Genomic DNA, 111,841 nt, shown 5'->3' with positions numbered 1-111,841 from the left:
GCCACCGTGCTCATGGTCAACCAGGCGCTGGGCAACCGGGCGGAGATGTACCTGCTCTCCGAGCAGGGCGGCGAACGGGTGCTGGACGCGATCCAACGCTGGCGGCCCGACGGCGTCTTCGGGTTCTCCGTGACCTGGGCCGAGCTGGCCCGCTTCGACCTGTCCGGCTACGACCTGGACTCGGTGCGGCTGTGGTTCAACACCGGCGACTGCTCGCACGAGCCGCACGTGCGCCGGCTGGTCGCGGTCGGCTCCCGGGACGTGGTCACCCGCGACGGCGTCACCCGGGTGCCCGGCTCGGTCTTCATCGACGGGCTCGGCTCCAGCGAGATGGGGCACTCCATGTTCCACGTCACGCACACCATCGACACCAACCGGTACGGGCGCTGCGTCGGCCGGCCGTACCGGTTCACGAAGGTGGCCGTGCTCGACGCCGAGGGCGACGAACTGCCCGCCGGCCAGGTCGGCTGGCTGGGCATCGACTCGCCGTCGCTGTTCCGCGGCTACTGGAACGACTCGGTCACCACCTACCGGTTCCGGCTGCGCGGCTGGTACCTCACCGGCGACCTCGTGTACGCCGACGACGACGGCCGCTACTACCACCTGGACCGGGCGGTCGACTCGGTCGAGGTGGGCGACGGGAAACGGTTCTTCACCGCGCTGTCCGAGGAGCGGATCCTCGCCGCCTGCGCCGACGTCACCGACTGCACCGTGGTGATCGTCAAGGCGGACGACGGCACGGTCACCACCGACGTGCTGCTGGAACTGGCCGCCGGGGCCGACCCGGACGCGGACCGCACCGCGCGCATCCGCGCCGCGCTCGGCCCGGACGTGGCCGCCACGCTGCGCCGGGTGGTGCCGGTCCGCGCCGACGACATCCCGGTCACCGTCACCGGCAAGGTCCGCAAGGTGGCGCTGCGCGAGCGCTACCTGACCGAGGCCCCGTCGTGACCGCGCTCGTCACCGGCATGGGGCTGTTCACCCCGGCCGGGCGGGGCGTCGAGGAGACGTTCGACGCGCTCCTGTCCGGCCGCTCCGGGCTGCGCCGCCCACCCGAGGGGCACCCGGCGCGGGACAGCCTGGAGGTCGCCGGGGTGCTGCCGGAGATCGACCCGCGCACCGTCGCGTCCGGGCCGGAGACCAGGGTGCTCGACCGGATCGTGCTGCTCGCCCTGCTCACCGCCGCCGAGGCGCTCGCCGACGCCGGCATCGAGGTGGGGCGCGACGTCGACCCGGACCGGATCGGGGTGATCATCGGCGGCGTCGGCGGGATGTCCACCCTGGAGAGCCAGGTGCTGGCCCGGGCCGCGCGCGGCCGGGCGGCGGTCAGCCCGTACCTGCTCACCGGGATCCTGCCGAACATGCCCTCGGCCCGCGTCGCGATCGCGCACGGCATCCGCGGCTACAGCTCGGCGGTGGGCACGGCCTGCGCCTCCGGCGCCCAGGCCGTCGCCGACGGGGTACGCCTCATCCGCGCCGGCGAGGCCGACGTGGTGGTGTGCGGGGCGAGCGAGGCGCCGCTGTTCGGCACGTTCGCCGACACGTTCGGCAACGCCCGGGCGCTGGCCCGGGGCTGGGACGACCCCACCGAGGCGAGCCGGCCGTTCGACAAGCGACGCAACGGGTTCGTGCTGGCCGAGGGCGCGGCGCTGCTGGTGCTGGAACGGGCCGGGCACGCCGCCGCCCGGGGCGCGACCGGCTACGCCGAGGTCGCCGGTTACGGGGTGAACACCGACGCCTACCACCCGACCGCGCCCCGGCCCGACGGCGCGGGCGCGGCGGCGTGCATGCGCCGGGCGCTGGCCGGCGCCGGTGTCGGGCCGGACGACATCGGCTACGTCAACGCCCACGGCACCGGCACGAAACGCGGTGACGTCGCCGAGACCACCGCGCTGGCCGAGGTGTTCGGCGTCGGCGCGGTGCCGGTCAGCTCCACCAAGGCGCTCACCGGGCACCTGCTCGGCGCCTCCGGGGTGCTGGAGGCCGCGGTCACCGCGCTGGCGCTCGGGCGCGGCCTGCTGCCGCCCACCTACCACCTGGACGACCCGGACCCGGAGTGCGAGGCGGACCACGTCCGCGCCGCGCCCCGGCCCACCCGGACCGACCACGCGCTGACGAACTCGTTCGGGTTCGGCGGCCAGAACGTCAGCCTGCTGCTGCGCCGGCTCCCGGAGCCGGCCCGCCGGGCCGCCACCCCGGTCGCCGCCGGCTGACCGTACTCCATCCCGGGCGTCCGCCCGGGTCGTGATCACGGGGGGAACAGGGGGAAACCCGTCCATGCACATCAACGGCATCGACCATCTCGAACTGTACGTGGGGGACGCCCGGCAGGCGGCCTTCTACTTCGACACCGCGGTCGGGTTCCGGCTGCGCGGCCAGGGCGGACCGGAGACCGGGCTGGCCGGGCAGCGTTCGCTGCTGCTGGCCCAGGCCGGCATCCGGCTGCTGCTGACCACCGGCCTGTCCGCCGAGCACCCGGCCGCCACCTACGTGCACCGGCACGGCGACGGCATCGCGGTGGTCGCGCTGGCCGTCGACGACGCCGCCGGGGCGTACGCGGAGCTGGTGGCCCGGGGTGCGACCGGGGTGACACCGCCGCGGACCTTCACCGACGGAGACGCCGAGGTGGTGCTCGCCGAGGTCGGCGGCTTCGGCGACGTGCTGCACCGGCTCGTCGAGCGGCGCGGCGACCGCGACGTGTTCCTGCCCGGCGCGATCGAGCCGGTGGCCGCCCCGGACGGCGACGCGCTGCTGGCCGAGGTCGACCACCTGGCGGTCTGCGTGCCACCCGGGCAGCTCGACGAGACGGTCGCGCACTACGAGAAGGTGTTCGGCTTCGCCGAGATCTTCACCGAACACATCGAGGTCGCCGGCCAGGCGATGAACTCCAAGGTGGTGCAGAGCCCGTCCGGGCAGGTCACCTTCGTGCTGCTGGAGCCGGACACGGGCGCCCGGGCCGGGCAGATCGAGGACTTCCTGCGCTGGCACGCCGGCGCCGGGGTGCAGCACCTGGGGCTGCGCACCGACGACATCGTCACCGCGGTCGGCGCGCTCGCCGGCCGGGGGGTGCGGTTCGCCCGCACGCCCGGCGCCTACTACGACCACCTGGAACAACGGGTCGGTCGGCTGGACGCGCCGGTGGACCGGCTGCGGGAGCTGAGCATCCTGGTCGACTCCGACCACGACGGGCAGCTCCTGCAGATCTTCACCGAGTCGATGCACGTGCGCCGCACCCTCTTCCTCGAACTCATCGAGCGGCGCGGGGCGCGCACCTTCGGCAGCGGCAACATCAAGGCGCTCTACGAGGCCAAGGAACGCGAGCTGACCGCGGCGGGGGCGATCCCCGCCGCCGCGGCCGGAGGGGTTGGTACCGCATGACCACCATCGATCCCGGGCTGACCGCCGAGGAGGAGGCGCTGCTGCCCTCCGACGACGACGTCCGGCACTACGCCGAGCACGGCTGGTACCTGTCGAAGAAGCTGCTCACCGACGACGAGGTGGACGAGCTCGTCGCCGCCACCGACCGCTACTACGCCGGGGAGCGCGACCGGCGGCTGCCGGCGCGCCCACCTAAGCTCGCCTACTGGGAGCCGGCCAAAGGCGACGTGCAGCGGCACAACGACTACGTGCACCACGAGCACGACGGCATCGCCCGGATCCTGCGCAAGCCGCTGATCGGGGCGGTCGCCGCCCGGCTGGCCCGGGCCGCCGAGATCCGGATCTTCCAGTCCACGCTGATCTGGAAGCCGCCGATCGCCGGCGAGCCGTCGAACATCGTGCCCTGGCACTTCGACAAGCACTATTGGGCGTCCTCGTCGTCCGAGCACATGCTCACCGCGTTCATCCCGTTCCACGACTGCGGCGAGGAGATGGGCACCATCACCATGGTCGACGGCTCGCACCGCTGGCGGGAGATCGGCGCCGACGACACCGTGGTCCGGCACTTCGCCGACCGCGACCGCGACCAGCTCGAAACGATGCTCGCTGAGAACGCGGCCCACAACGGCGCCGAGATCCGCAAGATCCCGATGGTGATCCCCAAGGGGCACATGAGCTTCCACCACTGCCGCATCTATCACGGCAGCGGCGCGAACGTCAGCGGACGCCCCCGGCGGGCGATCTCGCTGCACCTGCAGGACGGCGACAACGCCTGGCGGGAGTATCCGCTCTCCGACGGCACGCTCGCCGCGTACAACCACGACGTGCTGGTCCGCCGCACCCACGAGGGGCGGCCGGACTACGCGGACCCCGATTACTGCCCGGTCATCTGGCGCGACCGCGCCCAGCAGGGAGGCTGACAATGTCACGGTACGACTGGGGGAAGACGCACCCGGGCATCGAGCGGCTGGAGCGGGCGGTGACCGAGCGCCGCGACGTGGTGGTCAAGCACCCGCTCTACGCCAACCTGGACACCCACGACGCGCTCGTCACGTTCATGGAGCACCACGTCTTCGCGGTCTGGGACTTCATGTCCCTGCTGAAGTCGTTGCAGCGCCAGCTCACCTGCGTCACCGTGCCGTGGATCCCCACCGGCCCGACCGGCAGCCGCCGCCTGATCAACGACATCGTCATGGTCGAGGAGAGCGACGAGCTGGGCGAGGGCTACATCAGCCACTTCGAGCTGTACGTCCGGGGCATGACCGAGGCCGGTGCGGACACCACGGCGGTGGAGAAGCTGGTCGACCTGCTGCGGGCCGGCCGGCCGGTGACCGAGGCGCTCGGCGCGGCCGGCGTGCCCGCGCCCTCGGCGGCGTTCGCCGGCACCACCTGGCGGATCATCGAGACCACCCCGGTGCACTGCCAGGCGGCCGCGTTCGCGTTCGGCCGGGAGGACCTCATCCCGGAGATGTTCACCCAGGTCGTCGCCGTCAACGAGCGCAGCAACCGGCTGAACACGTTCGTCGACTACCTGGAGCGGCACATCGAGGTCGACGGCGAACAGCACACCCCGATGGCCATGCAGATGCTCGCCGACCTGTGCGGCGACGACGACACGAAGTGGCAGGAGTGCGCGGACACGGTGAACGCCGCGCTGGCCGCCCGCGCCCGGCTCTGGGACGACATCCTCGCCGCGATCAAGGAGGGCCGTCCGGCGTGACCGACTCCGACCCGGTCCGGCTCTACCGGACGGTCCGGCTGATCCGCCGCTTCGAGGAGCGGGCGATCGAGCTGGTCGACTCCGGGGAGATCGTCGGCGGCATCCACCCGTACCTGGGTCAGGAGGGGGTGGCCGCCGGGGTCTGCGCGGCGCTGGCCGCCGACGACCTGGTCACCGGCACCCACCGCGGGCACGGGCACGTGCTGGCCAAGGGCGCCGACCCGGCCCGGATGCTGGCCGAGCTGTGCGGCCGGGTCACCGGGCTCAACCGGGGCCGGGGCGGGTCGATGCACGCCGCGGACTTCGGCGTCGGGGTGCTCGGCGCCAACGCCATCGTCGGTGCCGCCGGCGCGATCCTCACCGGCGCGGTGTGGGAGCGCCGGCGGCGCGGCGCCGACGTGGTCGGCGTGACGTTCTTCGGCGACGGCGCGGTCAACGAGGGGATGCTGCTGGAGGCGTTCAACCTGGCCGCGCTCTGGCGGGTACCGGTGCTGTTCGTCTGCGAGAACAACGGCTGGGCCACCACCATGCCGGTCGCCGGGGCGGTCGCCGGCACGATCGCCGGGCGGGCCGCCGCGTTCGGCATGCCGGCGGCCGCCGTCGACGGCCAGGACCCGGAGGCGGTACGCGAGGTCACCGCCGCCGCCGTCGCGCGGATGCGCGCCGGCGGCGGCCCCGAGCTGGTCGAGGCGCACACCCACCGGTTCGACGCCCACCACACCTTCGAACACCGGGTACGCCTCGACTACCGCCCGCCCGAGGAGGTGGCGGCCGGGCGCTCCCGGGACCCGGTCGACATCCAGGGCGCCCGGCTGCCCCCGGCGGTACGCGCCGAGGTGAACGCCGCCGTCGAGGCGGTCCTCGACGCGGCCGTCGACTTCGCGCTGGCCGGGCCGCACCCTGACCCGGCGACCGCCCTGGACCACCTGTACGCCAGCGGGCTGACCGCCCGGACCGGAGGTGGCTGATGCCCCGGCTCTCCTACCGCAGGGCGCTCACCCGGGCGCTCGCCGACGAGATGACCCGCGACGAGTCGGTGGTCGTGCTCGGCGAGGACATCCGGGTGGCCGCCGCCAACGTCACCACCGGCCTGCTGAAGAGGTTCGGCCCGGACCGGGTCCGCGACACCCCGCTGTCCGAGCAGGCGTTCACCAGCTTCGCCACCGGCGCGGCGCTGGCCGGGGCCCGCCCGGTGGTGGAGTTCCAGATCCCGTCGCTGCTGTTCCTGGTCTTCGAGCAGATCGTCAACCACGCGCACAAGTTTCCGCTGATGACCGGCGGCCAGTGCGCGGTTCCGGTCACCTACCTGGTGCCCGGCTCCGGCTCCCGCACCGGCTGGGCCGGGCAGCACTCCGACCACCCGTACGCGTTGTTCGCGCACGTCGGGGTGACCACCGTGGTGCCGGCCACCCCGGCCGACGCGTACGGGCTGCTGGTCTCCGCGATCCGATGCGACGACCCGGTGGTGGTCTTCGCCCCGGCCGGCGCGCTCGACCTGCGGGCGGACGTCACCGACCTCGCGCCGGTGCCGCTGGGCCGGGGCGTGGTCCGGCGGCCGGGCGACGACGTCACAGTGGTCGCCGTCGGGCACCTGGTGCACGACGCGCTCGCGGTCGCCGACGAGCTGGCCGACCAGGCGTCGGTGGAGGTCTTCGACCCCCGCACGCTGTACCCGTTCGACTGGGACGGGCTGGTCGACTCGGTGACCCGTACCGGGCGTCTTGTCGTCGTCGACGACGGCAACCGGTCCTGCGGCATCGCCGGGGAGATCATCGCGACCGTGGTCGAGCGGGTCCGGCTGGCCACGCCACCCCGCCGCGTCACCCGGCCCGACGGCGCCGTGCTGCCGTTCGCGCCGGCCCTGGACCGGGCCGTGCAGCCCGGCCGGGACCAGCTCGCCGCCGCCATCCAACTGACCCTCAAGGACGGATGAACCATGGATCCGAACTACCCGTGGCCGCCGCTCGGCCAGGCGTGGACCGACCTGCCCGAGTCCACCCGCGCGGCGATGGTGGCGGCCGGCGCCGAGACGTGGGAGAAGATCTTCCACGGCCGGGCCACCTACAACAGGCAGTGGCGGCTGGCCCGCCCGCCGGTGCTCACCGCGGACGCGTTCGGTGAGCTGAACGAGGTCTGCGACCGGATCGCCCAGCTCATCCTGGAGGCGTGCCGGCGCCGCGCCGGCACCGCCGGTGAGTTGCGCCGGCTACTCGACGTGCCGGAGGGGGAGACCCGCCTGCTCGACCCGGACGAGACGCTGCACGACGGGCTGCTCGCCGCGTACCGCCCGGACGTGCTCTTCTCCGGCGGCGTGCCGTGCATCGTGGAGTACAACATCGACAGCAGCCTCGGTGGCGGCTTCGACGCCGACACGGTGATCCAGCGCTACGCGGAGCTGTACCGCTCGCGCGACGTGCTCCGCGGCCTGCGGCCCGCGCCGTCCCTGCTGGACCAGCGGTTCGTGGCGATCCGGGACACGCTCGGCCTGCCCGAGGGCGCCCGGGTGGCGCTGCTGATGGACTTCGAGGCGGACTATCCCGGGCTGGACGACCCGGAGACGTTCATCCGGATCCTCTCGCCGCTGGTCGACCAGGCCCGGCCTTTCGGCATCGACCTGGTCATCGCCCCGCTCGCCACCGCCACGCTCGACGGGGAGAGTCGCCTCGTCGTCGGCGGCGCGCCGGTGGACGCGCTGTTCCGGTTGTTCGTGCCGAACCGGGTCACGCCCAGCGCCGGCCTGGACGCGGTGGCCGGCGCGCTGGCCGCCGGGACGCTGCCGATGTTCGTCAGCAGCGCGGCCTGGCTGCTCAGCAACAAGCTCAACTACGCCTGGCTCTGGGCCGACCTCGACCTGCTGCCGGAGCCCGACCGGGCGCTGATCCGCCGGTACGTGCCGCACACCGTCGCGCTCACCGCCGACCAGCTCGACCGGGCGCTGGCCGGGCAGGCCGACCTGGTCGCCAAGCCGGCCGGCGGCTCGGCCGGGCACGGGGTGCTGATCGGCCGGGAGATGAGCGCGGTGGCCTGGGAGGACGGGGTGCGCGCCGCGATCGACGCGGGCGGCAACATCCTCCAGCGCTATCACGAGGCGGACCGGGTGGCGATGGACTTCGTGCAGATCGAGACCGGGGAGACGGTCACCGCCGAGGTGCCCTGGAGCCTGGCGCCGTACCTGTTCGGGCGCACCGGCTCCGGCGCGCTGGCCCGGGTCGGCTATCCCGGCTGCGAGGGCGTGCTCAACCTGGCCCGGGGCGTCCTCATGAGCGGCGTCCTCCTCACCGACTGACCCCGCCGGCGGCTGTCTGCGCATCCTGGCGCCGGTCCCGGCCGGCGTCGCCACGAAGTTCGAGGCGATCACCATGGTCACCGGCGTGGTCTCGCTCTTCGCCCGCAGCGCGGCGGCCACCGGCACGGTGACGTTCGACCACGTCGACCTGGCGGACTACCCGCACCTGGCGGCGGCGTTCGCCGCACCCTCGCCGGCCCCGCCGCCCGGGGACGACCTGTTCGCCCGCACGCTGCGCGCGCTGCTCACCGGCCTCCTGGCCGCCGACCGGCCCTGAGGTGCCCTCCCGACCACCGACGGGCGGATCCCGACGTTCCCGACCGTGCCTGGGTCGTGGCCGGTCTCGGTGGTGGCGCTCGCATCGGGCGGCGCGATGCGTCTTCGACTGTCTTTCCGGGTGCGGTTCCTGGTGTGCCCGACCGCGCCTGGTCGTGACCGGTCTCCGTGGTGGTGTTCGGGTCGGGCGGCGCGATGCGTCTTCGACTGTCTTTCCGGGTGCGCCTCCTGGTGTGCCCGACCGCGCCTGGTCATGACCGGTCTCCGTGGTGGCGTTCGCGTCGGGCAGCGCGATGCGTTTCCGACTGCCTTTCGAGCTGATATCAGAAACGACTCAGAGCGTGCCGGCGACGGTCGGATCCCGGCGACGGCGTCGGTGAGTCGTTGGTGATATCAGCTCGAGAGGCACTCGCAGGGGATCGGTCTCCGCCACAGGCTCCGGGAGTCGTCCAGCCCGGTCGGGCCCGGCGCGTGTGCTCGCGGGAACCGGCCCGTGCCGGAGTCGCCGGCCGGCCCGAGCCGCACGCCTGAGCCGCACGCCGCGAGCCGCACGCCTGAGCCGCGCGCCGCGAGCCGCACGCCTGAGCCGCGCGCCGCGAGCCGCACGCCTGAGCCGCGCGCCGCGAGCCGCACGCCTGAGCCGCGCGCCGCGAGCCGCACGCCTGAGCCGCTCACGTCCGGATCCGACCGGCGCGCAGAGCCGCGCCACGGACGGCGTCGGACCGGTCCGGTGTGCGCGGCTATGTGGCGGGGGTCGGTCCGTGCCGGAGATCGTCGCCGGCGGGTGGCCGGGAGGTGTCGCGGGTGGCGAGGACGCGCAGGGTCTCGGCGGTCGCGATCGCGTCGCTGCGGGCGCTGCCGTGCCGGCCGTCGCCGCTGTAGAGCGACGGGTCCGCGACCAGCGGGTGGTCGGTCAGGTGCACGTGCAACGTGCCGAGGCGCCGCGCCACCGCCCCGGTGTGCCGGGACAGTCGGCGCATCCGCTCGCCCAGGCCGGCCCGCACCGCGTCCGGCACGGCCGGGCTGTGGGACACGTCGAACATGCCCACCGTGATCACGTCCGCCCCCGCGTCGCGCAACGCGGTGACCATCGCGGACAGTTCGGCGTCGACCGCGTCCGGGTCGTACCCGGGTCGGAACGCGTCGTTGCCGCCGCACACCACCAGCGCCAGGTCCGGGCCGAAGGCCAGCGCGTCGGCCAGTTGGGTGGCCCGCACCTCGTGCGCGCGCAGCCCACGCCGACCCAGGTTCAGGTAGGCCAGGTCGGGCCGCACCGCGCGTAGCTCGGCCGCGATCCGGTCGGCCCACTGGACGTCCGGATAGCCGTCGACCGGCTCGCAGAGCCCTTCCGCGACGCTGTCGCCCAGCACCACGAACCGGTGCCACGGATGACCGCGCACCAGCTCGCCGGCCTCACCGGGGCGCAGGCACCACGGGTCCGTCGCTTCGGTCAGCGTCGATGGCATGCCCGGCAGGCTAGCCGAGCCGACGCGCCGGAGGAAGACCGTCAGGCGCCGGCCCGGTGCGCGGCGGCGAGCCGATTCGGGGCGCGGGCATACCACGCCTCGGTGAGCAACTCGGTCAGCTCGGCCGCCCCGATCCGGTCGAGCCGCACCAGCACCGCCGGGTAGCCGTCGAGGTGGGGCACGGTGAAGTAGACCGCCGGTCGTCGGCGAGCAGCGCCTCCTTGGCGCCCAGGTCGGGCACCCGGGCGGCGAGGATCGGCCCGTCGGGGGCGGCGTCGCCGAGCGTGTCGAGGTCGGCGCGGCGCAGCGGCCGTTCCCAGGCGAACATCTTGTCGCGCACCCGCCAGGCCGGCAGGTCGTCGTAGGACCCGCGCTCGGTGGTCTCGGGCAGGGCCAGCGCGACCCGCCGGACGTCGTCCCAGCTCGCCATGGGCCGACCCTACGCCCACCCGCCGACACCGCCGCTCAGGCCGGCGTGGCCGCGACCGGCTCCGCCGCCTGGCGGTCGGTCGACGAGCGGGTGAACAGCAGCGGCACCACGGTGAGCACCAGGCAGGCCACCGCCATCACCAGCAGCGCCCGGTGCAGCCCGAGCGCCGCCACCGACCAGCCGCCGAGCAACGCGCCGACCGGCAGGCCCAGGAAGGCCACCGAGCCGGAGATGCCCAGCACCCGGGTCTGCAACGCCTCCGGCACCCGCTGGTAGAGCGCCGCGCCGAGCAGTGGGTTCACCGCCGCGATCCCGATGCCGGACAGGAACGTGACCACCAGCACCACGACCAGGTCGTCGCTGAGCGCCAGGGCGAGCAGCCGGGGCGTGCCGCTGAGCGCCAGCCCCAGCGCGAACACGGCCTGCCCGGGCAACCGCGTGCCGAGCACGGTGAACAGCAGGTTGCCCAGCAGCGCGCCGGCGGAGAACACACCCAGCAGCAGTCCGAACCCGGCCGGGTCGCCGAGCACCTCGCTCACCCAGAGCGGAATCCACACCGCGACGCTGGCGTTGGCGAACATGTTGGACGCCGACACCACGATCAGCATGGTCAGCAGCGTCCGGTCGGTGCGCAGGTACGCGAAGCCGCCGCGCAGCGCCCGCAGGTAACGCTCCCGGGGCGCCGGGTGCGCCGGCGCCGGCGGCCGGACCAGCAGCCCGATCAGCAGCGCGCACACCGCGAACGTGGCCGCGTCGATCCAGATCGCCCGGGTCAGCCCCACCCAGTCGATGAGCAGACCACCCAGCACCGCGCCGAACAGCGTCATGCCCCGGGCCAGCCCGTCGTAGGCGGAGGTGAGCCGGATCAGCGGCACGCCGGCCCGCTCCGCGGCCGGCTTGAACAGCACGTGCTTGACCCGGTCACCGATGCCGCGCAGCCCGCCCGCGACGGCCACCAGCACCAGCAGCGTGCCGAAACCCAGCCAGGGCGCCAACGCCACCACCGCCATCGCGGCGGCGCTCGCGGCGTCCACGACGACCGAGGTGCGGCGTACCCCGAACCGGTCCGCCCACGGGGTGGCCAGCGCGCTGGAGAGCATGTACGGCAGTGTCTCCGCGGCCGCGACCAGGCCCATCCGGGTCGGGCTGCCGGTGGTCTCCAGCACCAACCAGGGGATGGCGACCACCGAGATCCGGGTGCCGAGGTTGGACAGCAGGTCGGCGCCGACCAGGGTGTACAACTCCCGGCGCGGGTTCACGCCGAGGTCCCCACCGAGTCGGTGTCGGCCGGGTGCGCGGCGGCGTACCGGGCCCGCAACGCCTGTTTGTCGACCTTCGCGGAGCGGTTCAGCGGCAGCGCGTCGACGAACTCCACCGCGCCCGGCGCCCACGTCTCGCTCAGTTCCCGGCTCACCAGCGCGATCAGCTCGTCGCCGGTGACGGTCGCGTCCGGCGCGGGCACCACGTACGCGTGGGGCAGTTCCCCGGCCACCGGGTCCGGCACGCCGATCACCGCCGCGGCGCGGACCTCGGGGTGGCCGGCGAGGACGTCCTCGATCGGGCGTGAGTAGATCGGCCAGCTGCGCTGCCGGGTGAGGATCCGGTCCTGGAGCCGGTCCACCAGGTAGAGGAACCCGTCGCCGTCGAGGTGGCCGATGTCGCGGGTGCGCACCCAGCCGTCGACCAGCGATTCGGCGGTCAGCTCGGGCTGACCGTGGTAGCCGGCGAAGCTGAGCTTCGTGCGCACCCACACCTCGCCGTCGACGTCGGCCGGCAGCACCCGCCCGTCGGCGTCACGGATCTGCACCGTCACGTCCCCGTACGGCCGGCCACAGGACCGCAGCCGCTCCGGATGCTCCGGGTCCTCGGTGAGCCCCGGCAGCGCGCAGATGACCACGGCCTCGCTGAGCCCGTAGACGATCCGCAGGCACGGGCCGAACCGGGCGATCGCCTGACGCAACCGGGCCGGCGCGGCCGGCCCGGCGCCCACGTTGAACATGAACATCGCGGAGAAGTCGGCGCCCGGCAGGTCGGGGTGGTCGAGCACCTCGTAGAGCATCGGCGGGGTGACGAACGTGGAGGTGAGCCGCTCGGCGTCCACGGTGGCGACGAACGCGGCCGGGTCCCACCGCTCGCGCAGGAACAGCACCCCACCGGTGAACAGGTTGAACAACGTGGTGATCTGGCCGCTGGCCAGCCACATCGGCGAATGTGACAGGTGCCGCAGCAGCGGGAACCCGGCGCCCCGGAAGTCGGCGGCCAGCGCGAGCACCTGCCGGTAGAAGCTCTCCCGGTGGTGCACCAGCTTCGGGGTGCCGGTGGTGCCGCTGGTCTGCAGGAACGACTCCGGCGCGGGCCCGTCGGCCGGTGGCGCCGCCGGCTCCGCGCCGCCGGCGGTCAGGTCCGGCCCGGCGCCGCCCGGCCCGAGGCAGAGCACCGGTACGCCGGCCAGGCCCGCGGCGAGCTGCCCGCCCAGCGGGTCGCGCGGGTCGTGCACGAAGACCTCCGGTTCGGCCAGCGCGACGAACTCGTCGATCTCGCGGCGGGAGGTGACCGGGGCGATCCACATGCTGCGGCAGCCGAGCAGGTGCAGCGCGAGTTGCAGCAGCGGCCCCTCGAGCGTGTTGCCGAGCATTACCAGCACCGCCGCGCCCGGCCGGACGCCGTGCCGGCGCAGCGCGGCGGCCAGCCCTCGTACCTCGGCGGCGACCTGGCTGTAGGTCAGCCGGCGGTCGCCCGCGACCAGCGCCTCCCGGTCACCGAATCCGGCGAACAGGTCCAGCGCCTCGTGCACGTAGTTCGGGCGGTCGGTCATGGCAGCCCCCATCGTGGTCCGCGAACGGCATCCGAGCAGGTCGGAGTCGGGATACGACGGCAGGTGCCAGGGTCGGCGACCGCACCGCCGCCGGTTCCGAGCCTAGGCAGCGACGGTCCACCGCGGACAGAGCCGATCGGCGTCGGCTCGCGCCCCCCGGGCATTTGATCAGGTCGATCAGGTTGATTGACGCTCGTCATCGCAGACGGCTAGTTTCCCGTCCATCGACCGGGCGTGGCGCCGACCGCGCCACGCCCGGGGCTGCCGACCATGGAGGATCGATGCCGACCCCGAAGAGATGGCACGTCATAGCTTCCGCCGCAACGCTGCTGCTCGCCGGCACCCCGGCGGTCACCGCGAGCGCCGGACCCACCGACACCGACCGCGCCGGGCACGGGCGCGCGGAGTGGGCCGGGAGCTGGGCCGCGGCGGTGACCCGCGGGAACACCGTGGGCCTGACCAACACCGGGCTGAACGACCAGAGCATCCGGATGACCGTGCAGACCACGGTGGGTGGTCCCCGGCTGCGGGTCCGGCTCACCAACCTCTACGGCGAGCAGGCGGTGAAGGTGGGCCACGCGACGATCGCCCGGCCGAACACCGCCACCACCGACGACCTGTCCGACGTCGACCCGGCCAGCGTCCGCGAGCTGCGGTTCTCCGGCGGCACGTCGGCGACCATCAACAAGGGCGCGGAACTGCTCAGCGACCCGCTGCCCTATCCGGTGGCCGAGCAGGAGGACCTGGTGGTCACCCTGTACTTCCCGGTGCTCACCGGCCCGGTCACGTTCCACGGCCAGTCCCGGGTCACCAACTTCATCGGCGCGACGGACCTGACCACGACCGCCGGCGGCGCCGGATTCACCATCAAGCCCAACTGCTGCTGGATGTTCCTCTCCGGCATCGACGTCGAGCGCCGGGCCAGCCCGGGCTCGGTGGTGGTGCTCGGCGACTCCATCGGCGACGGCAACGGCAGCACGGTCAACGCCGACCAGCGGTGGCCGGACCTGCTCGCCGAGCGCCTGATCGACGCCCGCCCGGAGGTCCGCACCCCGGGTGTGCTCAACCTCAGCCTGGCCGGCAACCGGCTCAACCACGAGGGCACCGAGCCCGGCGCGGGCGGCTTCCCCGGCTACTACGAGCTGGGCCCGAACGCGTTGGCCCGGCTCAACGAGGACGTGTTCCCGCAGACCGGGGCGCGCACCGTCATCACCCACCTGGGCATCAACGACATCTGGATGAGCGGCGACAGCGCGGAGGCGATCATCGCCTCGCTGCGGCAGCTCAACCAGCAGGTCAAGGCCCGCGGTCTGACCAGCCTGGTCGGCACGATCACGCCGTACGAGGGCAACGGCGGGCCGGGGGTGTGGACCGAGGAGAAGGACGCCACCCGCAACGCGGTCAACACCTGGTTGCGCGGCGCCGGGCGGGCCGAGTTCGACGGCGTGCTCGACTTCGACGCCGTGCTGCGGGACCCGACGCGGCCGAGCCGGCTGCTGCCGGCGTACGACGCCGGGGACCACATCCACCCGAACGACGCGGGCGCGCGGGCGATGGCGAACGCCGTCCCGTTGCGGTTGCTCGGGCTGTGACACCGGGCGGGGGCGGCGTCGGCACGGCGGCCGCCCCCGCCGCCATTCCTGGGGAGGAACGACCGCCGTGGACGTCAGCGAGATTCTCACCGGCCTGTACAGCGAACAGGGCCGGCAGAACCCCTATCCCTTCTACGCGGCCCTGCACGCGCACGGGCCGATCAACCACATTCCCGTCCGGGCCGAGCACAGCACCGTGACCGCCGTCGCCGGCGGCTACGACGTGGTGGACCGGATCCTGCGCGATCCCGGCTGGTACAAGGGCTTCCCGCCGGGCTGGGAGGAGCAGGAGATCCTGCGCACCTTCCTCACCTCGATGATGTTCGTCAACCCGCCCGACCACACCCGGATGCGGGCCGTCTTCGCGCGGACCTTCACGCCGCGCCGGCTCGGCGCGCTGGAACCGGTGGTGGTGCGGATCGTGGAGGAGCGGCTGGACCGGATGGCCGAGGCCGGCGCGCACGGCGCGGAGGTGGACTTCGTCGCCGACTTCGCGTACCCGGTCCCGGCCCTGGTGATGGCCGAGTTCGTCGGCCTGCCGGCGGCGGACCTGGCCTGGTACCGGCAGCGGGTCGACTGGATCGACGAGTACATGGACGTCTCCGGCAAGACGCCGGAGCGGCTGGCCCGGGCCAACCAGGCCGCCGAGGAACTGCGGGTCTACTACCGGGACCTGATCGCCCACCGGCGCCGCTCACCCGCCGCCGACCTGATCAGCGGGCTGGTCGAGGTGCTCGACGCGGGCGATGTCGACCTCACCGAGGACGAGCTGATCAGCAACCTGATCGTGCTGTTCAACGCCAGCTTCGTCACCACCGTCTACATGTTCAGCAACGGGCTTCCGCTGCTGCTGGACCACCCCGAGGTGACCGCCGCGCTGCCCGGCGACGACGCGCTGGCCCGCGGCTGCGTGGACGAGGTGCTGCGGATGGAGAGTCCGGTGCACTTCCTGGCCCGCTCCGCGCCCGCCGACGCCGACGTGGACGGCGTCCCGGTCGCGCGCGACGACAACGTGCTGCTGCTGATCGCCGCCGCCAACCGGGACCCGGCCCGGTTCCCCGACCCGGACCGCTTCGACCCGCGCCGCGCCGGGCCGCCGTCGCTGGCGTTCGGCGTCGGGCTGCACTTCTGCCTCGGCTCGGCGGTGTCCCGGCTGGAGGGACGGATCGCGCTGCCCCGGCTGTTCGCCCGCTTCCCCCGCCTCGCCGTCACCCAGCCCTACACCTACAGCGGGAGTCTCTTCCTGCGCGGCATCGACAAGCTCTTCGTCACCACCGGGGAGGCCGGATGACGCTCGACCCGCAGGTCCTCGCGTGGCGGGCCGCGCGCGCCGCCACCGGCACCGCGCCGCTCTACACCCAGACCCTCGCCGACGCCCGTGCCGCCGACCTCGCCGCGATCCGCGCCGGCTCCGGCGCGGTCGAGCCGGTCGCCGAGGTACGCGACACGCAGGTGCCCGGCCCGGGCGGGCCGCTGCCGGTGCGGATCCACCGGCCGCCCGGCGACGGCCCGCTGCCCACGCTGGTCTGGTTCTTCGGCGGTGGCTGGACGCTCGGCAGCGTGGACACCGCCGACGGGATCTGCCGCCGCCTGGTCAACCTGGCCGGCTGCCAGACCGTGACCGTCGGCTACCGGCTGGCCCCGGAGCACCCGTTTCCGGCCGCGGTGGAGGACTGCCACGCCGGGTTGCGCCACGTCGCCGCGCGGGCCGACGAGTTCCGCGTCGACCCGGACCGGCTGGCCGTGGGCGGTGACAGCGCCGGCGGCAACCTGGCCGCCGCGGTGACGCTGCTGGCCCGCGCCGACGGCGGTCCCCGGCTCGCCGCCCAGGTGCTGGTCTACCCGAACACCGACCAACGCCCGGGCGCGCGCCCGACCGACGACGAGGACCCGCTGCTGTTCAACCGGCACTCGGTGCGGTGGTACCGGGACCACTACCTCGCCGACCCCGGCGACGCCGCCCACCCGCTCGCCTCGCCGCTGCTCGCCGAGAACCTGTCCGGCCTGCCCCCGGCGCTGGTCGTCACGGCCGGGCACGACCCGCTGCGCGTCGAGGGCCGGCGGTACGCCGAGCGGCTGCGGGAGGCCGGCGTACCCACCGAGACGGCCGACTACCCGGGTATGGTGCACGGCTTCTTCGCCATGCCGGGCGTGTTCGACGCCGGTCGCGAGGCCCAGGAACGGACCGCCGCGTTCCTGCGCGAGCGGTTCGGCCTCGACCCGGCCGCTCCGCCGGCGGGCGGGACCTCGGCCGGGAGCGCGGCGGGGGTGGGCGTCCATGGCTGAGGCGCCCGGCGCGGCGACCGGCGGGGCGCCCCGGGTGGCCGACCCGGCGCCGGGGTTCGTGCCGCCGGTCAGCCTGGCCGACTTCGCCGCGCCGGCACGGGCGGCGCTGCCGGCCGACGTGTGGGACTTCGTCGACGGCGGCAGCGGCACCGAGACCGCGCTGGCCGCGAACCGGGCCGCGCTGGACCGGGTGGCGGTGCTGCCCCGGATGCTGGCCGGTGTGGACGACCCGTCCACCGAGGCGGCGCTGCCGGGCGGCCGGGCCGCGCTGCCGGTGGCGGTCGCGCCGATGGCGTACCAGCGGTTGTTGCACCCGGACGGCGAGCCGGCGCTCGCGGCGGCGGCCGGCGCGGCGGGCGTGCCCTACGTGGCCAGCACGCTGTCCAGCACGCCGATCGAGGAGATCGCCGCCACCGGCGCGACGGTCTGGTTCCAGCTCTACTGGCTGCGTGACCGGGGTCTGGTCGCCGACCTGCTGGACCGGGCGGCGGCCGCCGGCTGCGCGGCGCTGATGGTGACCGTGGACGTGCCGGTGCTCGGCCGCCGGCTGCGCGACGCCCGCAACGGCTTCGCGCTGCCGCCGCACGTCACCGCCGCCAACCTGCCCGGCGACCGGGACGACCTGGCCCACCAGGGCACCCCCGGCGTGTCCGCGGTGAAGGCGCACACCGGCGCGGTCTTCGCCCCGGCGCTGAGCTGGGCCGACCTGGCCTGGCTGCGGGCGCGTACCCCGGTGCCGTTGCTGGTCAAGGGCATCCTGGACGCGCGCGACGCGGTCCGCGCGGCGGACGCCGGCGTGGACGCGGTGGTGGTCTCCAACCACGGCGGCCGGCAGCTCGACGCCGCCCCGGCCACGGCCGCCGTGCTGCCGGAGGTCGTCGACGCGGTGGGGGAGCGGTGCGCGGTGCTGCTGGACAGCGGCATCCGCAGCGGCACCGACGTGCTGCGGGCGCTCGCCCTCGGCGCGACCGGCGTGCTGGTCGGACGGCCGCTGCTGTGGGCGCTCGCGGCCGGCGGCCGGGCCGGCGCCGAGGCCGCCCTGGCGCTGCTCGCGGCCGAGCTGCGCGACGCCCTCATCCTCAGCGGCTGCCCGGACCCGGCCGCGGCCCGGCGGCTGCGCACCCGGATCGGAGGCTGACGTGGAGCCGGTGGACCTGGCCGTCACGGCGCTGCACGGCAGCGTCGACGACCCCGCGCTGAACTCGATGAACTTCCTCAACGAGGTGGCGCAGCACTACCCGGAGGCGGTGTCGCTGGCCGCCGGCCGGCCCTACGAGGAGTTCTTCGACTCGGCGCTGCTGCACGCGTACCTGGACCGGTTCCGCCGGCACCTCGCCGACGACCTCGGGCTGGACCGGGCGCAGGTCGACCGGACGCTGTTGCAGTACGGGCGGACCAAGGGGATCGTGCACCACCTGGTCGCCCGGCACCTCGCCGTGGACGAGCGGATGACCGTCGACCCGGACACGATCGTGGTGACGGTCGGCTGCCAGGAGGCGATGTTCCTGGTGCTGCGCGCGCTGCGGGCCGACCCGGCCGACGTGCTGTTCGCGGTCGCGCCCACGTACGTCGGGCTCACCGGCGCGGCCCGCCTGGTCGACCTGCCGGTGCGCCCGGTGGCCGGTGGGCCGGACGGGGTGGACCTGGCCGACCTGCGCGCCGGGGTGCGCCGGGCCCGGGCCGAGGGGCTGCGGCCCCGGGCCTGCTACGTGATGCCGGACTTCGCCAACCCGTCCGGGGTCAGCATGGACGCCGCGCACCGCCGCCGGCTGCTGGACCTGGCCGCCGCGGAGGACCTGCTGCTGATCGAGGACAACCCGTACGGCCTGTTCCCGGCGGCCGGCACGGACCGGCGGCCGACGCTCAAGGCGTTGGACACCGCGCGGCGGGTGGTCTACCTCGGCTCGTTCGCCAAGACCGTGCTGCCCGGCGCGCGGGTCGGCTACGTGGTCGCCGACCAGCGGGTGGGCGGCTCCGACGGCACGGTCGGCCCGCTCGCCGACCAGCTCGCGAAGATCAAGAGCATGGTCACGGTGAACACCTCGCCGATCAGCCAGGCGGTGATCGGGGGCGCGCTGCTGGCGCACGACTGCTCGCTGGTGGCCGCGAACGTGCGGGAGCGGGCCGCGTACGCCCGCAATCTGGGTCACCTGGTCGACGGACTGGCGCGGCGCTTCCCGGCCGGCGGGCCGGTGCGCTGGAGCGTGCCGGCCGGCGGCTTCTTCGTGGTGGTCACCGTGCCGTTCCCGGTGGACGACGCGCTGCTGCACCGCTCGGCCCGCGAGTACGGCGTGCTCTGGACGCCGATGGCGCACTTCTACGACGCCGGCACGCCGGTGCGCGCGCTGCGCCTGTCGGTGAGCGCGGTCACGCCGGCGCAGATCGACCTGGGCCTGGACCGGCTCGCCGCGCTGGTCGGCGACGTGACGGCCGGCGTGGGCGCGCCGGCGTGACGGCGCACTGTCGCCGTTCCGGCACCACCCGTGTTCCCCGGCGCGGCGCGCTCCGTTGATAATGGACGGATGGTTGCCTGGGAGTACGCGTTGCTGGTCCGCCGCTATCAGGGGCAGGGCCGCAATTTCCACGTCACGTTCGTCTGGTACGGCCCGGACGGCTCGCGCTCCGACGTGACCGCGTACGGCGACACCGCGATCGCCCACCTCAACCGGGTCGGCCGCGAGGGCTGGGAGCTGGTCTCCGCCGCCGAGGACGTGAACAACGTCCAGGGCAGCACCGAGGTGCACCGCTACCACCTCAAGCGCCCGCTGCGCTGACCCGATAGCGTCTCCCCGCCGGCAGGGGAGGGAGCAGCGGTGGGTCGCTACGTGGTCGGGGTGGACCTGGGCACGCTCTCCGGGCGGGCCGTGGTGGTCGACGTGGTCGACGGCGCCGAGCGGGGCGGCGCGGTGCACGCCTACCGGCACGGGGTGCTGACCGAGCGGCTCCCCGGCGGGCCGGCGCTGCCGCCCGGCTGGGCGCTGCAGGACCCGGCGGACCACGTCGAGGTGCTGCGGACCGCCGTGCCCGCCGCCGTCCGCGCCGCCGGGATCGACCCGGCCGAGGTGGTCGGCATCGGGGTGGACGCCACCTCGTGCACGGTGCTGCCCACCCTGGCCGACGGCACCCCGCTGGCCGAGCTGCCCGACCTGCGGGACCGGCCGCACGCCTGGCCGAAGCTCTGGAAGCACCACGCCGCCCAGCGGCAGGCCGAGCGGATCACCGCCCTGGCCGAGGCGCGCGGCGAGGGCTGGCTGTCCCGCTACGGCGGCCGGGTGTCCGCCGAGTGGCAGCTGGCCAAGGCGCTGGAGATGCTGGAGGAGGACCCGGCCGTGTTCCACCGGGCCGAACACTGGGTGGAGACGGCGGACTGGCTGGTCCGGCGGCTGTGCGGGCGAGCCACCCGCAACGCCTCCGCCGCCGGGTTCAAGGGGCTGCGGCAGGACGGCCGCGACCCGGACGCCGGCTTCCTCGCCGCGCTGCACCCGGAGCTGCCCGGCCTGCTGGCGAAGCTGGACCACGGCCCGCTGCTGCCGCCGGCCGCCCGCGCGGGCCTGCTGACCGAGGAGGCGGCCGGCTGGACCGGCCTGCCCGCCGGCGTCCCGGTCGCGGCCGGGGCCATCGACGCGCACGTGACCGCGGCGGCGGCCCGGACGGTCGCGCCGGGCCGGATGCTCGCCGTGCTCGGCACCAGCACCTGCCTGATCCTGAACGCGGAGCGTCGCCACGAGGTGCCCGGCGTCTGCGGGGTGGTCGCGGACGGGGTGACCGCCGGCCACTGGGGCTACGAGGCCGGGCAGAGCGGGGTCGGCGACATCTTCGCCTGGTACGTCGAGCGCGGGCTGCCCGCCGCGTACGCCGAGGAGGCCGCCCGGCGCGGCCTGTCGCCGCAGGACCTGCTGGACGCGCTCGCCGCCGACCAGCCGGTCGGCGGGCACGGGCTGCTGGCGCTGGACTGGCACAGTGGCAACCGTTCGGTGCTGATGGACCACGAGCTGAGCGGCGTGCTGGTCGGGCTCACGCTGGCCACCCGGCCGGAGGACATCTGGCGGGCGTTGCTGGAGGCGACCGCGTTCGGCGCCCGCACCGTGCTCGAGGCGTTCGGGTCCGCCGGGCTGGCCGTGGACGAGCTGACCGTGGCCGGTGGTCTCACCGCGAACCGGTTGCTGCTGCGCGTCTACGCCGACGTGCTGCGCCGCCCGCTGCACGTGCTGGCCGCCGCGCACCCGGCCGCGCTGGGCGCGGCGATCCACGCGGCGGTCGCCGCCGGCGTGTATCCGGACGTGGAGCGCGCCTCGGCCGCCATGGGCGCGGCCCACCGCGAGACGGTCCACCCGGACCCGGCCCGCGCCGACGCCTACGACGACCTGTACGCCGACTACCGCACCCTGCACGACCACTTCGGCCGGGGCGGCACCGACCTCCTGCACCGCCTCCACGCCCGCCGCGCCCGCCGTCCCGCCCCGGCCGACCCGTCCTCCCCGGGGTGACCAGGGAGTTCGGGTCGGCGGCGGCCGGTCGGAGTCAGGCCAGGTCGACGGTGGGGTAGAGGGGGAACGGGGTGAGCAGGTCGGCGGCCTGCTTGCCGACCTGCTCGGCGACCGCCGGGTCCAGGACGTACTTCGCCTTGGACGCGGCGCCGTCCGGGCCGGTGCCGGCCGTGGTCTGGCTGAGCACGGTGTGGATCAGCTCGGCGGTGGCGTCCATCTCGGTGGCGCCGAGCCCCCGGGTGGTCAGCGCGGGGGTGCCGATCCGGATGCCGGAGGTGTACCAGGCGCCGTTCGGGTCCTGCGGCACCGCGTTGCGGTTGGTCACGATGCCGGAGTCGAGCAGCGCCTGCTCGGCCTGCCGCCCGGTCAGCCCGTAGTTGGACACGTCGATGAGCACCAGGTGGTTGTCGGTGCCGCCGGTGACCAGCGTCGCGCCGCGGCGCAGCAGCCCGTCGGCGAGCGCCTGCGCGTTGTCGACGATCCGCTGGGCGTAGTCGGCGAAGTCGGGGCGCCGGGCCTCGGCCAGCGCGACCGCCTTGGCGGCCATCACGTGCGGCAGCGGGCCGCCGAGCACCATCGGGCAGCCCCGGTCGACCTGGTCGGCCAGCTCCGGACCGCACAGCACCATGCCGCCGCGCGGGCCGCGCAGCGACTTGTGCGTGGTGGTGGTGACGATGTGCGCGTGCGGCACCGGGTCGAAGTCGCCGGTGAAGACCTTGCCGGCGACCAGCCCGGCGAAGTGCGCCATGTCGACCATGAAGGTGGCGCCGACCGAGTCGGCGATCTCCCGCATGATCCGGAAGTTGACCTTCCGGGGGTACGCCGAGTAGCCGGCGACCAGGATCAGCGGCCGGAACTCGCGGGCCGCCTCGGCCACCCGGTCGTAGTCGATCAGCCCGGTCGCCGGGTCGGTGCCGTAGCTGCGCTGGTCGAACATCTTGCCGGAGATGTTCGGCCGGAAACCGTGGGTGAGGTGGCCGCCGGCGTCCAGCGACATGCCGAGCATCCGCTGGTCGCCCAGCTCCCGGCGCAACGCGAACCAGTCCGCCTCGGTGAGGTCGTTGACGTGGCGGGCCTGGGCCTTCTTCAGCGCGGGGGACTCGACCCGGTCGGCCAGGATCGCCCAGAAGGCGACCAGGTTGGCGTCGATGCCGGAGTGCGGCTGCACGTACGCGTGGGTGGCGCCGAACAGCTCCCGGGCGTGCTCGGCGGCGAGCGCCTCGACGGTGTCGACGTTCTGGCAGCCGGCGTAGAAACGCCGACCGACGGTGCCCTCGGCGTACTTGTCGCTGAACCAGTTGCCCATGGTCAGCAGCGTCGCGGGGGAGGCGTAGTTCTCGCTGGCGATGAGCTTCAGCGACTCGCGCTGGTCGGCCAGCTCCGCGCCGATGGCGTCGGCCACCCGCGGCTCGACGGCGCGGATCACCTCCAGCGCGCTGCGGAAGGCGGTGGACTCGGCGTTGCGCGACATGCGACCTCCTGGTGACGTGCGGAAGGCCCAGGCGCTCGGCATGCGTCCTCATGACGAGGCCGCTCCCCGATGGTGCTCCATCTCCACGCGCCAGTCACGGCCCGCGCCGATCCTACCGGGTGGGCCCGCGCCGGACCTGCGGGGTTGGGCCGCCCGTCGTGGGGCACATCCGGTGCGGGGCCGGTCCGCGACGGCGGGACCCGGCCGCAGGGCCGGGTCCCGCGGCGGGTCGGGGCCGGCTCAGGCGACGACGGCGTCGCGCGACTTCTTCAGCGCCGTCGGCTCGGTCGGCGTCTTCGGGGCCTTCGGCCGCAGGTCGAGCATCCGCTGGCCGATCTCCTGGAGCTGGTTACGTCCGAGCGCCTCGCGGACCTTCGGGAACCACTCCTGCTCCTCCTCCTCGACGTGGTGCAGCACGTTCTCGATCAGCACCGTCGTCTTGGCCACGTACCGTTCGTCGTCGGCGTCCATGGTGAACAGCTCGAAGCAGAGCACGTCCGCGACGTGGTGCTCCTCGTACGACTCGAGGATGTCGTCCTCGACGTCCGGCACCAGCTTGCGGACCTCGGGGTACATCACCTCGTTCTCCAGGTAGGTGTGCACCGTCAGGGCCTCGAGGATCTGCGTGACGATCTTCCCGCGCGCGCTCGCCGGGCCGTCCTCGGCGTCCTGGAACGCCTTGAACAGGCGGCGGATCTCCTTGTGGTCCTCCTTGAGCAGGACGATCGCGTCGGTGGACACCGGTACCTCCTAGGGTCGACTGATGTCGGCCCCCCTACCCCCGACCGGATCGGCACAAACCGTGCGTATTACACCGTCGCCAGCGTGTACGGGATCTCGTCGAGCAGCTCGCGGGCGAGGAAACCGATCCGGCCGTAGCGGGGGACCAGCCGCTGCCCGCTCACCGCGTGCGCGAACGCGGCCCAGCAGGCGGCCTGCGCCGGGTCGGCGCCCCGGGAGAGCAGCCCGGCCAGCAGCCCGGCGCGCACGTCGCCGCTGCCGGAGGTGCCCAGCCCGGCGTCCCCGCTCTCCTCCCGCCAGGCCCGGCCGTCCGGGGTGGCGATGTGGCCGTAGAGCGAGACCACCGCGTCGTAGCGGCCGGCCAGCTCGATCGCCTCGGCGTCCAGGTCGTCGCCGGGGTCGCGGTCGAGCAGGTGGCGGGCCTCGGTGAGGTTGGGGGTCAGCACCACCTTGCGGCCCGAGCCGACCAACAGGTCCGGCTCGTGGCTGAGCGCGCCGAGCGCGTACGCGTCGAGCACCAGCGCGGTCTCCGGCCCGGCCGCGCCGAGGACCAGGCGCAGCAGCTCCGTGGTGGTGTCGATGTCGTTCAACCCGGGGCCGACCGTCACCACGTCCGCGTCGGCGACCAGGCCGCCCAGCAGGTCGCCGGGATCGCCCCGGACCGCGCCGTCGCGGTTCTCCGGCAGGCCGACCACCAACGCCTCGGGCACCTGGATGCTGAGCGCGGCGGCGGTGGACTCGGCGGCGGCGAGTTGCAGCACGCCGGCGCCGGCGCGCAGCGCGGCCACGCCGGCCAACAGCACCGCCCCGGGCGTGAACCGGGAGCCGCCGACGACCAGCACCGTGCCCCGGGCCTCCTTGCCGCCGGTCGGTACGGGCAGCGCCCAGTCCCGCAGCAGCGCGGGGGTGATCACGTCAGACCGGCTCGGCATGGACCTCGTCCTCCCTGGTGGGTTGCGCCCCCTGCCGGTGCAGGTGGGTTACGTCGTTGAACAGCTCCGGCGCGAGGCGGCCGGACTCGTCGGCGCGCCAGCCGGTGACCGAGCAGTTGGCGATCACGTGCTCACGGGTGAGCGCCATCAACTCCTCCTCGGTGAGCCCCTCCACCAGGTAACGCAGCAGGAACACCAACGCGTCGTGGCCGAACAGCAGCACCCGGCCGCCCTCGTGGTCGCGACGCAGGTCCCCGAGCAGGGCCCGCAGCCGCAGCGCCACGTCGGTCCACGACTCGCCGCCCGGCGGGCGGTAGTAGAACTTGCCGAGCCGGGCGCGCCGCTGCGCCTCCTCGGGATGGCGTCGGCGCACGCCGTGGCCGGTCAATCCGTCGAGGATGCCCAGCTCCCGGTCGCGCAGCCGCTCGTCGCGGCTCATCGGCACGCTGGTCCCGGCCAGGGCCAGCTCGGCGGTGCACACCGCCCGCAGGTACGGCGACACCACCGCCACGTCCGGCCGGTGCTCCTCGGGCAGGCCGGCCAACCAGCGCCCGGTCGCCCGGGCCTGCTCCTCGCCGGTCGGCGACAGCGGCACGTCCGCGTCGCGGTGGGTGAGGTCGATCAGTTCGGCGCCGGACGTCTCGGCCGCGGTGGCCGCCACGTTCGCCGTGCTCTCGCCGTGCCGGACGATCCAGAGCGATGCCAACTCCGCCATGCGGCCTCCGGTACCCGGGGTCCGGGACGGGTAACCGTGCCGGTCGCCACCGTGCGTGAAGGTGGCGGGAAGGGGTAAGCGGCCGGTTCCGGAAGTCGACACAGGGAGGTGTGCCGTGGCGACCATGGTCCGTGAGCCGATGAGCCCGGTGAAGGACAAGAACTACGACCTGATCCACGCGCTGCAGATGTCACTCCAGCACATCTGGCAACTGGAGACGTACATCGCGGACGCGGAGGACCGGGGCGACTCCGAGCTCGCCACCTGGTTCCGCAAGATCCAGGAGAACAACCGCAAGGCCGGCGACCAGGGCAAGAAGCTGCTGGCCGAGCGCCTGCAGCGGGAGAACGGCTGACCGTCGTCCCGATCGGCCGGGTGGGTGCGCCCACCCGGCCGACGCGTGCCCGGGCGAGGGACAGCGCCGTCCGCATCGATCCGGCAGGATGTCCGGCAGGCCGGGGCGGTCCCGGTCGCCGGGGGGCGGGCATGTCGACGGTGGTCCGGGGTCTGCGCGAGGCGCTGGTGCTCTTCGTGATCGCAGCGGTGGTGATCGCGGTCGCGGTCGGCATCTGGGTCGCGGTCGCCGGTGGTGACTTCGTGCACCGGCTCGGTGCGTCGTTCATCCTGGCCGGCCTCCTGATCGGGGTGACCGGCGACCTGACGCTGAGCCGGATCGGCATGCTGGACGCGCGGTCCGCGTTCGGCCTGCCGCCCGAGCGGGACGACGGCGGCGGCGGGCGGGTCCTGACCGGGGTCGGCGTCTTCCTCTTCGTCTCGGTGCCGCTGATCGTGGTCGGGGCGCTGCTGATCACCTGACGAGATGCCCGCGTGCGGCCGGTCCACGTCGTACGGTGTGGGGCGTGGCGACCACGGCGGCCGAGGAACTCCGGGTGGGGGAGCGGCTGGTCCGCGTCTCCAGCCCCGACAAGCCCTACTTCCCCGAGCGCGGGCTGACCAAGCTGGACGTCGTGCGCTACTTCCTGGCCGTCGGTGACGGCATCCTGCGCGCGCTGCGGGACCGGCCGACCATGCTGGAACGCTGGCCGCGCGGGGTGTTCGAGGGCGCGAAGGTGGCCACCCGGCAGACCAACAAGGGCGACGCGTTCTACCAGAAGCGGCTGCCGGCGGGCGCGCCCGACTGGGTGCGCACCGCGCACATCACGTTCCCCAGCGGCCGGACCGCCGACGAGGTGGCGCCGAGCGAGCTGGCCGTGGTGATCTGGGCGGCCAACCTGGGCACGCTGCGGTTCCATCCCTGGCCGGTGTCGAAGGCCGACGTGGAGCGCCCCGACCAGCTGCGCATCGACCTCGACCCGATGCCCGGGGTGGACTTCGCCCAGGTGGTGCCGGTGGCCCACGAGGTGCGGGCGTTCCTCGCCGAACTGGGCATGGCGGGCTTCCCGAAGACCACCGGCGGTCGTGGCATCCACGTCTACCTGTCGATCGAGCCGCGCTGGAGCTTCGGGGAGTGCCGGCGGGCGGTGCTGGCGCTCGGCCGGGAGATGCAGCGCCGGCTGCCCGACCTGGTCACCACCACCTGGTGGCGGGACCAACGCGACCGGCCGGTCTTCGTCGACTACAACCAGATGGCCCGCGACCACACCATGACCTCGGCGTACTCGATCCGGCCGACACCGCGGGCGCTGGTCTCGGCGCCGCTGGACTGGGCCGAGCTGGACGACGCCCGCCCGGAGGACTTCGACGTGGTGAGCATGCCCGCGCGGTTCGCCGGGCGCGGCGACCCGCACGCCGGCCTGGACACCCGGCGGTACTCCCTGGAGCCCCTGCTGGAGCTGGCCGACCGCGAGGGCCTGGAGTCCCCGCCGGAGCGTTGAACGCTCAGGCCCAGGGGCTCAGGGTCCCGTCGAACTCCTCGAAGACCAGCCAGGTGCGGGTGGAGAGCACCCCGGCGATGCTCTGCACCCGGTCCAGCACCACGTCGCGCAGCGTGGCGTTGTCCGGCGCGCGGACCAGGGCCAGCACGTCGTGCTCACCGCTGAGCAGTGCCGCGTGCTCGATGTAGCGCACCTGGGCCAGCTCGGCGGAGACCTCCCGCCAGGTGTTCTGCTCGATGGTCAGCGCGATGTAGGCCGACGTGCCCAGGCCGGCCGGCTCCGGGGCCACCCGGGCGGTGAAACCGGTGAGCACGCCGTCGCGCAGCAGCCGCTCCACCCGGGCGTACGCGTTGGTGCGCGAGACGTGCACCCGTTCGGCGAGCGTCCGGATGGACAGCCGGGCGTCGGCGACCAGCTCCCGCAGAATCCGCCGGTCGACCTCGTCGAGCGGCCCGACCGAACGTCCCGTTCCGCCCGCCCCGCCCGGTGTGGTGCCGGTCTCCTGGCTCACCCCGCCCGCCTCCCCGTGCCATTCGTCCCGCGTTCATCCCGGATGTTGAGTCAATCATCCCTGAGCAGGAGCATAGGGCCACCACACGTCCAGGAGGTCCCCGCCGTGACGACCACACCCCAGGCGGTCCGCAGGGCATCCCCGCGCACCCGCCGGCCGGCCACCCCGGCCGCTCCCGACCCGACGGCCGGCCTGCTGCCGCAGTCCGAGCCGGTCCGGCTGCTGAACCCGGACGGCACTGCGCTGCCGCCCCGCGACGACTACCCCGAGCCGCCGGTCGAGACGCTGCGCGAGATGTACCGCCGCATGGTCGTCGGCCGTCGCTTCGACACCCAGGCCACCGCGCTGACCAAGCAGGGCCGGCTCGCCGTCTACCCGTCCGCCCGGGGCCAGGAGGCCTGCCAGGTCGGCGGCGTGCTGGCGCTGCGCGACACCGACTGGGTCTTCCCGACCTACCGGGAGTCGATGGCGCTGACCGCCCGCGGCCTCGACCCGGTCGAGGTGCTCACCCTGCTGCGCGGCGACTGGCACTGCGGATACGACCCCGCCGTCACCCGCACCGCGCCCCAGTGCACCCCCCTCGCCACCCAGTCCGTGCACGCCGCCGGCCTCGCCTACGGCGAGTCCTACCAGGGGCGGGACACCGTCGCGCTGACGTTCATCGGCGACGGCGCCACCAGCGAGGGCGACTTCCACGAGGGCGTCAACTTCGCCGCCGTGTTCAAGGCCCCGGTGGTCTACCTGGTGCAGAACAACAAGTACGCGATCAGCGTGCCGCTGTCCCGGCAGACCGCCGCGCCGGCCCTGGCCTACAAGGGCGTCGGCTACGGCGTGCCCAGCGAGCAGGTCGACGGCAACGATCCGGTGGCCGTCCTCGCGGTGCTGAACCGCGCCGTCGCGCACGCCCGCGCCGGCAAGGGCCCGTACCTGATCGAGGCGCACACCTACCGGATGGAGCCGCACACCAACGCCGACGACCAGACCCGCTACCGGGACGCCGAGGAGGTCGAGGCGTGGCGCGACCGCGACCCGATCGCCCGCCTGGAGGCCTACCTGCGGGCCCGCGGCGTGCTGGACGACGCGGCCGTCGCGGCCGTCGCCCAGGAGGCCGAGGAGTACGCCGCCGCGCTGCGCCGCCGGATGGACTCCCAGCCCACCGTCGACCCGCTGAGCCTGTTCGACCACGTCTACGCCGAGCCGACGCCGCAGCTGGTCGAGCAGCGCGAGCTGGTCCGGGCCGAGCTGGAAGCGGCCCGCGACGAGGAGGGGGACGCCTGATGGCCACCATGACCATGGCGAAGGCGCTCAACGCCGCGCTCGCCGACGCGATGCTCGACGACGAGCGGGTGGTCGTCTTCGGCGAGGACGTCGGCCAGCTCGGCGGCGTCTTCCGGATCACCGACGGGTTGCAGGCCCGCTTCGGCGACAAGCGCTGCTTCGACACCCCGCTCGCCGAGGCCGGCATCGTCGGCTTCGCCGTCGGCCTGGCCATGTCCGGGCTGCGGCCGGTGGTCGAGATGCAGTTCGACGCGTTCGCGTACCCGGCGTTCGAGCAGATCGCCTCGCACGTGGCGAAGCTGCGCAACCGCACCCGCGGCGCGCTCAGCGTGCCGATCGTGATCCGGGTGCCCTACGCCGGCGGCATCGGCGGCGTCGAGCACCACTGCGACTCCTCCGAGGCCTACTACGCGCACACCCCGGGGCTGAAGGTGGTCACCCCGGCCACCGTCGAGGACGCGTACTCCCTGCTGCGCGCCGCTGTCGACGACCCCGACCCGGTCGTGTTCCTGGAGCCGAAGAAGCTCTACTTCGGAAGCGGCGAGGCGGAGCTGCCGGCGCGCACCGCGCCGATCGGCACCGCCGTCGTGCGCCGCCCCGGCACCGACGCCACCCTCGTCGCGTACGGGCCGGCGGTGCCGGTGGCGCTGGCCGCGGCCGAGGCGGCCCGGGAGGAGGGCTGGGACCTGGAGGTGGTCGACGTGCGCAGCATCGTGCCGTTCGACGACGCCACCGTCACCGCCTCGGTACGCCGCACCGGACGGTGCGTGGTGATCCAGGAGGCGCAGGGCTTCGCCGGCGTCGGCGCGGAGATCGCCGCCCGGGTGCAGGAGCGCTGCTTCCACGCGCTGCACGCCCCGGTGCTGCGGGTCTCCGGGCTGGACATCCCCTACCCGGCGCCGATGCTGGAGCACACCCACCTGCCCTCGGTCGACCGGGTTCTGGACACCGTCGCCCGGCTGCAGTGGGACGACCAGCCCGACACCCGGTGGGTGGCGGCATGAGCGAACGCACCGAGCGAAGCGAGGGCCGTGAGGCCATGCCCGGCCGGCACGGCATGAGCGAACGCAGCGCTGTCGGTACACGCGACTTCCTTCTGCCCGACCTGGGGGAAGGGCTGAGCGAGGCGGAGATCGTCGAGTGGCGGGTCGCCGTCGGTGACGTGGTGACCGTGGACCAGAGCGTGGTCGAGGTGGAGACCGCCAAGGCCGTCGTCGACGTGCCCTGCCCGTACCCCGGCCGGGTCGTGGCCCTGCACGGCGCGGCGGGCGAGGTCCGCCCGGTCGGCCAGCCGCTGATCACCATCGCGCCGCTCGACGGCGCGGACGCCCCGGACCCGCACGCCACCTACCGCGAGGAGGAACGGGCCGGCTCCGGCAACGTCCTCATCGGGTACGGCACCGGCCACGGCGGCCCGGGTCGACGGCGGCGCCGACCCCGCCTCGCGGCGGCGCCCGAGCCCGCCTCGACGGCCCCCGCGGCCGTCCCCGCCGTCCCGGCCGGTCCTCCGGCCCCGACGGGTCGCGCGGTCCCGGGTGACTCGTCGACGCCGACCGGATCACTCGCGGCCGCGGATCGGGACGCCGAACCGGCGCGGGCCGGTGGACCGGCGGCGGCGCCGCTGGTCATCTCGCCGATCGTGCGGCGGCTGGCGAAGGAGCACGGGATCGACCTGGCGTCGGTGCGCGGCACCGGCCCGGGCGGCGTGATCCGCCGGGTCGACGTGGAGGCGGCCCGGACCGCACCGGCCGCCCGGCTGGCGGCCGTGCCGGACGCCCCGGACGCGCACGTCGGGCTCGCCCCGACCGGCGACGGCGACGTGGTCGTCCCGCTCACCGGCATCCGCAAGGTGATCGCGGACAAGCTCTCCCGCAGCCGGCGGGAGATCCCCGAGGTGACCATCTGGGTCGACGTGGACGCCACCGGGCTGCTGGAGACCCGGGCCGCGATCAACGCCGCCTCCCCGGACGCGCCGGTGAGCATCCTGGCCCTGCTGGCCCGGATCTGCCTCAGCGGTCTTCGGCGGTATCCGCAGCTCAACGCGCGGGTCGACACCGAGGGGCAGCGGATCGTCCAGTCCGCCGGTGTGCACCTGGGCATCGCGGCGCAGACCGACCGTGGGCTGGTGGTGCCGGTGCTGCGCGACGCCCAGCGGTTGACCACCCGGGAGCTGGCCGCCGCGCTCGCGGAGACCACCGCGTCGGCCCGGGCCGGCACGCTGCCGCCGGCGCGGCTGAGCGGCGGCACGTTCACGCTCAACAACTACGGCATCTTCGGGGTGGACGGCTCCACGCCGATCATCAACCATCCGGAGGCGGCGCTGCTCGGCGTCGGCCGGATCGTGGACAAGCCCTGGGTGGTGGACGGGCAACTCGCCGTCCGCAAGGTGACGCAGCTCAGCCTCACCTTCGACCACCGCGTCTGCGACGGCGGGGTGGCCGGCGGCTTCCTGCGCCACGTGGCCGACTGCGTCGAGCAGCCGGCCCTGCTGGTGGCGAACGTCTGACCCGTCCGCCCCACCTCCCTCCGGCCGTTCCACCGACCCCACGGCCCCGGCCCGTACCGCGGGCCGGGGCCACGGTTGTCTCGGCCCTCGCTGCGGCGTCGACCAAGGAGTTTGCGTCGCGAGACGGCTCCGTGCCCGACCCGAACTCCTTGATCAACCTTTGGGGCGAGGCCGGGCATCGTCGGGCGAAGGGGTAGGAGGGGGCGGGGCGCGTGAAACGGGACGAGAGCGGGCGACAAATCCCTGTCCGGTAGCCGTCGGCGCATTTCGCCGCAGCCGTTTCCGAGCAATTCCGCCGAAGGTGCCACAGCGTGACGCCAGGCCTACAGAATGTGGGCGAGGGGATGCGGAAATGGGGGGCGAAATATGTTTGTGAGGCGACGACTGACGCTTTTCGCGATGACTGTCGCAGTCGCGCCACTGGCGGTCGGCGCGTGCACCGCCGGCCCGAAGTCGGTGGCCCGCAAGGCCGAGGCGGCCCCGCCGTCGGTGACCGTGACACCGGTCGACCGGGCCCGGGACGTGCCGATCAGCGCGGAGGTGGGCACGAAGGTCAGCAACGGCAGGGTGACCGCCGTGAAGCTCACCGACGACAAGGGCCGTCCGGTGCCGGCGCAACCGCGCGAGGACGGCTCCGGCTGGGTGCCGGACCGCCCGTTGGCGAATTCCCGGGCGTACACGGCCGAGGTGACCGTGACCGGCGATTCCGGAAAGACCACCACGCGGAAGACGACGTTCACGACGATGGCCAAATCCACCAAACCGGCCGTCACCAGCGAATTGTATTTCCGGGACAACCAGACGTACGGGACGGCGATGCCGGTGGTGCTCGGTTTCGACCCGCCGATCCCGGAGCAGGCGCGGGCGGACGTGCAGCATCGGCTGTTCGTCAAGACCGACCCGCCGCAGCCGGGCACCTGGTCCTGGATGGCCGACGGCAAGCAGGCCGAGTACCGGGCGCCCGACCGGTGGAAGCCGGGCACGAAGATCAGCGTGCGCAGCGCGCTGGAGGGGCTGCCCATCGGCAAGGAGGCGGTGGGCGACGCGGACCGGGTGGCGTCGGCCAAGGTGGGGCGGCAGGTGTCGCTCGACATCGACAACACCACCAAGCAGATGGCCGTCTACCAGGACGGCAAGCTGCTCAAGAAGATCCCGGTCAGTCTCGGCAAGCCGAGCACGCCGAGTTCCAGCGGCACCATGGTGATCATGGAGAAGCACGAGCACACCACGTTCGACACCCGGGGTGAGCCGGACGGCGGCTACGTGGTCGACGTGGACGACGCCCAGCGACTGACCTGGGGCGGCGAGTTCATCCACTCGGCGCCGTGGTCGGAGGGCGAGCAGGGCTTCAACAACACCTCGCACGGCTGCACCAACGTCTCGGCCACCGCCGCCGACTGGCTGATGGGCATCACCCAGGTCGGCGACCTGGTGACCGTCAAGGGCACCGAGGTGCAGCTCCAGCAGGGCAACGGCTTCACCGCCTGGAACGTCGGGTGGAACGAGTTCGCCAAGGGCAGCGCGCTGCCCGTACCGGCGGGCCTGAAGCCCACGCAGAGTCCGACGCCGCACCCGGGCGCGGTGGCCGGCGGGTCGTCGCCCGCCCCGGCCCCGAGCCGGAGCAACAGCGGCGGCTGAACCGGGGGAGGAACGGCCACGGGGCCGGCGTCGCGTCCGCGACGCCGGCCCCGCGCCATCTCAGTCCAGGTCGACGCGGGCCACGCCGGTCGCGGTCAGGCTGCCCAGCCAGAGCTGCCGGCCGTGCTGCCGCACGCCGGTGACCATCGGGTACGCCCCGCTCGGGCCGTGCAGCGTGCGCAGCACTCGGCCCGCGTCGTCGACCAGCGCGACCAGCCCGTAGCGGCGGGGCTGCGGCTGCACCGCGCCCGGCAGCAGGGCGACGATCTGCCGCACCCGGGGATGGGGCAGCAGCCGCTCCATGATCGGCAGGCGTGGGCTGGGCAGCGCGATCCAGTACGTCCCGTCGCCGACCGCGGAGACGTTGTCCGGGTAGGCCGGCAGGTCGGCCAGCACGGTCGCCCGCCCGCCCGGCAGCTCGACCCGCAGCAGCCGGTGGGTGGCGGTCTCGACCAGCATCAGCGCCGACTCGTCCGGGGTGAGCGCCAGCCCGTTGGGGAAGTAGAGCCCGTCCACCACCACGTCGGTGCGCCCGCTGCGCCGGTCGTAGGCCAGCACCCGGCCGTTGGGCCGGTGCTCCAGCAGGTCGCGTTTCCACTGGGACAGCGGGAACCGGTCGGAGCTGTCGGTGAAGTAGACGGTGCCGTCCCGGGCGACCGCCGCGTTGTCGGCCAGGTGCACCGGCGGCCCGCTGCCGGTCAGCTCGTGCACCGCGCCGGCCGGGTCGACCCGCAGCAGCCCCCGGTAGGCGTCGCAGACCAGCAACCCGCCGTCGATCGGGTCCAGCTCGATGCCGAGCGGCCGGCCGCCGGTCTCGGCGAGCAGCGTGGGCCGGGTGCCGGCCGGGGCGTCCGCCGGCCACCACCAGAGCCGGCCGTCCTCGTCGCCGCTGATCGCCCGGCCCTCGGCGTCGATGACCACGTCCTCCGGCCCGTGCCCGCCGGCGGGCAGCGGCAGCAGGTCGGCGCGATCGAGCCGGGTGTCGCCGGGGGCCCACGGCCCGTCCAGCGGCGGCGGCACGGTGGCCGGCTCACGGACCGGCCGGATCAGCAGGGGCGCACGCGGGCGGGGCACAGACACGGCCATCGGCTCATTGTGGCCCGGTCGACGCGTCGACGGCAGCCCTGGCCGGCGTGTCCCCGGGGCGGACCGGTCCGGGGGGTCCGGCTGCACGTGCTCCGTGGGCCGCCGTCGGCGCCGGCAGGGTGGGCTGCGGCCTCGCGCGGGGTCGGTCCGGAGGGGCCCCGTGCGCGGCGCCGGCGAGCGGCTGCGGGATGACCCTGAGCGGCCTCGGGGTCGGCACCCGGGCGCTACCCGGAACCCCCGCGCGGGCGTGGCGGAACTGTCGGTGGGCGCCGGTAGGTTTGCCGCATGGCAGACAGCGGCGACCGCTTCCACGTGGCGACGGAGGTGCACGACCAGGTGGTCGTGCTGCGCCCGGTCGGCGAGATCGACATCGCCACCGTGACGGCGTTCCGGGCCGCGCTCTGGGCGGCGCCGGCGCGGCCGGTGCTGCGGATCGATCTGTCCGGCGTCCGGCTGCTCTCCGCGGCCGGGGTGCGCGCGCTGGTCGCCGCGCACCTGCGGGTGCGGGCGCGCGGCGGCGAGCTGGTGCTGGTCGACCCCGACCCGGTGGTCTCCCGGGTGCTGCGGGTGACCGGGCTGCACCGGGTGCTCCCGGTGCGCGACTCGACCCGCCCGCCGGAGCTGCTCGCCTGCGCGGCCTGACCGCCGCCGACACGCCTGACCGTCGCCGACACGCCGCCGACATGCCGCCGGGCCGCCGGCGCGATGCCGACGGCCCGGGGGACGGGAGCGCTCAGCGCACGCCGAGCAGGTCCACCACGAAGACGAGCGTCTCGTTCGGCTTGATGACGCCGCCGGCGCCGCGGGCGCCGTAGCCCAGGTGCGGCGGGATGGTGAGCCGGCGCCGGCCGCCCACCTTCATGCCGATCACGCCCTGGTCCCAGCCGGCGATGACCTGGCCGCCGCCGAGCGGGAACTCGAACGTCTCGCCCCGGTTCCACGAGGCGTCGAACTCGCGGCCGGTCGAGTGCGCCACGCCCACGTAGTGCACGCTGGCCAGCTGGCCCGGGCGGGCCTCCGGGCCGTCGCCGACCGTGATGTCCTCGATGACGAGATCGGCGGGCGGCGCGCCCTCGATCGGGCCAACCTCGGGCTTGTCCATGAGCGGGTCTCCTCGGTGCTGACGGTGTGGTCACCGTCGATCCTGCCCGATCGCGACCGGCCGATACGCGCCGGTCCCCGCCGGGGCGCGGCGGGGGCGTACGACCGGGCGGGCGCCGCCTGTCGGCGACGCCCGCCCGGGGCGACCTGCTCTCGATGACCTCACTTCAGCCAGGGGAGGCGCTGGACCAGGGGGAGCTTCGCCCAGGCGCGGCCGAGGCCGAGGGTGTTGCCGGCGCCGACCAGAGCCAGACCGGCGAGCAGGCCCGCGTAGATGAGGTGGTCGTCCATGAAGGGGTTGTTCTCGGGAGGCAGCACCGCCGTCCACATCAGGACCAGGAGCAGCCCGCCGGTGACGGCGGCGATCCGGGTGCCGATGCCGAGCAGCAGGGCCACGCCGATGCCGAGCAGGCCGAGCATGAACAGCCAGTCCGCCCAGGCCGCGCCGGCGATGTCGTGGTAGATGTCCGCGAACGGGCCGGCCACCGCGTTGCCCAGGAAGCCCTTGGTCGGGCTGCCGCCGTTGATCCAGGCGTTCTTCGCCGGGGTCTCGTGTCCCAGGCCGAACATCTTGTCGAGGAAGGCCCAGAGGAACGTCCAGCCCAGGGCGAGCCGGAGCCCGGCCCAGACGTACCGGGTGGCCTTCTGGCGGGGGGTCTCGACCGCCGGAGCGATGGTGGCGGCGGGGGTCCGCTCGATTGTCGCGGTCATGGTCTCCACGTCCCTTCTGTGCCTCGCACCGCGTTCCCGGTGGCACCTTCATTCCACTCCCCGGCGGTGGCCGGCAGCAGGGCCGACGGTGCCCCCGTGACCGGGTCCTTGGTCCCGTCCCGACCCGGTCCGGAGGGCCCCCGGCGGACCGGTCCGCCGCCTCTGCCCGGGTGCCGGGGCGGCGGCCTAGCGTCGCTGGTGCAGGCCCGGCACGAGGAGGTCGTGATGAGGACGTGGCAGGTGGCCGACGTGATGACCAGGGACGTCGCGACGGTGGGCGAGGACACCCCGTACCGCGACGTCGTCGACGTGCTGGTCCGGGAACGGGTCAGCGGGGTTCCGGTGGTGGACTCGTTCCACCGCGTGCTCGGGGTGGTCTCCGAGGCGGACCTGCTGCACAAGGTGGAGCGGTCCGGCCACCCGGACGAGCGGCGGGTTTTCGAGGGACGACGCCGGCGTACCGCCCGGGAGAAGGCGGGCGCGCTGGTGGCCCGCGACCTGATGACCGCGCCGGCGGTCACCACGCACGAGCGGGCGTCGCTGGCCGCGACGGCCCGGCTGATGGACCGCGAGGCGGTCAAGCGGCTGCCCGTCCTCGACGACCTGGGCCGGCTGGCCGGCATCGTGACCCGGGGCGACCTGCTCCGGGTGCACCTGCGCACCGACGCGGAGATCCGCGAGGACGTGGTGCACGAGGTGCTGCGTCGGGTGCTCTCCGTGCGCGACGGCCTGGTGACGGTCCAGGTCCGCGGCGGGGAGGTCACCATGGACGGACGGCTGGACCGGCGCAGCGCCGTCGACCTCGCCGGCCGCCTGGCGGGCCAGGTCGCCGGCGTGGTCGCGGTGCACAACGCCGTCGGGTACGACGTGGACGACACCACGCTGATGGAGTTGGACCCGGTGCACGCCACCCCGATCGCCTGACCGTCCCCGTTCCGGGCCCCCGCCGACGCCGGCGGGGCCCGGAACGTGTCGGACGTCCGGCCCCCCCGCGACCGGCGACGGCCACCCCGTGTCCGGGGCGGCCGTCGCCGTGCCGACGGTCAGCCGCGCAGCGCCGGCTCGGTGGAGACCCGGGCCGCCGGGACCGGCACCGGGACCACGACCACCGGGCAGCTCGCCTTGCGGACGCACTCCTCACTGACCGAGCCGAGCACGGTGTGCCGCAGCCGGTTGTGCCCGTGGCTGCCCAGCACCAGCAGGTCGGCCGTGCGGGCGGCGGCGGTCAGCACGTCCGCCGGCCGGCCCTCGGCCACCTCCCCGGCGACCGGGTGGCCAGCGCCCTGCCGCCGGCCGAGGTCCGCGATCGCCCGGTCGAGCAGCTCCTCCGCGTGTCGCCGCTCGTCGGCCGGGTTCGTCGCGGTGGTCGGCCCCGCCTCGATGCCGTCCCACCGCCAGGCGACCACCGCCTGCACCGTGCCGCCGCGCGCCGCCGCCTCGTCGGCGGCCCAGTCCAGGGCGCGCCGGCCGCCGTCCGACCCGTCGACGCCCACCACGATCAGTCGGTTCTGGTCCATGGCCCACTCCCTTCGTCCTGCCCGCAGTGCACACCCGCGGCGGCGACCCCAGACAGGCGCGAAGGACCCGATCGGGCGGGCCGTCCGCCCCGTTCCGCCGGCGACGGGTCAGACCGGGGCGGCGAGCTGGGCGGCGAGCAGCGCCGGCGCCTCGGCGAGCGAGGGGCCGTACCAGGTGAGGTGCCGGCCCGAGACCAGCACCGAGGGCACCCCGGGGAACGCCTCCGGTCCGTCGTCGGCGGTGAACCGGTACGGCTCGTCGGGCAGCACCACCAGCTCCGGCGCGCGGGCGCGCAGCACGTCCAACGCCGGTCGGGGATAACGCTCCGGATCCCCGGCCCAGCCGTTGACCACACCGAGCCGGCGCAGCACGTCCCCGGCGAACGTGTCCCGGCCCAGCACCACCCACGGCCGCCGCCACACCGGCACCACCGCGGTGCGGACCCGCGCCGGCGCGGGCGGGGCGGCCCAGGCCCGGCGGGCGGCCCGCAACCACGGCGGCTCGTCCGGCGCGCCGAGCGCGGCGACCAGCTCGCCGAGCTGGTCGAGGGCCTCCGGCACGGTACGCGGGAAGGTGACCCGCACCGGCACCCCGGCCGCGCGCAGCGCCTCCGCGTCGGCCAGCCGGTTCTCCTCCTCGTTGAGCAGCACCAGGTCGGGCGCGAGCGCCAGGACCCGGTCCAGGTCGGGATACTTCGTCCCGCCGACCCGGGTCACGTCCAGCCCGTCCGGGTGGGTGCACCAGTCGGTCGCGCCGACCAGCACCTCCGGGCGGGTCGCCGCGACCGCCTCGGTCAGCGAGGGAACCAGTGACACCACGCGCACGGTCGTCCTCCTCGTACCGCCCATCCTGGCGCATCGACGGCCGCCGGTCGGGTGGCCGGCGCCGGCGGACCGGTCGACAATGAGCGGATGTCTCACCGCCCCGCCGCCCTGCCGGCCCCCGACTACGGCGTCCCACCGGCCGAGGCGCTGCCCCGGGCCCGTGAGTTCGCCGACCAGCTGGTCCGCCGACGCACCGTACGCGACTTCAGCGACCGACCGATCCCACCCGGGGTGCTGGCCGAGGCGTTGCGGGCCGCCGCGTCGGCGCCGAGCGGGGCGAACCGGCAGCCGTGGCGGTTCGTGGTGCTGACCGATCCGGCGCTGAAGCGACGCCTGCGGACCGCCGCGGAGGCCGAGGAGCGCGTCTTCTACGAGCGGCGTGCGCCGGAGGAGTGGCTGGCCGCCTTGGCCCCGCTCGGCACCGACGCCAGCAAGCCGTTCCTGGAGACCGCGCCGGCGGTGATCGTGGTGTTCGAGGTGCACCGCGGGCCCGGTTCGCCCCGGCCCTACTACGTCAAGGAGTCGGTGGGGATCGCCGTCGGGTTCCTGCTCGCCGCGCTGCACCGCGCCGGGCTGGCCACGCTCACCCACACGCCGAGCCCGATGCGCTTCCTCAACGAGCTGCTCGACCGGCCGGCCGAGGAGCGGGGCAACCTGATCATCCCGGTCGGCTATCCCGCGCCCGACGCGACCGTGCCGGACATCGACCGGAAGCCGCCGACCGAGGTGGTCCTCTGGCGCTGACCGGTCAGCGCACGGCGGGCGCCGGCTCGGGTTCCAGGCCCGCCACCGGCACGCCCTGCCGCACCGCCCACTCCACCGCGGCCCGCAGGTCCGCCGTGGGCAGCGGCCGCCGGGTGGTCACCGCCACGGCCGCGTGCACGGTGTACGCGAGGAACGGGTACGACCGGGCCAGCTCACCGATGGCCTCGTGCAGCCGCGCCACCACGGCCAGCGCCTCCGGCTCGCCGAGCGCCGGCAGGACGAGCTGGAACTCGTTGTCGGCGACGCGAACCGCCCGGTCGACCGGGCGCAGCACACCGGTGACCGCGGCCAGGACGGCCTGACCCTCCCGGGCGACGCTGCGCCGGCCGAAGCGTTCCGGCGCGCCGGCCGGCTCGTCCACCCGCAGGCCGACCAGCGCCACCGGCAGCGTGCCGGAGGCGGTCACCCCGTCCGCGTCGGTCCATCGGCGCAGGCCCGGCACGTCGAGCATGCCGTCGGTCGGCTCGACCGCGCGTACGCCCCGGTCGCCGCGCCGGGCCAGCAGCCGCAGCGCCGCCTCGGCCCGGGACTCGCCCGGCCCGGCCGGGATCTCCCGTACCCGGGCCACCGCCTCGTCCAGCGCGGACCGGGCCGCGGCGGGCAGCCGCTCGGCGAGCCGCTCCCGCAGCCGGATCACCTCGTGCAGCGCCTCGTCCCGGCGGAACCCCCAGCGTCCGTCGAAGAGCCGGCCGGACTCCAGCGTCGGCGCCGGCCCGACCTCGCCCCGGTCGTACGCGACGAGCGTGGCGCCGAAGCGCGGGGTCAGCGCCACCACGCTCCACTCCCGGGCCAGGTCCTCGGTCTCGTCCAACGCCACCCCGTACGCCCGGTCGGGCAGGTCGGGCGGGGGGCCGCCGACCATGCCGACCACGGTGGCCGCGGCCCGGCCGGCGATGCGCCGGTAGACCTCGCGCTCCCGGTCGAAGTACGGCAGTCGCTGGAAGAGCGCGAGCACCACCAGCGGGCCGTCCTCGGCCTCGGCCAGCGCGGCGCGTTCGATGGCGTGGGATACGGCGACGAGACTGCGTTTGGTGAATCGCTCCGGGGTCCGTCCGCTGTGCACCCGCCGAGCCTAGAGGGCAGGACCGGGTGGCGCACCGGCCGGCGGGTGCCCGGATTCGCCCGCACCGCCGAGGCGGTCAGCATGATCGACGCCCTACACTCGGGCGTCGAGGCGAGCGACGGACGGATTGTGGCGAGATGACGAGCACCGGCAGCGTGGCCGTGTCCTGGTTGCGGCCGGTCCCGCCGGGTGTGCCGTCCCGGTTCACCCGGGCCGGCCAGGTCGGCTACCCCGACCGGCGCCTCGGCGAGCTGGTGCAGGGCCGCCCGCCGGGGGTCACCGGCAGTCAGTGGAGCACCGCCGGCCGCGCCGGCCTCGACCTGGTGGTGTGCGCGGCCGACACCGGACTTCCGCGCTTCGCGGTCAGGTTCACCACGCCGGCGGCCGACGGATCGCCGGCCCGCCGCGCGGAACGGCTGACCGACGCGGTCTGCGCCGCCGTCGGAATGCCGCTGGTGCGGGTCGAGTCGCCGACGCTCGGCGGTGCGGACCAGGCACGCCGGTTCGCCGAGTACGTCGTCGACGCCCGGGCCTACGCCGCCGGGACCGACCCGGACGACGGGGACACGATCGGGTTCCGGGACATCGAGGGCCGGCTCCCGGACGGCCGGCGGGGCCTGGTCAACGACCTCGGCGCGTTGGCCCGGGTCGACGCGGTCGAGGCGTACGTGGCGGGCCGGCTGGCCGACCCGATCGTGCGCGGCCTGCACGTGCGGTGGACCGACGGCCCGGCGGAGGGTTGGGGCTGGGTCGAGGTGCGGCCCGGCCGGTGCCTCGTCGAGCGGGTCCGGCTGACGTCCCGGGGGTTCGCGTGCGGGGTGGAGCCGGGACGGCTCGCCGAGGACTTGGCCGTGGCGGCGCTGGGGGAGCGGCTGCGTGACCTCGACGCGGCGGCGCCGTCCCTGGTGGACCGGGACGACCTGCGCGGGCAGGTGCGACGCCTCGCCGAGCGGCGGGACTCGTTCGACGGTGGCTTCGCGTTCGACCACCTCTGGGTCGACTGAACCGGGCCGTCGCGGCCCGCCGATTTTTTCGATCTCCGGTTGAACCTTCGCCGTCGGCGCTCCGTACCTAAGCGGGAATGGACGCAGATCTTCCCGCCGCGCCCGGACGGCGCGGAGACGGTGCGGAAAGGGCACCGTCGGCCATTGACGCGCGACTCGTACGTCGCAGTGATCTCACCCCGAGGATTCGTCGTTCCGCCGGGATCACCAGTCAACTACCGGATCGAGAAGGAGAGCAATTCGATGCGCAGGTCCACACGGGCGCGCCGGTCATCCGGTAACGCGCGGAGCAAGCGGATGCTGGCCGTGGTCGGCACGCTCGCGGTCTTCGGCGGCATCGTCGCCGTCACCCAGATCTCGTCTGCCCAGGACCGGCGGACGAGCACCCGTGCCGCCTCGGCGTCCTGTGTGGCCCCGAGCCCGGGGGCGACCGCCCCGGGCGGCCAGGGCAGCACCACCCGCACCTGGCAGAACGGCCGCTGGGTCCGTAACCACTGGGGTGACGGGCAGATGTCTTCGGCCGAGTGTCAGCAGACCCGGGGCGGCGGCGCGGGCGCCGGCACCCCGACCGTGGCCTGCCCGGACGTCCGCGGCAAGCTGCCGCAGGTGCCCGGCCGGGCCCGCGCCGAGGTGGACCGCAACCTGGCGCTGCTGGAGAGTCAGATCGCCGAGGCGAACCGGCGGCTCGCGCGGGACGGCCGCAACGGTGGCGACTTCATCAACAACGCCATCCTCCGTCCGCTCGCCGACAAGCGCACCGCGACGATCAACCGGATCGCCACCGCGATCGGCCGGGGCGGCCAGCGTCCGCAGGGCCTGGAGCAGCTCGCCCAGTGCGCCCTCGCCGACAACGCCCAGAACGGCGGCCAGAACGGCGGCGGCCAGAACGGCGGGAACAACAACGGCGGTGACAACGGGGGTCAGAACGGCGGCAACAACGGCGGTGACAACGGGGGCCAGAACGGCGGCAACAACGGCGGGAACAACGGGGGCCAGAACGGCGGCAACAACGGCCTGGAGGTGCTCGCCAAGGACTGCAGCGGAAGCCAGCTGGAGGCGCACAACGGTTTCCAGAACGGCAACCGGTGCGTGAGCACCGCGTTCGGTGAGGTCGGCGCCGCGGCGAACAACCCCTCGCTGCTCATCACCCAGTTCCCGAACCAGGTGCAGCGCAACCAGCCGTTCACGCTCCGGGTCACCACGAAGAACCTGGTGCGGGACCGCTTCCTCGCCGCCGGTCAGGGTGGCTACTACCTGGAGAGCTCGCTGCTCAACGGCCAGGGTCTGGTGCGCGGCCACTTCCACACCGCCTGCCGGATGCTCGGCAGCACCCGGCAGCCTCCGAACCCGCAGGATGTGCCCGCGTTCTTCGTCGCGACCGAGGACGGCCGGGGCGGATCCCAGCCGGACGACGTGCTGATCCAGATCCCGGGCCTGCCGGAGTCCGGCCTGGCGCAGTGCTCGGTCTGGGCCGGTGACGGCTCGCACCGCATCCCGATGATGGAGCGGGCCAACCAGACCCCCGCCATCGACGTCGTGCGCATCCAGGTCAACTGACCCGATCCACCGTCGGCCGGAGCCGCCCGGGACCCTTCCCGGGCGGCTCCGGCGTCGTTGCGTCCGAGTCGTCGATCAGGAGTTCGCGTCCCGGCCCGCGCCGACTCCCGACGCGAACTCCTTGATCAACGGAGGAGGGGCGGGGCGGGCGGGCGGAGAAAATTGGTGCCGGTGGGATCGGGGGGTGTGAAAATTGTCGACCTGGGGAAAGTCGACGGGGCCACGCCGATTTCTCAGCGTGACCCCGGGATGCCCGACGGTGAACCGGGAGCGTTCAGCGGTTCTTGTAGGCCTCGACGACCGAGACCGGGATGCGACCCCGCTCGGAAATCTCGTAGCCGTTCTTGGTGGCCCATTCGCGGATGGCGCGGTTCTGCTCGCGGTCCATTCCCGAGGTGCTCGGCCGGGTCACGCGCCGGGTCGCCCGGCCGGTGTCGGCCGGGCCGCGACCGATTCGCCTGCCAGCGCTGATGTACGGGTCCAGTGCCTTACGCAGGACACCGGCGTTCTCGTCGGAGACGTCGATCGTGTAGGCCACGCCGTCCAGGCTGAACTCGACGGTCCGATCGGCCTTTCCACCGTCGAGGTCGTCGGTCAGAACGGTGATTACTTTCCTTGCCATCGCCATTACTCCCTGTGTCGGGCGGGGTGTGGCTAAGAGTTTGACCTACCAAGCGGTAATTTCGCAACAATACCCGACTCCTGCCATTCGGCGGGTCGCGTAAACGGTGGTGCGGCAAATGGGGTCTGCACACGGGAGCGTCGATGCGGGCGGGGCGTGGAAGTGGCGTGGGTCACAAGCCGGAACAAGGGGCACGGTTTGTTACTTGAGCCAAACACGCTCAACCAACGTGATGGCAGGTGTTCGATGGCAACTCTTCCGGTACTTCCCCTGACCGACGCCGTCCTGCTGCCCGGGATGGTCGTCCCGGTGACCCTCGACCCGACCACGCAGGCCGCGGTAGACGCGGCCCGGGCCACCGGCGACAGGCAACTCCTGGCCGTGCCCCGCATCGACGGCGAGTACGGCTCCGTCGGCGTGGTCGCCACCATCGAGAAGGTCGGCCGGCTGCCCGACGGCGAACCGGCCGCGGTGGTGCGCGGTCTCGCCCGTGCCCGCATCGGCTCCGGCGTACCCGGCCCCGGCGCGGCCCTCTGGGTCGAGGCGACCGCCCTCGACGAGCCCGCCCCCGCCGGCCGGGCCCGGGAACTGGCCCGCGAGTACCGGGCGCTGATGACCTCGGTGCTCCAGCAACGCGGCGCCTGGCAGGTCATCGACGCCATGGAGCGGATGACCGACCTCTCCGAGCTGGCCGACTCGGCCGGCTACGCGCCCTGGCTCAGCCTGGCGCAGAAGACCGAACTGCTCGCCGCGCCGGACGTCACCGCCCGGCTCGAGCTGCTGGTCGGCTGGGTGAAGGAGCACCTGGCCGAGCAGGAGGTCACCGAGCAGATCACCAGCGACGTCCGCGAAGGGCTGGAGAAGTCCCAGCGCGAGTTCCTGCTCCGCCAGCAGCTCGCCGCGATTCGCAGAGAACTGGGCGAGGACGAGCCGGACGGCTCCGCCGACTACCGCTCCCGGGTGGAGTCCGCGGACCTGCCCGAGAAGGTGCGCGAGGCCGCCCTGCGCGAGGTCGGCAAGCTGGAGCGGGCCAGCGACGCCTCACCGGAGGCGGGCTGGATCCGTACCTGGCTCGACACCGTCCTCGAGATGCCGTGGAACACGCGTACCGAGGACAACACCGACCTGGCCGCGGCGCGGGCGGTGCTCGACGCCGACCACGCCGGGCTGACCGACGTGAAGGACCGCATCCTGGAGTACCTCGCGGTGCGCAACCGCCGCGCGGAGCGCAACCTCGGCGTGGTCGGCGGTCGCGGCTCCGGCGCGGTGCTCGCCCTCGCCGGCCCGCCCGGTGTCGGCAAGACCAGCCTCGGCGAGTCGGTCGCGCGGGCGCTCGGGCGTACCTTCGTCCGGGTCTCACTCGGCGGCGTCCGCGACGAGGCGGAGATCCGGGGCCACCGGCGCACCTACGTCGGCGCGCTGCCCGGCCGGATCGTGCGCGCCCTGCGGGAGGCCGGCTCGATGAACCCGGTCGTGCTGCTCGACGAGGTCGACAAGCTCGGCGTGGGCTACTCCGGCGACCCGGCGGCGGCCCTGCTGGAGGTGCTCGACCCGGCGCAGAACCACACCTTCCGCGACCACTACCTCGAGGTCGACCTCGACCTGTCCGACGTGCTGTTCCTGGCCACCGCCAACGTGGTGGAGTCGATCCCCGGCCCGCTGCTGGACCGGATGGAGCTGGTCGGCCTGGACGGCTACACCGAGGACGAGAAGGTGGCGATCGCGCGGGACCACCTGCTGCCCCGGCAGCGGGAGCGGGCCGGGCTCACCGCCGAGGAGGTGACCGTCACCGACGAGGCGCTGGCGCTGATCGCGGGTGAGTACACCCGGGAGGCCGGGGTCCGGCGGCTCGAACGGGCCCTCGCCAAGATCCTGCGCAAGGTGACCGTGGCGTTGGCGTCCGACCCGGCGCCGGTCCGGGTCGACACCGGCAACCTGGCCCGCTACCTGGGCCGGCCCAAGTTCACCCCGGAGTCGGCCGAGCGGACGGCGGTGCCCGGCGTGGCGACCGGCCTGGCGGTCACCGGCGCCGGCGGCGACGTGCTCTTCATCGAGGCGACCAGCATGGAGGGCGAGCCGGGCCTGACCCTCACCGGTCAGCTCGGCGACGTGATGAAGGAGTCGGCGCACATCGCGCTGTCGTACCTGCGCTCCAACGGTCGACGGCTCGGCATCGACCCGAACGCGCTCGCCGGACGGCGGATCCACGTGCACTTCCCGGCGGGCGCGGTGCCCAAGGACGGGCCGAGCGCCGGCATCACCATGGTGACCGCGCTGGCCTCCCTGGTGACCGGCCGCCCGGTGCGGCCGGAGTTCGGGATGACCGGCGAGGTGACGCTCTCCGGCCGGGTGCTGCCCATCGGCGGCGTGAAGCAGAAGCTGCTCGCCGCGCACCGGGCCGGCCTGACCGAGGTGATCATCCCGAAGCGCAACGAGCCGGACCTGGACGACCTGCCGGCCGAGGTGCGCGAGGCGCTGACCGTGCACACCCTGGCCGACGTCGCGGACGTGCTCGCGCTGGCGCTGCGCCCGGCCGACGTCGACGCGCAGACGCTCGGCGGCCAGCCCGTCGCCGCCTGAGGTGAAAGGAAGGGCCCCCTGTTAACGCCTCGTGCATGGCAGGGGGCCCCTCTTAACCGCCTTACCGGTGGTCGTCGCCGTCGCGGTCGCGGCGGACGGTGGCCTTGCGCCCCTTGATGGTGCTGCCCCGCAGTCCTCGGATCACCTCGTCGGCCATCGCCTGCGGCACCTCGACCAGCGAGAACCGGTCCGCGATCTCGATCGAGCCGATGTCGCGCCCGTTGATCCGGGTCTCGCCGGTGATCGCGCCGACCAGGTCCTGCGGCCGTACCCCGGCCCGCCGGCCCAGCCCGATGAAGACCTGCGTGGTGCCCGCGCCCCGGGACCGGGTGCCACCGCGCCGGTCCCGGCTGTCGTACCCGGGCCGCGCCTCCCGGTTCGGCCGGACGGCGACCTGGGGGATCTCCTCCTCGTCGGCCGTGCCGGGCAGGGTGGCCTCGTGGGCCAGCCGGACCGCGGCGAGCGCCACCTCCATCAGGTCGAACTCGTCGGTCAGCGACTCGACGACCGCCCGGAACGGCTCCAGGTCGTCCTCCAGCAGCGACTCCCGCACCGCGGCCTGGGTCAGCTCGAAGCGCCGGGTCCGCAGGTCGGCCACCGTGGGGATCTTGTCGACCGAGATCCGCTGGCCGGTGACCCGCTCGATCGTCTTGAGCATCCGGTGCTCGCGCGGCTCGGCGAGGGTGATCGCCACGCCCTCCCGACCGGCCCGGCCGACCCGGCCGATGCGGTGCACGTACGACTCCGGCGCCGAGGGCACGTCGTAGTTCACCACGTGGGTGAGCTGCTCGACGTCCAGCCCGCGGGCCGCCACGTCGGTGGCGACCAGCAGGTCAGCGGTGCCGGCGCGCAGCCGACCCATCACCCGGTCCCGCTGCTCCTGGCTCATCCCGCCGTGCAACGCCTCGGCCCGGTAGCCGCGGCCGTTCATCGTCTCGGTGAGCCGGTCGACCTCCTCCCGGCTGCGGCAGAACACGATGGCGGCGGTCGGCGACTCCACGTCCAGCACGCGACCCAGCGCGGCCGGCTTGTGCGCCCGCGCCACCAGGTACGCGCTCTGCCGCACCCGCGGCGCCGCCCCGGCCACCGCCTGCTCCCGCTCGATCCGGATCCGGACCGGGTCGGTCAGGTGCTGGCGGGCGAGCCCGTCGATGCGGGCCGGCATGGTGGCCGAGAAGAGCACCGTCTGGCGGCCCTCGGGCGCGTGCTCCAGGATCGCCTCGATGTCCTCGGCGAAGCCCATGTCGAGCATCTCGTCCGCCTCGTCCAGCACCACCGTGGCCACCGAGCCCAGCCGCAGCGTGCCCCGGGCGATGTGGTCGAGGGCCCGCCCGGGCGTCGCCACCACCACGTCCACCCCGTGGTCGAGCGCGCGCAACTGCCGGCCGATCGGCTGCCCGCCGTAGATCGGCAGCACCCGGGCGCCGAGGTCCTTGCCGTAGCGGTGGAACGCCTCGGAGACCTGCACGGCCAGTTCCCGCGTCGGCACCAGCACCAGCGACACCGGGTCGCCGCCCGGCCGGTCCGCCGGCATGCGGTGCAGCAGCGGCAGGGCGAACGCGGCGGTCTTGCCGGTGCCGGTGGCCGCCTGCCCGAGCAGGTCCCGACCGGCCAGCAACGGTGGGATGGCCTCCCGCTGGATCGGGGTCGGCTCCTCGTAGCCGAGGGCGGACAGCGCGCCCAGCAGTTCGGTGCGCAGCCCGAGATCCGCGAAGGCGGTGGCGTCCTCGGCGTCGGCGGGAAGGGCGGGGTCGGTCGGGGTCGGTGCGGAACTCATGTGGCAAGCCTTTCATCACCGCCGGACGGTGGTCGCGGCGACCGGCGTAAACGTTCGCCGCGCCACCCCCGGCGTCCGTGCGGGTGAGCCGGCCCGGCCCCGTGACCGGGCCGGCTCACCCGGACGTGACGGCCAGCAGGGTGGTCACCCCCACCGCCACGTCCAGCGCGATGCACCACTGCGCGTACCCGCGTGGCACCACCCCGTCGGCGCGGTGGTGCCACAGGTCCCAGCCGGCGTGCCCGAGCCAGCCCAGGCCGACGAGCGTGCCGGCGACCCCGGCCGGCGCGGCCAGCGCCACGGCCGCCAGGCCACCCCAGACGGCCAACCCCACGAGCTGGACGGCGAGCTGACGCCGGTCGCCGAACCGCCGTCGCCAGGCGCCGAGGACCAGGTAGCCGCCGGGCAGCACGAGCAGCGTCCACGGCGAGAACACCGTCGGGGCGAACCACAGGTCGGCGGTCATGAGCAGCGCCAGCCCGACCGGCCAGCGACGGGCCACGGCCGCCGCCACCGGGTGCCGCCGGGGCGGCGCGGCGACCGGGTGCCGGTGCCGCAGCGCCACCAGCGCCATCGCCGGCACCATCAGCAGGTGACCGCCGAGCAGCAGCGCGTCGTCCCCGACCCACCCCGTCCACCAGGGCGGCAGGAGCAGCAGGAACGGCACGTACATGGCCGCGCTCATCTCCCCGGTGGCGGCCCACGCGTCGCCCCGGTACCACATCCAGGCGACCATGCCCAGCGCCATGTTCGTCGCCATCACCAGCGCGCCCACGTCCGGCCGGGCCAGCACGCCCGCACCGCCCAGCAGGTCCCCGCCCACCCGCCACAGCGGGCCGAGCAGCACCATCCCGGCCACCATCGCCACGACCATCCCGGCCAGGTGCCGGGTCCGTCCCCACCCGGCCCACCGCCGGGGTACGCCCACCGTCATCTCCGTCATGCCCCGACCCTGCCCGGGCCGGGCGTACCGGGACAGGCGCGTCCGTCACCGGAAATCCGTGCGGAACGCACGGGTCGGTCGTGACATTCCGCAGCGGTCCGCCGGGCCCGGCACCACCTAGGATCGGCGGGCATGACGGTCGATTCGGCGGACCACCGGCTGCGCCGGGCCCGGCGGGTCACCCTGCTGTCGCTGGCCACGAACGTGTGGACCACGGTGCTGCTGCCCGTGGCCGGCCTGGCCCGGGAGCCGGATCCGCTGCGGGCGACGCTCGGCGCCGTCGGCCTGCTCGCCTTCACGGCGGCGCAGGTGGCGGTGCTGCACGCGGCGGTGACGCCCTGGCTCGCCACGGCCGCCCGGCGGCGCCGGCACCTCGCCCTGGTGGCGGCCGCGCTGCTCAGCCTGCCCCTGGTCGGCCCGGTCGCGGCGGGCGCGTGGCCCACCTGGGCCTGGCTGGGCGCCTCCCTGGTCGGCATGACGCCGCTGCTGCTCCGGCCCGCTGCCGGGGTCTTCGCCGCGACGGGCGTGCTCGCGGTCTCGGCGGCGGTCACCGCGGCGACCGGTGGACCGCTGCCCACCGCGCTGCTGGTCACCGGCGGGGTGGGCACCGGCATCGCCGCGCTCACCTGGGTGCAGGTCTGGTTCTGGGACGTGCTCGTGGAGGCCCGGCAGGGTCAGGCGGCCCGGGCCCGACTGGCCGCGGCCGAGGAACGGCTGCGCTTCGCCCGCGACGTGCACGACCTGCTCGGGCACGACCTCACCGTGATCGCGCTCAAGGCCGAGCTGGCGGAACGGCTGGCGAGGGTGGACGGCGAGCGGGCCGGCCGGGAGGCGGCGGAGGCCCGGCGGCTCGCCGCGTCGGCGCTGACCCGGGTACGGGCTGCCGTACATGGCTATCGCACGGTCGACCTGGCCGAGCAGGTGGCCGCGGTGGGGGAGGTGTTGCGCTCCAGCGGGGTCCGTTGCACCGTGGTGCCGCCGGCGGGCGACCTACCGGCCCCGGTCGCCGCCGACCTCGCCGCCGTGCTGCGGGAGGCCGGGACGAACGTGCTGCGGCACAGTCGGGCCGGCTGGTGCCGGATCGAGATCACCCGGGAGGGCGACCTGGTGACCCTGACCGTACGTAACGACGGGGTCCGTGACGCCGGACCGGACCGGCTCAGCGGCGGCCTGCGCGGACTGGCCGACCGGCTCGCCCCGGCCGGCGGACGCGTGCGGGCCGGTGCCGAGGACGGCGTGTTCAGCCTGGTGGCGACCGTGCCGGTGACGTCGTGATCCGGGTCCTGCTGGCCGACGACGAGGAGCTGATCCGGCTGGCGCTGGCCGCCCTGCTCGACCTGGAACCGGACATCGAGGTGGTCGCGCACGCCGCCGACGGTCGCGCCGCCCTGGCCGCGGCGCTGGCCCACCGCCCCGACGTCGCCGTCCTCGACCTGGAGATGCCGCCGCCCGGCGGCGTGGCGGTCGCCGCCGAGCTCGCCCGGGTGCTGCCCGCGTGCGCCCCGGTGATCCTCACCGGGCACGGCCGGCCCGCCCAGCTTCGGCCGGCGCTGGCCGCCGGCGCCCGTGGCTTCCTCGCCAAGGGCGCTCCGGGCGGCGCGTTGGCCGACGTGATCCGCCGGGTGCACTCCGGCGCGCGGTACGTCGACCCGGCCCTGGCCGCCGACGCGCTGACCCTGCCCGAGTGCCCGCTGACCCCGCGCGAGCTGGAGACGCTCCGGCTGGCCGAACTCGGCACCCCGGTCGCGGTGATCGCCCGACGTACCCACCTGGCCGCCGGCACGGTCCGCAACCACCTGAGCGCGTGCGTGCAGAAACTCGGCGCCGCCGACCGGGCCGAGGCGGTCCGGCGGGCCCGCGAGGCGGGATGGCTCTGATCCGTCCCGGTCGGCCGGCCCTTCGGGGCGTCGTGGCCGACCGGCGGCGACTAGCCTGATCATGTGCGGACGGTCGAGTTGCTCTGCTCGCCGGAGCTGGACGCGGCGGTGCGGGCGGCCTGGGACCGGCTCGCCGCCGCCGGCCTGCCCAGCCTGGCCCGCAACACGCACCCGACGAACCGGCCGCACCTGACGCTCGCCTCGGTCGAGGAGTTCCCGCCCGGCGCCGAGCAGCGCCTGGCCGACCTCTGCGACGCCGCGCTGCCGCTGCCGGTGCGGCTGGACCGGCTGGCCGTCCTCGACGGCAGCGCCCCGCTGGTCTGGCTGGTCCACCCGACCCCGCAGCTGGTCGCGCTGCACGGGGCCGTCTGGGACGTGCTCGCCGAGGCGTCCGGCCCGCATCCCTGGCACCTGCCCGGGCGCTGGGTGCCGCACCTGAGCCTGGCGCTGCGGTTCCGGGGCGCGGACCGCCGGCGCGCCCGGGCGGTCGCCGGGGCGGACCGCCCGACCGGCGCGTTCGTGGCGGCCCGCAGCTACGACGGGGAGACGCGCACGGTCACCGAGCTGGCCGGGACCTGCCCGCGTCCGGACCACTGAGCCAGGGCCGCCCGCGAGGTGCGGGCGGCCCCGGCGGGTCAGCGGTGGAAACGCAGGTAGTCGAACTCGGCCGTCACGGCGGGCGTGGCGCCGCCGTGCGCGACCAGCCCGATCCGGGGCGTGGTGTCGGCCGGGAAGGTCCACACCGCCCCCCACGTCCAGTGCTTCCCGTCGCGGCTGGAGCCGGCGCGGAGCTCGTGTTCCCCGGTGACCCGGTCGACGTGGTGGGCCAGCCGCAGCCAGGTGGTCGTGCCCGGCGTGCCGACGATGCTGCCGCCGTACACCGGCTGCCCGGCGAAGGGCAGCTCGTAGCCGAACTCGACCTGGCGGGTGTTCCAGATCGCCACCTGGGTCAGCCGGGCGAACCGGTCGTCGTCGACGTACGCGACCAGGCCCGCCTGCTGGTAGTTGCGGACCGTGTCCTCGCCCAGGTCGAGCGTCACCTTCGTCTCGGCCACGTAGTCGCCGGCGGGCGCGTCGCGCAGCAGCACCCCGGCGGTGTTGCCGGTGCCGGACAGGTCGGCGTCCTGCACCGGCCAGCGCAGCGCGCCGCCGGCCACCGTGGCCGCCGGGTCGGGGCGTACCCACTGCCAGGCCGGGTCGAGCCCACCGGTGAACTCGTCGGTGAAGCCGCGCAGCACCGGGCCGACCCGGGGCGGCGCGACCGGGTGCCGGACCGGGCGGTACAGCCGGGCGGCGCTGACGTTGTCGAACTCGGCCGGTCCGCTCTGGGCCCGCAGGGTCAGCGCGCCGGTCGCGGGGCGGGGGAGCCGGAGCGACACCTCGGCGACCGGGTCGCCGAGGCGGGACGGGCTGAGCGTGGCGACGAGCTGCCGCCCGCGTACCTCGATCGCGAGGGTGTGCCGGTCGGTCAGGTCGGTGCCGGCGGGCAGCGGTGTGCCGGCGCGGCCGGCGGTCAGTCGACCGTCGCCGACGCGGACGTCCACGCCGCCGAGCCGCAGCCCGGCGGTGGTCGCGCCGGTCAGCCGCAGGTCGGTCTCCGCCCGCAGGTCGCCGCCGACCCCGGTACGCGAGGCCAGCGCCCCGGTGCCGGTCAGCACCCCGCCGGCCGCCCGCCACGTGCCGCTCTCGACCCGCCAGTCGCGCAGGTCGGGCGTGGCGAAGCGGGCGTCGACGCGGCCCGTGGTGACCGGCGCGGGGCGGGCGCCGTCGGAGGGGCCGGCGCCGGCGTTCACCGTCGGCCAGCCGTCGATCCAGTCGAGCCGGTCCAGCAGCATCGGCCGCTCGTTGACGCCGAACGGCTCGTCCAGGTAGGGGTCGGCCCGGTCGATCGCGTGGTAGGCGATCCAGTCCTGCCCGGACAGGTCGGTGAGCACGGCGTTGTGGCCGGTGCCGATCCAGCGGTTGCCGTTCTGGGTCAGCACCGGGGTGCCGCCGGCGCGGGAGACGTCGAGGCGCTGGCCGTCGCGGTCGGTGAACGGGCCGCGCGGGTCACGGGACCGGCCGACCTGGACGGAGTAGCCGGTGGCCGGGCCGGCGCAGCAGTTGGCGGTGGAGGCGAAGAGGTAGTACCAGCCGTCGCGGCGCAGCACGTAGGCGCCCTCGAACTTGTTGTCGATCGCGACCGGGGTCGACGTGCCGACCGCGCGCAGGCCGTCGGGGGACAGCTCGGTGACCGCGATGCCGCCGTAGTAGCTGCCGTGGTAGAGCCAGGACCGGCCGTCGGCGCCGGTGAGCTGGCTCGGGTCGATGGTCCACAGGTAGCCGCCGCCCGCGCCGGGACGCGGGGCGACCACCGGCTCGTCGGCGAACGTCCACGGTCCGGCCGGGCTCGGCGCGGTGGCCACCCCGACCGCGGTGTCGAAGGTGTCCGCGGAGACGGTGGTGTCGGTGACGGTCATGTACATGACCCACCGCCCGTCGAGCCGGCGGACGTCGGGCGCCCAGAACGCGGCGCCCGGCGCGGCGTACGCGGGCCGCTGGTCGGGGGCGAACGCGTCGCCGACGTAGCTCCAGTCGACCAGGTCGGTGGAGCGGGCGATCGGCACCCGGTGCGGTGTTCCCTCGCCCTCGCGCAGCGGGTCGGAGGTGCCGAAGGCGTACCAGAGCCCGTCGTCGCCGCGGACCACGACCGGGTCGGCGAAGGTGTCGGCGAACCCGGCGGAGACCGGGTTGCGGTAGCGGTCGGGCCCGGCGGCGGGCGCGGGTGACGCGCCGGCGAGCAGAAGGGTGAGGACGGCGGCGAGCATGCCGCCGCGGCGAAGGTGTCCCATCAGGCCTGCCTTGGAGGTAGACGGAGGTCACTGCGGTGCACCCGTTTGTACAACGTTGGATACAACGATGTAAAGAACCGCCGCGCGCCACCTTCCGGTCCGGCCCGAACCGTGGCCGTGCCAGCATGGTCCGATGACCACCCGCGCCGACGGCCGAGGGCTGGCCGGACTCGCCGCCCTGCTCGCCGATCCCACCCGGGCCGAGTTCTGTCTCGCCCTGCTCGACGGACGCGCCTGGACCGCCGGTGAGCTGGCCCGCCGCGCCGGGGTCGCGGCCTCCACCGCCAGCGACCACCTCACCCGGCTGGTGCGCGGCGGCCTGCTGGCCGAGGAACGGCAGGGCCGGCACCGGTACGTCCGCCTGGCCGACCCGTCGGTCGCCCAGCTCCTCGAGGACCTCACCGCGCGGGCGCCCGCCCCGGCCACGTCGCCCCGCACGTTGCGCGCCGCGTCGGCCGGCGCCGCCCTGGCGTACGCCAGGACCTGTTACGACCACCTCGCCGGGCGACTCGGCGTGCTGCTGCGCGACGCGCTGCTCGCCCGCGGTGTGCTGGACCGGGCCGGCGGCCTCGCACTCACCCCGGCCGGGATGTCCTGGCTGGCCGAGGTGGGCGTGCCGGTCGAGCCGCTGCGCGCCGCCCGGCGACCGCTCGTGCGCGACTGTCTGGACTGGACCGAACGACGGCCGCACCTGGCCGGCGCGCTCGGCGCCGCGTTGTGCGGGCGCTTCCTCGACCTCGGCTGGACCGCGCGGGGGTCCGGTCGGGCGGTGCGGCTCACCCCTGCCGGGCGGGACGGGCTCGCCGCCGCCCTCGCGCTCGACCCGGCGCTGCTCGCCCCGCCCGCCTCCCGCGACACCGGCCCCGCCCGCGCCTGACCTGCCTGATCCGTCCGCCCGCCCGTCCGGACAGGTCGGCGAGCTGGTGGGTCTACGGACCCCTTATGCCGCCACCTCGCCCGACCTGGCGCGCCGACCGTTCGGTCGGGACCGAACGATCACCGCCCTACGGTCGGGTGGTGGACCTCCCGACGATCACGGCCGCTCCGGACACGCCGACCTGCGGACCGCCGGCCCGAGGCGACGACGGCTGGCTGGTCACCCGGCACGCGGACGTCACCGCCGCCCTGACCGATCCCCGTTGCGTGGTGCCGCCAGCCGGGCCGCCCGGCGCCGCCGGCTCGCTGGCGTGGCTGCGCGCGTCCGTCAGCCGCTTCAGCCCACCGGAGCGCCACCCCGACCGGCGGGCGATCGCGGTGGCGGCGCTGAACGACCTCGACCCGCGGGAGCTGTCCCTGGCCGCCGCACAACGGACCGACGAGATCCTCGACCGCTCGGCGTCGCCCGTGCCACCCGTGTTAAAAGGGGCCCCCTCCACTACCGGAGGCGTTAACAGGGGGCCCTTCCTTACACCCCGGGTGGAGGTGATGGGGGCGCTGGCGCGGGGGGTGCCGCTGGTGGTGCTGGGGGAGCGGCTCGGCCTGGCGGATCCGGCGGCGGCCGCCCCGGCGGTGACGGCGGTGGCCGCCGCCTACCATCCGGGCGCGGCGCCGGCCGCGCTCGCGCGGGCCGACCGGGCGGTGGCCGCGTTGGTGGCGATGTCGCCACCGGCGCCGGCCGAGGTGACCGCGAACCGGATCGGGCTGCTGGTGCAGGCCGCCGACGCCACCGCCGGGTTGATCGGCGCGGCGGTCCGTCACGGGCTCGCCGCGCCGGCCGGGCTCGCCACCGCCGCGCTGCTCGCCGAGGTGCTGCGGCTCGACCCACCGGTACGCGCCACCCGCCGGATCACCACCGCCGCACTCGACCTGGGCGGCCGGTCGATCCGGGTCGGCGAACCGCTGCTGCTCCGCTTCGACGCGGCGAACCGGGACCCGGCCGTCCATCCGGAGCCGGACCGGTTCGTGGTCGACCGGCCCGGTGGGGCACTGACGTTCGGCGCCGGCGCCCGGGGCTGCCCGGGGTCGGTGCACGCGCTCGCCCTGGCCGCCGGCGTGGTCGACGTGCTGCGCCGCCGCTGCGCCCCGGTCGACGCCCCGGTCCGCTACGTCCCGCATCCGACGCTGCGCGTCCCGACCCGTCTCGAGGTGACCCTGCGATGACCGACCGCCACGCGGCCTTCCGTGCGCTGCACCGGCCCGGCCGCCCCCTGCTGCTGCCCAACGCCTGGGACCACGCGTCCGCGGCGGCGCTCGCCGCCCGGGGGCATGTCGCGATCGGCACGACCAGTCTCGGCGTCGCGGCGGCCGCCGGTCGGCCGGACGGCGCCGGGGCGACCCGGGCCGAGACCCTGGAACTGGCCCGGCGCCTGCGGCACCTGCCGGTGCTGCTCACCGTCGACGTGGAGGACGGCTTCGCCGAGGAACCGGCGGCCGTGGCCCGCTACGTCGGCGAACTGGCCGCCCTGGGGGTGGTGGGGGTGAACCTGGAGGACGGCCGTCCGGACGGCACCCTGGCCCCGGCGCCGCTCGTCGCGGCGAAGATCGCGGCGGTACGCGCGGCGGCGCCCGGGCTCTTCGTCAACGCCCGCACCGACGCGTGGTGGCTGGGCGTGCCGGCGCCGCTGGCCGAGGCGCGGCGCCGGGCGGCGGCGTACCGGGCGGCGGGCGCCGACGGCTTCTTCGTCCCCGGCGCCCCCGACGACACGATCGGCGCGCTGGTGGCGGAGGCCGGACTGCCGCTGAACGTCCTGCACCGGCCGGGCGGGCCGGACCTGGACCGCCTGGGCCGGCTCGGGGTGGCCCGGGTGAGCACCGGTTCGCTGCTGTTCCGGGCGGCTTTGGGTGCGGCGTTGCGTCGGGTCGACGCGGTCGCCGCCGGGGCGGACACCGGCGAGCCGACCCCGCCGGGGTACGCCGAGGTGCAGCAGCTGTCGCGGCGGTTCGCCACCTGATCGGGCACCTTCGGAGGAGATAGGAGGATTGTTCTCGGAGGTACCTTCTCTGGCGATTACGGTGAGTGCAGCTTTCATCACGCCGTGTCCTGCCCGAGAGGGGACGGAGACCATGCGAGTGCCCAGCCGAAGCCCCGGTCGCCAGCCCGGCCCCGCCGTCGCGTCCACCGCCCCCGCCGCCCGCCGGCTGCCCGCCGGAGGGCGGCGGACCACCGCCGCGCCCGACCTGGCCGCGTACCGGTCGGCCGTGGCGGAGCTGCTCGTCGAGGTGGGCGCGCTGGCCGACGCGCCGTCGACCATCGCCCGGCAGGTGCTGCTCGACCAGCGGCTGCGCGAACCGGCCGTCGCGGCGGTCCTCGACGCCACACCCCAGGGACTGGTCGGCGCCCGGGAGACGCTGCTGCTGGAGATGGCCCGCTACCAGCCCAACGCGCGCAGCTCGGCGCACGACCTCACCGCGCTGGTCCGGATCTACCTGCTCTCCCGCATCGACGTGCTGTGGTGGCGGGACAGCCCCACCTTCCTCACCGACGAACAGGTCCGCACCAGCACCGAGCTGGTCGACCTGGAGTGGCTGCGCCGCCGCGGCCTGCTCGACTTCCGCTACCAGGAGCAGCCCGCCACGGTGCTCGGGCGCGGCCTGCGTGCGGTCCGCCGCCGGCTGCGCCCGGACGCCACGCCACGCACCGCGGGCCTGCTGTTCCGCCGCGCCCGCCGCGAGATGATCGCGTTCCTCAACGACCTGGGCCGGGAGTTCGCCGCGGCCGGCCCGCCCGGTACCCCGCCGCTCTGGGTGACCAGCCTGGCCCGCAGCGCCGAGCACCAGTACCGGCTGCGCAGGCTGGGATACGCCGCCATGGTGCCCAGCGGGCACTGCCTCGGCTGGGCGGCCGACGTGGAGCTGGCGTGGTACGAGCGCTTCGGCGCCCGCACGACCCTGGCCGGGCTGCTGCTGGCCCGGCAGGAGGCCGGCGAGATCAACGTCATCGACGAGGGACAGGCCTGGCACGTCTGCCTCGCGCCCGTGGCCCGCCGCCGGTTCCGGCGGGCGTACGAGGCCGAGATGGGGGTGTGACCCGGTGTGCGGGATCGCGCTGAGCATCGGCCCCGAGGCCGACCCGGCCACCTTCCGGCGGATGCTGGCCGCGCTCGCCCCGCGCGGGGAGGTCACCGAGACCCGGCAGGAGAACGGGCTGCTGGCCGGCGTGCGCCGGCTGCGGATCGTGGACCGGGACCGGGCCGTGCAGCCCTGGGTCGCGCCGGACGAACGGCACCTGCTCTGCTTCAACGGCGAGATCTTCAACCACCACGAGCTGCGCGCCGAGCTGACCCGGCTCGGGCACGAGTTCCGCACGCTCGGCGACACCGAGGTGGTGCTCGCCGCGTACCGCCAGTGGGGCGGGGACGCGGTGCGCCGGCTGCGCGGCGAGTACGCGTTCGTCGTGGTCGAACGCGACGGTGGCCGGGCGTACCTGGCCCGCGACCCGCTCGGGGTGAAGCCGCTCTACTGGTCCCGCGTGCCCGGCTGCCTGCACCTCGCCTCCGAGGTGAAGGCGCTGGTCGGGCACGGCGCCCCGATCGGTGAGGTGCCGCCCGGCCACCACGGCTGGGTCGAGCCCGACGGTCCGGTCCGGCCGCGCCCGCACGTGGACCTGCTCACGCTCGGCGCCGGGCTGCCGGTGATCGACGACCCGGACGAGGCCGCCCTGCTCGTCCGGGTCGCGCTCACCGACGCCATGCGGATCCGGTTGGACACCGACCTCACGGTCGGGGTGGTGCTCTCCGGCGGCCTGGACAGCTCGCTGGCGCTGCTGCACGCCCGGGAGCTGCACCCCGACTGCGTGGCGGTGACCATCGGCGTCCCGGACAGCCCCGACGTGGCGTACGCCCGGCGGCTCGCCGCGGACCTCGGCGTCCCCCACGAGGTGATCGAGCTGCGCCCGCGCGACATCCGGCTGGCCGACGTGCGCGAGGCGATCCGGATCTCCGAGCTGACCGAGTACGGCGACATCATCAACGCCGTGGTCTCGGTGCCGATCTTCCGGCGGCTGCGGGAGCTGGGCGTCAAGGTGGTGCTCACCGGCGACGGCTCGGACGAGGTGTTCGGCGGCTACCCGATGTATCACCGGGTCGGGCCGGAACGCTCCCGCCGGCTGTTCCTGCACAAGATCCGCAACCTGTGCCGGACCGAGTTGCAGCGGGTGGACCGGGCGAGCATGGGACACGGCGTGGAGGCGCGGGTGCCGTTCCTCGACCTCAGCGTCGTCGAACTCGGGATGCGACTGCCGCTGGACCTCAAGCTGCGCGACGGGCAGGAGAAGTGGATCGTCCGGCGGGCGTTCGCCGACCTGCTGCCCGACTACGTGCGGCGACGGCCGAAGAACCCGATGTCCTACTCGTCCGGCCTGCACGAGCGCGCCCGGCTGTACAAGCCGCTCTTCGCCCGGCTGCACCGCTCCTTCGGCTACGACCTGCTCGAACCGGTCCGGCGGGACTTCGACAGCGTGCTCACCCGGTGCGGCAACGACCTCGACCGGGCCATCGCCGAGGGCCTGGCCCGGCCCGACTACACGGTGCTGGAGCACGCCCGCGACCTGGTCGGCGCCGCCCGGTGGAACGCCGCCCCGATGGTGCGCCGGCTGGTCAACCCGCGCCGCACCCGGGGCGGGGACGAGGCGCCCCTGCCGGGATAGGCGGGGCTCAGCGGCGCAGGTCGACGGTGGTGACCGTGCCGGTGACCGGGTCGACGCTGCGGACCGTCCCGTCCGGGCGCAGCCGGGTGTCCGACGCGTACCGGTCGGCCAGCTCCCGCTCGGCGGCGGCGTCACCGGCGTCGGCGGCGAGCAGCAGCGTGGCGATCTCGTCGGTGAGCGCGAGGTCGGCCTCGGTCGGGTCGTCGCTCATCGTGCCGTAGCCGTCCCAGAGCAGCAGCTCGTCCTTGCGTCGGTGGGCCAGCTCGTGCAGCACGTAGACGCGGACGAACCAGGCACCCCGGATCGGCAGCGCCGGGTCCACCCCGTACCGGTCCGGGTCGACCCGGCCCGCCCGGTACGCCGTCCAGACCCGGGCCGCCGAGTCGAAGTGCCCCGCCTCCGGGTCGATGTCGTAGCCGTCGAACGGCCGGGGGTCGGCGGGGTCCAGCTCCGGATCCGCCCAGACCCAGCGCTCGCCGTCCCACCACTCCGCCAGCACGTGGTCGTGGTGCCACCCCGGCACGAAGTAGCTCGCGAAACCGACCCGGCTGCGGGCGGGCACGCCGTGCTGGCGCAACGCGGCGACGGTGAGCAGCGTGTGGTCGCGGCAACAGCCGGCGACCCGCTCCGCGGCCGGTCGCGGCGCGGTCAGCGGCAGCGGGAACCGGGACTGGTCGGTGTCGAGGATCCGGTCCAGCCAGCGCAGGTTGGCCTCGCCGCGCCGGGCGTCGGACAGCTCGACGCCGCCGGCGCGGTAGTGGACGATCACGTTGCGGGCGGCCGCCGCGGCGCCGGCGACGTCGCCGGGGACCGCGTCGAGCAGCGCGGCGTGGTGGCGGGGATCGCTGTACGGGGAGTGGGTCCGATAGTCCATCGGTCGATTGTCGACCCGCACGGCGGCGCCACGGGTACCCGGACGATCGGTGCGTGGCCGCAATTTCGCCGCCCAACGCCAGGTCCGATGGCCGCCAGCACGCCGGCCGGCGCCGGGCCACGCTGGACCGGTGACGACGACCCGTACCGCGTTCCTGATCCGCCCGCTGCCGGCCGAGGTGCTGGCCGATCTGCGCCGCACCGGCCGCGACGCCGGCGGGCAGCCGCCGGAGCGGCACCGGGCCGGCGGCGGCGAGCCGCTGCGCTGCTGCCTGCGCGACGCCGAGGCGGGCGAACCGCTGCTGCTGTTCGGGTACGCGCCGCCGCTGCCGCCCGGCCCGTACCGGGAACTCGGGCCGGTCTTCGCGCACGACGCGGCCTGCGCCGGGCCGGCGGAGGTGACGGCCTACCCGGTGGGCTGGCGCGGACGGCCGCAGGTGCTGCGGGCGTACGACCGGCGGGGCCGCATCGTCGGCGGCCGCCGGCACGACGGCGGCGCGCCGGAGGCGGTGGTCGCCGAGCTGTTCGCCGACCCGGCGGTGGACGTCCTGCACAGCCGCAACGTGGTGTACGGCTGCTGGATGTTCGCGGTCGTCCGGGGTTGACCGGTTCGTCGATGGACACCGGCCGCGCACTCTCCTAGCGTCGCGGGTATGCGCAGGACGCTGGTCGCCACCGGGCTCGTGGTGCTCCTGCTCGCCACGGCCTGCGCCGAGAGCCGGCCGGCGGCGGGGCCGGGCGACGCCGCCACGCCGACCGCCTCGCGGCAGGACCCCGACCAGGTCGCGCGGACCCTGGCCAGCCTGCGCCGGGTCGACGACCTGCCGCTGTACGAAATGACCTACGTCGGCGACTACGACCCGACCGTGGGGGTGCCGGGCGCCACCCCGCCGAGCCCGTTCGGCTGCTCGCTGTTCGCCGCGCTGGCCGACCGGGACCGCCCGCTGTTCGCCCGCAACTTCGACTGGGAGCCGAACCCGGCGCTGGTGCTGCGCACCGACCCGCCGGACGGGTACGCCTCGATCTCCCTGGTGGACATCTCCTACCTCGGGGTCGCCGCCGACCCGGCCGGGGACCGGCGGCTGCTCGACGCGCCGCTGCTGCCCTTCGACGGGATGAACGAGCGGGGCCTGGCGGTCGGGTTGGCCGCCGACGACGGCGCGCGGGCCGACCCGGTGCCCGGACGCCCCACCGTGGGTTCGGTGCGCATCCTGCGGCTGGTGCTCGACGGAGCCGCCACCGTGGACGAGGCGGTCGGCGTCTTCGCGCGGCACAACCTGGACTTCGCCGGTGGGCCGGCGTTGCACTACCTGCTCGCGGACGCGACCGGGGCGTCCGCCGTGGTCGAGTTCGTCGACGGAAGCAAGCGCGTCGACCGCCGCCGGGGTCCGTGGCAGGCGCTGACCAACGTGCCGACCGTCGGGGTCAGCGATCGGGACCTGCGGCGCGACCACCGGTACGGGGTGCTGGCGACGGAGCTGGACCGGGTCGGTGGCGCGCTGGACGCCGCCGGGGCGCTGCGCCTGCTCGCCGCCGTCCGGCAGGCGCACACCCGCTGGTCGGTGACGTACGCGCTGCGCAGCGGTGAGGTGCGGGTGGTCACGGCGGGCGGCGGCACCCGGGCCTACCGGTTACCGATGGGCTGACCGGCGGCTGGCGCCTGCCGCTTCCGCTCATCGGCAGCCCTCAGGCTCGTCCGCCGCCCGAGCCGGACCGGACGGCGCCGGGCCCGGCGCCCCCGAGGGGGCGCCGGGCCCGGCGCCGGTCAGCGGGTCACCAGCTCAGGTAGCCCGCCTGGGTCTGCACGTTCAGCTCCGGCACCAGGAGGAACTGGGCCAGCCAGGTACGCGGGTCGCGCAGCTCCAGCACGTCCAGTCCCTTCTGGATGTCGCTGGAGTAGATGTGGCCGTTGTACCAGTAGGCCGACCAGGACCCGCCGGTGCGCAGCTGCGTGGCGTCCAGCGGCCCGCGCTCCCAGTAGGCGATCTCCTTCGGCTGGCGGGAGTCGGTGAAGTCCCACACCGAGATGCCGCCCTGGTACCAGGCCTGGACCATGATGTCGCGGCCGGGCACCGGGATCAGCGAGCCGTTGTGCGCCACGCAGTTCTCGGTGTCCGCGTTGACCCGCGGGATCTTGTAGTAGCTGCGGAACTCCAGCTTGCGGGCGTCGCCGCGGCCGGTGATGTCGTAGATGGCGTCCGCGCCGCGGTTCGGCCCGACCACCTCGTTGCAGGTCGCCGCGCCGCCGCCGCCCAGCTCGTCGGTGAACACGACCTTGGTGCCGGCGTTGTTGAACGTGGCCGAGTGCCAGAACGCGAAGTTCTCCGCGTCGGTGACCCGTTCGATCACCCGGGGCGCCTCGCGGTTCTTGATGTCCAGCAGGACGCCGTCACCCATGCACGCGCCCGCCGCCAGGTCCTTCGACGGGTACGCGGTGATGTCGTGGCAGCCGGTGGTCGCGGACGTCTGGCCCGGGATGCCCGGGTAGCCGCCGTCCGGGAAGAGGTTGGGGGTGGCGACCACGGACGCCGAGGTGGGGCTCTTCACCGGGACCTTGACGATGGAGATCGAGTCGTGCGGCGGCTGGCAGTCCGGGAACTCGGCCCGCGGGCTGTACGACGAGACGTACAGGTAGACGTTGCGCCGGTCCTTGCCCGGCACCAGCGTGTGGGTGTGCGAGCCGCAGGCCGTCTCCACCGACTTGATGTAGCGCGGGTTGCGCTTGTCGCGGATGTCGAAGATCTTGATGCCCTCCCACGACTCCTTGACCGACGCCGGCTGGCTGGTGCTGGCGCACGAGTCGTCGTTGCGGGAGGAGTCGGTCGACAGGAAGAGCAGGTTCCCGTGGACCGAGATGTCGTTCTGCGAGCCGGGGCAGAGCACCTGCGAGACGATGGTCGGCCGGCTCGGCCGGGAGACGTCGTAGATGACGAAACCCTCGTAGTTGCCGGCGAACGCGTACCGGCCCTGGAAGGCGATGTCGGTGCCGAGGGCGGACGTGGTGTCGAAGGGCGCCTGCTTCGGCAGGTTGGCCACCTGCCGCAGGTTGGGGCTGCTGGAGATCTCGTCGACACCGGGGACGGCGCTGTCCACGGTGGCCGGGGCCGCCCGGGGGACCTCCTGCGCGCTGCTCGGCGGCGCGGCGATCACGCCGGCGAGCAGCAGGCCGGCGGCGGCGAGACCGACGATACGGGTGCGGGACGTGCGGATGCTGATCATCGGCAACACCCTTCGAAAGGGGGATGATGATTCGCCACACCTTACCGACTTACGACGTTCATCAATGTGATCCCGGTCACATCCGGGAACTTCGTCTATGGATAGGATCGCTGTCACCTCGACCGGAGGGAGGGTCGTATGACCGGCCGGCAGGCACGCGTGTGGTGGGCCGTCACAGCGCTGGCAGCGCTCCTGGTGATCGGCGGGCTGGCCCTGACCGGGCGCGGCGACACCCGCCCGGCGGCGACCCGGCCGAGTCCGGCCGGCGCCGTCCCGAGCCCGACGGGCAGTGTCTCCGCCCCGCCCGTGCTGGTCCCCGGCCGTCCGGGCGAGTCGGCGGCCACCCGCCCCGCCGCGGAGGTCCGCGCGGCCGCCCCGCCGCGGTGGAACGGCCTGGACGTCTGGTACGTGCGGATGATGATCCCGCACCACGAGCAGGCGCTGGAGATGGCGAAGCTCGCCCCCGACCGGGCCGCCGATCCCCGGGTGCGGGCCGTCGCCGACCGGATCCGGGCCGCCCAGGGGCCCGAGGTCGGGGTGCTGCGCGCCTGGCTGAGCACCCGTGACCTGCCGGCCGAGGTGGCCGGCCACGACCACGCCACCATGCGCGGGATGCAGTCCGCCGAGGCCATGCGGCAGCTCGCGGACGCGCGGGGCGCGGCGTTCGACACGTTGTTCGTGCGGATGATGACCGCCCATCACCAGGGCGCGGTGGTGATGTCCACCGATCTGCTCAAGGTGGGCGCCGACCAGGTCATGCAGGAGTTCGCCAACGCCGTCGCGGTCGAGCAGTCCGCCGAGATCACCCGCATGCGCGCCCTCCTCCCCTCCTGACCCACCCACCCCACCCGTCGATCATGAAGTTGGCGGCGACATGCCGGACGGTGAAGGCAGTCAACTTCATGGTCGACGGCGTACTTCCGGAGGGCGACCGGGCGTCGGTACTCTCACCGCTCATGATCAGTCTGCCCGGGAGGTGGCGGAAGCGCGACGGGGAGCAGCCTGCGGCGACGCCGTGGGTGGGGCTCGCCGTCGGGATCGGGAGCGAGCTGCTGCCGTCCGCCACGGCCGACCTTCTCGCGCACCTCCGTCGTACGGTTCCTGCCGTGCCTGTCACGCCCGACGAGGGCACTCGGATCCGGGCCGTGGTCGGGTCCCGGTCCGACGCCGACCTGGTGGCCGCCGGGCTCCGTGACTGGGCGGCCGGGGCCGAGGACGGGTGGACGTTGACCGTGACGGGTTCTGGTCTTCCGGCGGGCGAGTGGACCAGGTTCTCCCAGCTGCGCGGCAGCTTCGCCGCCGAGAACCTGGCCTGGGCCGTGTCGGAGGCGGCCGGCGTCGGCGGCTGACGCGGTGGGCATCGACGCGCGCGCCACCCCGTACGCTGGGTGACCGTGGACCGCCTGATCCTCGGCCGCCCGCTGCGCGGTGTCGCCTTCGACGCCGCCGTCTCCGGGCTGGTCGTCCTCGTCGCCGTGCTCGGCCTGCTGGCCGAGCAGGGCGGCCTGCCGGCGTTCGCGGTCGGCGTGGCGATGGCGGCGGTGCTGTTCTTCCGGCGGACCCACCCGTCCCTGGTCGCCGTGGCGGTGGCCGCGCTCGCGCTGGCCCAGGTGATCGTCGGCTGGGGCCCGCTCGGCTACGACATCGGCGTGCTGATCGCCCTCTACAGCGTGGTCAAGTACGCCGACCGGGCGCGCGACGGCATCCTGGCCGGGATCGGCGCGGCGATCGGCGTGCTGCTCTCCGCGCTCTCCTGGCCCGGGCCGGCGCCCTGGTGGGCGGGGGCGCTCTACTACGGCCTGGTCACCGGCGCGGTCTGGCTGGTCGGGCTGAACGTGCGGACCCGCCGGCTCTACGTGCTCAGCCTGGAGGAGCGGGCCGCGACGCTGGAGCGGGAGCGGGAGGCGGAGTCCCGGGCGGCGGTGGCCGAGGAGCGCACCCGCATCGCCCGGGAGCTGCACGACGTGGTCGCGCACAGCATGGCCGTGATGATCGTGCAGGCGGACGGCGTGCGGTTCACCCTGGACCGGGACCCGGCGACCGCGCGGGAGGCCGCGAAGGTGGTGGCGGACACCGGCCGGCAGGCGCTGGAGGAGATGCGGCGGCTGGTCGGGGTGCTGCGCGAGCCGAGCCGCCCGGAGCCGCCCGCGGTGACCGACGAGCCGGCCGCCGAGCCGGCGCACCGGCGTCCCGCGCTGGTGGAGCTGCCCGCGTTGCTCGACCGGTTCCGCGCCGCCGGGCTGCGGATCGCCTGCGCCGGCGCCGGCACCCCGGTGGCGCTGCCGCCCGGCCTGGAACTGACCGTCTACCGGGTGGTGCAGGAGAGCCTGACCAACGCGCTCAAGCACGCCGGCGTGGGGGCGTCGGTCGAGCTGACGCTCGACTGGGACGCCGACGCCGTCGTGGTCCGGGCCGTCGACGACGGGCGCGGCCGCCCGGTGGTGCGGCCGGCGCCGTCCGGCGGGCACGGCCTGGTCGGCATGCGGGAACGGGTCGGGGTGTACGACGGCAGCCTCGCCGCCGGACCGACGCTGGCCGGCGGTTGGCGGGTGGAGGCGCGACTGCCGCTGCCCGCGCCGGCCGGCACCGAGGAAGGGAGCGCGGCGGCGTGACCGTGCGGGTGATGATCGTCGACGACCAGGCGCTGGTCCGTGCCGGATTCCGGATGGTGCTCGACTCCCAACCCGACCTGGCCGTGGTCGGTGAGGCGATCGACGGCGCGGACGCGCTGCGGGTCCTGGACCGGGTCGAGGCCGACGTGGTGGTGATGGACCTGCGGATGCCCACCATGGACGGGGTGGAGGCGACCCGGCGGATCTGCGCCCGTTCCACCGGCGGGCGTCCCCGGGTGCTGGTGCTCACCACGTTCGACACCGAGGCCGACGCCTTCGCCGCGCTGCGCGCCGGGGCGAGCGGCTTCCTGCTCAAGAACGTGCCGCCGGAGGACCTGCTCGCCGCGATCCGGGTGGTCGCCGAGGGTGACTCGGTGGTCGCCCCGTCGATCACCCGGCGACTGCTCGACCGCTTCGCCGGCCAGCTCGGCCCCGCTCCGGTCCAGGACCCGCGACTGGCCCAGCTGACCGAGCGGGAGCGGGAGGTGCTGCTGCTCGTCGCGCAGGGGCTGTCCAACGCGGAGATCGCCGGGCGGGTGCACGTCGCGGAGGCGACGGTGAAGACGCACGTGGGCCGGATCCTGGCCAAACTCCAGCTCCGCGACCGGGTCCAGGCCGTGGTGCTGGCGTACGAGAGCGGGCTGGTCACGCCCGGCGGATGACCCGCCGTACGCCTCGGGTCGTACGGGTCCGCCGGTCGGGGGCGACCGGGGGAGTACCGAGGTCGCGCGCGCAGGTGGAGATGGCCGGCCGGGTGCCGGCCATAGCGTCGGAAGGGTCAGCAGACCGTCTCCGACAGGAGCACCACGTTGTCCGCAACCCCGACCACCGGCGTCGCCGTCGCCGCCCGTGCGCTGCACATGGAGTACGGCGCCGGGCCGAACCGGGTCGTCGCCCTCGACGGCGTCGACCTCGACCTGGGCGCCGCCCGGTTCACCGCCGTGATGGGTCCCTCCGGCTCCGGCAAGTCCACCCTGCTGCACTGCCTCGCCGGCCTGGACCGGCCGTCGGCCGGCACCGTCCGCATCGGCGAGGCCGACCTGGCCCGCCTCGACGACCGCCGGTTGACCCGGCTGCGCCGGGACCGGATCGGCTTCGTCTTCCAGCGGTTCAACCTGCTGCCCACGCTCACCGCGCAGGAGAACATCGTCCTCCCGTTGGCCATCGCCGGCCGGCGACCCGATCCGGCCTGGCTGCGGCAGGTGGTGGTCGCCGTCGGCCTGACCGACCGCCTCGACCACCGGCCGGCGGAACTCAGCGGCGGGCAGCAGCAGCGCGTCGCCGTGGCCCGCGCGCTGGTCACCCGGCCGTGGGTCGTCTTCGCCGACGAGCCGACCGGCAACCTGGACTCCCGCTCCGGCGCCGAGGTGCTGCGGCTGCTGCGCGAGGCCGTGGACACCCTCGGTCAGACCGTCGTGATGGTCACCCACGACCCGGCCGCCGCCGCGTACGCCGACCGGGTGGTCTTCCTGGCCGACGGCCGGCTCGTCGACGAGGTGCACGCCCCGACCACCGCCCGGGTCCGCGAGGCGCTGAGCCGGCTCGAACCGGCCGCGACGCCGGTGGGGCGGTGACCGGGATGTTGCGCCTGACCCTGCGCCAGGTCCGGGCCGACGGCCTGCGGCTGCTGCTCTCCTCGCTGGCGATCGTGCTCGGCGTCGCCTTCGTCGCCGGCACCCTGATGGTCGCCGACGGCATGCGGGCCGGGGCGTACGCGCGCGCCGGGACCTTCGACCGACACACCGACCTGGCCGCCTACGCCGGCCGGGTACCGCTGTCGCCGGCCCTGGTCGACCGGGTCCGTGCGGTGGACGGGGTGGCCGCCGCGGCGGGGGAGCTGACCGGCAGCGCCGGGGTGCTCGGCGCCGACGGCCGGCCCGTGCTCGGCTACGCCGTGCTCGCCGCGATCCCCACCGAGCCGGCCCTGCAGTCGTACGACGTGGTCGCCGGCCGGCTGCCGCAGCGCGCGGGCGAGCTGGTGCTGGACGAGAAGACCGTCGCCGAGCAGCGCTTCACCCTCGGCGGGCCGGTGTCGGTCGGCGGGGCCGGCGGGGCGGCCCGGGCGTACACCCTGGTCGGCGCCGTCGACGTGGCCGGGACGTCGCGCGACGTCGGCGGGCCGTTCATCGGCCTGGTGGGCACCGACGCCCTCGCGGTCGGGGGCGAACGCGGCTACGGGCGGATCATGGTGGCCGCGCGTCCCGGGACGGACATCCGGGCGCTCGTCGACCGGGTCCGCGCGGTGGTGGGCCCGGACGTCACGGTCCGCGACCGCGCGGCCGTGCTCGACGCTGCGGTCGCCGACGCCGTGCGGGACCTGCGGCAGTTCGAGCTGCTGCTGGGTACGTTCGCGGCGGTGGCGGTGGTGGTGGCCGGCTTCGTCATCGCCAACACGTTCGCCATCGTGCTCGCCCAGCGCTCCCGGCGCACGGCGTTGCTGCGCCTGGTCGGGGCGACCCGGGGGCAGGTCTACCGGGCGACGCTGGTCGAGGCGGCGCTGACCGGGCTGGCCGCCTCGACGGTCGGGGTGCTGGTCGGCACGGGACTGGCCGCCGGCCTCGGCGCGCTGCTGGGGGCGACCGGCGCGTCGGCCGGCGGCGGGATCACGGTGACGGCCCGGACCGTGCTGCTCTCCCTGGCCCTGGGCACGCTGCTCACCGTGCTCGCGGCCGCGCTGCCGGCCTGGCAGGGCACCCGGATCGCGCCGGTGGCCGCGCTGACCGACGCGGCGACCCGGCCCGTCCGCCCGGCGGGCCGGATCCGGCTCGGTGTCGGGGCGCTGGTCCTCACCGCCGGGGCGGCGGCGCTGCTCGGCGCGGGGGAGACCGGCCAGGTGCCGCTGGTGGCGGCCGGCGGGCTGCTGGCCTTCGGCGGCATCGTGGCCTTCGGCCCGGTGCTGGTGCCGGCCATGGTCCGGGTGCTCGGCGCGCCGGTGCGCGCGGTGGTCGGCGCCCCGGCCGCCCTGGCCGTGGCGAACGCGGCGCGCAACCCGCGTCGGGTCGCGGCCACCGCCACCGCGATGGTGATCGGGATCGGCCTGGTCTCGGCCGCCGTGGTCGGCGCGGGCAGCGTCAAGACCGGCATCGAGCGCGCGGTGGACGCCCGGGTCGGCGTGGACTTCCTGGTCACCGGCATCGGTGGGAAGCTGCCGGCGCCGCTGGTCGGCGAGCTGACCGCCCGTCCGGAGCTGGGTGTCGTGCACGAGCAGCGCAGCCGGGTGTCCGACGGCGTGCAGGTGCGGGCCGCCCACCCGGCGTTGGTCCGGCGGACGCTGTCCGCGGTGGCCGCCGGCGACCCGGGCGCGTTCGGGCCGGGCTCGGTGCTGGTGCACCGCGAGCTGGCCGCCGCCCGGCGCTGGACCGTCGGGGAAACCGTCACCGTCGCCGGGCGTCCGTTCCGGGTCGCCGCCGTGGTGGCCGAGGACCGGCCGGCCCTGGCCGGCAGCCCGGTGCCCGACGGGTACGTGGTGGACGTCGTCGACGCGGACTTCACCCGGCTCTTTCCCACCGAACGCGGTTACCTGGCAGAGGTGGACCCGGCCGCCGGGGTGGACGTGGACGTCGCCCGGGCCGCCGTGGAGTCGGTGGTCGCCCGCTACCCGACGGTCAACGTGATGGACCAGGCCGCCTACAAGAAGATGCTGACCGGCACCGTCGACATGGTGCTCGGTCTGGTCACGGCGTTGCTCGGCCTGGCCGTGGTGATCTCGCTGGTGGGGGTCGCCAACACCCTGAGCCTCTCGGTGGTGGAGCGGACCCGGGAGAACGCCGTGCTGCGCGCGGTCGGCCTTAGCCGGGGCGGGATGCGGACGGTGCTCGCGGTGGAGGCGGTGCTCACCGCGTCGGTCGGCACGCTGCTCGGCGTCGCGTTGGGCGTCGGGGTCGCCGCCGGGGCGATGGCCGTGGTGGCGCGTATCGCCGGAGACTTCACGCTGGTACTGCCGTGGGGACGGCTCGGCCTGATCGTCGCGGTGGCGGTGCTCGCCGCCCTGCTCGCCTCGGTCCTGCCGGCCCGACGGGCGCTGTCCCGGCCGGTGGTGGCGTCGCTCGGCGCCGACTGACGTCGGCCACCGCCGTCCGGACGCCGACGAGCCGGTCCCGCCGCGACGGCGGGACCGGCTCGGTGCGTGCCTGCGGACGGGTCGGTCCCGCCGCGCGGACGGGGCCGCCCGGGATCGCTCAGGGGCGGGAGACGGGTTGGCCGCCGGCCCCGCCCTCGCCTTCGCCCTCGCCACCGCCGGCGGGGGCGGTCGTGGTGGTGGTCTCGGTCGGCGTGGCGGTATCGGTCGGGGTCGCGCTGGTGGCCGGCGGGCTGCTCGGCGCGGTCGGCGGCGTCGACGGGGCGCTCGACGGGCTGGGCTGGGCCGAGGCGCTCGGCGAGGCGCTCGGCGTCACCGAGGTGGACGCCGAGGGCTTGCCGCCCGGGCCGACCGGGCGGTAGGTGAAGTCGTCCTCGACCGTCGACGGCCCCTCGGTGACGGCGGTGTCGGCGACGGAGTTGCTCGGCGCCACCGCGGGCGCCGTGGAATCGAGCTGGGTGGCCGGTGCCTCCGCGTCCTTGGCGGCGGCCACCAGCGCGCCCAGCGCGGTCACCGCCACCAGCACGGCGCCCAGTGCGCCGACCAGAGTGCCGCGACGGCTGCGGCGGCGCGCCGGCGCGACCGCGGCGGCCGGCCGGGCGACCGGCTGGTCGTCGCGGGTCCGCCCCGGGCCGGCCGCGCCACGCAGGGCGACCGGCACCGTCGCGGCGGGTGACTCGGCGCGCGCCGCCCGGGCCGCGTCGGCCATCGCCGCGGCGCTCGGGTAGCGGTCGGCCGGGTCCTTCGCCAGCGCCCGGGCGACCAGCTCGCGCACCGCCGCCGGGATCTCCGCCGGCAGCTCCGGCGGCGCGTCGTCGAGGTGCCGCACCGCGACCTGGAGCGGGTTGTCCCCGGTGAACGGCGGGCTGCCGGTGAGGCAGCAGTAGGCGACCGCGCCGAGCGCGTAGACGTCCGTGGCGCCCGAGACGGGGCGGCCGGCGGCCTGCTCGGGGGCCATGTAGAGGGCGGTGCCGGGCACCGCGTTCGTGCTGGTGATGCTGGTGACGTTGGTCGACCGGGCCACCCCGAAGTCGACCAGGACCACGGTGCCGTCCTCCTGCACCAGCAGGTTGCTCGGCTTGACGTCGCGGTGGACGATGCCGCGGCCGTGCGCCCCGTGCAGCGCCTGGGCCACCTGGGCCACGATCGACATGGTCTCGGCGACCTCGAGCTGCCCGGCCGCCTCGATCCGCCGGGACAGCGGCTCACCGGCGACGAACTCCATGACCAGGTAGTCGGCCCGGCTGCCGTCGGGCAGTTCGTCCTCGCCGCAGTCGAACACCTGGACCACGCCGGGGTGGCGCAACGACGCCATGATTCGCGCCTCGGAGCGGAACCGGGCGATGAAGTCGGGATCGGAGACCAGCGCGGGAAGGAGCACCTTCACCGCGACCGGCCGCCCGAGCACCAGGTCGGTGGCACGCCAGACGTCGCCCATGCCGCCGGTGGCGACACGGTCTTCCAGGCGGTACCGACCGCTGAGTACGACGTCGGAGGTGAGCATTCCCATACCGTACCCACCGCGGCCCCGGAGTATTTCCCGCGATCTCTCCCGTCGCCGCCGGCGAGCGGTCCCGGCCCGGTCATCCGAACGGCCGAGGCCGGTTTCGGCCGTGGGCGCACCGTGACCGACCGGGTACGATCGGCCAGAATGTGTCCGGGTGGCGGCGGATGTCCGGCTCCATCGGCCGGGATCCGCCCGTTTTTTCCTGATCGGCAGCGACCGGTCGGTGTTCTTCGTTACACCGACACGCCGATCCGCTCGGTAGACATTTCTCTCCCTTTTTCCGGCTCTTCGTGGCTTGCCGGTCAGCGCGGTCGCCTCCTAGCGTTGGCCCGGCTCCCGGCCGCCCCACGACGTCGGTACGGTATGTCCGCCGACGGCCGCGCTGCGCGGCAGTGTCCATGCGCACCGGTCCCGGGCCGGCGCCGATCAGCTCAGCGGGGGGCGGGGGTGCGAATGACGGTGCGGTCTCCCGCGCGGGCCGACGCCCGGCCGGCGAACCCGGTCCCGCCGGGGCGTCGCCCGTGACCCCGGACCTGAACGAGTCGGTCGCCGCCGCGCGGGCGGGCGACGAGGAGGCGTTCCGTCACCTCTACCGCAGCCTCCAGCCGGCCCTGCTGCGCTACCTGACCGCCCTGGTCGGCGCCGAAGCCGAGGACGTGGCGTCGGAGACCTGGCTGCAGATCTCGCGCGACCTGCCGTCGTTCACCGGCGGCGAGTTCCGTGCCTGGGCGGTGACCGTCGCCCGCAACCGGGCCATGGACCACCTGCGCCGGCAACGACGCCGACCCGCCGTGCCGGTGCCCGTGCAGGCCCTCAACGACCTGGCCTCGGACGCGGACACCGCCGACCGGGCGGGGGAGGCGATCGGCACCGAGAGCGCGCTGGCGCTGATCCGCACCCTGCCGCCGGCCGAGGCGGAGGCGGTGATGCTGCGGGCCGTCGTCGGCCTCGACGCGGAGACCGCCGGGCGGGTGCTGGGCCGGCGCGCCGGCGCGGTGCGTACCGCCGCTCACCGCGGCCTGCGCCGCCTGGCCGCGCTGTTGGAGCGCTCGGCCGAGGGCGTCCCGACCGGTGTCCGGGAGACGTCCGCGCCCCGTCCCCGCGCCGACCGCCGCGCGCCGCACGCGCCCGAGGCCGAGCCGGCGGAGGGCTGACGTGAGGAGAGACGGCATGCACCCGCGCCGGCCCGACGACCGGGCGGAATCCGACCGCCTTCTCGACGCGGCGCGCGCCGGCGCGCCTGCGCCCGACGACGGCGATCCCCTGATCCGGCTGCTCGCCGCCGCGGCGGCCCCGGCCTCCGCCGACGAACTCGCCGGCGAGGAACAGGCGCTCGCCGCGTTCCGGGCCGCCCGCGCGGCGCCCCCGCCGGCCCCCGCGCCACGCGCGCGCCGGCGTCTCCGGGTCGCCGCCGCGCTGTCCGGGCTCGCCGCCACCGCGGTCGCCGGGGTGGCCTTCGCGGCCGTGGGTCTGGACCGGAACCAGGAACCGGCGGCCCCGCCGGCGCCGACCACGGCGGGTCCGTCCGGCGCCGGCCCGTCCGGCGCCGGCCCGGCGCGACCGGCTCCCCGCACCCCGACCGGTGAGGCGTCCGGCGCGGCGACGTCCCCGGCGCCGCCCCCGCCGTCCCGCTCGGCCACCCCGCCGCCGGTCGACGGCCGGTTCGCCGGTCACTGCCGCGCCTATCTGGCCAAGTCGGAGCGGCAGCGGGCCAAGGCCCTGACCACCCCGGGCTTCGCCGACCTGGTGGCCGCCGCCGGGGGCGCCGACCGGGTCGAGGGCTACTGTCGGGCGCTGACGCCGTCGGCGGCCGGGAAGCCGCCCAAGCCCACGCCCACGCCGGAGTCGAAGTCGAAGTCGAAGTCTCCGGGCCCGCGCGACGACGAGGACGACGACCAGGACTGAGCGTCCGGCGCAATCGGATTCCGGACAAAATTTCATCTTCCCGGGCGCGCGAAATTCGTCTGCTAGACAGAGGATGGGGGGACGCGCGGATCCGTGCCGTACCCGGCCGGGTCCCGGGCGACAACGAGGTCGTCCGTCTCCGGGAGAGGAGCCGTCACGTGGTGATGTCGCCGGAGCTGGACCGGGTCACCGTCCTGGGGGACGAGGCCGCGGCCCGCGGGCACCTGGCCCGCATCTGCTTCAAGACCGGGCCACCCACGCTCACCGGCGTCGAACTGGAATGGACCGTGCACGACGCCGCGGACCCGACCCGTCGGGTCGACCGCGAGCGACTGCGCGAGGCGTTGGGACGGCACAGCCCCGTCACCGTCGACCCCACCAGCCCGGCCGACGAGCTCCGGCGCGGCGGAACCGTGACCGTGGAGCCCGGCGGACAGGTGGAGATCTCCGCCGCGGCGCGACCGTCGGTCGCCGCGCTCATCCTGGCCACCGAGGCCGACGTCGCCGAGCTGCGCGCCCTGCTGGACGCCGCCGGACTGGTGCTGGGACGCACCGGGATGGATCCCTGGCGGTCCCCGCGACCGGTCGTGGAAACTCCGCGCTACCGCGCCATGCGCCGCGTCTTCGACCGGCGGGGCCCGGCCGGGCGGGCCATGATGTACAGCACGGCCGGGCTCCAGGTCTGCCTGGACGTCGGCGAGCCCGGGCAGGTGGCCGAGCGGTGGGCCGCCGCGCACGCCGTCGGGCCACCGCTGCTGGCCGCCTTCGCCACCGCCGACCGGCACGCCGGCCGGCGCACCGGTTGGGCGTCCGCCCGGATGGCCGCCTGGCTGGCAATCGACCCGGCGCGTACCCGCCCGGTCTGGTCACCGGGCCGCGCCGACCGTGACCCGGTGGCGGCCTGGACCGAGTACGCGCTGGCCGCGCCGCTGCTCTGCGTCCGTGACGACGGCCCGGACTGGTCCACGCCGCCGGGCGTCACCTTCGCCGACTGGCTGGCCGGGGCGCTCGACCGCCCACCCACCACCGACGACCTCGACTACCACCTCAGCACGCTGTTCCCGCCGGTGCGCCCGCGCGGCTACCTCGAGCTGCGCTACCTGGACGCCCAGCCCGGGCGCGAGTGGACCGTGCCGCTTGCGGTGCTGGCCGCGCTCTTCGCCGACCCGGCGACCACCAGGCAGGCGCTGGCGGCGGCCGGTCCGGTGGCCGACCGGTGGAGCGCGGCGGCCCGGCGCGGGTTGGCCGAGCGCCCGCTGGCGACCGCCGCGGCGACCCTGTTCGACCTGGCCCTCGCGGCCCTGCCCCGGCTCGACCTGCCGGCCGGGCTGCACGACGAGATCGACCGAGCGATCCGGCGGCGCCGTGCCGTCGCGGAGAGGGGACACCGGTGACCACGACCGAGCGCCCGGGTACGGACGCCGAGCAGCTGCGCGGCCGGATCGCCGCGGAGCTGGAGCGCACCCGCGCCCGTACCGCCCTGCTGACCGACGCGGTGGACGACGACGACCTGGTCCGGCAGCACTCCACACTCATGTCGCCGCTGGTCTGGGACCTGGCGCACGTGGGCAACCAGGAGGAGCTGTGGCTCGTCCGCGACGTCGGCGGCCGTGAGCCGGTGCGCCGCGACATCGACGACCTCTACGACGCCTTCAAGCAACCGCGCAAGGACCGGCCCGCGCTGCCGCTGCTGCCCCCGGCCGAGGCGCGCGTCTACGTGCGCACCGTCCGGGACAAGGTCCACGACCTGCTCGACGGCATCCGCTTCACCGACCGCCGGCTGGTCGAGGACGGTTTCGCGTTCGGCATGATCGTGCAGCACGAGCAGCAGCACGACGAGACCATGCTCGCCACCCACCAACTGCGCGCCGGAGCGCCGGTGCTGGACGCACCGCCCCCGCCCGAGCCCCGGGCCCGGGTCGGCGGGGAGGTGCTGGTGCCGGCCGGCCCGTTCACCATGGGCACGTCGACCGACCCGTGGGCGCTGGACAACGAGCGGCCCGCACACACGGTCGACCTGCCCGCGTACGCCATCGACGCGGCGCCGGTCACCAACGGGCAGTACCGCGCGTTCATCGCCGACGGTGGCTACGACGAGCCGCGCTGGTGGAGCGAGGCCGGCTGGCGGCACCGGGTCGAGGCGGACCTGAGCGCGCCGCTGCACTGGCGGCGCGACGGCGACGGGTGGGCGTACCGCCGGTTCGGTCGCTGGTCCACGGTCCGCGACGACGAGCCGGTGGTGCACGTCTGCTGGTACGAGGCCCAGGCCTACGCGGCCTGGGCGGGCCGGCGGCTGCCCACCGAGGCGGAGTGGGAGAAGGCCGCGCGGTGGGATCCGGCGAACGGCCGCTCGCGCCGCTACCCGTGGGGCGACCAGGACCCGACCACCGACCACGCCAACCTCGGCCAGCGGCACCTGTGGCCGGCGCCGGTCGGCGCGTACCCGGACGGCGCCTCGCCGCTCGGCGTGCACCAGCTCGTCGGCGACGTGTGGGAGTGGACCTCGTCGGCGTTCCGGGGGCATCCGGGATTCACCGCGTTCCCCTACCGGGAATACTCGGAGGTCTTCTTCGGCGACGACCACCGGGTGCTGCGCGGCGGCTCGTTCGGCACCGACCGGGCCGCCTGCCGGGGCACGTTCCGCAACTGGGACTACCCGATCCGGCGGCAGATCTTCAGCGGCTTCCGCTGCGCCCGTGACGCCGGCGGAGAGGAGTGAGCCGGCCCGATGTGCCGCCACCTCGCGTACCTCGGTCCACCGGTGCCTCTGGGCAGCCTCCTGTTCGACCCGCCGTACGGGCTGCTGCGCCAGTCCTGGGCGCCTCGGGACATGCGCGGCGGCGGCACCATCAACGCCGACGGCTTCGGCGTCGGCTGGTATCCGGACGGCGGCGACCCGGTGCGCTACCGGCGGGCCCAGCCGATGTGGAGCGACACCACCCTGCCGGAGCTGGCCGCCGTGACGTCGACCGGGGCGGTGCTGGCCGCCGTCCGCTCCGCCACGGTGGGGATGCCGCTGCACGAGACCGCCGCCGCGCCGTTCGCCGAGGGGCGCTGGCTGTTCAGCCACAACGGCGTGGTCCGCGGCTGGCCGGACAGCCTCGTCCCGCTGGCCGAGGGGCTGCCCGTGCGGGACCTGCTCACGTTGGAGGTGCCCACCGACTCGGCCCTGCTCTGGGCGCTGGTCCGGCACCGGCTGCGCGGCGGCGCGACGCTCGACGAGGCGGTGGCCGACACCGTCGCGGCGGTCGCCGCGGCCGCGCCCGGCTCCCGGCTGAACCTGCTGCTCACCGACGGCACGACGGTCGTCGCCAGCGTGGCCGGGCACGCGCTGTCCGTACGACGCGGCGCGGGTTCGGTCCTGCTGGCCTCCGAACCGTTCGACGACCACCCCGACTGGCAGCCGGTGCCGGACGGGCGGCTCGTGGTGGCCACCACGGCCGGGCTCGACATCCGGGGAACCGACCACCGCCTGACCGGCCGGACCCACAGATAGGACAGAGAGGACACGTGATGGGCGCGGAACCGCTGGAGATCCACCTGGAGGAGCAGGACCTCGACCGGGGGCTGCGGGAGGACGTACGGGTCGGGCTGAGCGCCACACCGAAGTGGCTGCCGCCGAAGTGGTTCTACGACGCCCGGGGCAGCGAGCTGTTCGAGGAGATCACCCGCCTGCCGGAGTACTACCCGACCCGGGCCGAGCGGGCGATCCTGGCCGCGCACGCCGACGACGTCGCCACGACCACCGGGGCGAAGACGCTGATCGAGCTGGGGTCGGGCTCGTCGGAGAAGACCCGGCTGCTGTTGGACGCGTTCACCCGGCATGGCGACCTGGGCACCTTCGTGCCGTTGGACGTCTCGGTCAGCGCCCTGCGGCAGTCCACCGAGCAGATCGCCGCCGCGTACCCGGGGTTGCGGGTGCGGGGGATCGTCGGTGACTTCACCCGCCACCTGGACCGGCTGCCCACCGGGGGCCGGCGCCTGGTGGCGTTCCTCGGCGGCACGATCGGCAACCTGCTGCCGGTGGAGCGGGCCGAGTTCCTCACCGCGATGCGGGCGGCGCTCGAGGCCGGTGACTGGCTTCTGGTCGGCACCGACCTGGTCAAGGACCCGGCCGTGGTGGTGCCCGCCTACGACGACGCGGCGGGCGTGACGGCCGAGTTCAACCGCAACGTGCTCCGCGTGATCAACCGGGAGTTGGGCGCGGACTTCGATCTCGGCGCGTTCCGCCACGTGGCGCTCTGGGACCCGGAGCGCGAGTGGATCGAGATGCGGCTGCGCGCCGAGCGTCCGACCCGGGCGCGGGTGCTCGACCTGGACGTGGTGTTCGCCGAGGGTGAGGAGCTGCGCACCGAGGTCTCGGCGAAGTTCCGCCCGGAGGGGATCGCGGCCGAGCTGACCGTCGCCGGGTTCGACCGGCAGGCGTTCTGGACCGACCCCGACGGTCTGTTCGGGGTGAGCCTGGCCCGGGCCGACTGAGGCCCCGGCCACACCCGGCGACCGGGCCGGGGGTTGATCGGCTAGGCTGGCGGCGCGAAGGGGAGTAGCCCCCAATGTCGTGGTCGACACACTGGTGCGTTCCGCATCCGGCCACGCGGCCTCGGTTCCCGAGGCGGGCGAGACCTTCGACTCAGGCTGTCGCAGCCGGGTCGAGGGCGCCCCTGTCTCTCCTCCCGGCTTGATCGGGAAGGTTCACATGGAGGGTTTCCTCGTCGCGCTGGTGGTCAGCTTCGGCGTCATCTTCGTCGCCGAGCTGGGGGACAAGTCCCAGCTCATGGCCCTGACGTTCGCCACGCGTTTCCGGCCCGTGCCGGTGCTCATCGGCATCACGATCGCCACGGCGGTCGTCCACCTCGCCTCGGTGGCCATCGGCTACGGCCTGAACGCGGCCCTACCCACCGGGTGGATCTCGCTCATCGCCGGCCTGGCGTTCCTCGGCTTCGGCGCCTGGACGCTGCGCGGCGACAAGCTGACCGAGGAGGAGAAGCGCAAGGCCGAGCGCGGCACCAAGTCGGCGATCGTCGCGGTCGGTGTGGCGTTCTTCCTGGCCGAGCTGGGTGACAAGACCATGCTCGCCACCATCACGTTGGCGACCAAGTACGGCTGGTTCGGCACCTGGCTCGGTTCGACGCTCGGCATGGTCGCCGCGGACGCGCTGGCGATCCTGGTGGGCCGGATGCTCGGCCGGCACCTGCCGGAACGGGCGATCCGTTACGGCGCCGCCGTGCTCTTCGCCATCTGCGGCCTGTGGCTGGTCTTCGAGGCGATCAGGGAGCTGAACTGACGCCGGCGGCATGGGGATGATCAGGCCCGGTCCCGGTGGGTAAGTGTCCGGGAGGCGGCGCCGTGGCGCGCCGCCACCAGGATTCGGACGACCGGGAGGTTCCGCGCATGAGCAGGCACGACGAGCCCAACGAGTACGGCTTCGCAGGCGGTGCGACCGCGCCGGAGCCGCCGGCCGGCGGACGCGCGGACGAGCAGGACCGCGCCGAGCAGGTCGCGGTGCCCGGTGACGATCTGACCGAGCCGGTGGCCGACGCGCTCGAGGAGGAGACCCAGGGCGAGCACGAGGCCCGCCCGGCCGAGCGCCGCCGCTGACGCCCGCGCGCCGGCCGTCGGCCCCACGCGGGGCTCGCGGCCGGCGCGTCCGCGTCAGCGGGATTCCTGCTGGTAGACGTCGGGGATGCCGTCGCCGTCGTCGTCGCGGCTCTCCCGCTCGCTGATCCGCCGGTACACCCGGTTACGCCGAATCAGCACCGTCGAGGCCAGCACGGCGGAGATCAGCGAGCCGACCAGCACGGCCGCCTTGACCCGCTCGTCCTCCGGGCTGCCGGGCCCGAAGGCCAGCTCGCCGATGAGCAGGGACACGGTGAAGCCGATGCCGGCGAGCAGCGCGAGCCCGAGCAGGTCCGTCCAGCTGATCTCGTCGTCCAGTTCGGCGCGGGTGAAGCGGGCGAGCAGGAACGTCGAGCCGAACACGCCGACCACCTTGCCCAGCACGAGGCCGCCGGCCACGCCCAGCACCACCGGGTCGCGTACCACCTCGCCCAGGTCCACGTCGACGAGGGAGACGCCGGCGGCGAAGAACGCGAACAGCGGCACCGCGATGCCGGCGGAGACCGGACGCCAGCGGTGTTCGAGCCGTTCGGCCAGCCCCGGCTCCCCGCGCTTGCCGGTCAGGACCGGCACGGTGAAGCCGAGCAGCACCCCGGCCACCGTGGCGTGCACACCGGAGGCGTGCACCAGCGTCCAGGCCGTCACCGCGAGCGGGATCAGCGCCCACCACCAGGTCCGCCGCCGCTGCACCAGCAGCCCGAACACGGCGATCGGCAGCAGCGCGCCGAGCAGGGGCAGCGGGTGGAAGTCGGCGGTGTAGAAGATCGCGATGATGGTGATCGCGAAGAGGTCGTCGACCACCGCGAGGGTGAGCAGGAAGGCCCGCAGCCCCTGTGGCAGGTGCGAGCTGACCACGGCCAGCACGGCGAGCGCGAACGCGATGTCGGTGGCGGTGGGGATCGCCCAGCCGCGCGCTCCGGCGCCGCCGGCGCTCAGCGTCACCGCCAGGTAGATCAGCGCCGGGGCCACCATGCCGCCGAGCGCGGCGACCACCGGTATCGCCGCCCGCCGGGGGTCCCGAAGATCGCCCGCGACGAACTCACGCTTGAGCTCCAGCCCGACCACGAAGAAGAAGATCGCCAGCAGTCCGTCCGCCGCCCAGGTGGCGAGGCTGAGGTCGAGGTGCAGCGACGCGCCGCCGGGCCAGGGCACCCAGTCGCCCAGTGCCGCGTACGCCGCGCGCCACGGTGAGTTGGCCCAGACCAGGGCGAGGACCGCGCCGAGCAGCAGCAGCCCGCCGCCGACGGTCTCGGTGCGCAGCACGTCGGCCAGGAAGCGCGCCTCCGGCCAGGAGCGGCGGGCGAGCAGGCGGGACGAGTGCGGGTCGCGGTCGGGCATGCGGTGTCCGTTCGGGAAGAGGGGTCGGCGAAGCGATCGCCGACCAGGCTTCCCGGCACACCATGGTCAACCCTAGCTGCCGATCCGGGCGGCGGCGAGTCGAGCCGGTGGGACGCTCCTCTCGTCTGGTGGACGGAGCGTCCCACCGTCCGGTCGGTCAGCGCTGTCCCGGCAGGGCCGGCAGGGAGGAGCCGATCGTCTCGCAGAACGCCGCCATCCGTTTGATCAACTCGTCCGGGTCGGCGTACGGGTCGAGCGCGCGCACCTCGTCCGGGTCGAGCGCCGGCACCGGCACGTGCGAGATCAGCGGGTGCAGCGGGCGGGTGTCCACCTCGTCGGCGCCGAACAGGTGCTCGTGCAGTTTCTCGCCCGGCCGCAGCCCGGTGTAGACGATGTCGACCGGGTGGTCCGCCTCGGCGGCGAGCCGGCGCGCCACGTCGGCGATCCGCACCGGCTCGCCCATGTCGAGCACCAGCGCCTCGCCGCCGCGTCCGATCGTCGCAGCCTGCAGGACCAGGTGCACGGCCTCCTGCACGGTCATGAAGTAGCGGGTCACGTCGGGGTGGGTGACCGTGATCGGGACCCCGGCCCGGATCTGGGCCTGGAACGCGGTCAGCACCGACCCCCGACTGCTGAGCACGTTGCCGAACCGGACACTGAGGTAGGTGCCGCCCATCCGCTCGGCCTGGTGGGCGGTGAGTCGTTCGGTGATCCGCTTCGAGTAGCCCAGCACACTGGTCGGGTTCGCCGCCTTGTCGGTGGAGATGTTGACGAACTCGGCGACGTCCCGGCACGCCTCCAGCACGTTCAGCGTGCCCAGGATGTTGGTCTTGATCGCCTCGCCCGGGTGCCGCTGGAGCATGGTCAGGTGCTTCAGGGCGGCGGCGTGGAACACCACGTCGGGCTGCCGGTCGGTGACGATCCGGGCGATCCCCTCGGCGTCCCGGATGTCGGCCAGGATCAGTTCCGGGCCGTCCAGCAGGGCGCGGCCGTGCAGCGACATCTGGAGCGCGTGCAGCGCGGACTCGTCCCGGTCGAGCATCATCAGCTCGTCCGGCTCGCAGCGGGCGATCTGCCGGCACAGCTCCGAGCCGATCGAGCCGCCCGCGCCGGTGACCAGCACCCGGCGGCCGGCCAGCCCGCCCCGCTCGACGGTCAGCTCGGCCACCCGCTGGGCCCGGCCCAGCAGGTCGGTGAGCTGGAGGTCGCGGACGTCGGTGGCGGCGACCGGCCGGTCGAGCAGCTCACGCACCGGGGGCAGGACCTTGAACGCGGCCCCGGCCTCGAGGGTGCGGGTCCGCACGTCGCGTAGCAGCTGCGGGTCCGAGCCGCTCATCGAGAAGATGACGGTACGCGCCTGGGTGGCGCGGATCACGGCGCCGACCTGTTCACGGCCGCCCAGCACGCGCAGCCCCTCCAGCCGCAGCCCTCGGCTCTCCGGGGCGTCGTCGAGCAGCCCCACCGGCCGGTAGCTGCTGTCCGGGTCGTGCAGCAGCGCCCGCACCAGCCGTTCGCTGGCCGCGTCGACGCCGTAGACCAGGCAGCGCTCGGCGTGTCGCGCCGCCGGGCGGTGCCGGTCGGCGTGGGCCCGCCACAGTCCGCGGGCGGTCGCCATCAGCACCAGCGCGACGGCGCCGCCGACCAGCGGCGTGGTCGCGGGGACCGGTCGCTCGGCCCAGGGGAGCACCCCGGCGACGGTGACCAGGGCGGCCAGCGCGACGGTGGCGGCCAGTCCCCGGGCATCGCCGGCGCTGCCGATCGGGTAGCGGCCGTAGACCTGCGAGCGCAGCAGCGTGAGCAGCGTGTACAGCGTGGCGCAGGCGAGCGCGACGCCGAGGATCCGGCCGCTGAGGGCGGCGGTCAGGTCGAACTCGTACCGGGTCCACGCCGCGCCGAGAAATCCTCCGCACCACGCGGCCGTGTCCAGCGTTAACAGGGAGAGGGTCGCGGCGCGGTGGGTGGTTCGTCCGCGGGGTCGCACGACGTCGGCGGTGGTTTCACGATCCATGGGCTGCCTCGGTGTCCTATCCAGATTGAACAGAATTAGGCCTTATGTGCCTGTTCGGTCGTTTACATTCGTCCAGTCACCTAACGTGGCGAATAGGCGATTCGATCCTGGCACGGCTACTGGTGTTTTTAGGGGGCTTTCGTGCAGTTTCATCGGCAGACCGGCGTGTCGCGAGGGGGAGCGTGATGGACGTTCTCGGCTACCTGCGCCTGGTCCGACGCCACTGGTGGATCGTGCTGGTCACGGTGATGCTCGCGCTGGGCACCGCCGCGTTGGTGACGGTCCGGACGGCGCCTCGCTACGAGGCCTCGGTGACGTTCTTCGTCACCACACCGAGCCAGGGGGTCGCCGACGCCTACCAGGGCGGCCTCTTCCTCCAGCAGCGGGTGAAGTCCTACGGCGACCTGCTCACCAGTGACCGGCTGGCGCAGAGCGTGGTGGCCGAGGCACCGCTCGGCCTCACCGCCGACCAGGTGCGCAACCGGATCACCACCGTCGCCACCACCGGCACCGTCCTGCTCAAGGCCACCATCACCGACACGGACCAGACCCGGGCGCTCAAGACCACCGAGACGCTCGCGGCCAAGTTCACCGAGCTGGTCCGGAGGGTGGAGACGCCGCCGGACGGCAAGTCGCCGCCGATCAAGATCGAGGTGGTGAGCGGCCCGCGGGTGACCTCCAGCCCGGTGTCCCCCCAGCCGGTGCGCAACCTGGTCCTCGGCGGTCTGCTCGGCCTGCTGGCCGGTGCCGCGCTCGCCGTGCTGCGCGGGCTGGCCGACGTGCGGATGCGCGACGCCGCCGCGTTGCAGCGGGTCACCGGCAGCCCGCTGCTGGGCGAGATCCCGTTCGAGTCCGGCGCGAAGGCGGCCCCGTTGATCGTCGGCGACGCGGCCAACTCGCCGCGGGCCGAGGCGGTCCGCAAGCTGCGCACCAACCTGCGCTTCGTGGACGTGCACGAGCCGGCCCGGGTCATCGCGGTCACCAGCGCGTTGCAGGGCGAGGGGAAGACCACGATGGCCTGCAACACGGCCATCGCGCTGGCCGAGGCCGGGTGGCGGGTGCTGCTGATCGACGCCGACCTGCGCCGGCCCAAGGTGGCCGACTACCTCGGCATCGACGGCGGCGTCGGCCTCACCGACGTGCTGGTCGGCGACGTGCAGGTCGGTGACGTGGTGCAGCGTTGGGGCGAGAAGTCGCTGCTGGTGCTGCCCAGTGGCGCCGCCCCGCCGAACCCCAGCGAGCTGCTCGGCTCCAAGGCGATGGCCGACCTGCTGGTGGCGCTGCGCGAGTCGGCGGACATCGTGGTCATCGACACCGCGCCGCTGCTGGCGGTCACCGACGGCGTGGTGGTGGCGGTGCAGGCCGACGGTGCGTTGCTGGTCACCCAGCAGGGGCGGACCTCCCGCAGCCAGGTGGCCGCGGCCGCGCACGCGCTCAGCTCGGTCTCGGTGCGCCTGCTCGGTTGCGTGCTCAACATGGCCAAGGTGGCCAAGGCGGACGCCTACCAGTACGAGGCGTACAAGGTGGTCGTGCCCGCCGCGCCGTCCGTGCCCACCGACCGGGCCGGCACCCGGCGGGGCGGGCAGCCGGCCGTGGGCGACCGGACGCAGGAACTCACCCGGCTGTCGCGATGAGCGCCAGCACCGGCCGGATCGACCGCTCGATCTCCTCGGCGCAGCGGCGGAAGTCGGCCGGGGAGCCACCGATCGGGTCGCGCAGGTCGTCCGCGCCGGGGGCGGCGGGTTGCATCCGCCCCCGGGCACGGACGGCTGCCGCCACCGCCGCCCGCAGCGGCGTGTCCGCCGTCGCCCCGGCCGGTTCGGCCGCGGCGGCGAGCCGGGCGAACTGGCGCAGCGTGAAGGTCCGGGTCAACGCCGCCGGGGCCAGCGCGGTGCAGGCCGAGCGCTGCCGTCGGGTCGCGGTCAACACCAGCGCCGCCCCGGCCAGGTGTTCCGGACGGAGCCGGCGGGTGCGGAACGCCGCCGCGTCGGCCCCGGTGCCGGCCGCCACCTCGACGGCGTACGGATGCATGGCGGCGCCGTCGACCGCGTCGGTCCCGGCGCTGGTCACCACCACCGGAAGGTCGGCCAGCAGGCGGCGGGCGATGAACTCGGCCATCGGGGACCGGCACATGTTGGCGTGGCAGACGAAGAGCACCCCGTCGACCATCTGCACCCCTCTCGTCGGCGTGGTCGCGGGACACGGTGCCGCGACGGCGTTCTTCCGGCGGTCGCGGCCGGACGCAGAGGGGATGCGGGCATCGTACGCGGTGCGGACGGCGACGGTGTCGCAGGCCGCGCCGGGAGCGCGGCCATGAAGATCGGCATCCTGTCCTACCACTTCCCGCCGGAGCCGGCGTTCATCCCGGGCAGCCTGGCCGAGGAGTTGGCGGCCCGCGGACACGAGGTGCGGGTGCTCACCGGCTTCCCGGACTACCCGGGTGGTCACGTCTATCCCGGGTGGCGCCAGCGGTGGCGGCACCAGACCCACAGCGAGCGGCTGACCGTCCGTCGGGTGCCCCGGTACGCCCGCGGCGACGCCTCGCCCGGGGCGCGCACGGCCGCCTGGCTCTCTTTCGCCGGCAGCGTGGCGGTGGCCGGGCGGCGCTACCTGCGGGACGTCGACGCGCTCTACGTCTTCCAGCACCCGGCGGTGACCTTCGCCGCGGCGGGTCTGCTGCGGCTGCTCGGCCGGGTGCCGACGGTGCTGCACGTGCAGGACGTGTGGACGGGGGAGGAGCCGTCCCGGCCGGGGGAGAACCGGCTCCGGGCGGACCGGTTCGACGCGAGCCTGCGCCGGCTCTACCGGGAGGCCGCCGCGGTGGCGGTCACCGCGCCGTCGATGCGTGACCTGGTGGTCGCCGCCGGGGCAGGGCCGGACCGGGTGTGTACCGTGCTCAACTGGACCGACGAGCGCATCTTCCGTCCGGCCGAGCCCGGTCCCGCGGCCCGTCGCCTGATCCGCCGGGACGACCGGTGCCTGGTGATGCACGCCGGCACGATCGGCGTACGGCAGGGTCTGGAGACCGCGGTTCGCGCGGCGGCCGCGCTGGGCGACCGGATGGACCTGGTCCTGGTCGGTTCCGGTGCGCAGGAGCGGCGGGTGCGAGGGCTCGCCGCCGACCTCGGCGCCGACAACGTCCGGTTCGTCGAGTGGCGGTCCCCGGTGGACATGCCGCAGTTGTACGCGACCGCCGACTACCAGCTCGTCATGCAGCGCGACGTGCCCGAGTTGCGCGGCACCGTGCCGGGCAAGCTGCAGGCCGCCTTCTCCTGTGCCGCGCCGGTGGTCGCCTCGACCGGCGGGGACACCGCCGAGCTGGTGGAGCGGGCGCGCGCCGGGCTGTCCTGCCCACCGGAGGACTGGGCCGCGCTGGCCGACCGGTTCTGGCTGGCCGCGGCCATCCCGCGGGCCGCGCGGGTGGAGATGGGCCGTCGCGGTCGGGACGCCTACCTGCGGGAGATGTCGCTGCGGGCCGGGGTGGACCGGATCGAGGGCTTGTTACGCGAGGCGTCCGCCACCATGGCGAAGCGAACAAACCTCGCAGTGGGGCGATAAAGCTCCAGGAGACCCTAAAATCCGACGAATGCCTGCATATTCGTGCTAAAAAGCAGTCAATGCGCTCGGTGTCCGATTCGACACGTAGGGGGAACAGTGGCGGAACGCGGTGCTTCGCCTGGCCGGCGGCGGCGCTCGCGGCGGCGCAGCCGGGCCCGGGTGCGCCGGATCCTGCTCGTCGGCCTGGTCGTGGTCTCGGTGCTGCTGACCACCGGGGGCTGGGTCGCGTTCCGGGGCTGGCAGGCCCGTGCCCACCTGGTGAACGCCGCCGGGCTGGCCAAGGAACTCAGCTCCCAGGTGCTCGACGGCGACGTGGCCCGCGCCCAGCGGACCCTCGCCGCCCTTCAGGAGCAGGCCACCGCGGCGCGCGGCGCGACCGGGGACCCGGTGTGGTGGGTCGGCCAGCGGACGCCGTACGCCGGCGACGACCTCACCGCGGTGCGGGAGATCTCGGTGGCGGTGGACGACCTGGCCCGGCTCGCCTTTCCCACCCTCCTCCGGGTCGATCTCGCCTCGCTGGTGCCGAAGCAGGGCAAGCTCGACCTGAACCGGCTGAGCGCGGTGTCGGCGGAGGTGTCCACCGCCGACCAGGCGGTCCGGCGCACGGCGCAGCGGTTGGCGGCCGTCCCGACCGCGGACCTGGTGGCGCAGGTGCGGGAGGCGGTCACCGCCCTGCGTTCGGAGCTCGAGCAGTTGGGCGAACTCACCTCGGCCGCGGACCGGGGCGCCCGCCTGTTGCCGCCGCTGCTCGGCGCCGGCGGCCCGCGCACCTACCTGCTCGTCTCGCAGAACCCGGCCGAGTTGCGCGCCACCGGGGGCATGTTCGGTGCCTACGCCGTGCTGCGCGCGGAGGACGGGCGGATCCGGATGGTCACCCAGGGCAGCTCGAGCCAGTTGGGGCGCTTCGACCCACCGCTGCAGGTCGACCCGGAGATGCGCCGGCTCTGGTCGGACCTGCCAGGGATGTACCCGGCCGACGTCAACCTCAGCCCGGACTTTCCGTCGGCGGCCAAGGCCTACCGGGAGATGGTGCGCCGTCGCACCGGGACCACCGTGGACGGCGTCCTGGCCGTGGACCCGGTGGTGTTGTCCTATCTGCTCGGTGTCATCGGCCCGGTGACCGTGCCCGACGGGCCGGCGCTGGCCGGCAGCACCGCCGTGCGGACCCTGCTCGCCGACTCGTACCGGGACCTGGACACGAAGGATCAGGATGAGTTCTTCGCGCGGGCCGCCGCGAGGGTGTTCGACGCGCTGTTCACGAAATCGGTGGACCCTCGGTCGCTTTTGACCGTTTTCAGCCGTTCAATCAGTGAACGTCGGATATTGTTCTGGAGTGCCCGAACCGAGGAGCAGCGCGCGTTGGCCGACAGTCGGCTGGCCGGACAGCTCCCGGAGAAGGACACGGTGCCGACGGTCGGCGTGTTCCTCAACGACGGCAGTGGCGCGAAGCTCGGCTACTACCTGAGGTTCTCGGCCGCCCTCACGGTCGGCGACTGTCAACCGGACGGGCGCCGCGAACTGCGGCTCCAGGTCACGGTGCGCTCCACCGCCCCGAGGTCGGGGCTGAGCAAGTCGGTAACCGGCCTGGCCATGTCCGGCGACAAGTACAGAGCACGCACCTTCGTCTCGGTGCACACGCCCACCGGCGGCGCGGTTCTCACCGGGCGGCTCGACGGGCGCGACACCGCGATGGGCAGCGGAACCCACGGCCGCCGGCAGGTGGCGGTGGCGACCGTGGAGACCGGTCCGGGACAGACCCGGACGCTCGACGTCACCCTGCTCACCGGCCAGACCGCCGCCGGCACCGCCGACCTGGTGCTCACACCCACCGTCACCCCATGGACCACCCGAACAGTCAACGCACCAAGCTGTGAACAGTAGGAGGGAATCCATCATGCGGCTATCCCGCATCATCATGGCGCTCACGGTCGGCCTGGCCGTGGCGGCCGTGCCGACCGCGGCCGGCGCGGCGCAGCCGCAGCCACCGTACGTGCCGCCGGGCGCGGCGCTGACGGTGTCGCCCACGACGATCCGTCTCGGCGAGACCTTCACGCTCCGGGGCACCGGCTTCCAGGCCGGTGAGACGGTGCGGATCGACGTCGCCATCTCGAATCTCCCGGCCGCGGCCCCCGCCGAGGGGACCGCGCGGCGCAGCGACGGCAGCACGGTGGCCATGGCCCCGGTCGCCTACACGCCCAACCGCGCGCAGCCCCAGCCCGCGCCGACCACCTTCACGGTGACGGCCGACGGCGACGGCGCCTTCACCGTGCAGTACCGGCCGACGCGCACGGGCCGGCACACCTTCACCGCCACCGGGCTGACGTCGGGTCGGATCGCCAGCGCCACCGGCACCGTCCTGCCCGTGCACGGACGGCCGACGACCCGGCCGCCGCACCACGGTGGTCTGCCGGTCACCGGTGACAGCATCGGCACACCGCTGAAGCTCGGTGGTGGCCTGGCCGCCGCCGGCGCGGTCCTGCTGCTGGCCTCCCTGGCCTGGCGCCGCCGTCGCCTCGGCTGACCGAGGTGCGCCGGGGGAGGACCCCGGCCGATCGCGAGTGCCCGCCGGACCCGCTCCGGCGGGCACTCGCGCGTCCGGAGCACGAGGCAGAATGACGTCGTGGCACCGACGCGACCGTGGGCCGACCCGGCCGGCCTGCTCACGCTCCCCGGCGGCGCCGTCGTGCGCGGTCGTCGCATCACGGCGCCCGGCACGCCGGCCGACTTCGCCCTGCTGCTCGCGCCCGGCCCCGACCCGGCGTGGCCGACCCGGCGGATCGACTGGCCCGACTTCTGGATCCCGCGGGACCGGGCGGACGCCCTCGACGCCCTGCGCGAGGGCCGGCGGCGCGCGTACGCGGGCGAGCGCGTCGAGGTCGCCTGTCGCGGCGGGATCGGCCGGACCGGCACCGCCCTGGCCGCCCTCGCGGTGCTGGACGGGCTCGCGCCGGGCCCGGCGGTGGCGTGGGTACGTGCCCGCTACCACCCCCGCGCGGTGGAGACACCCTGGCAGCGGTGGTGGTTGCGACGCGTCGACTGACCACGGCACGCAGCCGCGGGTTGGGCGTAGCGTCACCGGCCGGGTGAGCCGCGTCGGTCCGGGTCCCGGGCTGGGTAGGGTGCCTCCTCATGAGAGCCCGGGTCCTGGCCGTCGCCACCGCCGTCACCCTGCTCGTCACCGGGGCGCCCGTCCCGGCGCAGGGCGCTCCCGGGGTCACCGCCGCGCCGGTGGCCACCACGCCCTGTCCCCGGCTGCCCGCGCCGAAGGTCTCCCGGCCACCGCGCCCCACCCCGCCGGAACCGGTCCCCGACCAGCAGGTCGTCGGCGGTGACGCGCTGGCCGCGCCGGGGCTGGTCACCCCGCCCGGCAGCGCCGCGCCACCGGCGGTCACCGCCACCACCTGGCTGGTCGCCGACCTGGACAGCGGCGCCGTGCTCGGCGCGTGCGGGCCGCACGTGTACGGCACTCCCGCCAGCACCCAGAAGCTGCTGCTGGCCGCCACCATGCTGAGCCGGCTCGACGCGAAGCAGGTGGCTGTCGCCACCCGTGCCGACCTGGACATCGAGCCGGGCAGCTCGGCCGTCGGCCTGCTCGTCGGCGGGCGGTACGCGGTGGAGACGCTCTGGTTGGGCCTGCTGCTGCAGTCCGGCAACGACGCGGCGAACATGTTGGCCCGGCTGGGCGCCGGCAGCGCCCGGGCCGGGGTCACCGAGATGAACGCCGAGGCCCACCGGCTCGGTGCCCGGCAGACCCACGCCGTCACCCCGTCCGGCCTGGACGGTCCGGGCCAGTTCACCAGCGCGTACGACCTGGCGCTGATCGCCCGCGCCTGCTTCGCCGACGAGCGGTTCCGCCGGTACGCGCTGACCGAGCGGGCGCAGATCCCGGCCCAGCCGGCGCTGAAGAAGGGCGGATTCCAGATCCAGAACGAGAACCAGCTGATCTACCGCTATCCGGGGGCGCTGGGCGGCAAGACCGGATTCACCGAGCTGGCCCGGCACAGCTACGTCGGCGCCGCCCAGCGCGGTGGGCGCCGGCTGGTGGTCACCCTGCTCGGGGCCGAGGCCCGGCCGGTACGGGGCTGGCAGCAGGGCGCCCAACTGCTCGACTGGGGCTTCTCGCTGCCCCGCGACGCCTCAGTCGGCCGGCTGGTCGAGCCCGGCGAGTTGGACGCCGCGAAGGCTGAGCCGGCGCCGGCCCCGGCCGCCGCGGCGGCGCGTCCGGAGCCGTCACCGTGGCGCGGGCCGGCCGGCACCGCGCTGCGTCGGGTGGCCGACGGGGACTGGCAGGTGATCGTGCCGCTGGCCGGGTTGCTCGCGCTCGTCGTCGGCGGGACGGCGGCCGTGCTGGCCGCCCGCCGGGGCCGCTCCCGCCGCCCCGGCCGTCGCCGCGCCTGACCGTCCGGTCGCGGCAGTCGCCGCGCCTGGCCCGCCGGCTGTCCGCCGGTCCCGGTCGCGTGGACGCCGCCGTCGTGGGTATGCGCGGCGCATGGAGCACCCGGGACGCGTCGTGGTGGTCTCCGCGGACATCGGCGCCGGGCACGACCGGGCCGCCGACGAGCTGGCGGAGCGGCTGCGCGCCCGGGGCTTCGCGGTGGACCGGCTCAACGTTCTGCACCTGCTGCCCGGTCCGCTGCACCGCGCCGTGCGCGAGGCGTACCGGGGACTGCTGCACCGGCTGCCCGGGGGCTACCACCTGCTGTTCCGGCTCACCAGCCGGTCGTCGGTCCCGGTGCGCGCCGTACGCGCGCTGCTGCGGCCGTTCCGCCGGGCGATGCGGCGGCGCATCCCGCCGGACACCCGGGCGGTGGTGACCACCTATCCGTTCGCGAACCAGCTCCTCGGGCCGTTGCGCCGCCACGGGCGACTGCGGGTGCCGGTGATCACGTATGTGACCGACCTCGTGGTCCATCCGTCCTGGCTCGCCCCGGGCGTCGACGTGTACTGCACGGTGCGGCACGCGGAGCTGCGGCCCTCGGACGGCGTCGACGTGACGGTGGTCGAGCCGCTGGTGTCGCGGGCGTTCGGCGCGTGCGACGGGACCGACCGCCGGCGGGCCCGGCACCGGTTCGGGCTGCCCCCCGACGGTGTCCTCGCGCTGGTCGTCGCGGGTTCCTGGGGTGCCGGGGAGGTGGCGGCCACGGTCGCGGAGGTCGGCGCGACCGGGGCGCGGCCGGTGGTGGTGTGCGGGCGGAACCGGGCGTTGCGCCGGCGGCTGAGCGGGGCCGGCCGGGACGTCCTGGGCTGGGTGGACGACATGCCCGCGCTGATGCGGGCCGTCGACGTGGTGGTGGAGAACGCGGGCGGCCTCACCTGCCAGGAGGCGCTCGCGGCCGGGGTGCCGGTGATCACCTACCGCCCCATTCCCGGCCACGGACGGGCCAACGCCGCCGTCCTGGCCCGTTCCGGCCTGACCCGGTGGGCCGGCTCGCCCGACCAGCTCGGACCCGTGCTCGCGGCGGTCACCGGGGCCGACCCGGCGTCCCCGGCCCGCGACGCGCGGTCCCTGGAGGACCCGGCCGGGCTGGTCGCCGAGGCCGCCCGCGCCGCCGCGCCCGCCGGGCCGGCCGCCGCGGGCCGCCGGTCGCTGCTGGAACCGGTCGGCGACGCGATCGCCGTCGTCGCCGCGCTGCTCCAAGCCGGCGGCGGACTGCGATGAGGACCACCGCCCTCGCCGGGCTCGCGGCGGTGGCGTTCCCGGTGGTGCAGGTGGCGCCGGCGCTGACCGTGCTCCCCGGCCTCCGCCGCCGCCTGCTGCCCGGCCTGCACGGACTCGGCCCGCCGGACCGCGTCGCGCTGACCTTCGACGACGGCCCGGACCCGGAGTCCACGCCGTGCTTCCTGGACCTGCTCGCGGCGCACCGGGTCCAGGCCACCTTCTTCGTCCTCGGCGCGATGCTGCGCCGCCACCCGGACCTGGGCCGCCGGCTGGTCGACGCCGGCCACGAGGTCGCCGTCCACGGCTGGACGCACGACAACCTGCTGCTGCGCGGGCCGGCCGGCACCGTCCGCGACCTGACCCGGGCGTACGACCTGGTGGCGGAGGTGACCGGACGGCGACCGCGGTTCCTCCGCCCGCCGTACGGGGTGCTCACCGGCGCGACCCTGCTGGCGGCCCGGCGGCTGCGCCTGCGGCCGGTGCTGTGGAGCTGCTGGGGGCGGGACTGGACGGCCACGGCGACCGCCGACACGGTCGCCCGGACCGTCCGGGCCGGGCTGGGCGGCGGCGGCACCGTCCTGCTGCACGACTCGTCCCGCGCCGCCGCGCCGGGCGCGTGGCGCGCCGGGCTGGCCGCGCTGCCCGACATCCTGGCCGAGTGCCACCGCCGCGGGTGGCGGGTCGGCCCGCTGGGCGCGCACCGGCTGCCCGCGCGTTGACCGGTGCACCCTACCCCGCGACCCCGGGCCCGGGAGGCGAATCCCGGAGCCGGCGACCCGTTCGGGTCGGCGTGGCTAGCCTGCGGGTCATGAGGACCTGGGGACCGTCCGTGGCGCTCGCCGCCGCCCTGCTCCTGCCGCTGTCCACGCCGCCGACGCCCGCCGTGGCCGCGGCCCGCCCGGGCGCCGCGCCGGCGCGCCGGCTGCCGGCCGCGGCGCCGCCCTGCCCGAACGTGCCCGCCCCGTCGACCCGGCCGCCGCAGCCGCCGCCCCCGCCCGGCCCGGCGGACCGGGCCGTGGGGGGCGCCGCGCTGGACACCTCGGGCCTGGTCGTCCCGCCGGTCGCGACGGTGCCGCCCGCGGTGGCGGCGACGTCGTGGGTGGTCGCGGACCTGGACACCGGCGCGGTGCTCGGCGCCTGCGGCCCGCACGAGTACGGCGTGCCGGCCAGCGTGCAGAAGTTGCTGCTGGCCGCCACCATGCTGCCCCGGCTGGACCCGAACCGCGAGGTCACCGTGACCGCCGGCGACGTGGCGATCGAGCCGGGCAGCTCGGCGGTGGGGCTGGCCGAGGGCGGGCACTACCGGATCGAGACGATCTGGCTGGGCCTGCTGTTGAAGTCCGGCAACGAGGCGGCCAACGCGCTGGCCCGGCTCGGTGGCGGCCGGGACGGACTGGCCGGCGGGGTCCGGGCGATGAACGCCGAGGCCCACCGGCTCGGCGCCCGGCAGACCCACGCCGTCACCCCGTCCGGCCTGGACGGTCCGGGCCAGTTCACCAGCGCGTACGATCTGGCGCTGATCGCCCGGGCCTGCTTCGCCGAGCCGGCCTTCCGCCGCTACACCGCCACCCGCACCGCGCAGGTGCCCGCCCAGCCGGCGCTACGGAAGAAGGCCTTCCAGATCCAGAACGACAACATGCTGCTGGACCACTATCCGGGGGCGATCGGCGGCAAGACCGGCTTCACCGACCTGGCCCGGCACACGTACGTCGGTGCGGCCGAGCGCGGTGGGCGGCGCCTGGAGGTCACCCTGCTCGGCGCGGAGGTCACCACCCAGCGCGGCTGGCAGCAGGGGGCCGCGCTGCTGGACTGGGGTTTCGGGCTGCCCCGGGACGCCGGGGTCGGCCGCCTGGTGGAGCCGGGGGAGCTGGACCGCTCCACGCCCCCCGCCACCGGGGCGGCGTCGGCCCTGGCCGGGCACGCCGACCTGCGCGGCGGCGCCCCGGCCCCCGGCTACCGGCCCGGCGCGGGACTGTCGGTCGCGGTGGGCGCGGTGCTGGTGGCCGGGGGAGCGGTGCTGCTGGCCCGGCGTCGTCGGCACGCCGCCGCGGTCGCCGCGTCGACCGCCGTGGTGGCGCGGGAGGGTGAACTTCCGGAAGTCGACTGAAACGACCCGGGCCGGTCAGCGGCCGGCCGGACCGGCGGTGCTGTCCCGCACCACCAGTTCGGTGGCCAGCTCCACCCGGGGCGACTCGATCTCCTCGCCCTGGGCCAGCCGCAGCACCGTGCGGGCGGCGAGCCGGCCCATCTCCACCAGCGGCTGGCGCACGGTGGTCAGGGGCGGCGAGGCCCACCGGGCCTCGGGCAGGTCGTCGAAGCCCACCACGCTCACGTCGTCGGCGACCCGCAGGCCGCGCCGGCGTACCGCCTCGTAGACGCCGAAGGCCATCTGGTCGCTGGCCGCGAAGATCGCCGTCGGCGGGTCGTCGAGGTCGAGCAGGGCGCCACCGGCGGCGAAGCCGGAGGCGTGGTAGAAGTCGCCCGGCTGGACCAGACGGTCGTCGGCCGGCACGCCGGCGGCGGCCAGCGCGGCGCGGTAGCCGTCGAGCCGGGCGCGGCTGCACAGCAGGTGCGGCGGGCCGGCGACGAAGCCGATCCGGCGGTGGCCCCGGGTGAGCAGGTGTTCGGTGGCGGCCAGGCCGCCGGTCCAGTTGGTGGCGCCGATCGCCGGCACGTCCGTCCCGGCCACCCCGGCGTCCGGGTCGACCACCACCACCGGCACGTTGAGCCGGCGCAGTTGCGCCTGCACCGCCGGGCCCAGGTGCGAGGTCACCATGATCACGCCGTCCGAGGCCCGGCCGCGCAGGTTGTGCAGCCACTGCCGGGTGGAGCTGGACTCGCGGTGCACGGCCGAGACCACCGTGCCGATTCCGGCGGCGTGGTTGACGTCCTCCACCCCACGGATGATCTCCACGGCCCACGGGCTGTCCAGGTCGTTGAAGACCAGGTCGACCAGGTTCGCCCGGCGTACGGTGCGGCTGCCGCGGCGCCGGTAGCCGTGGTGGCGCAGCAGTTCCTCGACGCGTTCCCGGGTGTCCGGCGCGACGTCGGACCGCCCGTTGAGCACCCGCGACACGGTGGGCACGGAGACGCCGGCCTCCCGTGCGATCGCGGTGATGGTCACCCTGCGCTCGTCGTCCGCGTTCACCCCGAGTCCCCTTCGCCGGCTGCCCGGAACCGACCGGCAAGCCGTGCCGCCCCACCGACATCTTGCCGTACGGCGTGGTCTTGACGACAGGTCGGGCCGGTCCTAGCGTTCGCACGGGTTGCGGAAAGCTTCCGGAACGCGGCGGGGCGCCTTTCGGTGACCCGTCGTCGTCCTCCCCACCACCGGACGACGAGGAAACGTCAGGCGTGTTGACCGACCTGCCCGAGGCGGAACTCCGCCGCCACCGCAGTGACCTGCGCGAACCATCCGACTTCGACGCCTTCTGGGCCGACACGCTCGCGCAGGCCCGCTCCTGCGGCGAGCCCGTCGAGGTGACACCCGTGCCCACCCCGCTGGCCGGGGTGGACGTGTTCGACGTGACCTTCCCCGGGTTCGCCGGTCAGCCGGTGCGCGCCTGGCTGCGGGTGCCCCGGGGCGCGTCCGGTCCGGCGCCGGCGGTCGTGCAGTACGTCGGCTACGGCGGCGGGCGCGGCCACCCGCTGGAGAACCTGCTCTGGTCCGCGGCCGGGTTCGTGCACCTCCAGATGGACACCCGGGGCCAGGGTTCCGGGTGGAGTCGGGGCGACACCCCGGACGTGGCCGCGGCCGGACCGCAGGCCCCCGGGATGGCCACCCGCGGGGTGGAGGATCCGCGCCGGTACTACTACCGGCGCTTCCTCACCGACGCCGTGCGCGCGGTGGACGCCGCCCTCGGCCTGCCGGCCGTCGACCCGGACCGGGTCGCCGTGCTCGGCCACAGCCAGGGCGGCGCGGCCGCGCTGGCCGCCGCCGCGCTCGCGCCCCGGGTCCGCGCCGCGGTGGTCCACGTGCCGTTCCTCTGCGACGTGCCGCGCGCCGTGACGCTCACCGACTCGGCGCCCTACCGGGAGATCCGGGACTACCTGGCCGTGCACCGCGACCGGGAGGAGCAGGTGCTGCGCACGCTCGGCTACGTCGACGGGGTGGCGTTCGCCCGCCGCGCGAGGGTACCGGCCCGCTTCTCCGTCGCGCTGATGGACGACATCGTGCCGCCGTCGACGGTCTACGCCGCCTACCACGACTACCGCGGCGACAAGGAACTGGCGGTGTGGCGGTGGAACGGCCACGAGGCGGGCGGTGTCGACGACGACGCGGCCGCGCTGGACTTCCTCCGCGCCGCCCTGGACGGCTGACCGCCGGTCGATGCCGGCCCGGGCGCCGGGCCGGGCTGGTAGACACGGCAGGGTGGGCACCGGCAGACGCGCGGCGACGGTCCTGGCCGTGGCCGCCGTGGCGCTCGCCGCGGCCTGCCAACGGCCGGCGCCGCGTCCGGCCCCGCCGTCGCCCACCCCGACCGGCCCGCGCGCCCCGGCCGACGTGGTCGACCTGGCCGCCGTCGACCCGACGGTCCGCACCGACATCCGGTACGCCGGCGCGCACAACTTCGTCGGCCGGCCGATCGACGGCTACCCCGAGCCGCTCTGCCTGCTCACCCGCCGGGCCGCCGAGGCGTTGCACCGGGTGCAGACCGCGGCGCTGGCCGGCGGCCACAGCCTGAAGGTCTACGACTGCTACCGGCCGCAGCGGGCGGTGGACGAGTTCGTGGCCTGGGCCAAGCGCCCCGACGAGCAGCAGATGAAGGGCGAGTTCTATCCCGCCGTACCCAAGGACCGGCTCTTCGCCGACGGGTACATCGGCGCGCCGACCGCGCACAGCCGGGCCAGCACGCTCGACCTGACCCTGGTCCCGGTACCCGGCCCCGAGCCGGCCCGGTACGTGCCCGGCCAGCCCCTGGTGCCGTGCACCGCGCCCGCCGGTCGTCGCTTCGCCGACGACTCGGTCGACATGGGCACCGGGTTCGACTGCTTCGACCCGCGCGCCCACACCGCCGACGCCCGGGTCACCGCCGCCGCCCGGGACAACCGGAAGCTGCTCCTCACGCTGATGAGCGCGCAGGGCTTCGAGAACTACCCGCTCGAGTGGTGGCACTACCGCTACGTCGACGAGCCGTACCCGGACACCTGGTTCGACTTCCCGGTGGCCCGCTCGTCGCTGCGGTGAATCGACGGCCCGTCATGATCCACAGCGGCTAGGCTGCCGGCGACCACCACCGTCCACCATCGGCGGGCCGCCGGCCCGCCCGGAGAGGATCCACCGTGCCGACCGAACGGATCGGCCCGCCGCTGCGGGCCGGTGAGCGGGAGACGCTGCGCGCGTTCCTCGACTTCCACCGGGCCACCCTGGCCCTCAAGTGCGAGGGGCTGACCGACGAGCAGATGCGCCGGCCGGCGTCGCCGCCGTCCACCCTCTCGCTGCTCGGGCTGCTGCGGCACATGGCCGAGGTGGAGCGCACCTGGTTCCGCCGCGTCATCGCCGCCGAGGACGTGCCGCTGATCTGGTCGGAGACCGGCGACTTCCAGGCGGCGTACGACGCGCGGGAGGCCGACGGCGCGCAGGCGTGGGAGGCGTGGCGGCGGGAGGTCGCGCACGCCCGCCGCATCGAGCGGGAGGCCGAGTCGCTGGACGTGACCGGCCACCAGGCCCGGTGGGGCGAGGACGTGTCGCTGCGCCTGGTGATGCTGCACATGATCCACGAGTACGCGCGGCACAACGGCCACGCCGACCTGATCCGCGAGGCCGTCGACGGCACCGTCGGCGCGTAAGGCCGGGCCCCCTGTTAACGCCTCCGGTAGAGGAGGGGCCCCCTCTTAACACCTCGATCACGGTGCGCGGGACCGACGTCCCGCGCACCGGGCCCTCCGGCCCTGCCCCCGCCCACCGCCGCGGAGAAGCGTGGGAGGTGACAACGGCGTGAGGAGGAACCATGAAGGCACTCGTGTACGGCGGGCCGGGCGAGAAGTCCTGGTCCGAGATCCCGGACCCCACCGTCGCCGGCCCCCGCGACGCGATCGTCCGGGTCGACGCGGTCACCATCTGCGGGACCGACCTGCACATCCTCGGCGGCGACGTGCCCGAGGTCCAGCCGGGCCGGGTGCTCGGCCACGAGGCGGTCGGCACGGTCGTGGCGGTCGGTGACGGCGTCGCCAACCTCACCGAGGGCGACCGGGTCCTCGCCTCCTGCATCTCCGCGTGCGGCGTGTGCCGCTACTGCCGCGAGGGCGTCTACGGGCAGTGCCTCGGCGGCGGCGGATGGATCCTCGGGCACACCGTCGACGGCGTGCAGGCCGAGTACGCGCGCGTCCCGTTCGCCGACCTGTCCACCTACCGGCTGCCCGAGACGGTCTCCGACGAGGCCGCCGTGCTGCTGGCCGACATCCTGCCCACCTCCTACGAGGTCGGCGTGCTCAACGGCGGGGTCCGCCCCGGCGACACCGTGGTGGTCGTCGGCGCCGGCCCGATCGGCCTGGCCGCGATCCAGACCGCCCGGCTCTTCTCGCCCACCCACGTCATCGCCGTGGACAAGGCGCAGAGCCGGCTCGACGCGGCCAAGCGGTTCGGCGCGGACCTGACCGTCCTCGCCGACGACGACCCGCTCGAGGTGGTGCGTTCGGTCACCGCCGGGCTCGGCGCGGACGTGGCCATCGAGGCGGTCGGGGTGCCGGCCAGCTTCGAGCTGTGCACCACGCTGGTCCGCGCCGGCGGACGGGTGGCCAACATCGGCGTGCACGGCGCGCCTGCCACGCTGCACCTGGAGCGGCTGTGGATCCGTGACGTCACCATCACCACCGGCCTGGTCGACACCCGCACCACGCCGAAGCTGCTGGACATGCTGGTCGCCGGCCAGCTCGACACCGCGCACATGGTGACCCACCGGTACGCGCTGGACCAGATCGTCGAGGCGTACGACGTGTTCTCCCGCCCGGCCGAGACCGGCGCGCTCAAGGTCGTGCTGACCCGTCGCTGAGGGAGGTGCCCGATGACCCCACGAACCAGGTGGACCCTGGCCGGGCTGGCCGCCATGGCGGTGGCGGCGGTGGTCGCGTACCCGGTGCGGGTGCGTCGACCGCGACGAGCCCGGCGGTGAGCCCACCGTGCCGCGTCCCCGGCCGCGCGCCGGGGGCGCGGCGCGCCGGTCAGGGCCGGCGCAGCGGCAGCCAGGCCAGCACGTCCTGGATCCGGGCGTCCCAGTAACCCCATTCGTGGTCGCCGGGACCGAAGTCGACGGTGAGCGGCAGCCCGCGCCGCCGGGCGGCGTCGACGAAGCGCACGTTGTCCTCGTGCAGGAAGTCCTCGGTGCCGCAGGCGACGTAGAGCGCCGGCAGGTCGGCGCCAGCCCGTTCCAGCAGGCCCACCGTGTCGTCGTGCTCCGGTGCCGGCCGGTCGCCCCACACGGTGTGCCACACCGCCGGGTCGACCGGCCTGGTCGGGTGGTCCCGCCGGCGCACCACGTCGAGCGCGCCGGAGAGGCTGGCCGCCGCGGCGAACCGGTCCGGGTGGCGCAGCGCCCACTTCACCGCGCCGTAGCCGCCCATGGACAGGCCCGCGACGAACGTGTCCTCGCGCCGCGCGGAGAGGCGGAAGAACGACCGGCACACCTCGGGCAGCTCCTCGGTGAGGAACGTCCAGTACCGGTTGCCGTGCGCCTCGTCGCAGTAGAAGCTCCGCTGCACCTGCGGCATCACCACGGCCAGGCCGAGCGGGGCGACGTAGCGCTCGATCGAGGTGCGCCGGGTCCAGACCGTGTCGTCGTCGGTCAGGCCGTGCAGCAGGTAGAGCACCGGCGGGTCGCCGTCGACGGCGGCGCCCGGCATGCCGATGCCGGCCGCGCCGGGGTCGGGCAGCAGCACGGTCATCGAGGTGCCCATGCCGAGGGCGGCGGAGAAGAAGTCACACCTGATCCGGGCCATGAGCCGGCAGCGTACCCCCGGCGGGGGACCGGAAGGCCCCGACGGAGGTCGGATCGACCGTTCCTATTGCCCTGGGCGGTCGGTCGGGACAGGATGGCCATGCGTGCCGGAAACATGACCGTAACCTGCACGCGCTGCTGGTCTCTGTCACGAGGAAGTGGGAGTCAGTCATGAGCGACGTCTCGGCGGCACTGGGTGTGCGCCTCTACCCGGACCTGGTCGAGCCCGGCGGTCTGGCTCCCGCGCTCACGCAGACCGCGACCGCCCACCAGCTCGACGTCGGCCGGGTCACCGCCCCCGAGCAGGGGCGCAGCCGGTTCACCTGCGCCGAGATGACCTCCGACCGGGGTGTCGTCTGCGTCAGCCTCGGCGCCGAGGCCCGCTACTTCATGATCGACCTGCGGGTGGACGGCGAGGTCCAGGCCCGGGGCGACGCCACCGACCTGCTCCAGGTCGCGCAGGTGGCCGCCGCCTGGCGGGCCGGCACCACGCTCGCCGAGCTGACCGCCCGCTACCCGTTCATGGAGGAGATGAAGCGCCACCCGGTGGCGCACGCCGGTTAGGGGCGACCGGCCCCGCCGCGCGCGTCGGCTAGCGTGTCGCCGTGGATCACACGGCCCGACTGGTCACCCGAAGCTGCACCACCGGATGGGCGGACTGGATCCACGGTGAACTCTGGTTGCTGCCGCACCTGCTGGTGCGCCGTCGGCTGAGCCTTCGGGAGACCCGCGCGCACGCCAACGGGCGGACGGTTCCGCACCCGCTGCCCGAGCTGCCGGCGTCGTCCCTGGACCTGGACGCCGTCGCCGCCGCCCACCCCTCCAACACGGTCCTGGCGCTGGCCGACGTGACCGGGGCCCGCCTGCACCGCGGGATCCTCAGTGACCGGCTGGCGCTGACGATGCGCGACGGCGGCCGCCACAAGCTGCTCTGGCTGCGGGTCGATCCCGCGTACGAGGTGCTCAGCCGCGCGCTCGCCGAGTCGCTGGGCGACCGTCTCCGGCGGGACTGACCGCGCGGATATCGGGTTGCCGCCACGTCGGCCCCGCCCGTACCGTGAGCCGGCAACATCGACCTGATCCACCCGGGGGAGCCCACCGTGTCGCAGCAGAATCGCACCCGAGCCGAGCGGCCCGCGCCGCGCGGTGGTGCCCTGCTGCCCGAACCGGGCACGTGCCGCCGCCGTCGGCAGCGGCAACCAGGGTGGTGGCGCGTCTAGCGCCGGCGCGACGATCCGCGCGAACCGCCCGCCCCAGACCGGAGCCGGGCGGTTCTCCGTGTCCGGGGCACCTTCGAGACGGCGTCGGCCGTCCCGGGGCCGTTGGAGCAACTGGCAGCTCACCCGGTTCTCAGCCGGGAGGCTACGGGTTCGAGTCCCGTACGGCCTACGTCAGACGGACACGAGCAAGGAGACGACGATGGGTTTCACCCCGCTGGCCGGTACCCGGGCGCCGGTCCGGGTCTGGACCGACCCGTACACGATCGAGGCGCAGGCGGCCCGGCAGCTGCGCAACATCGGCGCGCTGCCCTGGGTGCACGGCGTCGCGGTGATGCCGGACGTGCACTTCGGCAAGGGCGCGACCGTCGGCTCGGTGATCGCGATGCGGCAGGCGGTGTCGCCGGCCGCGGTCGGCGTCGACATCGGCTGCGGCATGTCCGCGGTGCGTACCTCGCTCACCGCTGTCGACCTGCCCGACGACCTCGCGTCGCTGCGGTCGGCGATCGAGGCGGCGATCCCGGTCGGCTTCGCGATGCGCGAGGACGCGGTGGACCCGCGCCGGATCCGCGGGCTGGAGCAGGCGGGCTGGGACGACTTCTGGCGCCGGTTCGGCACGCTCGACCGGAAGGTGGCCCAGCTCCAGACCCGGGCGCAGCGTCAGCTGGGCACGCTCGGCGGCGGCAACCACTTCATCGAGGTCTGCCTGGAGCAGGGCGGCCCGGACGATGGTCGGGTCTGGCTGATGCTGCACTCCGGGTCCCGCAACATCGGCAAGGAGCTGGCCGAGCGGCACATGGCGGTGGCGCGCGGGCTGCCCCACAACACCGACCTGCCCGACCGGGACCTCGCGGTGTTCCTCGCCGGCACGCCGGAGATGGAGGCCTACCGCCGGGACCTGTGGTGGGCGCAGGAGTACGCGCGCCGCAACCGGGCCGTGATGCTCGCCCTGCTCTGCCAGGTGGTCCGGGAGGCGTTCCCGCGGGTGGGTTACGACGAGCCGATCTCCTGCCACCACAACTACGTGGCGGAGGAGAGCTACGACGGGGTGGACGTGCTGGTGACCCGCAAGGGCGCGATCCGGGCCGGCAAGGGGGACCTGGGCATCATTCCCGGCTCGATGGGCACCGGCTCCTACGTCGTGCGCGGCAAGGGCAACCCCGACGCGTACTGCTCGGCGTCGCACGGCGCCGGCCGGCGGATGTCGCGAGGGCAGGCGAAGCGAACGTACAGCACGGAGGACCTGGCCGCGCAGACGGCCGGGGTGGAGTGCCGCAAGGACGCCGGGGTGGTCGACGAGATCCCCGGCGCGTACAAGGACATCACCCAGGTGATGGCCCAGCAGGACGACCTGGTCGAGGTGGTCGCCCACCTCAAGCAGGTCGTCTGCGTGAAGGGCTGAGGCGGGGCCGGCGTCGAGGGGGCGCCGGCCCTACCGGGCGCGGGCGGCGCAGGCGTACGCCGATGGCAACCGCGCCGATGACGAGCAGCGGTCTCACGCTTCCTCCCCGTCCTCGACGTATTCGAGCAGGTCGCCGGGCTGGCAGCCGAGCACCCGGCACATGGCCTCCAGCGTGCTGAAGCGGACCGCCTTGGCGCGGCCGTTCTTCAGCACCGCGACGTTGGCCGGGGTCAACCCGACCCGCTCGGCGAACTCGCCGACGCTCATCTTGCGCTTGGCCAGCTCGACGTCGATGCGGACCACGATCGGCATCAGATCACCGCTTCCATGTCGGTGCGCAGCGTCGTGGCCTGCCGCAGCAGCGCGCGCATCACGACCATCAGCAGCCCCAGCACGCTGACACCGGTGGTCAGCAGGAACAGCAGCAGCGGCAGCCCCGGGTCGTCGGCCTGGAATCCGACGTAGAGGAAGACGCCCACCAGCACGACCCAGGCGGCGGCGATCGCCCAGACGATCCCGTCGACCCAGGCCAGGGACGCCGGGGTGAAGATCCGGTCGTTCTTGACCAGGGTGAGCAACTGCCAGGTGCAGACGATCACCACCTGCACGCAGAGCACCCAGAAGATGGTCACGGCGGTGGCCGGCCACCTCAGGTAGGCCATGTCCGAGTCCTCCCGCGCCATGTGCGCGAACTGCCCGGGCAGGGACATGGTCTGGAACAGGACCAGGATCCCGAACAGCAGGACGAGAAAGGCACGGAGAGGTGTCACCGCGCGTTGCGCTGTCAACATGCATCGACTATCGCGCGGAAGCTATCGAAAGTCAATCGGTTCGGCAGGGGTCGCGTTCAGCCGTACACCGGGTGTTCGGCCTGGAAGGCGAGCCGGCGGTCCGCGTCGGCGGCCAGCTCGGCGAGCACGTCGTCGACCTCCAGGAACGTCTGCCAGCGTTCCTGGCCGGTGATGCCGGCGAGCCGGTCCACCACGAGCTGCTCCAGGTCGGTGACCCGGCGGCCCTTCCACACCTTGTCGGCGAGGCTGACCAGCAGGTCCTCCAACTGCACCCCGGGCGCGTGCCAGGCGGCGTGGGTGACCGCGAAGCGGGCCCGCTCCTCGGGCACACCGAAGCGCAGCAGCAACTGGTAGCCGGCCTCCTCGTGCTCCGCGCCGGGACCGGTCAGCTCGGCCGGGTGCTCAACCTTGCCGAGGTCGTGCACGGCCGCGCCGAACAGCACCGCCTGCCGGTCGAACGGCACCGCGGGGAAACGGTCGGCGAACGCCGCGGTGAGGTGCCACGCGACGTCGTGCACCAGCCGCAGGTGCGCGCCGAGGCGCGGCGGCGCCGCCAGGGCGGCCAGCAGTTCGGTGGCCACGCCGGGCAGCGGGCGCAGCGGCGGGTCGCCCGGGTCGGTCAGGGCGCGGTGCAGGGCGTCGGAGGTCACCGGGGCGAGGGTACCCGCCGCCCGGCCGGTCACCGTTCGTGGTGACCGAGAAGCCGAAGGTGAATGGCCCACTCGTCCGATGCCGGAACGACTGTCCTCTCCGGAGGGTGGACGAGACTTCTACCACGGGGGTTCCTCATGACCGCAATGAACAGGCGCGCCCTGCTGCGTGCCGCCGCCCTGACCGGGGCGGCCGCCGCGACCGGCGTCGCCGGCGGAATCGCCGGCTCGCCCGCCGCCGCCGCCGAGATCGTGAACGGGCCGTGGATCGTCACCGGCCCGGGTGTGCTCCAGATCAACCGGGGCCGCACCACCCCGCAGGTCCTGCTGCCCGACGGCACCGACGCGACCGTCTCGCCGGACGGGCGTTACCTGGCCGTGGTCGACCAGAAGCCCGCTCCCATCTTCGACCCGGTCCTCAACCTGCACGATCGGGTGACCGGGCAGAGCCGCACCCTGATCACCGACCCCTTCGGCGCCCACTACGGGTGGCCGACCTGGTCACCCGACGGCACCGAGATCGCCATGGTCATCCGGGACACCACGCTGGTCGCGGTGAACGTCGCCACCGGCGCCCGGCGGATCCTCGTCGAAGGCCACCGCATGTTGCGGCCCAACTGGTCCCGCGACGGCTCGATGATCGTGATGGAGTGGATCAGCCGCTCGGAAGGGCACCAGCTCCGCGCGCTGGAACTGGCCACCGGGAAGGTGCGCCGGGTCTACCAGCCCGAACCGGGCGAGACCTTCGGCTGGCCGGTGTTCACGCCCGGGTCGAACCGGGTGGTGTTCAGCACCAACCGGTGGACCCGGGACGTGGAGATCGTCGGCGGGTCCCTCGGCTCGGTGCGCGTCGGCGGCACCGGCCTGAAGCGACTGACCGAGGAGCCCCGGGTGTTCCTGTCGCCGGTGTTCTCCCCGGACGGGCGCTACTGCGCCGCGCTGTCGGTGCCGCCCACGAACGAGTACCCGGACGGCGGCAACATCATCGTCTTCACCAGTGGCTTCGGCGAGCCGTGGTGGATCCCGGGCGACGAGTACGACGACAGCATGCGGGTGGACTGGGCGCGGGCGATCTGACATCCGCGCGGACGCGGCGGCCGGCACGCCGGCCGCCGCTTCCCCGTGTCCGGGGTGCCGTTCCGCCCCGACGCCCGGCGGCGGTGCGAGGCTGGGAGGCGGACGCCGCCGACGGGGCCGGGGTCCGCCGTGGAGGGATGATGGCCGAGCCGCCGACCGGGACGTCGTCGCACCGCGCGCAGGCGCACGGCCGGCACGCCAACCATCGCCGTTACCACGACGGCGTGGAGGTCGACGGGTACGTCGACGACCCGTACCACCGGGTGCGTCGCGCGGTCGCGGCCCGGCTGGTGACCGAGGGGGTGACCGGCGACGGGCCGGTGCTGGAACTCGGCTGCGGACCGCGCGGCATGCTCCACCCCGCCGCGCTGGCCGGCCCGCTCGTGCTCGCGGACGCGGCCGAGGCCGCGCTGGGCACCGCCCGGCGGGTGGCCGGCGGCCGGGCGGTGCCGGTCTGCCTGGACGCCACCCGGGGGCTGCCGTTCCGGGCCGGCAGCTTCGCCGGGCTGCTCGCCGGCGAGCTGATCGAGCACGTCTACGACCCCCTGGCGCTGCTGCGCGAGTGCCACCGCGTCCTGGCGCCGCACGGCCTGCTGGTGCTGACCACCCCGAACCTGGCGCCGGTGCAGGACCGGCTGGCGTTCCTCGCCGGGCGCGCGCCACGCCAGGTCGACCCCCTGCACCCCTACCTGTGGCTGCACATCCGTCCCTTCACCGCGTCGCTGCTGCGGCGGACGCTGCGCCGAGCGGGGTTCACGCCGCTGGCGATGCGCTCCAACGAGGTCGGCTGGCGGCTGCCCGGCGGGCGGTGGGTCGCCTCGCGGTGGCTGGCCCGGGCCGCGCCCGGCCTCGGCGGATCGCTCATCTGCGCGGCCCGTCGCGGCGGCGCAGCGCCACCGCCCCGAAACGCGCCGTGATCGCGACATTGACAAAGGGCTATCATGGAGGTTCCGTCGTCGACCGGGGGATGTCATGACGCGCCTGTTCGCCTGGGTCGTCACCAATCTCGACGCGTTCATCGGCCTGCTGCTGGCCGTCACGGTGGCCGTGCTGGGCCTGACCAACACGGTCAGCCAGGACGTGGTCAACAGCGCCATCCTGCTGGTCCTCGGCCTGCTCGCGCAGGCGGTGCTGCGCGACCGGCTGCGCCGGAAGACCGCCGAGCAGCAGGTGCGTCAGGTCATGGTGGACACCCGGGACCGGCTCACCGACCTGGTGCCGCAGATGCGCGAGATCACCGGCCCCGAGGGCGCGCTGAACCGGGCCCGGGAGGCCATCGACAGCGTCTCCATGGTGCGGGTGCTGCACGGCAGCGAGGTGGGCCAGACGCTCGCCGAGGCCCGCCGGCACACCGACCGCTGGGCCTTCAAGGGCGGCACCGGCACCTACCTGCGCGCGGTCACGTTGCCCGAGTGTCTGGAGCACGCGCGCCGCCGCAACGCCACCCTCACCGTCGCCGTCGAGATCATCGACCCGACCGACGAGGACGTCTGCGAGCGGTACGCGCGGTTCCGCCGCAGCCTCGACCCGGACGCGCCGGGGGAGCGGTGGACGGTCGACCGGACCCGCAAGGAGTCCTACGCGACGGTGCTCGCCGCCTGCTGGCACCTGCAACGCTCCGGCCTGCTCACGGTCGAGGTCCGGCTCTCCGCCCAGATGACCACGTTCCGCTACGACCTCTCCTCCTCCTGCGTGGTCATCACCCAGGAGAACCCGCAGACCCCGGCGTTGCGCATCGACCGGGGCGAGCTCTACTACAACCGGTTCAACATCGAACTCGACTACAGCCGCAAGCAGAGCCGGCGGGTGCCGATCGAGGCGGCCGGTCAGGTCAAGCTCGACGACGAGCCGTCGGTCGAGCAGGTACGCCGGCTGTTCGCCGCGCTCGGGCTGACGCTGCCCCGGTCCTTCGGCGACCGCGAGGTCGCCGACATCGTCGGCAAGGCCATCCAGGCGAGGAATCCGTACGCATGACGAGCTACGCCGACCTCGAACGGGAGATCGACCGGGGCACCCGGCCGGACCTGCTGCGCGACTGGGTGCTGGACGTGCTCGCCGATGTCGCCGACGGGCGGCGGGCCCTGCGGGCCGTCCGGCACCCGCTCGGGTTCACCTGCCTGCCGGTCGAGCGCGACGGGCCGGACGGGATCTGCGTGCACGCCTGGCCGGCCGACCCGCCGCCGGTGCGGCCGACCACCTCGACCATGCACTCGCACAGCTGGGACCTGCTCAGTCACGTGCTGCACGGCACGGTCCGCAACGAGCTGATCGACATCGACGACGCCGCCGCCGACCCGGCCTGGCGGATCTACGAGGTGCACAGTTTCGGCGAGGTGGACGAGATGGCCGCCACCGACCGGTTGGTCACCGCGACGACCGCCACCGTGGAGACGCACTCGGCCGGCGACTCGTACGCGTTGCGCGCCGGCGGATTCCACACCTCGGAGGTCGACGCCGGCGCGCCGGCGGTGACCGTGGCGCTCGGCCGGACCACTCCCGGCGCGTGCGACCTGAGCCTCGGCGCGGTGGACGGGCGCAGCCACCGGGTACGCCGGGACCGCTGCGACGCGGCGGAGACCGCGCGGATGGCGCGGGAGATCGCGCGACTGGTGGCACGGGGCTGACTGGCTGGAGGAGCCGTGGACGTGGAGCCGAACAGAGGCGGGCCCGACCTGCGCGACGCGCACCGGTTCGCGGTGGAGGCGGCCCGGGCGGCGGGCCGGCTGCTGCGCCGGGGCACCCGGGGCGAGATGCACGCCCGGGCCAAGAACGACTCCGGTGACCTGGTCACCGATCTCGACCTGGCCGCGGAACGGCTGATCGTGGACCGGATCCGGGCCCGCTGGCCGGAGCACGGGGTGATCGCCGAGGAGGGCGGCGAGTACGCCCCGGACACCACCTGGGCCTGGCTGGTGGATCCGCTCGACGGCACCAACAACGTGGCGATCGGGCTCCCCGCGTACGTGGTGGGCATCGCCCTGTGCGAGCGCGGCTCGCCGGTGCTCGGCGTGGTGCACGACCCGGTCGCCGGCCGCACCTGGTCCGCGGTCCGTGGCCGGGGCGCGTTCGTGCACGCCTCCGGCCCGGTGGGCCGTCCGCTGCGCGCCGCCCACCGGCCGGTGCCGGCCGCGCCGGTGCTGGCCTGGACCCAGGGGCACGAGGTACGCCGGGACGACAGCACCGCCCGGGCGCTGAAGGTGGTCCTGGACACCACCGCCCGCCGGGTGCTCCAGCTCTGGGCGCCGCTGCTGTCCTGGGTGATGCTGGCCCGCGGCGACATCGACGGCATCGTCGGCTACCGCCCCGAGTCGATCGACCTGCCGGCCGGGATGCTGCTGGCCGTCGAGGCCGGCATGGCGGTGCGGGCTCTGGACGGCGGCACGTTCGACGACCGCTACGGCTGCCCGGCCGAGCGGCGCAGCTTCGTGGCCGGCCCGCCGGAGACGATCGACCGGCTGGTCAAGCTGGTCACCGCGGCACAGTGGATCGAGCCGCAGGTGCGCCGGCTCACCCCGGTCGGTCTCGGCTCGGTCGGTTGGTGAGCTGACCGTTACCTCTCAGCGCGCTTTGGTGGGCACGCGTTTGGTAGTCCTACCTTGCGGTGGGACGGTCCCGGTCCGACCGACTAGCGTTGTGCCGGGTTCACGCTTCACGGCCACCTGCCCGCGAGTGCGGGTCTTCTGGTCGGCTCCACGTGCTGCCACCGGGCCACTCCCGGCGGTGTCGAACTCAGCCGCGAGCGCGGCCAGGGTGCGGGCGGCATTGAAATCCCGATCGAGGATCAAGCCGCACGTCTGGCAGTGGTAGGTGCGCTGGGACAGGGGCAGCTTGGTTCTCACCGCACCGCAGCCCGAGCACGTCTTGCTTGACGGATACCAGCGATCGGCCACCAGCAGCCGGCCGCCGTTCCAGTTGGTCTTGTACGCCAGTTGTCGGCGGATCTCCGCGAAACCAGCATCGGCGATGTGCCGGGCCAGCCGCCGGTTGGCGAGCATCCCCGCTACGTTGAGGTCTTCCACCACGACGCTGCCGTACTCGGCGGCCAGCCGTGACGTGAGCTTATGCAGGCCGTCGCGGCGCAGGTTCGCCACCCGGGCATGCGCGCGGCCGAGCCGGGTCGCTGCCCGTTCCCACCGCTTGGAAGCACGGCGGCCGGTACGCCGCTCCGGTCCGGTCTTACGCGACAGCGCCCGGCCCAGCGAGCACATCCGCTGCTGCGCGGCGACCAGGTGACGCGGATTGTCGACCATCTCGCCGGTCGACAGCACGGCGAGGTGCGTGATCCCACGTCGCGCGACCGCTCGATGAAAGGGCGCCGTACAACGCGACCGACGTCCATACCGACCGTCAACTGCGGCCGGGCTGGGGTGCGTTCGGCGCGCTCGATTTCGACATGTTTGCGGTCGGGCTCGACGCGGATCGCCCCGGTGGTGAACCGCACGCTGGGCGTGGTCCGACGGCGGGACTTGAACCGCGGGAAGGGACGACGCGTTCCTGACCGCGGGTGAGGTCGAGGGCGAACCGGTACGCCTGGATCGTCTTCACGCCGGAGCCTCGGTGGCCGCTTCGACCGCGCGGCGGGCACGGTTCGCGGCAGCGCGACGACCGTAGAGGCGGGCGCACAACGACGTCAGGATCTCGGTGACATCGCGCACGAGGTCAACATCGACCTCGGCCGGGTCCACGACCAACAGGCGGCGGCCGTGCGCGGTCAGCGCGGCCTCGACGTACTCGGCGCCGAACCGGGCGAAACGGTCGCGGTGCTCGACCACGATCGTGGTCACGGCCGGGTCGCGCAGCAGCGCGAGGAACTTCTTACGGTGCCCGTCCAGCGCCGAGCCGACCTCGGTCACCACCCGGTCCACGCCGAGCTTCTGCCCGGTGGCCCACACGGTCACCCGGGCGACCTGCCGGTCCAAGTCGGCCTTCTGATCGGCCGACGACACCCGCGCGTACACCACCGTCTGCCCGGCCTCGGCCGACGTGCCGGTCAGCGGTTCGCCGGCCATGATCAGAGGGCCGATCCGGTAAGTGGGAACAGGCAGCGTCCCCGCCGCGTACTGCCGCCGAGCGGTGATGTACGCGATGCCGGTCGACGCCGCCCACTCCTTGAGATTCACCCGAACATCACAGGTGTCTTAAGAGCGCCAAAGATGCTCGAAACGCCAACGGCTAGCTACCCCCGGCGGGCCCGTCAGGGGTGGCCCAGCAGTGGGCGCCCCGGAACCGCACCCCCGGCACGTCCGCGAGCAGGCGCTCCGGGTCGACCAGATCGGCCAGTGCCAGCGGCAGGTCCGCCCGTAGCGCGGTGGCGGCCTCGTCGAGCGTGTCCGCCTCGTCCGCCCAGTCGATGTCGGCCTGCCGCAGCCGCCGCTCCGCGAGCGCCGTCACCGCGCCCGGGTCGTCGACCACCACCTCGACGCGGCAGTGGACCTGCATCACCACCGGTTCGTCGTCCCGCACGCCCGGCAGGATCGCATCCGGCCCGCCCCCGGCGCCACCGGGATTCGCTAGCCTCGGCCGATGGCCGCCAGACAGCTCAAGCTCGGGCTCCGGGTACGCGACCTCGACCGCTCCCACCGGTTCTACCTGCGGCTCGGCTTCCGGCAGATCCCGCAGCAGGACCAGCCGCACCTGCGCTACCTGACGTTCGGCCACACCTGGCTGATCCTGTCCGACCTGCACCGCCACGGGCACCACAACGACGACCGGGAACGCGCGGTCAAGGCCGGCCCGCCGGGACTGGGCGTGGTGCTCACCGTCCCCACCGCCGACCTGGACGCCACGTACGCGTTCTGGCGCGACGAGGGGCTACCGGTCACGCTGGAATCGGAGGACGTGGGCTGGGCGAGGATCTTCTACGGTCTCGACCCGGACGGCTGCGAGGTGATGGTCGAGCAGTTCCACCAGGTGGGCCGCGGCTGAGCGGCTCAGCGGTCCACGGTGCGCGCCAACGTCGCCAACCGGCGCTCGAGGTCCGCGCGGTCGCGGGCGGTGAGACCACGCAGGAGGGCCGCCTCGTTGGCCAGATGCTCCTCCACGAGTCGGTTGATCAGTTTCGCCTAGCCCGTCGCATCGGCGCGTGTGGCGCTCCGGTGCCCTGAGCCCATCGCCTCAGGAAGTCGTCCCAGGTCCGTACCCCCGCCGTCGCACCCGGCCGGGCCAGGTTGGCCCTGCCGTGGACGTGATCGCCGACCCGCGCCGGCTGGCCGCGCTCGACCGCGTCGGCTGACCGCCCCGGCGACCCGGGCCGCTCATCGTGCTCAGCGCACGACGACCAGGTTGGCCATGTCGACCACCGGCCGGAAGCCGAGCCGCGCGTATAGCCGGTTCGACGTCGGGTTCGCCTGGTCGGTGTAGAGGCACACCCGGGCGCCCTCGGCCCGCAACAGGCGGCTGACCTCGGCGACCGCTGCGGCGGCCCAGCCCCGGCCGCGCTGTTGCGGCGGAGTGTAGACCGGGCCGATCCGGGCCACGCCGAACGACGTCGGGTTGGCGGCGGTGAGGTGCACCGGCCACCCCGCCGGGTCGGTCCACACCCAGACCCGGCCGCCCCGGATGCGGCGCAGCAGCTCCTCGCGGTCGGGCGCCTCGTGGGCGCTGGCGCCGCGCGCGCGGCCCGCCTGCTCGTCGGCGTCGGCCATGAACGCGTCGAACCACGCGGCGACCAGGTCCACGTCGTCCTCCCCGGCGACCCGCAGCGCGCCCGGGGTCGACGCGGGCGGCACCAGCTCGTCGAGTTCGTGCAGCCGGGTGTGCTGGGCGACCTCGACCCGGCCGCCACCGAGCCGGGCCACCTCGCCGGCGCACTCGCGGGCCGCCGGCAGCGCCCCGTTGACCGCGGTCACCTCCTCGCCTCGCTCGTGCCACGTCCGGGCCAGCGCGACGGCCGCCTCCGTCGGCATCGGCAGCAGGAACGGCGGGCGCGGCGGGAAGGGGGCGGCCCGCATTCCCACCCCGACCACCGCGCCACGGGCGTCCCGGACCACCAACCACCAGTCGCCGTCGGGCGTCGCGACCCCCTCGGCCCGGCGGGCGGCGGCCCGTTTCGTGACGCTGGCGACCACGGTGCCGACCACCGGGTCCGCGGCCAGGTGGTCGCCGGCGACGGCGAGGAACTCGCCCGGGTCGGCAGAGAAGTGGAGGGTGGGGGCGGCGGTCATGGACGCACGCTAGCGGCCGGCCGGCGCC

Annotated in this window: 109 protein-coding genes, 1 tRNA gene, 1 pseudogene and 1 riboswitch (2 of these 112 cut by a window edge); of the genes and pseudogenes, 76 read left to right on the top strand and 35 right to left on the bottom strand. The window is 74.8% G+C overall.

Features of this window, described 5'->3' with window-relative positions:
• The 9 genes from O7600_RS05445 to O7600_RS05405 form a co-directional block, all read left to right on the top strand.
• A protein-coding gene (locus tag O7600_RS05445) for a class I adenylate-forming enzyme family protein (protein ID WP_281592589.1) crosses the window boundary here: on the top strand, positions 1-951 show its 3' portion. 669 nt of this gene lie to the left of the window's left edge; the window shows 951 of its 1,620 coding nt (coding positions 670-1,620); its start codon lies beyond the left edge, outside the window; it ends in the stop codon at positions 949-951.
• Positions 948-2,213 (top strand): beta-ketoacyl-[acyl-carrier-protein] synthase family protein, encoded by a 1,266-nt coding sequence (locus O7600_RS05440; protein WP_281592588.1) that lies wholly within the window; start codon positions 948-950, stop codon positions 2,211-2,213. The genes O7600_RS05445 and O7600_RS05440 overlap by 4 nt, the downstream gene beginning before the upstream one ends.
• Positions 2,214-2,277: 64 nt before the next feature.
• Positions 2,278-3,378, top strand: coding sequence for a 4-hydroxyphenylpyruvate dioxygenase (gene hppD, locus O7600_RS05435; RefSeq protein ID WP_281592587.1), 1,101 nt, complete (start codon positions 2,278-2,280; stop codon positions 3,376-3,378).
• Positions 3,375-4,298, top strand: coding sequence for a phytanoyl-CoA dioxygenase family protein (locus O7600_RS05430; protein ID WP_281592586.1), 924 nt, complete (start codon positions 3,375-3,377; stop codon positions 4,296-4,298). Before hppD ends, O7600_RS05430 begins: the two co-directional genes overlap by 4 nt.
• Positions 4,299-4,300: 2 nt before the next feature.
• On the top strand, positions 4,301-5,098 hold the full coding sequence (locus O7600_RS05425; protein WP_281592585.1) for a DUF3050 domain-containing protein: 798 nt from the start codon (positions 4,301-4,303) through the stop codon (positions 5,096-5,098).
• Positions 5,095-6,066, top strand: a complete 972-nt coding sequence (locus tag O7600_RS05420) for a thiamine pyrophosphate-dependent dehydrogenase E1 component subunit alpha (RefSeq protein WP_281592584.1) — start codon at positions 5,095-5,097, stop codon at positions 6,064-6,066. The genes O7600_RS05425 and O7600_RS05420 overlap by 4 nt, the downstream gene beginning before the upstream one ends.
• Positions 6,066-7,031 (top strand): transketolase C-terminal domain-containing protein, encoded by a 966-nt coding sequence (locus tag O7600_RS05415; RefSeq protein WP_281592583.1) that lies wholly within the window; start codon positions 6,066-6,068, stop codon positions 7,029-7,031. The genes O7600_RS05420 and O7600_RS05415 overlap by 1 nt, the downstream gene beginning before the upstream one ends.
• 3 nt (positions 7,032-7,034) lie before the next feature.
• Positions 7,035-8,384 carry a hypothetical protein gene (locus tag O7600_RS05410; protein WP_281592582.1) on the top strand — a complete coding sequence of 450 codons (1,350 nt, stop codon included), beginning with the start codon at positions 7,035-7,037 and terminating at the stop codon, positions 8,382-8,384.
• Positions 8,385-8,457: 73 nt separating this feature from the next.
• Positions 8,458-8,661: a hypothetical protein gene (locus O7600_RS05405; protein WP_281592581.1), complete on the top strand. Its 204-nt coding sequence runs from the start codon at positions 8,458-8,460 to the stop codon at positions 8,659-8,661.
• A 739-nt stretch (positions 8,662-9,400) separates the two neighbouring features.
• Here the strand turns inward: O7600_RS05405 and O7600_RS05400 are convergent.
• From O7600_RS05400 to O7600_RS05385, 4 genes are all read right to left on the bottom strand, one after another.
• Entirely contained in the window at positions 9,401-10,126 is a 726-nt protein-coding gene (locus O7600_RS05400) for an SGNH/GDSL hydrolase family protein (protein WP_281592580.1), read from the bottom strand.
• A 115-nt stretch (positions 10,127-10,241) separates the two neighbouring features.
• Positions 10,242-10,556: a hypothetical protein gene (locus O7600_RS05395; RefSeq protein ID WP_281592579.1), complete on the bottom strand. Its 315-nt coding sequence runs from the start codon at positions 10,554-10,556 to the stop codon at positions 10,242-10,244.
• Positions 10,557-10,591: 35 nt separating this feature from the next.
• Positions 10,592-11,815 (bottom strand): MFS transporter, encoded by a 1,224-nt coding sequence (locus tag O7600_RS05390; RefSeq protein WP_281592578.1) that lies wholly within the window; start codon positions 11,813-11,815, stop codon positions 10,592-10,594.
• Positions 11,812-13,371 carry an AMP-binding protein gene (locus O7600_RS05385; protein ID WP_281592577.1) on the bottom strand — a complete coding sequence of 520 codons (1,560 nt, stop codon included), beginning with the start codon at positions 13,369-13,371 and terminating at the stop codon, positions 11,812-11,814. The genes O7600_RS05390 and O7600_RS05385 overlap by 4 nt, the downstream gene beginning before the upstream one ends.
• Positions 13,372-13,679: 308 nt before the next feature.
• On the opposite strand from O7600_RS05385, the gene O7600_RS05380 reads away from it, so the two are divergent.
• From O7600_RS05380 to araB, 7 genes are all read left to right on the top strand, one after another.
• A complete protein-coding gene (locus O7600_RS05380; protein WP_281594074.1) occupies positions 13,680-14,963 on the top strand; it encodes an SGNH/GDSL hydrolase family protein in 1,284 nt (427 codons plus the stop codon).
• A gap of 67 nt (positions 14,964-15,030) precedes the next feature.
• Entirely contained in the window at positions 15,031-16,254 is a 1,224-nt protein-coding gene (locus O7600_RS05375; protein ID WP_281592576.1) for a cytochrome P450, read from the top strand.
• Complete coding sequence (locus tag O7600_RS05370; RefSeq protein ID WP_281592575.1) at positions 16,251-17,249, top strand: alpha/beta hydrolase; 999 nt, start codon at positions 16,251-16,253, stop codon at positions 17,247-17,249. The genes O7600_RS05375 and O7600_RS05370 overlap by 4 nt, the downstream gene beginning before the upstream one ends.
• A complete protein-coding gene (locus O7600_RS05365; RefSeq protein WP_281592574.1) occupies positions 17,242-18,387 on the top strand; it encodes an alpha-hydroxy acid oxidase in 1,146 nt (381 codons plus the stop codon). The genes O7600_RS05370 and O7600_RS05365 overlap by 8 nt, the downstream gene beginning before the upstream one ends.
• Before the next feature lies 1 nt (position 18,388).
• Complete coding sequence (locus tag O7600_RS05360; RefSeq protein ID WP_281592573.1) at positions 18,389-19,702, top strand: PLP-dependent aminotransferase family protein; 1,314 nt, start codon at positions 18,389-18,391, stop codon at positions 19,700-19,702.
• 69 nt (positions 19,703-19,771) lie between these two features.
• Positions 19,772-20,023: a hypothetical protein gene (locus tag O7600_RS05355; protein WP_091574162.1), complete on the top strand. Its 252-nt coding sequence runs from the start codon at positions 19,772-19,774 to the stop codon at positions 20,021-20,023.
• Positions 20,024-20,062: 39 nt separating this feature from the next.
• Positions 20,063-21,736 (top strand): ribulokinase, encoded by a 1,674-nt coding sequence (araB, locus tag O7600_RS05350; protein ID WP_281592572.1) that lies wholly within the window; start codon positions 20,063-20,065, stop codon positions 21,734-21,736.
• Between the two features lie 34 nt (positions 21,737-21,770).
• On the opposite strand, the gene O7600_RS05345 is transcribed toward araB, so the two are convergent.
• From O7600_RS05345 to O7600_RS05330, 4 genes are all read right to left on the bottom strand, one after another.
• The gene (locus O7600_RS05345; RefSeq protein WP_281592571.1) at positions 21,771-23,207 is read right to left on the bottom strand and encodes a glycine hydroxymethyltransferase; all 1,437 of its coding nucleotides are present in this window, start codon (positions 23,205-23,207) and stop codon (positions 21,771-21,773) included.
• An 18-nt stretch (positions 23,208-23,225) separates the two neighbouring features.
• A riboswitch (ZMP/ZTP riboswitch) is annotated at positions 23,226-23,315 on the bottom strand.
• A gap of 132 nt (positions 23,316-23,447) precedes the next feature.
• Positions 23,448-23,948: a hemerythrin domain-containing protein gene (locus O7600_RS05340; RefSeq protein WP_281592570.1), complete on the bottom strand. Its 501-nt coding sequence runs from the start codon at positions 23,946-23,948 to the stop codon at positions 23,448-23,450.
• Between the two features lie 68 nt (positions 23,949-24,016).
• Entirely contained in the window at positions 24,017-24,880 is an 864-nt protein-coding gene (locus tag O7600_RS05335; protein WP_281592569.1) for an NAD(P)H-hydrate dehydratase, read from the bottom strand.
• Positions 24,864-25,595, bottom strand: a complete 732-nt coding sequence (locus O7600_RS05330; RefSeq protein WP_281592568.1) for a histidine phosphatase family protein — start codon at positions 25,593-25,595, stop codon at positions 24,864-24,866. The genes O7600_RS05335 and O7600_RS05330 overlap by 17 nt, the downstream gene beginning before the upstream one ends.
• A 124-nt stretch (positions 25,596-25,719) precedes the next feature.
• Between O7600_RS05330 and O7600_RS05325 the strand changes: the two genes are divergently transcribed.
• The 3 genes from O7600_RS05325 (at position 25,720) to O7600_RS05315 (ending at position 27,430) form a co-directional block, all read left to right on the top strand.
• Complete coding sequence (locus O7600_RS05325) at positions 25,720-25,950, top strand: hypothetical protein (protein WP_091577528.1); 231 nt, start codon at positions 25,720-25,722, stop codon at positions 25,948-25,950.
• A gap of 131 nt (positions 25,951-26,081) precedes the next feature.
• Positions 26,082-26,411: a hypothetical protein gene (locus O7600_RS05320; RefSeq protein WP_099160745.1), complete on the top strand. Its 330-nt coding sequence runs from the start codon at positions 26,082-26,084 to the stop codon at positions 26,409-26,411.
• Positions 26,412-26,446: 35 nt separating this feature from the next.
• Positions 26,447-27,430 carry a DNA primase small subunit domain-containing protein gene (locus O7600_RS05315; protein WP_281592567.1) on the top strand — a complete coding sequence of 328 codons (984 nt, stop codon included), beginning with the start codon at positions 26,447-26,449 and terminating at the stop codon, positions 27,428-27,430.
• 4 nt (positions 27,431-27,434) lie between these two features.
• Here O7600_RS05315 and O7600_RS05310 read toward each other — a convergent pair whose 3' ends face one another.
• Positions 27,435-27,941: an Lrp/AsnC family transcriptional regulator gene (locus tag O7600_RS05310; RefSeq protein WP_091577530.1), complete on the bottom strand. Its 507-nt coding sequence runs from the start codon at positions 27,939-27,941 to the stop codon at positions 27,435-27,437.
• Between the two features lie 72 nt (positions 27,942-28,013).
• Between O7600_RS05310 and pdhA the strand changes: the two genes are divergently transcribed.
• The 4 genes from pdhA (at position 28,014) to O7600_RS05290 (ending at position 33,363) form a co-directional block, all read left to right on the top strand.
• Positions 28,014-29,219, top strand: a complete 1,206-nt coding sequence (gene pdhA, locus O7600_RS05305) for a pyruvate dehydrogenase (acetyl-transferring) E1 component subunit alpha (RefSeq protein WP_281594073.1) — start codon at positions 28,014-28,016, stop codon at positions 29,217-29,219.
• The gene (locus O7600_RS05300; RefSeq protein WP_281592566.1) at positions 29,219-30,223 is read left to right on the top strand and encodes an alpha-ketoacid dehydrogenase subunit beta; all 1,005 of its coding nucleotides are present in this window, start codon (positions 29,219-29,221) and stop codon (positions 30,221-30,223) included. The genes pdhA and O7600_RS05300 overlap by 1 nt, the downstream gene beginning before the upstream one ends.
• A 53-nt stretch (positions 30,224-30,276) precedes the next feature.
• Positions 30,277-31,725: a dihydrolipoamide acetyltransferase family protein gene (locus O7600_RS05295; RefSeq protein WP_281594072.1), complete on the top strand. Its 1,449-nt coding sequence runs from the start codon at positions 30,277-30,279 to the stop codon at positions 31,723-31,725.
• A 366-nt stretch (positions 31,726-32,091) separates the two neighbouring features.
• Positions 32,092-33,363 (top strand): Ig-like domain-containing protein, encoded by a 1,272-nt coding sequence (locus O7600_RS05290; protein WP_281592565.1) that lies wholly within the window; start codon positions 32,092-32,094, stop codon positions 33,361-33,363.
• A 60-nt stretch (positions 33,364-33,423) separates the two neighbouring features.
• Here O7600_RS05290 and O7600_RS05285 read toward each other — a convergent pair whose 3' ends face one another.
• A complete protein-coding gene (locus tag O7600_RS05285) occupies positions 33,424-34,449 on the bottom strand; it encodes an SMP-30/gluconolactonase/LRE family protein (RefSeq protein ID WP_281592564.1) in 1,026 nt (341 codons plus the stop codon).
• Positions 34,450-34,734: 285 nt separating this feature from the next.
• Between O7600_RS05285 and O7600_RS05280 the strand changes: the two genes are divergently transcribed.
• Positions 34,735-35,091: an STAS domain-containing protein gene (locus O7600_RS05280; protein ID WP_281592563.1), complete on the top strand. Its 357-nt coding sequence runs from the start codon at positions 34,735-34,737 to the stop codon at positions 35,089-35,091.
• A gap of 91 nt (positions 35,092-35,182) precedes the next feature.
• Here O7600_RS05280 and O7600_RS05275 read toward each other — a convergent pair whose 3' ends face one another.
• Entirely contained in the window at positions 35,183-35,551 is a 369-nt protein-coding gene (locus tag O7600_RS05275; protein WP_091574174.1) for an FKBP-type peptidyl-prolyl cis-trans isomerase, read from the bottom strand.
• A 161-nt stretch (positions 35,552-35,712) separates the two neighbouring features.
• Positions 35,713-36,270: a DoxX family membrane protein gene (locus O7600_RS05270; protein ID WP_281592562.1), complete on the bottom strand. Its 558-nt coding sequence runs from the start codon at positions 36,268-36,270 to the stop codon at positions 35,713-35,715.
• 216 nt (positions 36,271-36,486) lie between these two features.
• Here O7600_RS05270 and O7600_RS05265 point away from each other — a divergent pair, with 216 nt between their 5' ends.
• Positions 36,487-37,185: a CBS domain-containing protein gene (locus O7600_RS05265; protein ID WP_098746209.1), complete on the top strand. Its 699-nt coding sequence runs from the start codon at positions 36,487-36,489 to the stop codon at positions 37,183-37,185.
• Between the two features lie 119 nt (positions 37,186-37,304).
• Here the strand turns inward: O7600_RS05265 and O7600_RS05260 are convergent, their stop codons facing one another.
• Together O7600_RS05260 and O7600_RS05255 are read right to left on the bottom strand one after the other, a co-directional pair.
• A complete protein-coding gene (locus O7600_RS05260) occupies positions 37,305-37,778 on the bottom strand; it encodes a universal stress protein (RefSeq protein ID WP_281592561.1) in 474 nt (157 codons plus the stop codon).
• 108 nt (positions 37,779-37,886) lie between these two features.
• Complete coding sequence (locus O7600_RS05255) at positions 37,887-38,603, bottom strand: helical backbone metal receptor (RefSeq protein WP_281592560.1); 717 nt, start codon at positions 38,601-38,603, stop codon at positions 37,887-37,889.
• Between the two features lie 87 nt (positions 38,604-38,690).
• Between O7600_RS05255 and O7600_RS05250 the strand changes: the two genes are divergently transcribed.
• Positions 38,691-39,347 carry a nitroreductase family protein gene (locus tag O7600_RS05250; protein WP_281592559.1) on the top strand — a complete coding sequence of 219 codons (657 nt, stop codon included), beginning with the start codon at positions 38,691-38,693 and terminating at the stop codon, positions 39,345-39,347.
• A gap of 4 nt (positions 39,348-39,351) precedes the next feature.
• Here O7600_RS05250 and O7600_RS05245 read toward each other — a convergent pair whose 3' ends face one another.
• The gene (locus O7600_RS05245) at positions 39,352-40,431 is read right to left on the bottom strand and encodes a DICT sensory domain-containing protein (RefSeq protein ID WP_281592558.1); all 1,080 of its coding nucleotides are present in this window, start codon (positions 40,429-40,431) and stop codon (positions 39,352-39,354) included.
• Between the two features lie 137 nt (positions 40,432-40,568).
• Between O7600_RS05245 and O7600_RS05240 the strand changes: the two genes are divergently transcribed.
• Together O7600_RS05240 and O7600_RS05235 are read left to right on the top strand one after the other, a co-directional pair.
• The gene (locus tag O7600_RS05240; RefSeq protein ID WP_281592557.1) at positions 40,569-41,435 is read left to right on the top strand and encodes a DUF2726 domain-containing protein; all 867 of its coding nucleotides are present in this window, start codon (positions 40,569-40,571) and stop codon (positions 41,433-41,435) included.
• A gap of 297 nt (positions 41,436-41,732) precedes the next feature.
• A complete protein-coding gene (locus tag O7600_RS05235; RefSeq protein WP_281592556.1) occupies positions 41,733-42,992 on the top strand; it encodes a hypothetical protein in 1,260 nt (419 codons plus the stop codon).
• A 274-nt stretch (positions 42,993-43,266) separates the two neighbouring features.
• Here the strand turns inward: O7600_RS05235 and O7600_RS05230 are convergent, their stop codons facing one another.
• Entirely contained in the window at positions 43,267-43,614 is a 348-nt protein-coding gene (locus tag O7600_RS05230; RefSeq protein ID WP_281594071.1) for an Lsr2 family protein, read from the bottom strand.
• Positions 43,615-43,860: 246 nt separating this feature from the next.
• Between O7600_RS05230 and lon the strand changes: the two genes are divergently transcribed.
• Positions 43,861-46,194, top strand: coding sequence for an endopeptidase La (gene lon, locus O7600_RS05225; RefSeq protein WP_281592555.1), 2,334 nt, complete (start codon positions 43,861-43,863; stop codon positions 46,192-46,194).
• Positions 46,195-46,255: 61 nt separating this feature from the next.
• Here lon and O7600_RS05220 read toward each other — a convergent pair whose 3' ends face one another.
• Together O7600_RS05220 and O7600_RS05215 are read right to left on the bottom strand one after the other, a co-directional pair.
• On the bottom strand, positions 46,256-47,971 hold the full coding sequence (locus O7600_RS05220; protein WP_281592554.1) for a DEAD/DEAH box helicase: 1,716 nt from the start codon (positions 47,969-47,971) through the stop codon (positions 46,256-46,258).
• Positions 47,972-48,086: 115 nt separating this feature from the next.
• Positions 48,087-48,914, bottom strand: a complete 828-nt coding sequence (locus O7600_RS05215; RefSeq protein ID WP_281592553.1) for a hypothetical protein — start codon at positions 48,912-48,914, stop codon at positions 48,087-48,089.
• Between the two features lie 132 nt (positions 48,915-49,046).
• On the opposite strand from O7600_RS05215, the gene O7600_RS05210 reads away from it, so the two are divergent.
• The 3 genes from O7600_RS05210 (at position 49,047) to O7600_RS05200 (ending at position 51,388) form a co-directional block, all read left to right on the top strand.
• Complete coding sequence (locus tag O7600_RS05210; RefSeq protein ID WP_281592552.1) at positions 49,047-50,189, top strand: histidine kinase; 1,143 nt, start codon at positions 49,047-49,049, stop codon at positions 50,187-50,189.
• Positions 50,186-50,791: a response regulator transcription factor gene (locus O7600_RS05205; RefSeq protein WP_281592551.1), complete on the top strand. Its 606-nt coding sequence runs from the start codon at positions 50,186-50,188 to the stop codon at positions 50,789-50,791. Before O7600_RS05210 ends, O7600_RS05205 begins: the two co-directional genes overlap by 4 nt.
• A 63-nt stretch (positions 50,792-50,854) precedes the next feature.
• Positions 50,855-51,388, top strand: coding sequence for a 2'-5' RNA ligase family protein (locus tag O7600_RS05200; RefSeq protein WP_281592550.1), 534 nt, complete (start codon positions 50,855-50,857; stop codon positions 51,386-51,388).
• Between the two features lie 38 nt (positions 51,389-51,426).
• On the opposite strand, the gene O7600_RS05195 is transcribed toward O7600_RS05200, so the two are convergent.
• Positions 51,427-53,622 (bottom strand): family 43 glycosylhydrolase, encoded by a 2,196-nt coding sequence (locus tag O7600_RS05195; RefSeq protein ID WP_281592549.1) that lies wholly within the window; start codon positions 53,620-53,622, stop codon positions 51,427-51,429.
• A gap of 133 nt (positions 53,623-53,755) precedes the next feature.
• Here O7600_RS05195 and O7600_RS05190 point away from each other — a divergent pair, with 133 nt between their 5' ends.
• The 5 genes from O7600_RS05190 (at position 53,756) to O7600_RS05170 (ending at position 59,206) form a co-directional block, all read left to right on the top strand.
• Positions 53,756-54,499, top strand: coding sequence for a winged helix-turn-helix domain-containing protein (locus O7600_RS05190; protein ID WP_281592548.1), 744 nt, complete (start codon positions 53,756-53,758; stop codon positions 54,497-54,499).
• A 140-nt stretch (positions 54,500-54,639) separates the two neighbouring features.
• Complete coding sequence (locus O7600_RS05185) at positions 54,640-55,722, top strand: cytochrome P450 (protein ID WP_281592547.1); 1,083 nt, start codon at positions 54,640-54,642, stop codon at positions 55,720-55,722.
• Positions 55,719-56,513 carry an isocitrate lyase/phosphoenolpyruvate mutase family protein gene (locus O7600_RS05180; RefSeq protein ID WP_281592546.1) on the top strand — a complete coding sequence of 265 codons (795 nt, stop codon included), beginning with the start codon at positions 55,719-55,721 and terminating at the stop codon, positions 56,511-56,513. Before O7600_RS05185 ends, O7600_RS05180 begins: the two co-directional genes overlap by 4 nt.
• A gap of 112 nt (positions 56,514-56,625) precedes the next feature.
• Positions 56,626-57,588, top strand: a complete 963-nt coding sequence (locus tag O7600_RS05175; RefSeq protein WP_281592545.1) for a hypothetical protein — start codon at positions 56,626-56,628, stop codon at positions 57,586-57,588.
• A gap of 4 nt (positions 57,589-57,592) precedes the next feature.
• Complete coding sequence (locus O7600_RS05170; protein ID WP_281592544.1) at positions 57,593-59,206, top strand: asparagine synthase-related protein; 1,614 nt, start codon at positions 57,593-57,595, stop codon at positions 59,204-59,206.
• 7 nt (positions 59,207-59,213) lie between these two features.
• Here the strand turns inward: O7600_RS05170 and O7600_RS05165 are convergent, their stop codons facing one another.
• Positions 59,214-60,080: a transglutaminase domain-containing protein gene (locus O7600_RS05165; protein WP_281592543.1), complete on the bottom strand. Its 867-nt coding sequence runs from the start codon at positions 60,078-60,080 to the stop codon at positions 59,214-59,216.
• A gap of 130 nt (positions 60,081-60,210) precedes the next feature.
• Here O7600_RS05165 and O7600_RS05160 point away from each other — a divergent pair, with 130 nt between their 5' ends.
• Positions 60,211-60,684, top strand: a complete 474-nt coding sequence (locus O7600_RS05160; protein WP_281592542.1) for a DUF1203 domain-containing protein — start codon at positions 60,211-60,213, stop codon at positions 60,682-60,684.
• A gap of 48 nt (positions 60,685-60,732) precedes the next feature.
• Positions 60,733-61,725, top strand: coding sequence for a carcinine hydrolase/isopenicillin-N N-acyltransferase family protein (locus O7600_RS05155; protein WP_281592541.1), 993 nt, complete (start codon positions 60,733-60,735; stop codon positions 61,723-61,725).
• A gap of 127 nt (positions 61,726-61,852) precedes the next feature.
• On the opposite strand, the gene O7600_RS05150 is transcribed toward O7600_RS05155, so the two are convergent.
• Positions 61,853-63,298, bottom strand: coding sequence for a hypothetical protein (locus O7600_RS05150; protein ID WP_099160767.1), 1,446 nt, complete (start codon positions 63,296-63,298; stop codon positions 61,853-61,855).
• A 138-nt stretch (positions 63,299-63,436) separates the two neighbouring features.
• On the opposite strand from O7600_RS05150, the gene O7600_RS05145 reads away from it, so the two are divergent.
• The 6 genes from O7600_RS05145 (at position 63,437) to O7600_RS05120 (ending at position 69,970) form a co-directional block, all read left to right on the top strand.
• Positions 63,437-64,132 (top strand): DUF305 domain-containing protein, encoded by a 696-nt coding sequence (locus tag O7600_RS05145; protein WP_281592540.1) that lies wholly within the window; start codon positions 63,437-63,439, stop codon positions 64,130-64,132.
• Between the two features lie 272 nt (positions 64,133-64,404).
• Entirely contained in the window at positions 64,405-64,647 is a 243-nt protein-coding gene (locus tag O7600_RS05140) for a hypothetical protein (protein WP_141684584.1), read from the top strand.
• A gap of 39 nt (positions 64,648-64,686) precedes the next feature.
• Positions 64,687-65,910, top strand: a complete 1,224-nt coding sequence (locus O7600_RS05135) for a histidine kinase (RefSeq protein WP_099160770.1) — start codon at positions 64,687-64,689, stop codon at positions 65,908-65,910.
• On the top strand, positions 65,907-66,572 hold the full coding sequence (locus tag O7600_RS05130; protein WP_099160771.1) for a response regulator transcription factor: 666 nt from the start codon (positions 65,907-65,909) through the stop codon (positions 66,570-66,572). The genes O7600_RS05135 and O7600_RS05130 overlap by 4 nt, the downstream gene beginning before the upstream one ends.
• Before the next feature lie 147 nt (positions 66,573-66,719).
• Positions 66,720-67,484: an ABC transporter ATP-binding protein gene (locus tag O7600_RS05125; protein WP_281592539.1), complete on the top strand. Its 765-nt coding sequence runs from the start codon at positions 66,720-66,722 to the stop codon at positions 67,482-67,484.
• Between the two features lie 5 nt (positions 67,485-67,489).
• Positions 67,490-69,970 carry an ABC transporter permease gene (locus tag O7600_RS05120; RefSeq protein ID WP_281592538.1) on the top strand — a complete coding sequence of 827 codons (2,481 nt, stop codon included), beginning with the start codon at positions 67,490-67,492 and terminating at the stop codon, positions 69,968-69,970.
• 118 nt (positions 69,971-70,088) lie between these two features.
• Here O7600_RS05120 and O7600_RS05115 read toward each other — a convergent pair whose 3' ends face one another.
• On the bottom strand, positions 70,089-71,492 hold the full coding sequence (locus tag O7600_RS05115) for a serine/threonine-protein kinase (RefSeq protein WP_281592537.1): 1,404 nt from the start codon (positions 71,490-71,492) through the stop codon (positions 70,089-70,091).
• Positions 71,493-72,016: 524 nt separating this feature from the next.
• Here O7600_RS05115 and O7600_RS05110 point away from each other — a divergent pair.
• The 8 genes from O7600_RS05110 (at position 72,017) to O7600_RS05075 (ending at position 78,998) form a co-directional block, all read left to right on the top strand.
• The gene (locus tag O7600_RS05110; protein WP_281592536.1) at positions 72,017-72,649 is read left to right on the top strand and encodes an RNA polymerase sigma factor; all 633 of its coding nucleotides are present in this window, start codon (positions 72,017-72,019) and stop codon (positions 72,647-72,649) included.
• A gap of 16 nt (positions 72,650-72,665) precedes the next feature.
• On the top strand, positions 72,666-73,400 hold the full coding sequence (locus tag O7600_RS05105; RefSeq protein ID WP_281592535.1) for a hypothetical protein: 735 nt from the start codon (positions 72,666-72,668) through the stop codon (positions 73,398-73,400).
• 158 nt (positions 73,401-73,558) lie between these two features.
• Positions 73,559-74,794, top strand: a complete 1,236-nt coding sequence (gene egtA / locus O7600_RS05100; RefSeq protein ID WP_281592534.1) for an ergothioneine biosynthesis glutamate--cysteine ligase EgtA — start codon at positions 73,559-73,561, stop codon at positions 74,792-74,794.
• The gene (gene egtB / locus O7600_RS05095) at positions 74,791-76,119 is read left to right on the top strand and encodes an ergothioneine biosynthesis protein EgtB (protein WP_281592533.1); all 1,329 of its coding nucleotides are present in this window, start codon (positions 74,791-74,793) and stop codon (positions 76,117-76,119) included. The genes egtA and egtB overlap by 4 nt, the downstream gene beginning before the upstream one ends.
• Before the next feature lie 9 nt (positions 76,120-76,128).
• Positions 76,129-76,896, top strand: a complete 768-nt coding sequence (gene egtC, locus O7600_RS05090) for an ergothioneine biosynthesis protein EgtC (protein ID WP_281592532.1) — start codon at positions 76,129-76,131, stop codon at positions 76,894-76,896.
• 17 nt (positions 76,897-76,913) lie between these two features.
• Positions 76,914-77,879: an L-histidine N(alpha)-methyltransferase gene (gene egtD, locus O7600_RS05085; RefSeq protein WP_281592531.1), complete on the top strand. Its 966-nt coding sequence runs from the start codon at positions 76,914-76,916 to the stop codon at positions 77,877-77,879.
• 217 nt (positions 77,880-78,096) lie between these two features.
• Entirely contained in the window at positions 78,097-78,684 is a 588-nt protein-coding gene (locus tag O7600_RS05080) for a TMEM165/GDT1 family protein (protein WP_281592530.1), read from the top strand.
• 107 nt (positions 78,685-78,791) lie between these two features.
• The gene (locus O7600_RS05075; protein ID WP_281592529.1) at positions 78,792-78,998 is read left to right on the top strand and encodes a hypothetical protein; all 207 of its coding nucleotides are present in this window, start codon (positions 78,792-78,794) and stop codon (positions 78,996-78,998) included.
• A gap of 54 nt (positions 78,999-79,052) precedes the next feature.
• Here the strand turns inward: O7600_RS05075 and nhaA are convergent, their stop codons facing one another.
• Positions 79,053-80,354, bottom strand: coding sequence for a Na+/H+ antiporter NhaA (gene nhaA / locus O7600_RS05070; RefSeq protein ID WP_281592528.1), 1,302 nt, complete (start codon positions 80,352-80,354; stop codon positions 79,053-79,055).
• Between the two features lie 157 nt (positions 80,355-80,511).
• Positions 80,512-82,362 carry a nucleoside-diphosphate sugar epimerase/dehydratase gene (locus O7600_RS05065; RefSeq protein ID WP_281592527.1) on the bottom strand — a complete coding sequence of 617 codons (1,851 nt, stop codon included), beginning with the start codon at positions 82,360-82,362 and terminating at the stop codon, positions 80,512-80,514.
• 185 nt (positions 82,363-82,547) lie between these two features.
• Between O7600_RS05065 and O7600_RS05060 the strand changes: the two genes are divergently transcribed.
• On the top strand, positions 82,548-83,996 hold the full coding sequence (locus O7600_RS05060) for a polysaccharide biosynthesis tyrosine autokinase (protein ID WP_281592526.1): 1,449 nt from the start codon (positions 82,548-82,550) through the stop codon (positions 83,994-83,996).
• Here the strand turns inward: O7600_RS05060 and O7600_RS05055 are convergent.
• The gene (locus O7600_RS05055; protein WP_091577562.1) at positions 83,977-84,531 is read right to left on the bottom strand and encodes a low molecular weight phosphatase family protein; all 555 of its coding nucleotides are present in this window, start codon (positions 84,529-84,531) and stop codon (positions 83,977-83,979) included. The two genes, O7600_RS05060 and O7600_RS05055, sit on opposite strands and share 20 nt — an antisense overlap.
• 144 nt (positions 84,532-84,675) lie before the next feature.
• Between O7600_RS05055 and O7600_RS05050 the strand changes: the two genes are divergently transcribed.
• From O7600_RS05050 to O7600_RS05015, 8 genes are all read left to right on the top strand, one after another.
• Positions 84,676-85,920 (top strand): glycosyltransferase family 4 protein, encoded by a 1,245-nt coding sequence (locus O7600_RS05050; protein ID WP_281592525.1) that lies wholly within the window; start codon positions 84,676-84,678, stop codon positions 85,918-85,920.
• Positions 85,921-86,079: 159 nt separating this feature from the next.
• Entirely contained in the window at positions 86,080-87,801 is a 1,722-nt protein-coding gene (locus tag O7600_RS05045; RefSeq protein WP_281592524.1) for a DUF4012 domain-containing protein, read from the top strand.
• 13 nt (positions 87,802-87,814) lie between these two features.
• Complete coding sequence (locus O7600_RS05040) at positions 87,815-88,441, top strand: hypothetical protein (protein ID WP_099160784.1); 627 nt, start codon at positions 87,815-87,817, stop codon at positions 88,439-88,441.
• A 99-nt stretch (positions 88,442-88,540) separates the two neighbouring features.
• Positions 88,541-88,960, top strand: coding sequence for a protein-tyrosine phosphatase family protein (locus tag O7600_RS05035; RefSeq protein WP_281592523.1), 420 nt, complete (start codon positions 88,541-88,543; stop codon positions 88,958-88,960).
• An 89-nt stretch (positions 88,961-89,049) separates the two neighbouring features.
• Positions 89,050-90,318: a serine hydrolase gene (locus O7600_RS05030; RefSeq protein WP_281592522.1), complete on the top strand. Its 1,269-nt coding sequence runs from the start codon at positions 89,050-89,052 to the stop codon at positions 90,316-90,318.
• Positions 90,319-90,409: 91 nt separating this feature from the next.
• The gene (locus O7600_RS05025; protein WP_281592521.1) at positions 90,410-91,579 is read left to right on the top strand and encodes a glycosyltransferase; all 1,170 of its coding nucleotides are present in this window, start codon (positions 90,410-90,412) and stop codon (positions 91,577-91,579) included.
• Entirely contained in the window at positions 91,576-92,298 is a 723-nt protein-coding gene (locus tag O7600_RS05020) for a polysaccharide deacetylase family protein (RefSeq protein ID WP_281592520.1), read from the top strand. Before O7600_RS05025 ends, O7600_RS05020 begins: the two co-directional genes overlap by 4 nt.
• An 89-nt stretch (positions 92,299-92,387) precedes the next feature.
• Entirely contained in the window at positions 92,388-93,686 is a 1,299-nt protein-coding gene (locus O7600_RS05015) for a serine hydrolase (protein ID WP_281592519.1), read from the top strand.
• A 15-nt stretch (positions 93,687-93,701) separates the two neighbouring features.
• On the opposite strand, the gene O7600_RS05010 is transcribed toward O7600_RS05015, so the two are convergent.
• Positions 93,702-94,727, bottom strand: coding sequence for a substrate-binding domain-containing protein (locus O7600_RS05010; protein ID WP_281592518.1), 1,026 nt, complete (start codon positions 94,725-94,727; stop codon positions 93,702-93,704).
• A 209-nt stretch (positions 94,728-94,936) separates the two neighbouring features.
• Between O7600_RS05010 and O7600_RS05005 the strand changes: the two genes are divergently transcribed.
• The 4 genes from O7600_RS05005 to O7600_RS04990 all read left to right on the top strand — a co-directional run bounded on the left by O7600_RS05005 (position 94,937) and on the right by O7600_RS04990 (position 98,571).
• Positions 94,937-95,899: an acetylxylan esterase gene (locus O7600_RS05005; RefSeq protein ID WP_281594070.1), complete on the top strand. Its 963-nt coding sequence runs from the start codon at positions 94,937-94,939 to the stop codon at positions 95,897-95,899.
• A gap of 52 nt (positions 95,900-95,951) precedes the next feature.
• Complete coding sequence (locus O7600_RS05000; RefSeq protein ID WP_281592517.1) at positions 95,952-96,767, top strand: M15 family metallopeptidase; 816 nt, start codon at positions 95,952-95,954, stop codon at positions 96,765-96,767.
• A gap of 95 nt (positions 96,768-96,862) precedes the next feature.
• Positions 96,863-97,369 (top strand): DinB family protein, encoded by a 507-nt coding sequence (locus O7600_RS04995; RefSeq protein ID WP_281592516.1) that lies wholly within the window; start codon positions 96,863-96,865, stop codon positions 97,367-97,369.
• Positions 97,370-97,530: 161 nt separating this feature from the next.
• The gene (locus O7600_RS04990) at positions 97,531-98,571 is read left to right on the top strand and encodes a zinc-dependent alcohol dehydrogenase family protein (protein ID WP_281592515.1); all 1,041 of its coding nucleotides are present in this window, start codon (positions 97,531-97,533) and stop codon (positions 98,569-98,571) included.
• Between the two features lie 169 nt (positions 98,572-98,740).
• On the opposite strand, the gene O7600_RS04985 is transcribed toward O7600_RS04990, so the two are convergent.
• Positions 98,741-99,514, bottom strand: coding sequence for an alpha/beta hydrolase family protein (locus tag O7600_RS04985; RefSeq protein ID WP_281592514.1), 774 nt, complete (start codon positions 99,512-99,514; stop codon positions 98,741-98,743).
• Positions 99,515-99,684: 170 nt separating this feature from the next.
• On the opposite strand from O7600_RS04985, the gene O7600_RS04980 reads away from it, so the two are divergent.
• The 4 genes from O7600_RS04980 to O7600_RS04965 all read left to right on the top strand — a co-directional run bounded on the left by O7600_RS04980 (position 99,685) and on the right by O7600_RS04965 (position 102,132).
• The gene (locus O7600_RS04980; RefSeq protein ID WP_281592513.1) at positions 99,685-100,077 is read left to right on the top strand and encodes a hypothetical protein; all 393 of its coding nucleotides are present in this window, start codon (positions 99,685-99,687) and stop codon (positions 100,075-100,077) included.
• 41 nt (positions 100,078-100,118) lie between these two features.
• Positions 100,119-100,526 (top strand): hypothetical protein, encoded by a 408-nt coding sequence (locus O7600_RS04975; RefSeq protein ID WP_281592512.1) that lies wholly within the window; start codon positions 100,119-100,121, stop codon positions 100,524-100,526.
• Between the two features lie 303 nt (positions 100,527-100,829).
• Positions 100,830-100,902: transfer RNA gene (locus O7600_RS04970), tRNA-Glu, on the top strand.
• A gap of 30 nt (positions 100,903-100,932) precedes the next feature.
• Positions 100,933-102,132, top strand: coding sequence for an RtcB family protein (locus O7600_RS04965; protein WP_281592511.1), 1,200 nt, complete (start codon positions 100,933-100,935; stop codon positions 102,130-102,132).
• A 93-nt stretch (positions 102,133-102,225) separates the two neighbouring features.
• On the opposite strand, the gene O7600_RS04960 is transcribed toward O7600_RS04965, so the two are convergent.
• From O7600_RS04960 to O7600_RS04950, 3 genes are read right to left on the bottom strand one after another with little or no spacing between them, the layout of a single operon-like run.
• The gene (locus O7600_RS04960; RefSeq protein WP_281592510.1) at positions 102,226-102,444 is read right to left on the bottom strand and encodes a helix-turn-helix transcriptional regulator; all 219 of its coding nucleotides are present in this window, start codon (positions 102,442-102,444) and stop codon (positions 102,226-102,228) included.
• Entirely contained in the window at positions 102,444-102,923 is a 480-nt protein-coding gene (locus O7600_RS04955) for a DUF2975 domain-containing protein (RefSeq protein WP_281592509.1), read from the bottom strand. The genes O7600_RS04960 and O7600_RS04955 overlap by 1 nt, the downstream gene beginning before the upstream one ends.
• A 56-nt stretch (positions 102,924-102,979) precedes the next feature.
• Positions 102,980-103,573, bottom strand: coding sequence for an HD domain-containing protein (locus O7600_RS04950; RefSeq protein ID WP_281592508.1), 594 nt, complete (start codon positions 103,571-103,573; stop codon positions 102,980-102,982).
• 138 nt (positions 103,574-103,711) lie between these two features.
• Between O7600_RS04950 and O7600_RS04945 the strand changes: the two genes are divergently transcribed.
• The 5 genes from O7600_RS04945 (at position 103,712) to O7600_RS04925 (ending at position 108,192) form a co-directional block, all read left to right on the top strand.
• Positions 103,712-104,650 (top strand): LpqB family beta-propeller domain-containing protein, encoded by a 939-nt coding sequence (locus tag O7600_RS04945; protein WP_281592507.1) that lies wholly within the window; start codon positions 103,712-103,714, stop codon positions 104,648-104,650.
• Between the two features lie 140 nt (positions 104,651-104,790).
• The gene (locus O7600_RS04940; protein ID WP_281592506.1) at positions 104,791-105,567 is read left to right on the top strand and encodes a class I SAM-dependent methyltransferase; all 777 of its coding nucleotides are present in this window, start codon (positions 104,791-104,793) and stop codon (positions 105,565-105,567) included.
• A gap of 55 nt (positions 105,568-105,622) precedes the next feature.
• Positions 105,623-106,624, top strand: a complete 1,002-nt coding sequence (locus O7600_RS04935) for a hypothetical protein (protein WP_281592505.1) — start codon at positions 105,623-105,625, stop codon at positions 106,622-106,624.
• On the top strand, positions 106,621-107,274 hold the full coding sequence (locus O7600_RS04930) for a hypothetical protein (protein WP_099160797.1): 654 nt from the start codon (positions 106,621-106,623) through the stop codon (positions 107,272-107,274). Before O7600_RS04935 ends, O7600_RS04930 begins: the two co-directional genes overlap by 4 nt.
• A 21-nt stretch (positions 107,275-107,295) precedes the next feature.
• Positions 107,296-108,192, top strand: coding sequence for an inositol monophosphatase family protein (locus O7600_RS04925; RefSeq protein ID WP_281592504.1), 897 nt, complete (start codon positions 107,296-107,298; stop codon positions 108,190-108,192).
• A 15-nt stretch (positions 108,193-108,207) separates the two neighbouring features.
• On the opposite strand, the gene O7600_RS04920 is transcribed toward O7600_RS04925, so the two are convergent.
• From O7600_RS04920 to O7600_RS04910, 3 genes are all read right to left on the bottom strand, one after another.
• Complete coding sequence (locus O7600_RS04920) at positions 108,208-108,918, bottom strand: RNA-guided endonuclease TnpB family protein (protein ID WP_281592503.1); 711 nt, start codon at positions 108,916-108,918, stop codon at positions 108,208-108,210.
• Positions 108,919-109,191: 273 nt separating this feature from the next.
• Positions 109,192-109,770 (bottom strand): IS607 family transposase, encoded by a 579-nt coding sequence (locus O7600_RS04915; protein ID WP_281592502.1) that lies wholly within the window; start codon positions 109,768-109,770, stop codon positions 109,192-109,194.
• A gap of 52 nt (positions 109,771-109,822) precedes the next feature.
• Positions 109,823-110,113 (bottom strand): hypothetical protein, encoded by a 291-nt coding sequence (locus O7600_RS04910; RefSeq protein WP_281592501.1) that lies wholly within the window; start codon positions 110,111-110,113, stop codon positions 109,823-109,825.
• Positions 110,114-110,173: 60 nt separating this feature from the next.
• Here O7600_RS04910 and O7600_RS04905 point away from each other — a divergent pair, with 60 nt between their 5' ends.
• Positions 110,174-110,575: a VOC family protein gene (locus tag O7600_RS04905; protein ID WP_281592500.1), complete on the top strand. Its 402-nt coding sequence runs from the start codon at positions 110,174-110,176 to the stop codon at positions 110,573-110,575.
• Positions 110,576-110,913: 338 nt separating this feature from the next.
• Here the strand turns inward: O7600_RS04905 and O7600_RS04900 are convergent, their stop codons facing one another.
• A complete protein-coding gene (locus tag O7600_RS04900; RefSeq protein ID WP_281592499.1) occupies positions 110,914-111,813 on the bottom strand; it encodes a GNAT family N-acetyltransferase in 900 nt (299 codons plus the stop codon).
• A gap of 9 nt (positions 111,814-111,822) precedes the next feature.
• Positions 111,823-111,841 (bottom strand): annotated as a pseudogene (locus O7600_RS04895) (methyltransferase domain-containing protein) (its annotated part continues 669 nt past the right edge of the window); the annotation flags it as partial.

Origin of the sequence: Micromonospora sp. WMMA1998, from assembly GCF_027497375.1 — a bacterium.
In the GTDB taxonomy this organism is placed as follows: domain Bacteria; phylum Actinomycetota; class Actinomycetes; order Mycobacteriales; family Micromonosporaceae; genus Micromonospora; species Micromonospora sediminicola.
The sequence above is the reverse complement of the archived record's forward strand: the minus strand, read 5'-3'. Positions and strand labels throughout refer to the sequence as shown.

Excerpts from the sequence above, each read along its gene's own strand:
- hppD (WP_281592587.1), top strand. The coding sequence starts at position 2,278 with ATGCACATCAACGGCATCGACCATCTCGAACTGTACGTGGGGGACGCC.
- O7600_RS05430 (WP_281592586.1), top strand. The coding sequence starts at position 3,375 with ATGACCACCATCGATCCCGGGCTGACCGCCGAGGAGGAGGCGCTGCTG.
- O7600_RS05425 (WP_281592585.1), top strand. The coding sequence starts at position 4,301 with ATGTCACGGTACGACTGGGGGAAGACGCACCCGGGCATCGAGCGGCTG.
- O7600_RS05415 (WP_281592583.1), top strand. The coding sequence starts at position 6,066 with ATGCCCCGGCTCTCCTACCGCAGGGCGCTCACCCGGGCGCTCGCCGAC.
- O7600_RS05410 (WP_281592582.1), top strand. The coding sequence starts at position 7,035 with ATGGATCCGAACTACCCGTGGCCGCCGCTCGGCCAGGCGTGGACCGAC.
- O7600_RS05405 (WP_281592581.1), top strand. The coding sequence starts at position 8,458 with ATGGTCACCGGCGTGGTCTCGCTCTTCGCCCGCAGCGCGGCGGCCACC.
- O7600_RS05400 (WP_281592580.1), bottom strand. The coding sequence starts at position 10,126 with ATGCCATCGACGCTGACCGAAGCGACGGACCCGTGGTGCCTGCGCCCC.
- O7600_RS05395 (WP_281592579.1), bottom strand. The coding sequence starts at position 10,556 with ATGGCGAGCTGGGACGACGTCCGGCGGGTCGCGCTGGCCCTGCCCGAG.
- O7600_RS05385 (WP_281592577.1), bottom strand. The coding sequence starts at position 13,371 with ATGACCGACCGCCCGAACTACGTGCACGAGGCGCTGGACCTGTTCGCC.
- O7600_RS05370 (WP_281592575.1), top strand. The coding sequence starts at position 16,251 with ATGACGCTCGACCCGCAGGTCCTCGCGTGGCGGGCCGCGCGCGCCGCC.
- O7600_RS05365 (WP_281592574.1), top strand. The coding sequence starts at position 17,242 with ATGGCTGAGGCGCCCGGCGCGGCGACCGGCGGGGCGCCCCGGGTGGCC.
- O7600_RS05355 (WP_091574162.1), top strand. The coding sequence starts at position 19,772 with ATGGTTGCCTGGGAGTACGCGTTGCTGGTCCGCCGCTATCAGGGGCAG.
- O7600_RS05345 (WP_281592571.1), bottom strand. The coding sequence starts at position 23,207 with ATGTCGCGCAACGCCGAGTCCACCGCCTTCCGCAGCGCGCTGGAGGTG.
- O7600_RS05335 (WP_281592569.1), bottom strand. The coding sequence starts at position 24,880 with ATGCCGAGCCGGTCTGACGTGATCACCCCCGCGCTGCTGCGGGACTGG.
- O7600_RS05330 (WP_281592568.1), bottom strand. The coding sequence starts at position 25,595 with ATGGCGGAGTTGGCATCGCTCTGGATCGTCCGGCACGGCGAGAGCACG.
- O7600_RS05325 (WP_091577528.1), top strand. The coding sequence starts at position 25,720 with ATGGTCCGTGAGCCGATGAGCCCGGTGAAGGACAAGAACTACGACCTG.
- O7600_RS05320 (WP_099160745.1), top strand. The coding sequence starts at position 26,082 with ATGTCGACGGTGGTCCGGGGTCTGCGCGAGGCGCTGGTGCTCTTCGTG.
- O7600_RS05300 (WP_281592566.1), top strand. The coding sequence starts at position 29,219 with ATGGCCACCATGACCATGGCGAAGGCGCTCAACGCCGCGCTCGCCGAC.
- O7600_RS05295 (WP_281594072.1), top strand. The coding sequence starts at position 30,277 with ATGAGCGAACGCAGCGCTGTCGGTACACGCGACTTCCTTCTGCCCGAC.
- O7600_RS05290 (WP_281592565.1), top strand. The coding sequence starts at position 32,092 with ATGTTTGTGAGGCGACGACTGACGCTTTTCGCGATGACTGTCGCAGTC.
- O7600_RS05285 (WP_281592564.1), bottom strand. The coding sequence starts at position 34,449 with ATGGCCGTGTCTGTGCCCCGCCCGCGTGCGCCCCTGCTGATCCGGCCG.
- O7600_RS05280 (WP_281592563.1), top strand. The coding sequence starts at position 34,735 with ATGGCAGACAGCGGCGACCGCTTCCACGTGGCGACGGAGGTGCACGAC.
- O7600_RS05275 (WP_091574174.1), bottom strand. The coding sequence starts at position 35,551 with ATGGACAAGCCCGAGGTTGGCCCGATCGAGGGCGCGCCGCCCGCCGAT.
- O7600_RS05265 (WP_098746209.1), top strand. The coding sequence starts at position 36,487 with ATGAGGACGTGGCAGGTGGCCGACGTGATGACCAGGGACGTCGCGACG.
- O7600_RS05260 (WP_281592561.1), bottom strand. The coding sequence starts at position 37,778 with ATGGACCAGAACCGACTGATCGTGGTGGGCGTCGACGGGTCGGACGGC.
- O7600_RS05250 (WP_281592559.1), top strand. The coding sequence starts at position 38,691 with ATGTCTCACCGCCCCGCCGCCCTGCCGGCCCCCGACTACGGCGTCCCA.
- O7600_RS05240 (WP_281592557.1), top strand. The coding sequence starts at position 40,569 with ATGACGAGCACCGGCAGCGTGGCCGTGTCCTGGTTGCGGCCGGTCCCG.
- O7600_RS05235 (WP_281592556.1), top strand. The coding sequence starts at position 41,733 with ATGCTGGCCGTGGTCGGCACGCTCGCGGTCTTCGGCGGCATCGTCGCC.
- O7600_RS05230 (WP_281594071.1), bottom strand. The coding sequence starts at position 43,614 with ATGGCAAGGAAAGTAATCACCGTTCTGACCGACGACCTCGACGGTGGA.
- lon (WP_281592555.1), top strand. The coding sequence starts at position 43,861 with ATGGCAACTCTTCCGGTACTTCCCCTGACCGACGCCGTCCTGCTGCCC.
- O7600_RS05220 (WP_281592554.1), bottom strand. The coding sequence starts at position 47,971 with ATGAGTTCCGCACCGACCCCGACCGACCCCGCCCTTCCCGCCGACGCC.
- O7600_RS05215 (WP_281592553.1), bottom strand. The coding sequence starts at position 48,914 with ATGACGGAGATGACGGTGGGCGTACCCCGGCGGTGGGCCGGGTGGGGA.
- O7600_RS05210 (WP_281592552.1), top strand. The coding sequence starts at position 49,047 with ATGACGGTCGATTCGGCGGACCACCGGCTGCGCCGGGCCCGGCGGGTC.
- O7600_RS05195 (WP_281592549.1), bottom strand. The coding sequence starts at position 53,622 with ATGGGACACCTTCGCCGCGGCGGCATGCTCGCCGCCGTCCTCACCCTT.
- O7600_RS05190 (WP_281592548.1), top strand. The coding sequence starts at position 53,756 with ATGACCACCCGCGCCGACGGCCGAGGGCTGGCCGGACTCGCCGCCCTG.
- O7600_RS05180 (WP_281592546.1), top strand. The coding sequence starts at position 55,719 with ATGACCGACCGCCACGCGGCCTTCCGTGCGCTGCACCGGCCCGGCCGC.
- O7600_RS05175 (WP_281592545.1), top strand. The coding sequence starts at position 56,626 with ATGCGAGTGCCCAGCCGAAGCCCCGGTCGCCAGCCCGGCCCCGCCGTC.
- O7600_RS05165 (WP_281592543.1), bottom strand. The coding sequence starts at position 60,080 with ATGGACTATCGGACCCACTCCCCGTACAGCGATCCCCGCCACCACGCC.
- O7600_RS05155 (WP_281592541.1), top strand. The coding sequence starts at position 60,733 with ATGCGCAGGACGCTGGTCGCCACCGGGCTCGTGGTGCTCCTGCTCGCC.
- O7600_RS05150 (WP_099160767.1), bottom strand. The coding sequence starts at position 63,298 with ATGATCAGCATCCGCACGTCCCGCACCCGTATCGTCGGTCTCGCCGCC.
- O7600_RS05145 (WP_281592540.1), top strand. The coding sequence starts at position 63,437 with ATGACCGGCCGGCAGGCACGCGTGTGGTGGGCCGTCACAGCGCTGGCA.
- O7600_RS05120 (WP_281592538.1), top strand. The coding sequence starts at position 67,490 with ATGTTGCGCCTGACCCTGCGCCAGGTCCGGGCCGACGGCCTGCGGCTG.
- O7600_RS05115 (WP_281592537.1), bottom strand. The coding sequence starts at position 71,492 with ATGCTCACCTCCGACGTCGTACTCAGCGGTCGGTACCGCCTGGAAGAC.
- O7600_RS05105 (WP_281592535.1), top strand. The coding sequence starts at position 72,666 with ATGCACCCGCGCCGGCCCGACGACCGGGCGGAATCCGACCGCCTTCTC.
- egtC (WP_281592532.1), top strand. The coding sequence starts at position 76,129 with ATGTGCCGCCACCTCGCGTACCTCGGTCCACCGGTGCCTCTGGGCAGC.
- egtD (WP_281592531.1), top strand. The coding sequence starts at position 76,914 with ATGGGCGCGGAACCGCTGGAGATCCACCTGGAGGAGCAGGACCTCGAC.
- O7600_RS05080 (WP_281592530.1), top strand. The coding sequence starts at position 78,097 with ATGGAGGGTTTCCTCGTCGCGCTGGTGGTCAGCTTCGGCGTCATCTTC.
- O7600_RS05075 (WP_281592529.1), top strand. The coding sequence starts at position 78,792 with ATGAGCAGGCACGACGAGCCCAACGAGTACGGCTTCGCAGGCGGTGCG.
- nhaA (WP_281592528.1), bottom strand. The coding sequence starts at position 80,354 with ATGCCCGACCGCGACCCGCACTCGTCCCGCCTGCTCGCCCGCCGCTCC.
- O7600_RS05065 (WP_281592527.1), bottom strand. The coding sequence starts at position 82,362 with ATGGATCGTGAAACCACCGCCGACGTCGTGCGACCCCGCGGACGAACC.
- O7600_RS05060 (WP_281592526.1), top strand. The coding sequence starts at position 82,548 with ATGGACGTTCTCGGCTACCTGCGCCTGGTCCGACGCCACTGGTGGATC.
- O7600_RS05055 (WP_091577562.1), bottom strand. The coding sequence starts at position 84,531 with ATGGTCGACGGGGTGCTCTTCGTCTGCCACGCCAACATGTGCCGGTCC.
- O7600_RS05050 (WP_281592525.1), top strand. The coding sequence starts at position 84,676 with ATGAAGATCGGCATCCTGTCCTACCACTTCCCGCCGGAGCCGGCGTTC.
- O7600_RS05040 (WP_099160784.1), top strand. The coding sequence starts at position 87,815 with ATGCGGCTATCCCGCATCATCATGGCGCTCACGGTCGGCCTGGCCGTG.
- O7600_RS05030 (WP_281592522.1), top strand. The coding sequence starts at position 89,050 with ATGAGAGCCCGGGTCCTGGCCGTCGCCACCGCCGTCACCCTGCTCGTC.
- O7600_RS05025 (WP_281592521.1), top strand. The coding sequence starts at position 90,410 with ATGGAGCACCCGGGACGCGTCGTGGTGGTCTCCGCGGACATCGGCGCC.
- O7600_RS05020 (WP_281592520.1), top strand. The coding sequence starts at position 91,576 with ATGAGGACCACCGCCCTCGCCGGGCTCGCGGCGGTGGCGTTCCCGGTG.
- O7600_RS05015 (WP_281592519.1), top strand. The coding sequence starts at position 92,388 with ATGAGGACCTGGGGACCGTCCGTGGCGCTCGCCGCCGCCCTGCTCCTG.
- O7600_RS04990 (WP_281592515.1), top strand. The coding sequence starts at position 97,531 with ATGAAGGCACTCGTGTACGGCGGGCCGGGCGAGAAGTCCTGGTCCGAG.
- O7600_RS04985 (WP_281592514.1), bottom strand. The coding sequence starts at position 99,514 with ATGGCCCGGATCAGGTGTGACTTCTTCTCCGCCGCCCTCGGCATGGGC.
- O7600_RS04980 (WP_281592513.1), top strand. The coding sequence starts at position 99,685 with ATGAGCGACGTCTCGGCGGCACTGGGTGTGCGCCTCTACCCGGACCTG.
- O7600_RS04965 (WP_281592511.1), top strand. The coding sequence starts at position 100,933 with ATGGGTTTCACCCCGCTGGCCGGTACCCGGGCGCCGGTCCGGGTCTGG.
- O7600_RS04960 (WP_281592510.1), bottom strand. The coding sequence starts at position 102,444 with ATGCCGATCGTGGTCCGCATCGACGTCGAGCTGGCCAAGCGCAAGATG.
- O7600_RS04955 (WP_281592509.1), bottom strand. The coding sequence starts at position 102,923 with ATGTTGACAGCGCAACGCGCGGTGACACCTCTCCGTGCCTTTCTCGTC.
- O7600_RS04945 (WP_281592507.1), top strand. The coding sequence starts at position 103,712 with ATGACCGCAATGAACAGGCGCGCCCTGCTGCGTGCCGCCGCCCTGACC.
- O7600_RS04940 (WP_281592506.1), top strand. The coding sequence starts at position 104,791 with ATGGCCGAGCCGCCGACCGGGACGTCGTCGCACCGCGCGCAGGCGCAC.
- O7600_RS04935 (WP_281592505.1), top strand. The coding sequence starts at position 105,623 with ATGACGCGCCTGTTCGCCTGGGTCGTCACCAATCTCGACGCGTTCATC.
- O7600_RS04930 (WP_099160797.1), top strand. The coding sequence starts at position 106,621 with ATGACGAGCTACGCCGACCTCGAACGGGAGATCGACCGGGGCACCCGG.
- O7600_RS04905 (WP_281592500.1), top strand. The coding sequence starts at position 110,174 with ATGGCCGCCAGACAGCTCAAGCTCGGGCTCCGGGTACGCGACCTCGAC.
- O7600_RS04900 (WP_281592499.1), bottom strand. The coding sequence starts at position 111,813 with ATGACCGCCGCCCCCACCCTCCACTTCTCTGCCGACCCGGGCGAGTTC.